The 112,426-nt window shown below is 67.2% G+C and carries 115 protein-coding genes and 2 pseudogenes (2 of these 117 cut by a window edge); 81 read left to right on the plus strand and 36 right to left on the minus strand.

Features of this window, described 5'->3' with window-relative positions; genetic code table 11:
* The 3 genes from AC5Y6Y_RS05985 to AC5Y6Y_RS05995 form a co-directional block, all read right to left on the minus strand.
* Positions 1–212: the start of an ABC1 kinase family protein gene (locus tag AC5Y6Y_RS05985; protein WP_463825767.1), read on the minus strand. The gene continues 1,135 nt to the left of window position 1, outside the view; only the first 212 of its 1,347 coding nucleotides appear in the window; its start codon is at positions 210–212; the stop codon falls past the left edge of the window.
* Between the two features lie 61 nt (positions 213–273).
* A complete protein-coding gene (locus tag AC5Y6Y_RS05990) occupies positions 274–879 on the minus strand; it encodes a DinB family protein (protein WP_473139350.1) in 606 nt (201 codons plus the stop codon).
* Between the two features lie 3 nt (positions 880–882).
* Positions 883–1,398 (minus strand): DinB family protein, encoded by a 516-nt coding sequence (locus AC5Y6Y_RS05995; protein ID WP_473139349.1) that lies wholly within the window; start codon positions 1,396–1,398, stop codon positions 883–885.
* Positions 1,399–1,450: 52 nt separating this feature from the next.
* On the opposite strand from AC5Y6Y_RS05995, the gene AC5Y6Y_RS06000 reads away from it, so the two are divergent.
* From AC5Y6Y_RS06000 to rplL, 5 genes are all read left to right on the plus strand, one after another.
* Positions 1,451–5,593: a glycoside hydrolase family 38 N-terminal domain-containing protein gene (locus AC5Y6Y_RS06000; RefSeq protein WP_473139348.1), complete on the plus strand. Its 4,143-nt coding sequence runs from the start codon at positions 1,451–1,453 to the stop codon at positions 5,591–5,593.
* Complete coding sequence (locus AC5Y6Y_RS06005; RefSeq protein WP_473139347.1) at positions 5,590–6,207, plus strand: DUF7158 domain-containing protein; 618 nt, start codon at positions 5,590–5,592, stop codon at positions 6,205–6,207. Before AC5Y6Y_RS06000 ends, AC5Y6Y_RS06005 begins: the two co-directional genes overlap by 4 nt.
* Positions 6,207–7,112 carry an ROK family protein gene (locus AC5Y6Y_RS06010; protein ID WP_473139346.1) on the plus strand — a complete coding sequence of 302 codons (906 nt, stop codon included), beginning with the start codon at positions 6,207–6,209 and terminating at the stop codon, positions 7,110–7,112. The genes AC5Y6Y_RS06005 and AC5Y6Y_RS06010 overlap by 1 nt, the downstream gene beginning before the upstream one ends.
* A gap of 280 nt (positions 7,113–7,392) precedes the next feature.
* Positions 7,393–7,980, plus strand: a complete 588-nt coding sequence (gene rplJ / locus AC5Y6Y_RS06015) for a 50S ribosomal protein L10 (RefSeq protein WP_463825773.1) — start codon at positions 7,393–7,395, stop codon at positions 7,978–7,980.
* A 39-nt stretch (positions 7,981–8,019) separates the two neighbouring features.
* Positions 8,020–8,412 carry a 50S ribosomal protein L7/L12 gene (rplL, locus tag AC5Y6Y_RS06020; protein ID WP_463825774.1) on the plus strand — a complete coding sequence of 131 codons (393 nt, stop codon included), beginning with the start codon at positions 8,020–8,022 and terminating at the stop codon, positions 8,410–8,412.
* A gap of 59 nt (positions 8,413–8,471) precedes the next feature.
* Here rplL and AC5Y6Y_RS06025 read toward each other — a convergent pair whose 3' ends face one another.
* Positions 8,472–9,140: a TetR/AcrR family transcriptional regulator gene (locus tag AC5Y6Y_RS06025; protein ID WP_463825775.1), complete on the minus strand. Its 669-nt coding sequence runs from the start codon at positions 9,138–9,140 to the stop codon at positions 8,472–8,474.
* Between the two features lie 83 nt (positions 9,141–9,223).
* Between AC5Y6Y_RS06025 and AC5Y6Y_RS06030 the strand changes: the two genes are divergently transcribed.
* From AC5Y6Y_RS06030 to AC5Y6Y_RS06050, 5 genes are all read left to right on the plus strand, one after another.
* Positions 9,224–10,738 carry a carotenoid oxygenase family protein gene (locus tag AC5Y6Y_RS06030; protein ID WP_499917893.1) on the plus strand — a complete coding sequence of 505 codons (1,515 nt, stop codon included), beginning with the start codon at positions 9,224–9,226 and terminating at the stop codon, positions 10,736–10,738.
* 117 nt (positions 10,739–10,855) lie between these two features.
* Positions 10,856–11,860, plus strand: a complete 1,005-nt coding sequence (locus AC5Y6Y_RS06035) for an ABC transporter ATP-binding protein (protein ID WP_463825777.1) — start codon at positions 10,856–10,858, stop codon at positions 11,858–11,860.
* 503 nt (positions 11,861–12,363) lie between these two features.
* Entirely contained in the window at positions 12,364–15,855 is a 3,492-nt protein-coding gene (rpoB, locus tag AC5Y6Y_RS06040; protein WP_463825778.1) for a DNA-directed RNA polymerase subunit beta, read from the plus strand.
* Between the two features lie 38 nt (positions 15,856–15,893).
* Entirely contained in the window at positions 15,894–19,844 is a 3,951-nt protein-coding gene (locus AC5Y6Y_RS06045) for a DNA-directed RNA polymerase subunit beta' (RefSeq protein WP_463825779.1), read from the plus strand.
* A 152-nt stretch (positions 19,845–19,996) separates the two neighbouring features.
* Positions 19,997–20,875, plus strand: a complete 879-nt coding sequence (locus AC5Y6Y_RS06050) for a type IV toxin-antitoxin system AbiEi family antitoxin (RefSeq protein ID WP_473139344.1) — start codon at positions 19,997–19,999, stop codon at positions 20,873–20,875.
* Positions 20,876–20,916: 41 nt separating this feature from the next.
* Here the strand turns inward: AC5Y6Y_RS06050 and AC5Y6Y_RS06055 are convergent, their stop codons facing one another.
* Positions 20,917–22,824 (minus strand): neutral ceramidase, encoded by a 1,908-nt coding sequence (locus AC5Y6Y_RS06055; protein ID WP_473139343.1) that lies wholly within the window; start codon positions 22,822–22,824, stop codon positions 20,917–20,919.
* A 50-nt stretch (positions 22,825–22,874) separates the two neighbouring features.
* Between AC5Y6Y_RS06055 and AC5Y6Y_RS06060 the strand changes: the two genes are divergently transcribed.
* The 5 genes from AC5Y6Y_RS06060 to AC5Y6Y_RS06080 are packed head-to-tail and all read left to right on the plus strand — an operon-like array spanning position 22,875 to position 27,761.
* The gene (locus AC5Y6Y_RS06060; RefSeq protein ID WP_463825782.1) at positions 22,875–23,630 is read left to right on the plus strand and encodes a deoxyribonuclease IV; all 756 of its coding nucleotides are present in this window, start codon (positions 22,875–22,877) and stop codon (positions 23,628–23,630) included.
* Between the two features lie 50 nt (positions 23,631–23,680).
* Positions 23,681–25,309 (plus strand): acyl-CoA dehydrogenase family protein, encoded by a 1,629-nt coding sequence (locus AC5Y6Y_RS06065; protein ID WP_473139342.1) that lies wholly within the window; start codon positions 23,681–23,683, stop codon positions 25,307–25,309.
* A 28-nt stretch (positions 25,310–25,337) separates the two neighbouring features.
* Positions 25,338–26,276, plus strand: a complete 939-nt coding sequence (locus AC5Y6Y_RS06070; RefSeq protein WP_473139341.1) for a crotonase/enoyl-CoA hydratase family protein — start codon at positions 25,338–25,340, stop codon at positions 26,274–26,276.
* A 4-nt stretch (positions 26,277–26,280) separates the two neighbouring features.
* On the plus strand, positions 26,281–27,003 hold the full coding sequence (locus AC5Y6Y_RS06075) for a PaaX family transcriptional regulator C-terminal domain-containing protein (RefSeq protein ID WP_463825785.1): 723 nt from the start codon (positions 26,281–26,283) through the stop codon (positions 27,001–27,003).
* Positions 27,000–27,761 (plus strand): crotonase/enoyl-CoA hydratase family protein, encoded by a 762-nt coding sequence (locus AC5Y6Y_RS06080; protein WP_473139340.1) that lies wholly within the window; start codon positions 27,000–27,002, stop codon positions 27,759–27,761. Before AC5Y6Y_RS06075 ends, AC5Y6Y_RS06080 begins: the two co-directional genes overlap by 4 nt.
* Before the next feature lie 120 nt (positions 27,762–27,881).
* Here AC5Y6Y_RS06080 and AC5Y6Y_RS06085 read toward each other — a convergent pair whose 3' ends face one another.
* The gene (locus AC5Y6Y_RS06085; RefSeq protein ID WP_473139339.1) at positions 27,882–28,388 is read right to left on the minus strand and encodes a DUF3060 domain-containing protein; all 507 of its coding nucleotides are present in this window, start codon (positions 28,386–28,388) and stop codon (positions 27,882–27,884) included.
* A 34-nt stretch (positions 28,389–28,422) separates the two neighbouring features.
* On the minus strand, positions 28,423–28,740 hold the full coding sequence (locus AC5Y6Y_RS06090; RefSeq protein WP_463825984.1) for a DUF3060 domain-containing protein: 318 nt from the start codon (positions 28,738–28,740) through the stop codon (positions 28,423–28,425).
* 210 nt (positions 28,741–28,950) lie between these two features.
* On the opposite strand from AC5Y6Y_RS06090, the gene AC5Y6Y_RS06095 reads away from it, so the two are divergent.
* From AC5Y6Y_RS06095 to AC5Y6Y_RS06135, 9 genes and pseudogenes are all read left to right on the plus strand, one after another.
* On the plus strand, positions 28,951–29,601 hold the full coding sequence (locus AC5Y6Y_RS06095; RefSeq protein ID WP_463825788.1) for a TetR/AcrR family transcriptional regulator: 651 nt from the start codon (positions 28,951–28,953) through the stop codon (positions 29,599–29,601).
* A gap of 246 nt (positions 29,602–29,847) precedes the next feature.
* The gene (gene rpsL, locus AC5Y6Y_RS06100; protein ID WP_055578870.1) at positions 29,848–30,222 is read left to right on the plus strand and encodes a 30S ribosomal protein S12; all 375 of its coding nucleotides are present in this window, start codon (positions 29,848–29,850) and stop codon (positions 30,220–30,222) included.
* Entirely contained in the window at positions 30,222–30,692 is a 471-nt protein-coding gene (gene rpsG / locus AC5Y6Y_RS06105; protein WP_065159461.1) for a 30S ribosomal protein S7, read from the plus strand. Before rpsL ends, rpsG begins: the two co-directional genes overlap by 1 nt.
* Positions 30,693–30,763: 71 nt before the next feature.
* Complete coding sequence (fusA, locus tag AC5Y6Y_RS06110; protein WP_463825789.1) at positions 30,764–32,869, plus strand: elongation factor G; 2,106 nt, start codon at positions 30,764–30,766, stop codon at positions 32,867–32,869.
* A gap of 109 nt (positions 32,870–32,978) precedes the next feature.
* A complete protein-coding gene (tuf, locus tag AC5Y6Y_RS06115; RefSeq protein WP_463825790.1) occupies positions 32,979–34,169 on the plus strand; it encodes an elongation factor Tu in 1,191 nt (396 codons plus the stop codon).
* A gap of 174 nt (positions 34,170–34,343) precedes the next feature.
* Positions 34,344–34,946 (plus strand): annotated as a pseudogene (locus AC5Y6Y_RS06120) (PE family protein); the annotation flags it as partial.
* Positions 34,947–35,315: 369 nt separating this feature from the next.
* Positions 35,316–36,119: an SHOCT domain-containing protein gene (locus AC5Y6Y_RS06125; RefSeq protein WP_473139338.1), complete on the plus strand. Its 804-nt coding sequence runs from the start codon at positions 35,316–35,318 to the stop codon at positions 36,117–36,119.
* 66 nt (positions 36,120–36,185) lie between these two features.
* Positions 36,186–37,004 carry a mycofactocin-coupled SDR family oxidoreductase gene (locus AC5Y6Y_RS06130; RefSeq protein WP_473139337.1) on the plus strand — a complete coding sequence of 273 codons (819 nt, stop codon included), beginning with the start codon at positions 36,186–36,188 and terminating at the stop codon, positions 37,002–37,004.
* 25 nt (positions 37,005–37,029) lie between these two features.
* Entirely contained in the window at positions 37,030–38,202 is a 1,173-nt protein-coding gene (locus tag AC5Y6Y_RS06135) for an NAD(P)/FAD-dependent oxidoreductase (protein WP_473139336.1), read from the plus strand.
* Here the strand turns inward: AC5Y6Y_RS06135 and AC5Y6Y_RS06140 are convergent.
* From AC5Y6Y_RS06140 to mftR, 4 genes are read right to left on the minus strand one after another with little or no spacing between them, the layout of a single operon-like run.
* Positions 38,199–39,440 carry a VOC family protein gene (locus AC5Y6Y_RS06140; RefSeq protein WP_473139335.1) on the minus strand — a complete coding sequence of 414 codons (1,242 nt, stop codon included), beginning with the start codon at positions 39,438–39,440 and terminating at the stop codon, positions 38,199–38,201. The two genes, AC5Y6Y_RS06135 and AC5Y6Y_RS06140, sit on opposite strands and share 4 nt — an antisense overlap.
* On the minus strand, positions 39,437–39,946 hold the full coding sequence (locus AC5Y6Y_RS06145; protein WP_473139334.1) for an RNA polymerase sigma factor: 510 nt from the start codon (positions 39,944–39,946) through the stop codon (positions 39,437–39,439). Before AC5Y6Y_RS06145 ends, AC5Y6Y_RS06140 begins: the two co-directional genes overlap by 4 nt.
* Before the next feature lie 54 nt (positions 39,947–40,000).
* On the minus strand, positions 40,001–41,050 hold the full coding sequence (locus AC5Y6Y_RS06150) for a DUF2332 domain-containing protein (RefSeq protein WP_473139333.1): 1,050 nt from the start codon (positions 41,048–41,050) through the stop codon (positions 40,001–40,003).
* The gene (gene mftR / locus AC5Y6Y_RS06155) at positions 41,047–41,640 is read right to left on the minus strand and encodes a mycofactocin system transcriptional regulator MftR (protein WP_473139332.1); all 594 of its coding nucleotides are present in this window, start codon (positions 41,638–41,640) and stop codon (positions 41,047–41,049) included. Before mftR ends, AC5Y6Y_RS06150 begins: the two co-directional genes overlap by 4 nt.
* Positions 41,641–41,727: 87 nt before the next feature.
* On the opposite strand from mftR, the gene mftA reads away from it, so the two are divergent.
* The 7 genes from mftA to mftG all read left to right on the plus strand — a co-directional run bounded on the left by mftA (position 41,728) and on the right by mftG (position 48,337).
* The gene (gene mftA / locus AC5Y6Y_RS06160) at positions 41,728–41,835 is read left to right on the plus strand and encodes a mycofactocin precursor MftA (RefSeq protein WP_463825799.1); all 108 of its coding nucleotides are present in this window, start codon (positions 41,728–41,730) and stop codon (positions 41,833–41,835) included.
* A 2-nt stretch (positions 41,836–41,837) separates the two neighbouring features.
* Complete coding sequence (mftB, locus tag AC5Y6Y_RS06165) at positions 41,838–42,149, plus strand: mycofactocin biosynthesis chaperone MftB (protein WP_473139331.1); 312 nt, start codon at positions 41,838–41,840, stop codon at positions 42,147–42,149.
* Entirely contained in the window at positions 42,146–43,327 is a 1,182-nt protein-coding gene (gene mftC, locus AC5Y6Y_RS06170; protein WP_473139330.1) for a mycofactocin radical SAM maturase, read from the plus strand. The genes mftB and mftC overlap by 4 nt, the downstream gene beginning before the upstream one ends.
* 2 nt (positions 43,328–43,329) lie before the next feature.
* A complete protein-coding gene (gene mftD / locus AC5Y6Y_RS06175; protein ID WP_473139329.1) occupies positions 43,330–44,505 on the plus strand; it encodes a pre-mycofactocin synthase MftD in 1,176 nt (391 codons plus the stop codon).
* Positions 44,506–44,728: 223 nt separating this feature from the next.
* Entirely contained in the window at positions 44,729–45,427 is a 699-nt protein-coding gene (gene mftE / locus AC5Y6Y_RS06180; RefSeq protein WP_473139499.1) for a mycofactocin biosynthesis peptidyl-dipeptidase MftE, read from the plus strand.
* A 49-nt stretch (positions 45,428–45,476) separates the two neighbouring features.
* On the plus strand, positions 45,477–46,889 hold the full coding sequence (gene mftF, locus AC5Y6Y_RS06185) for a mycofactocin biosynthesis glycosyltransferase MftF (protein WP_473139328.1): 1,413 nt from the start codon (positions 45,477–45,479) through the stop codon (positions 46,887–46,889).
* Between the two features lie 8 nt (positions 46,890–46,897).
* On the plus strand, positions 46,898–48,337 hold the full coding sequence (gene mftG, locus AC5Y6Y_RS06190; protein ID WP_473139327.1) for a mycofactocin dehydrogenase MftG: 1,440 nt from the start codon (positions 46,898–46,900) through the stop codon (positions 48,335–48,337).
* Between the two features lie 7 nt (positions 48,338–48,344).
* On the opposite strand, the gene AC5Y6Y_RS06195 is transcribed toward mftG, so the two are convergent.
* Positions 48,345–49,007, minus strand: coding sequence for a PE family protein (locus AC5Y6Y_RS06195; protein WP_473139326.1), 663 nt, complete (start codon positions 49,005–49,007; stop codon positions 48,345–48,347).
* A gap of 255 nt (positions 49,008–49,262) precedes the next feature.
* On the opposite strand from AC5Y6Y_RS06195, the gene AC5Y6Y_RS06200 reads away from it, so the two are divergent.
* The gene (locus AC5Y6Y_RS06200) at positions 49,263–49,913 is read left to right on the plus strand and encodes a TetR/AcrR family transcriptional regulator (RefSeq protein WP_473139325.1); all 651 of its coding nucleotides are present in this window, start codon (positions 49,263–49,265) and stop codon (positions 49,911–49,913) included.
* A gap of 70 nt (positions 49,914–49,983) precedes the next feature.
* On the opposite strand, the pseudogene AC5Y6Y_RS06205 reads toward AC5Y6Y_RS06200, so the two are convergent.
* Positions 49,984–50,172, minus strand: a pseudogene (locus AC5Y6Y_RS06205) (hypothetical protein); the annotation flags it as partial.
* Between the two features lie 107 nt (positions 50,173–50,279).
* On the opposite strand from AC5Y6Y_RS06205, the gene rpsJ reads away from it, so the two are divergent.
* The 11 genes from rpsJ to rpsQ are packed head-to-tail and all read left to right on the plus strand — an operon-like array spanning position 50,280 to position 55,771.
* Positions 50,280–50,585 (plus strand): 30S ribosomal protein S10, encoded by a 306-nt coding sequence (gene rpsJ / locus AC5Y6Y_RS06210; protein ID WP_003873519.1) that lies wholly within the window; start codon positions 50,280–50,282, stop codon positions 50,583–50,585.
* Between the two features lie 14 nt (positions 50,586–50,599).
* Positions 50,600–51,253 carry a 50S ribosomal protein L3 gene (rplC, locus tag AC5Y6Y_RS06215; RefSeq protein WP_473139324.1) on the plus strand — a complete coding sequence of 218 codons (654 nt, stop codon included), beginning with the start codon at positions 50,600–50,602 and terminating at the stop codon, positions 51,251–51,253.
* Positions 51,253–51,915, plus strand: a complete 663-nt coding sequence (gene rplD, locus AC5Y6Y_RS06220) for a 50S ribosomal protein L4 (RefSeq protein ID WP_463825808.1) — start codon at positions 51,253–51,255, stop codon at positions 51,913–51,915. Before rplC ends, rplD begins: the two co-directional genes overlap by 1 nt.
* Positions 51,916–52,218 (plus strand): 50S ribosomal protein L23, encoded by a 303-nt coding sequence (gene rplW, locus AC5Y6Y_RS06225; RefSeq protein ID WP_463825809.1) that lies wholly within the window; start codon positions 51,916–51,918, stop codon positions 52,216–52,218.
* Positions 52,219–52,247: 29 nt separating this feature from the next.
* Positions 52,248–53,090, plus strand: a complete 843-nt coding sequence (gene rplB, locus AC5Y6Y_RS06230) for a 50S ribosomal protein L2 (RefSeq protein ID WP_065159153.1) — start codon at positions 52,248–52,250, stop codon at positions 53,088–53,090.
* A 12-nt stretch (positions 53,091–53,102) separates the two neighbouring features.
* Positions 53,103–53,384, plus strand: coding sequence for a 30S ribosomal protein S19 (gene rpsS, locus AC5Y6Y_RS06235; RefSeq protein WP_085258074.1), 282 nt, complete (start codon positions 53,103–53,105; stop codon positions 53,382–53,384).
* On the plus strand, positions 53,381–53,914 hold the full coding sequence (gene rplV, locus AC5Y6Y_RS06240; protein WP_473139323.1) for a 50S ribosomal protein L22: 534 nt from the start codon (positions 53,381–53,383) through the stop codon (positions 53,912–53,914). The genes rpsS and rplV overlap by 4 nt, the downstream gene beginning before the upstream one ends.
* Positions 53,914–54,744, plus strand: coding sequence for a 30S ribosomal protein S3 (gene rpsC, locus AC5Y6Y_RS06245; protein WP_463825812.1), 831 nt, complete (start codon positions 53,914–53,916; stop codon positions 54,742–54,744). Before rplV ends, rpsC begins: the two co-directional genes overlap by 1 nt.
* A 3-nt stretch (positions 54,745–54,747) precedes the next feature.
* Positions 54,748–55,164: a 50S ribosomal protein L16 gene (gene rplP / locus AC5Y6Y_RS06250; protein ID WP_463825813.1), complete on the plus strand. Its 417-nt coding sequence runs from the start codon at positions 54,748–54,750 to the stop codon at positions 55,162–55,164.
* The gene (gene rpmC / locus AC5Y6Y_RS06255) at positions 55,164–55,400 is read left to right on the plus strand and encodes a 50S ribosomal protein L29 (RefSeq protein ID WP_463825814.1); all 237 of its coding nucleotides are present in this window, start codon (positions 55,164–55,166) and stop codon (positions 55,398–55,400) included. Before rplP ends, rpmC begins: the two co-directional genes overlap by 1 nt.
* Positions 55,397–55,771 carry a 30S ribosomal protein S17 gene (gene rpsQ, locus AC5Y6Y_RS06260; RefSeq protein WP_463825815.1) on the plus strand — a complete coding sequence of 125 codons (375 nt, stop codon included), beginning with the start codon at positions 55,397–55,399 and terminating at the stop codon, positions 55,769–55,771. Before rpmC ends, rpsQ begins: the two co-directional genes overlap by 4 nt.
* A gap of 7 nt (positions 55,772–55,778) precedes the next feature.
* Here the strand turns inward: rpsQ and AC5Y6Y_RS06265 are convergent, their stop codons facing one another.
* Positions 55,779–56,333, minus strand: a complete 555-nt coding sequence (locus tag AC5Y6Y_RS06265) for a TetR/AcrR family transcriptional regulator (protein WP_473139498.1) — start codon at positions 56,331–56,333, stop codon at positions 55,779–55,781.
* A gap of 101 nt (positions 56,334–56,434) precedes the next feature.
* Between AC5Y6Y_RS06265 and AC5Y6Y_RS06270 the strand changes: the two genes are divergently transcribed.
* Positions 56,435–57,787: an oxygenase MpaB family protein gene (locus tag AC5Y6Y_RS06270; protein ID WP_473139322.1), complete on the plus strand. Its 1,353-nt coding sequence runs from the start codon at positions 56,435–56,437 to the stop codon at positions 57,785–57,787.
* A 226-nt stretch (positions 57,788–58,013) separates the two neighbouring features.
* On the opposite strand, the gene AC5Y6Y_RS06275 is transcribed toward AC5Y6Y_RS06270, so the two are convergent.
* Entirely contained in the window at positions 58,014–58,700 is a 687-nt protein-coding gene (locus AC5Y6Y_RS06275) for a class I SAM-dependent methyltransferase (protein WP_473139321.1), read from the minus strand.
* A 31-nt stretch (positions 58,701–58,731) separates the two neighbouring features.
* Between AC5Y6Y_RS06275 and AC5Y6Y_RS06280 the strand changes: the two genes are divergently transcribed.
* The 5 genes from AC5Y6Y_RS06280 to AC5Y6Y_RS06300 all read left to right on the plus strand — a co-directional run bounded on the left by AC5Y6Y_RS06280 (position 58,732) and on the right by AC5Y6Y_RS06300 (position 65,000).
* Positions 58,732–59,979, plus strand: a complete 1,248-nt coding sequence (locus tag AC5Y6Y_RS06280) for a cytochrome P450 (protein ID WP_473139320.1) — start codon at positions 58,732–58,734, stop codon at positions 59,977–59,979.
* A 111-nt stretch (positions 59,980–60,090) separates the two neighbouring features.
* Positions 60,091–62,448 (plus strand): arylsulfatase, encoded by a 2,358-nt coding sequence (locus tag AC5Y6Y_RS06285; protein ID WP_463825822.1) that lies wholly within the window; start codon positions 60,091–60,093, stop codon positions 62,446–62,448.
* Between the two features lie 7 nt (positions 62,449–62,455).
* Positions 62,456–63,097, plus strand: a complete 642-nt coding sequence (locus tag AC5Y6Y_RS06290; RefSeq protein ID WP_463825824.1) for a hypothetical protein — start codon at positions 62,456–62,458, stop codon at positions 63,095–63,097.
* A gap of 4 nt (positions 63,098–63,101) precedes the next feature.
* Entirely contained in the window at positions 63,102–63,995 is an 894-nt protein-coding gene (locus AC5Y6Y_RS06295; protein WP_473139319.1) for a formylglycine-generating enzyme family protein, read from the plus strand.
* Positions 63,996–64,076: 81 nt separating this feature from the next.
* A complete protein-coding gene (locus AC5Y6Y_RS06300) occupies positions 64,077–65,000 on the plus strand; it encodes a DUF4436 domain-containing protein (RefSeq protein ID WP_473139318.1) in 924 nt (307 codons plus the stop codon).
* Positions 65,001–65,018: 18 nt separating this feature from the next.
* Here AC5Y6Y_RS06300 and pstS read toward each other — a convergent pair whose 3' ends face one another.
* Positions 65,019–66,152, minus strand: coding sequence for a phosphate ABC transporter substrate-binding protein PstS (gene pstS / locus AC5Y6Y_RS06305; RefSeq protein WP_473139317.1), 1,134 nt, complete (start codon positions 66,150–66,152; stop codon positions 65,019–65,021).
* 415 nt (positions 66,153–66,567) lie between these two features.
* Between pstS and AC5Y6Y_RS06310 the strand changes: the two genes are divergently transcribed.
* Positions 66,568–67,536, plus strand: a complete 969-nt coding sequence (locus AC5Y6Y_RS06310) for a DUF4436 domain-containing protein (protein ID WP_463825832.1) — start codon at positions 66,568–66,570, stop codon at positions 67,534–67,536.
* A complete protein-coding gene (locus tag AC5Y6Y_RS06315; RefSeq protein ID WP_463825834.1) occupies positions 67,515–68,699 on the plus strand; it encodes a flavin-containing monooxygenase in 1,185 nt (394 codons plus the stop codon). The genes AC5Y6Y_RS06310 and AC5Y6Y_RS06315 overlap by 22 nt, the downstream gene beginning before the upstream one ends.
* On the opposite strand, the gene AC5Y6Y_RS06320 is transcribed toward AC5Y6Y_RS06315, so the two are convergent.
* A complete protein-coding gene (locus AC5Y6Y_RS06320) occupies positions 68,662–69,738 on the minus strand; it encodes an NAD-dependent epimerase/dehydratase family protein (RefSeq protein ID WP_473139316.1) in 1,077 nt (358 codons plus the stop codon). The genes AC5Y6Y_RS06315 and AC5Y6Y_RS06320 overlap by 38 nt on opposite strands.
* A gap of 244 nt (positions 69,739–69,982) precedes the next feature.
* On the opposite strand from AC5Y6Y_RS06320, the gene rplN reads away from it, so the two are divergent.
* From rplN to rplO, 10 genes are all read left to right on the plus strand, one after another.
* Positions 69,983–70,351, plus strand: coding sequence for a 50S ribosomal protein L14 (gene rplN / locus AC5Y6Y_RS06325; protein ID WP_036352708.1), 369 nt, complete (start codon positions 69,983–69,985; stop codon positions 70,349–70,351).
* A complete protein-coding gene (gene rplX / locus AC5Y6Y_RS06330) occupies positions 70,352–70,669 on the plus strand; it encodes a 50S ribosomal protein L24 (RefSeq protein WP_473139315.1) in 318 nt (105 codons plus the stop codon).
* 1 nt (position 70,670) lies between these two features.
* Positions 70,671–71,234 carry a 50S ribosomal protein L5 gene (gene rplE / locus AC5Y6Y_RS06335; RefSeq protein WP_463825840.1) on the plus strand — a complete coding sequence of 188 codons (564 nt, stop codon included), beginning with the start codon at positions 70,671–70,673 and terminating at the stop codon, positions 71,232–71,234.
* Between the two features lie 3 nt (positions 71,235–71,237).
* The gene (locus AC5Y6Y_RS06340) at positions 71,238–71,423 is read left to right on the plus strand and encodes a type Z 30S ribosomal protein S14 (RefSeq protein WP_011739072.1); all 186 of its coding nucleotides are present in this window, start codon (positions 71,238–71,240) and stop codon (positions 71,421–71,423) included.
* Positions 71,424–71,496: 73 nt separating this feature from the next.
* Entirely contained in the window at positions 71,497–71,895 is a 399-nt protein-coding gene (gene rpsH, locus AC5Y6Y_RS06345) for a 30S ribosomal protein S8 (protein WP_463825843.1), read from the plus strand.
* Between the two features lie 14 nt (positions 71,896–71,909).
* A complete protein-coding gene (gene rplF, locus AC5Y6Y_RS06350; protein WP_463825845.1) occupies positions 71,910–72,449 on the plus strand; it encodes a 50S ribosomal protein L6 in 540 nt (179 codons plus the stop codon).
* 41 nt (positions 72,450–72,490) lie between these two features.
* Positions 72,491–72,859, plus strand: a complete 369-nt coding sequence (gene rplR, locus AC5Y6Y_RS06355; protein ID WP_463825988.1) for a 50S ribosomal protein L18 — start codon at positions 72,491–72,493, stop codon at positions 72,857–72,859.
* A 37-nt stretch (positions 72,860–72,896) separates the two neighbouring features.
* Entirely contained in the window at positions 72,897–73,580 is a 684-nt protein-coding gene (gene rpsE, locus AC5Y6Y_RS06360) for a 30S ribosomal protein S5 (protein WP_463825847.1), read from the plus strand.
* Complete coding sequence (rpmD, locus tag AC5Y6Y_RS06365; RefSeq protein WP_463825849.1) at positions 73,577–73,759, plus strand: 50S ribosomal protein L30; 183 nt, start codon at positions 73,577–73,579, stop codon at positions 73,757–73,759. The genes rpsE and rpmD overlap by 4 nt, the downstream gene beginning before the upstream one ends.
* Positions 73,756–74,196, plus strand: a complete 441-nt coding sequence (gene rplO / locus AC5Y6Y_RS06370) for a 50S ribosomal protein L15 (RefSeq protein ID WP_463825850.1) — start codon at positions 73,756–73,758, stop codon at positions 74,194–74,196. The genes rpmD and rplO overlap by 4 nt, the downstream gene beginning before the upstream one ends.
* Here rplO and AC5Y6Y_RS06375 read toward each other — a convergent pair.
* Positions 74,193–75,119, minus strand: a complete 927-nt coding sequence (locus AC5Y6Y_RS06375) for an LLM class flavin-dependent oxidoreductase (RefSeq protein ID WP_473139314.1) — start codon at positions 75,117–75,119, stop codon at positions 74,193–74,195. The genes rplO and AC5Y6Y_RS06375 overlap by 4 nt on opposite strands.
* A 59-nt stretch (positions 75,120–75,178) precedes the next feature.
* Here AC5Y6Y_RS06375 and sppA point away from each other — a divergent pair, with 59 nt between their 5' ends.
* Entirely contained in the window at positions 75,179–76,975 is a 1,797-nt protein-coding gene (gene sppA, locus AC5Y6Y_RS06380) for a signal peptide peptidase SppA (RefSeq protein WP_473139313.1), read from the plus strand.
* Here sppA and AC5Y6Y_RS06385 read toward each other — a convergent pair.
* The 3 genes from AC5Y6Y_RS06385 to AC5Y6Y_RS06395 form a co-directional block, all read right to left on the minus strand.
* Positions 76,972–77,886 (minus strand): class I SAM-dependent methyltransferase, encoded by a 915-nt coding sequence (locus AC5Y6Y_RS06385; RefSeq protein WP_473139312.1) that lies wholly within the window; start codon positions 77,884–77,886, stop codon positions 76,972–76,974. The genes sppA and AC5Y6Y_RS06385 overlap by 4 nt on opposite strands.
* 9 nt (positions 77,887–77,895) lie before the next feature.
* Positions 77,896–78,849 (minus strand): class I SAM-dependent methyltransferase, encoded by a 954-nt coding sequence (locus tag AC5Y6Y_RS06390; protein ID WP_473139311.1) that lies wholly within the window; start codon positions 78,847–78,849, stop codon positions 77,896–77,898.
* Positions 78,850–78,924: 75 nt separating this feature from the next.
* The gene (locus AC5Y6Y_RS06395) at positions 78,925–79,572 is read right to left on the minus strand and encodes a class I SAM-dependent methyltransferase (protein WP_473139310.1); all 648 of its coding nucleotides are present in this window, start codon (positions 79,570–79,572) and stop codon (positions 78,925–78,927) included.
* Positions 79,573–79,645: 73 nt separating this feature from the next.
* On the opposite strand from AC5Y6Y_RS06395, the gene AC5Y6Y_RS06400 reads away from it, so the two are divergent.
* Complete coding sequence (locus AC5Y6Y_RS06400) at positions 79,646–80,500, plus strand: helix-turn-helix transcriptional regulator (protein WP_473139309.1); 855 nt, start codon at positions 79,646–79,648, stop codon at positions 80,498–80,500.
* A gap of 175 nt (positions 80,501–80,675) precedes the next feature.
* Here the strand turns inward: AC5Y6Y_RS06400 and AC5Y6Y_RS06405 are convergent, their stop codons facing one another.
* Together AC5Y6Y_RS06405 and AC5Y6Y_RS06410 are read right to left on the minus strand one after the other, a co-directional pair.
* Entirely contained in the window at positions 80,676–81,329 is a 654-nt protein-coding gene (locus AC5Y6Y_RS06405) for an L-fuculose-phosphate aldolase (RefSeq protein WP_473139308.1), read from the minus strand.
* Complete coding sequence (locus tag AC5Y6Y_RS06410) at positions 81,326–82,306, minus strand: NAD(P)-dependent oxidoreductase (RefSeq protein WP_473139307.1); 981 nt, start codon at positions 82,304–82,306, stop codon at positions 81,326–81,328. The genes AC5Y6Y_RS06405 and AC5Y6Y_RS06410 overlap by 4 nt, the downstream gene beginning before the upstream one ends.
* 30 nt (positions 82,307–82,336) lie before the next feature.
* Here AC5Y6Y_RS06410 and AC5Y6Y_RS06415 point away from each other — a divergent pair, with 30 nt between their 5' ends.
* Together AC5Y6Y_RS06415 and AC5Y6Y_RS06420 are read left to right on the plus strand one after the other, a co-directional pair.
* Positions 82,337–83,692 carry a xylulokinase gene (locus tag AC5Y6Y_RS06415; RefSeq protein ID WP_473139306.1) on the plus strand — a complete coding sequence of 452 codons (1,356 nt, stop codon included), beginning with the start codon at positions 82,337–82,339 and terminating at the stop codon, positions 83,690–83,692.
* A gap of 49 nt (positions 83,693–83,741) precedes the next feature.
* Positions 83,742–84,407 carry a GNAT family N-acetyltransferase gene (locus tag AC5Y6Y_RS06420; protein WP_463825860.1) on the plus strand — a complete coding sequence of 222 codons (666 nt, stop codon included), beginning with the start codon at positions 83,742–83,744 and terminating at the stop codon, positions 84,405–84,407.
* An 8-nt stretch (positions 84,408–84,415) separates the two neighbouring features.
* On the opposite strand, the gene AC5Y6Y_RS06425 is transcribed toward AC5Y6Y_RS06420, so the two are convergent.
* Both AC5Y6Y_RS06425 and AC5Y6Y_RS06430 read right to left on the minus strand, forming a co-directional pair.
* On the minus strand, positions 84,416–85,342 hold the full coding sequence (locus AC5Y6Y_RS06425; protein WP_463825861.1) for a class I SAM-dependent methyltransferase: 927 nt from the start codon (positions 85,340–85,342) through the stop codon (positions 84,416–84,418).
* Positions 85,343–85,344: 2 nt separating this feature from the next.
* Entirely contained in the window at positions 85,345–86,289 is a 945-nt protein-coding gene (locus AC5Y6Y_RS06430) for an SAM-dependent methyltransferase (protein ID WP_473139305.1), read from the minus strand.
* A 296-nt stretch (positions 86,290–86,585) separates the two neighbouring features.
* Here AC5Y6Y_RS06430 and secY point away from each other — a divergent pair, with 296 nt between their 5' ends.
* The 4 genes from secY to AC5Y6Y_RS06450 all read left to right on the plus strand — a co-directional run bounded on the left by secY (position 86,586) and on the right by AC5Y6Y_RS06450 (position 89,819).
* Positions 86,586–87,911, plus strand: a complete 1,326-nt coding sequence (secY, locus tag AC5Y6Y_RS06435; RefSeq protein WP_463825863.1) for a preprotein translocase subunit SecY — start codon at positions 86,586–86,588, stop codon at positions 87,909–87,911.
* Complete coding sequence (locus AC5Y6Y_RS06440) at positions 87,908–88,453, plus strand: adenylate kinase (RefSeq protein WP_463825864.1); 546 nt, start codon at positions 87,908–87,910, stop codon at positions 88,451–88,453. Before secY ends, AC5Y6Y_RS06440 begins: the two co-directional genes overlap by 4 nt.
* 3 nt (positions 88,454–88,456) lie before the next feature.
* A complete protein-coding gene (gene map, locus AC5Y6Y_RS06445; RefSeq protein WP_473139304.1) occupies positions 88,457–89,254 on the plus strand; it encodes a type I methionyl aminopeptidase in 798 nt (265 codons plus the stop codon).
* A gap of 64 nt (positions 89,255–89,318) precedes the next feature.
* Positions 89,319–89,819 (plus strand): MarR family winged helix-turn-helix transcriptional regulator, encoded by a 501-nt coding sequence (locus AC5Y6Y_RS06450; protein ID WP_463825866.1) that lies wholly within the window; start codon positions 89,319–89,321, stop codon positions 89,817–89,819.
* Here the strand turns inward: AC5Y6Y_RS06450 and mmsB are convergent.
* From mmsB to AC5Y6Y_RS06465, 3 genes are read right to left on the minus strand one after another with little or no spacing between them, the layout of a single operon-like run.
* Positions 89,816–90,697: a 3-hydroxyisobutyrate dehydrogenase gene (gene mmsB, locus AC5Y6Y_RS06455; protein WP_473139303.1), complete on the minus strand. Its 882-nt coding sequence runs from the start codon at positions 90,695–90,697 to the stop codon at positions 89,816–89,818. The two genes, AC5Y6Y_RS06450 and mmsB, sit on opposite strands and share 4 nt — an antisense overlap.
* A 9-nt stretch (positions 90,698–90,706) precedes the next feature.
* The gene (locus AC5Y6Y_RS06460) at positions 90,707–91,867 is read right to left on the minus strand and encodes an acyl-CoA dehydrogenase family protein (protein WP_473139302.1); all 1,161 of its coding nucleotides are present in this window, start codon (positions 91,865–91,867) and stop codon (positions 90,707–90,709) included.
* Between the two features lie 9 nt (positions 91,868–91,876).
* Complete coding sequence (locus tag AC5Y6Y_RS06465) at positions 91,877–93,397, minus strand: CoA-acylating methylmalonate-semialdehyde dehydrogenase (RefSeq protein ID WP_473139301.1); 1,521 nt, start codon at positions 93,395–93,397, stop codon at positions 91,877–91,879.
* A gap of 123 nt (positions 93,398–93,520) precedes the next feature.
* Here AC5Y6Y_RS06465 and AC5Y6Y_RS06470 point away from each other — a divergent pair, with 123 nt between their 5' ends.
* Positions 93,521–94,780 carry an HNH endonuclease gene (locus AC5Y6Y_RS06470; RefSeq protein WP_473139300.1) on the plus strand — a complete coding sequence of 420 codons (1,260 nt, stop codon included), beginning with the start codon at positions 93,521–93,523 and terminating at the stop codon, positions 94,778–94,780.
* On the opposite strand, the gene AC5Y6Y_RS06475 is transcribed toward AC5Y6Y_RS06470, so the two are convergent.
* From AC5Y6Y_RS06475 to AC5Y6Y_RS06490, 4 genes are read right to left on the minus strand one after another with little or no spacing between them, the layout of a single operon-like run.
* A complete protein-coding gene (locus AC5Y6Y_RS06475; protein ID WP_473139299.1) occupies positions 94,777–95,379 on the minus strand; it encodes a dTDP-4-dehydrorhamnose 3,5-epimerase family protein in 603 nt (200 codons plus the stop codon). The genes AC5Y6Y_RS06470 and AC5Y6Y_RS06475 overlap by 4 nt on opposite strands.
* Before the next feature lies 1 nt (position 95,380).
* Positions 95,381–96,376: a dTDP-glucose 4,6-dehydratase gene (gene rfbB / locus AC5Y6Y_RS06480; RefSeq protein WP_473139298.1), complete on the minus strand. Its 996-nt coding sequence runs from the start codon at positions 96,374–96,376 to the stop codon at positions 95,381–95,383.
* A gap of 10 nt (positions 96,377–96,386) precedes the next feature.
* Complete coding sequence (locus tag AC5Y6Y_RS06485; protein WP_473139297.1) at positions 96,387–97,247, minus strand: LLM class F420-dependent oxidoreductase; 861 nt, start codon at positions 97,245–97,247, stop codon at positions 96,387–96,389.
* Between the two features lie 8 nt (positions 97,248–97,255).
* Positions 97,256–98,107 (minus strand): LLM class F420-dependent oxidoreductase, encoded by an 852-nt coding sequence (locus tag AC5Y6Y_RS06490; protein WP_473139296.1) that lies wholly within the window; start codon positions 98,105–98,107, stop codon positions 97,256–97,258.
* A 245-nt stretch (positions 98,108–98,352) separates the two neighbouring features.
* Between AC5Y6Y_RS06490 and infA the strand changes: the two genes are divergently transcribed.
* From infA to truA, 8 genes are all read left to right on the plus strand, one after another.
* Positions 98,353–98,574, plus strand: a complete 222-nt coding sequence (infA, locus tag AC5Y6Y_RS06495; RefSeq protein ID WP_003418601.1) for a translation initiation factor IF-1 — start codon at positions 98,353–98,355, stop codon at positions 98,572–98,574.
* 51 nt (positions 98,575–98,625) lie between these two features.
* Positions 98,626–98,739 (plus strand): 50S ribosomal protein L36, encoded by a 114-nt coding sequence (gene rpmJ, locus AC5Y6Y_RS06500; protein ID WP_003886927.1) that lies wholly within the window; start codon positions 98,626–98,628, stop codon positions 98,737–98,739.
* A 161-nt stretch (positions 98,740–98,900) separates the two neighbouring features.
* The gene (gene rpsM / locus AC5Y6Y_RS06505; RefSeq protein WP_463825874.1) at positions 98,901–99,275 is read left to right on the plus strand and encodes a 30S ribosomal protein S13; all 375 of its coding nucleotides are present in this window, start codon (positions 98,901–98,903) and stop codon (positions 99,273–99,275) included.
* Positions 99,276–99,281: 6 nt separating this feature from the next.
* Positions 99,282–99,698 (plus strand): 30S ribosomal protein S11, encoded by a 417-nt coding sequence (gene rpsK / locus AC5Y6Y_RS06510; protein WP_463825875.1) that lies wholly within the window; start codon positions 99,282–99,284, stop codon positions 99,696–99,698.
* A gap of 6 nt (positions 99,699–99,704) precedes the next feature.
* On the plus strand, positions 99,705–100,310 hold the full coding sequence (gene rpsD / locus AC5Y6Y_RS06515) for a 30S ribosomal protein S4 (protein WP_463825876.1): 606 nt from the start codon (positions 99,705–99,707) through the stop codon (positions 100,308–100,310).
* Between the two features lie 85 nt (positions 100,311–100,395).
* Positions 100,396–101,439: a DNA-directed RNA polymerase subunit alpha gene (locus AC5Y6Y_RS06520; RefSeq protein ID WP_055579866.1), complete on the plus strand. Its 1,044-nt coding sequence runs from the start codon at positions 100,396–100,398 to the stop codon at positions 101,437–101,439.
* 59 nt (positions 101,440–101,498) lie between these two features.
* The gene (gene rplQ, locus AC5Y6Y_RS06525) at positions 101,499–102,074 is read left to right on the plus strand and encodes a 50S ribosomal protein L17 (protein WP_473139295.1); all 576 of its coding nucleotides are present in this window, start codon (positions 101,499–101,501) and stop codon (positions 102,072–102,074) included.
* A complete protein-coding gene (truA, locus tag AC5Y6Y_RS06530) occupies positions 101,980–102,912 on the plus strand; it encodes a tRNA pseudouridine(38-40) synthase TruA (RefSeq protein ID WP_473139294.1) in 933 nt (310 codons plus the stop codon). Before rplQ ends, truA begins: the two co-directional genes overlap by 95 nt.
* Here the strand turns inward: truA and AC5Y6Y_RS06535 are convergent.
* Both AC5Y6Y_RS06535 and AC5Y6Y_RS06540 read right to left on the minus strand, forming a co-directional pair.
* Complete coding sequence (locus AC5Y6Y_RS06535) at positions 102,909–103,502, minus strand: cutinase family protein (RefSeq protein WP_463825879.1); 594 nt, start codon at positions 103,500–103,502, stop codon at positions 102,909–102,911. The two genes, truA and AC5Y6Y_RS06535, sit on opposite strands and share 4 nt — an antisense overlap.
* A 31-nt stretch (positions 103,503–103,533) precedes the next feature.
* Positions 103,534–104,376, minus strand: a complete 843-nt coding sequence (locus AC5Y6Y_RS06540) for a cutinase family protein (RefSeq protein ID WP_473139293.1) — start codon at positions 104,374–104,376, stop codon at positions 103,534–103,536.
* A gap of 119 nt (positions 104,377–104,495) precedes the next feature.
* Between AC5Y6Y_RS06540 and eccB the strand changes: the two genes are divergently transcribed.
* Positions 104,496–105,893: a type VII secretion protein EccB gene (gene eccB / locus AC5Y6Y_RS06545; protein ID WP_473139292.1), complete on the plus strand. Its 1,398-nt coding sequence runs from the start codon at positions 104,496–104,498 to the stop codon at positions 105,891–105,893.
* Here eccB and mycP read toward each other — a convergent pair.
* Together mycP and eccD are read right to left on the minus strand one after the other, a co-directional pair.
* Positions 105,855–107,150 (minus strand): type VII secretion-associated serine protease mycosin, encoded by a 1,296-nt coding sequence (gene mycP, locus AC5Y6Y_RS06550; protein WP_473139497.1) that lies wholly within the window; start codon positions 107,148–107,150, stop codon positions 105,855–105,857. The two genes, eccB and mycP, sit on opposite strands and share 39 nt — an antisense overlap.
* 14 nt (positions 107,151–107,164) lie before the next feature.
* On the minus strand, positions 107,165–108,466 hold the full coding sequence (gene eccD, locus AC5Y6Y_RS06555) for a type VII secretion integral membrane protein EccD (protein WP_473139291.1): 1,302 nt from the start codon (positions 108,464–108,466) through the stop codon (positions 107,165–107,167).
* A 93-nt stretch (positions 108,467–108,559) separates the two neighbouring features.
* Here eccD and eccCb point away from each other — a divergent pair, with 93 nt between their 5' ends.
* Together eccCb and AC5Y6Y_RS06565 are read left to right on the plus strand one after the other, a co-directional pair.
* On the plus strand, positions 108,560–112,060 hold the full coding sequence (eccCb, locus tag AC5Y6Y_RS06560) for a type VII secretion protein EccCb (RefSeq protein ID WP_499917862.1): 3,501 nt from the start codon (positions 108,560–108,562) through the stop codon (positions 112,058–112,060).
* Positions 112,057–112,426, plus strand: partial view of a type VII secretion-associated protein gene (locus tag AC5Y6Y_RS06565; protein WP_473139789.1) — the beginning only. 830 nt of this gene lie beyond the right edge of the window; 370 of the gene's 1,200 nt are visible here — the first part of the coding sequence; its start codon is at positions 112,057–112,059; the stop codon falls past the right edge of the window. Before eccCb ends, AC5Y6Y_RS06565 begins: the two co-directional genes overlap by 4 nt.

Genomic DNA, 112,426 nt, shown 5'->3' on the forward strand with positions numbered 1-112,426 from the left:
CCGAACTTCACGTACGTCGGACCCAGGTCGGCGAACGTCTGCGGAATCTGCTTGATGACCTTCTGTTGCCACGACCCTTTGCCGGGCAGGCTGGTGACCACGCGCGCAGCGGTGCGGGTGACCTGCCAACCGGTGACAGCTACCCGGGCCGCTTCGACCGGCAAGGGCACCCGGTCCAGCTTGGCCACATCGCGATGCTTGGTGGAACTCATTTGAGCAGTGTGCCAAACCTGGATGGTCAACTCTAAATTTGCGTGACCCCGCTCACGTGCTTTACGCCGGACTGGCCGGTCTGCGCCACGGCGTGATCCACGGCTTCGGTTCCCAATTCTCCAACCCGGCGATGAGTTCGTACATAGTGGCGCCGTCGATGGATTCCCGGATGATGTCGGCTTGCCCGGAGTGCCGGGCCAGCTCGTTGATCACGTGCAACAGGACCCAGCGCACCGACCAGGCGTCGATGTCTGTCGGGAACCACGGGGCGTCCCGCGGCACCGGTACCCGGGCATCGAGGTCGGCGGTCTCGGCCAGCCGCAGGGTCCGGGCATTCTGCTCGGTGAAGGCCCGCAGCAGCCCGGCCAGTGTCTCGTCCGGTCCCATCACGTACTCGGCGTGGAACTGCGCGGCTCGCACCTCGAACGGTCGGGTGTCCCGCTCCGGCTCGCCGGGTGCGGCGGCGACCCGCGCCATCCAGCTGCGCTGCATGCCGGTGGCGTGTTTGACCAGGCCGCCAATTGACAGCGCGCTGGCCGACGGCGTCGAGCGCGCCTGTTCGTCGGTGAGTCCGTAGCAGACGGCGAAGTACGCGCTCTGGTGGTAGGCGAGGTATTCACGCAGCGCGCTGCGTTCGTCGGCTACTGGTGCGGCAAGTGCAGGCATGTATCACTCCTTGTGTAGGTAGAGGTCGCGCAGGCAGGCGATTTCGGCGCCGTGATGGATCGCTTCCCGATTGATGTGCAGGACGAGTTCGATCAGCGCGTACTCGGCATAGGGACCTTCGGCGGGGCCGCAGGGGCGGTTCAGGTCGGTTGCGGACAGCGAACGCACGCCGGCGATCCAGCCCGCATAGGTCTCGTCGAGTTGGTGCAGCGCGGTGCCGGCGTCGGTGGCATAGGTCCAATGGTGATAGTCGGCCGGCGGCCCGCCGAAATGGTTGTGGTTGCGCATCGCGAAAACACCGACGATCACGTGGGCCAGCCGCCAGGCGATGGTGGTGAACGGAACCGGATCCGGTGTCGGGTAGGCGAAGTCGATCGAGCCGTCCGCGTGGACGGTCCAGCAGTCGGGTACCGGCTGCCAGAAGTACTCGTCGTCGGTCAGACCCGCCAGGCGGGGACGCAGTTGGGTGCGCCAGTGCACGTCCAGTTGATCGGCCAGCTGTGCGGTCAGGTCTGCCATGTCCACCGAGTTTTCCATCCACGACGGCTGCCGGTCGCCGTAAGGTGCGGGAATGCAGGTGATTTCGGTCGGTTCGACCGAACTGTTCGTCGGTCCGTCCCAGGCGCCGTTGCAGCTCGTGCAGGTCGGGGTTGCCGTCACCGGACCGACGACGGTCTACGTCGACGGCGACGGCCTGAGTGGGTCGATGGTGGCCGAACCCGGACAACTCTTGCTCGAGATCCCGGTCAAGGTGCGCCGCCCCGTCGTCGGACAGCGACGGGCGGCACGCGTGCGGGCGGGCGACGCCGACATGCCCTTCGAGTTCGTGGTGGCCGAGCCCGGTTGGACGATGTTCATGATCAGCCATTTCCACTACGACCCGGTGTGGTGGAACACCCAGGGTGCCTACACCAGCGAATGGACCGAAGACCCGCCCGGACGCGCCCGGCAGACCAATGGTTTCGAGTTGGTGCACGCGCATCTGGAGATGGCCCGTCGCGATCCTGACTACAAGTTCGTGCTGGCCGAGGTCGACTACCTCAAGCCGTACTGGGACACCCGGCCGCAGGATCGCGCCGACCTGCGCCGGTTCCTCGCCGACGGCCGGGTCGAGGTGATGGGCGGCACCTACAACGAGCCGAACACCAACCTCACCAGTCCGGAGACGACCATCCGAAACTTCGTGCACGGCATCGGGTTTCAGCGCGATGTGCTGGGCGCGGACCCGGCCACCGCCTGGCAACTCGATGTCTTCGGCCACGATCCGCAGTTCCCGGGAATGGCTGCCGACGCCGGGCTGACCTCGAGCTCGTGGGCGCGTGGACCGCACCATCAGTGGGGTCCGGGGCAGGACGGCATGCAGCGCATGCAGTTCTCCAGCGAATTCGAGTGGATCTCGCCGTCGGGCAACGGTCTGCTCACCCACTACATGCCGGCCCACTATTCGGCGGGCTGGTGGATGGACTCGTCGACCACGGTGCAGGAGGCCGAGGAAGCCACCTACGCGCTGTTCGACCGGCTCAAGAAGGTCGCGCTGACCCGCAACGTGTTATTGCCGGTAGGCACCGACTACACCCCGCCCAACAAGTGGGTCACCGAGATTCATCGCGACTGGGCTGCCCGCTACACCTGGCCGCGCTTCGTGTGCGGGCTGCCGCGCGAATTCTTCGCCGCGGTGCGCGCCGAACTCGGCGAGCGGGGCGCAGTGGCCTCGCCTCAGACCCGCGACATGAACCCCATCTACACCGGCAAGGACGTGTCCTACATCGACACCAAACAAGCCAACCGTGCGGCGGAGAACATCGTCCTGGACGCTGAGCGCTTCGCGGTGTTCGCCGGGCTGATGACCGGTGCCGAGTACCCGCAGGCAGCGTTGTCGAAGGCATGGGTGCAGCTGGCCTACGGCGCCCACCACGACGCGATCACCGGATCGGAATCCGACCAGGTCTACCTGGACCTGCTGACCGGCTGGCGCGACGCCTGGGAGCTGGGCGGCACCGCGCGGGACAACTCGCTGCAGCTGCTGTCCGGCGCGGTGGCCCGCGAGCGCGACTCGGTGGTGGTGTGGAACCCGTTGACGCAGCAGCGCAGCGACGTCGTGACCCTGCGGTTGGACGCGCCGGCTGCCGGGGTGCGGGTGCTGGACTCCGACGGGATCGAGGTGCCCGCGCAGGTTGACGACGACGCGTGCTCGGTCAGCTGGCTCGCCCGGGATCTGCCGTCGCTGGGCTGGCGCACGTACCGGCTGGTTCCCGGCGACGCCGCGGGCTGGGTCCCGAAGGCGGGCCGGGAGATCGCCAACGAGCATTACCGCCTGACCGTCGACCCGCAACGCGGCGGGGCGGTGACCTCGCTGGTACACCAGGGCCGCGAACTGATCGCCGTCGGCGAAGTCGGCAACGAGCTCGCCGTCTACGACGAATACCCCGCGCACCCGACCCAGGGCGAAGGTCCCTGGCACCTGCTGCCCATGGGCCCGGTGGTCGGGTCCGCGGGAGAACCCGCGACCGTGCAGGCCTATCGCGGGCCACTGGGCCAGCGGCTGGTCGTCCAGGGTGGCATCGGCACCCTGTTGCGGTACACCCAGACCCTGACGCTGTGGCACCAGGTCGACCGTCTGGACTGCCGCACCACCATCCACGACTTCATCGGCGAGGACAGGTTGTTGCGGCTGCGCTGGCCGTGTCCGGTGCCTGGCGCGACGCCGGTCAGTGAAGTCGGGGACGCCGTCGTCGGGCGCGGATTCGCGTTGTTACATGACGGGGACCGTTCGGTGGACACCGCGCAGCACCTGTGGACGCTGGACAATCCGGCCTACGGCTGGTTCGGGTTGTCGTCAGTGGTTCGCGTGCGGATCGGGAGCGCCACGCGGGCAATCTCGGTGGCCGAGGTGATCGCGCCGTCGGAAACCGTGTCGGGTCCGTTGGCTCGCGACCTGATGGTGGCGCTGGTGCGCGCCGGTGTGACGGCCACCTGCAGCGGCGCCGACCGACCCCGCTACGGCCACCTCGACGTCGACTCCAACCTGCCTGACGCCCGGATCGTGCTGGGTGGGCCGGCTGGCAACGTATTCACCGCGGCGCTGCTGGCCGAGGCCGATCCGGCCTATGCCGACGAACTCGAACGGCAACTCACCAAGACCGGCAAGGCGCGGATATGGGTGCCGGCGGCGACGGACCTGACCGCGGTCTGGGTGCCTGACGCCGACCTGCGGGCCCGCCGCGCGCTGCCGGTGCTGGTGATCGCCGGACGCGACGACAAGAGCTTGGCCGCCGCGATCGCCTCGGTGATTCGCGACCTGGCCGACGCCGAGATCGTCGTCCGCCAGCGCTGCCCGGTCGACGCCGCGACGTTCGAGGACTACACCGTCGCTGTACTGAACCGCGGGGTGCCCAGCTTCGCGGTGGACACCGAAGGCACCCTGCACACGGCGCTGATGCGGTCCTGCACGGGCTGGCCGTCGGGCATCTGGATCGACGAGCCACGCCGCACCGCGCCGGACGGTTCGAACTTCCAACTGCAGCACTGGACCCATGATTTCGACTACGCGCTGGTCTGCGGCCGCGGTGATTGGCGGCGCGCCGGGGTGCCGGTCCGCAGCGCCCAGTTCACCAACCCGCTGATTGCGGTGGCTCCCCGCGACCAGCACGGGGCGTTGCCGCCGGTTGGGTCGCTGCTGCGGGTCGAGCCCGAGTCGGTAACGCTGGGGGCGCTCAAGGCCGCCGGGAACCCGCTGACCTCCGGCCGCGCCGAACCCGTCACATCGAGTGACGTGGCCCTGCGGCTGGTCGAATCGACCGGTGCGGCGACTCGGGTCGAGGTCAGCTCGGAACTCGGTGAGCTGAGCGCGATCCGGCACGCGAATCTGCTGGAAGTGGCGCAGCGCCGCACCAGCGCCATCCGGCTGCACGGCTACCAGGTCGCAACTGTTCGAGGTCACCTCGACGTGCCTGCCCTACCTGTCGAACCTACTGAGCTGGCTCCGCCGGCCGAGGTGGCCCAGCCGCTCTACGCCCGCTACTGGTTGCACAATCGCGGCCCGGCACCGCTGGGCGGACTACCGGCCGTCGCCCACCTGCATCCGCAGCAGCTCAGCGCCGAGGCGGGCGACACGGTGACACTTCGTCTCACCGCTGCCAGCGACTGCACCGATGCCGAAGTGGGCGGCACCGTCGAGGTGCGGTGTCCCGACGGTTGGTCCGCCCAACCGGCCGAATTGCCCTTCACCCTGGGCGTCGGTGCGCACCTGGAAACCGACATCGTGCTCACCATCCCGGCGCACGCGCCGGCAGGGTTATATCCGGTCCGGGCGCAGTTGCGCCTGATCTCCGACGTGCCGTCGTGGCGGCAGGTGGTCGAGGACGTCACCGTCCTGGCCGTGGGAACCGACGACGACGAACTCCTCCATCTGCGGGACGGTCCGACCGACATCGTGCTTTCCGCGGGACAAGCGACGCGGCTGACCGTCACGATCGGCAGCCGGGCCCGGGCCGATCTGGCGCTCGAGGCACACCTGATCAGCCCGTGGGGGACGTGGGAGTGGATCGGGCCGGCCGCGGTCGGGGCCGTCCTACCGGCCGGCGGCGCCGTCGAGCTGACCTTCGATGTGGCACCGCCCCGCTGGCAGGATCCCGGGCAGTGGTGGGCGCTGGTCCGGGTCGGCTGTGCGGGCCGGTTGGTCTATTCGCCGGCGGTCAAGGTGACGGTGACATGACCCATCACGTGGTGGCGACGGTCGGCGGCGCCGAGGTCGAGGAAGCCGAAGTCGACGCGCGCGAGGCGCGGTTGCGCAACGGACCTCGTGCTGCCCCGTTGCCGGCTGTCGGCACCAGCGAGGGCCGCCAGTTGCGGCGCTGGCTCACGCAGCTGATCGTGACCGAGCGGGTGGTTGCCGCCGAAGCGACCGCCCGTGGCCTGTCCGCCCTCGATGCCCCACCCGAGGCTGACCTGCTGCCCGACGTCACCGCCCGGCTGGAGATCGGCAGCATCGCCGCCGCGGCGCTGGCCGACCCGCCGGCGCGCGCGTTGTTCGCCGATGTCACCGCGGGTGTCGACGTCAGCGACGACGATGTCGCCGACTATCACCGGCGCAACCCGATGCGGTTCGCGCCGGCCCGCCCCGCCGGACTCGGATGGCGGACGCCGACGCTGGTCGCCCCGCCGCTCGATCAGGTGCGGCAGGCGGTCGCCGGGCATCTGCTGGGGGCTGCTCGGCGGCGCGCGTTCCGGGTCTGGCTGGACGTGCGTCGCGCCGAACTGGTGCAGCTGGCCCCCGGTTACGAGCATCCTGGCGATCCCCGCCAGCCTGACAACACCCACCGACACTGATGCTGACCCTCTGCCTGGACATCGGCGGCACCAAGATCGCAGCCGGTCTCGTTGACGACGTCGGCGCGCTGGTGCACACCGCTACCTGCCCGACGCCGGCCGGTGTCGATGAAGAACAGATCTGGGCCGCGGTCGAGGCCCTGATACGCGACGGACTGCACGCGGCGGGCGGGGTGGTGGCCGGCGTCGGGATCGCGTCGGCCGGTCCGGTGGACCTGGCCGGCGGCACGGTCAGCCCGATCAATATCCCGGCCTGGCGCGGTTTCCCACTGCAGCAACGGGTTTCAGCCGTCGTGCCCGGGGTGCGGGTACGGCTGGGCGGTGACGGCGTGTGCATGGCACTCGGTGAGCACTGGCAGGGCGCGGGACGCGGTGCCGGCTTCCTGCTGGGCATGGTGGTGTCCACCGGGGTGGGCGGGGGCCTGGTGCTCGAAGGGTTGCCCTATGACGGCCGCACCGGTAATGCCGGTCACGTCGGTCATGTGGTGGTCGACCCGAACGGTCGGGGGTGTGCCTGCGGTGGGCGCGGCTGCGTCGAGACCGTCGCGTCCGGTCCGTCGATGGTGCGTTGGGCTCGGGAAAACGGCTGGTCAGCGCCGCCGGCGGCGAGCGCCAAGGAGTTGGCCGACGCGGCCGCCACCGGAGATCCGCTGGCGCTTGCGGCATTTCAGCGGGGAGCCGCCGCGCTGGCCGCGATGATCGCCTCCGTCGGCGCGGTATGCGACCTGGACCTGGTGGTTATCGGCGGGGGAGTGGCCCGCTCCGGGCCCCTGCTGTTCGACCCGCTGCGTGCGGCGCTGGCCGAATATGCCCGATTGGACTTCCTGACCGGTCTGCGGGTGCTGCCCGCCGAACTCGGCGGAAATGCCGGGCTGGTGGGCGCGGCGCGCCTGGCCGGGCTGTAGCGAGCGGCGCGCCGCGGCAGCGTCGTGGGTCGCGCGTGGGTGCGAATTGGCTGTTCGGACCAGGCCAGGCTATGGTGGGTGCCGATCCACCGAAGACCGTCGGTCACCGAGCAATCGGTTGAAGGTCCGGGAACATCCCGGCGGCCCACGCAGGAGGACGAGGCAAGACCGCCGGCCTACGCGCCGGTGAATCCCAACGCCCCGGCCGCAGCCTGCGCCGGGGCGTTAGTCGTCTGCGGTGGAACGAGACGCCGAGTCCACACACGTACAGGAGGCATGCATGGCCAGGGCTGACAAAGCCACCGCCGTCGCCGACATCGCCGAGCACTTCAAGAGTTCGAGCGCGACCGTCATCACCGAGTACCGCGGTCTGTCGGTGGCCAACCTCGCCGAGCTGCGCCGATCGCTGGGGGAGGGAACCACCTACGCGGTGGCCAAGAACACCCTCATCAAGCGCGCTGCCTCCGAGGCCGGCATCGAAGGGCTCGACGAGCTGTTCGCCGGTCCGACGGCGATCGCATTCGTCACCGGTGAGCCGGTGGATGCCGCCAAGGCACTGAAGACCTTCGCCAAGGAGCACAAGGCGCTGGTCATCAAGGGCGGCTACATGGACGGACACGCGCTGTCCGTCTCCGAGGTCGAGCGCATCGCCGACCTGGAATCCCGCGAGGTGCTGCTGGCCAAGCTGGCCGGTGCGATGAAGGGCAACCTCGCCAAGGCTGCCGGGCTGTTCAATGCGCCCGCGTCGCAGATGGCCCGCCTGCTGGCCGCTCTGCAAGAGAAGAAGGACTCCGAAGCCCCCGCAGCCGCAGCTGCGGAGACGCCCGCAGCTGCCGAGGCACCCGCCGAAGCGGCATCCGCCGAATAACTCCGACCAAACGCACAAAGTTCAGAAAGGACCCACACCATGGCAAAACTGTCCAGCGACGACCTGCTCGACGCCTTCAAGGAAATGACCCTGTTGGAGCTCTCCGACTTCGTCAAGAAGTTCGAGGAGACCTTCGAGGTCACCGCGGCCGCCCCGGTCGCCGTCGCCGCGGCCGGCCCGGCCGGTGGCGGCGCAGCCGCTGAGGCCGCCGAGGAGCAGACCGAGTTCGACGTGATCCTCGAGGCCGCCGGTGAGAAGAAGATCGGTGTCATCAAGGTGGTCCGCGAGATCGTCTCCGGCCTGGGCCTCAAGGAGGCCAAGGACCTGGTCGACGGCGCGCCCAAGCCGCTGCTGGAGAAGGTCGCCAAGGAGGCCGCCGACGAGGCCAAGGCCAAGCTCGAGGCCGCCGGCGCCAGCGTCACCGTCAAGTAGTTCCATCCGCGCAGCCCTCGGGCATCCCGGCAACGGGGTCCCGGGGGCTTCCGCGTTTATCAGCGCAGTGCAGCCAGCTGCGAGCGCTGTACCCGCTCAGCTGAATCGCCTAGGGCGACCAGCAGATTCGTGGTCATTGCGGCCAGCACGGGGACCAGTGCCGAGCCGTCGGCGCCGTAAAACCCGGCCAGCTCGAGCATCACGTAACCGTGGATGAGCGCCCAGAATTGGGCTGCCGTGGCCACCACGGACGCATCGTCGTCCGCCGGGCACGCCGTGATCCGGCCGGCGAGAATGCACCGGTGCACCGCGCGCACCACGTGGGCGAAGCTGGGTTCGTGCTGCTCGATCTCGTCGAGCGACAGCGTCAGGACGTCGCCGGTCGGCGCGTTGATGCCGTGCGCACTGGTGCTGCCGAACATCAGCCGGTACATGTGCGGGCGCTCGATCGCATACCGCCGGTAGGCGGCTCCGACGGACATCAGATCGGCCACCGGGTCGTCGGTCTCCGGCACCGCCAAGGCGGCGTCGAACTGGCGTAGACCCTCCTCGGCGACCGCGGCGATGAGTTCGCGCATCCCGCCGAAATGGGTGTACACGGCCATCGTCGAGGTGCCGGCGGCACCGGCCACCTTGCGGGTCTGCAGCGCATCGGGACCGTGCTCGTCGAGCAAGTCCACCGCGGCCTGCACCATCTGGTCGCGAACGCTGCGCTGGGTCGAAGTCATCTCGCCAAACAATATTGCCATCTCCTCGGCGGCGGCGTACCGTCCCAATAACAGCGTAATAACAACGTTATAGGAGTTCAGCGATGACGGCCACGCAGACCGCCCAAGCCGGCAACCCGTACCTGAGCGGTTTTCTGGCACCGGTGCGGGCCGAACTGACCGCAACCGACCTCGAGGTCACCGGCCACATTCCCGAGCACCTCAGCGGACGCTATCTGCGCAACGGTCCCAACCCGGTCGCCGAGGTCGACCCGACTACCTACCACTGGTTCAGCGGGGACGCGATGGTGCACGGGGTCGCGCTGCGCGACGGCAAGGCCACCTGGTACCGCAACCGCTGGGTGCGCACCCCTGCGGTGTGCGCCGCATTGGGCGAGCCGCAGCCCGCGGGGCTGGACCCGCGGGCCGGCATGCTGTCGGTGGGGCCCAACACCAACGCGTTGAGTCACGCCGGCCGGACGCTAGCCCTGGTCGAGGGTGGCGGCGCCAACTACGAGTTGACCGACGAGCTGGACACGGTCGCGCCCTGCGACTTCGACGGAACCCTCTTCGGCGGCTACACCGCCCACCCGCACCGCGATCCGGCGACCGGGGAATTGCATGCCCTGTCCTACTCCTTCACCCGCGGACGCACCGTGCAGTACTCGGTGATCGACACCAACGGACGTGCCCGTCGCACGGTGGACGTCCGAGTGGGCGGGTCGCCGATGATGCACGACTTCTCGCTGACCGAGAAGTACGTCGTGATCTACGACCTGCCCGTAACGTTCGACCCGATCCAGGTCCTGCCGGTGCGGGTGCCGCGCAGACTGACCAGGCCGGCTCGCCTGGTGGCGGAGTCGCTGCTGGGTCGCGTACGGGTACCCAACCCCGTCGCGGCGATGATCAACCGGAACCGGCAGCCCGTGCACAAGATGCCGTACCGCTGGAACGCCGACTATCCGGCGCGCATCGGCGTTCTGCCCCGCGAGGGCACCGGCCGAGACGTCCGGTGGTTCGACGTCGAGCCGTGCTACGTCTATCACCCGCTCAACGCCTACAGCGAAGACCGCGGCGGCAACGAGGTGCTGGTCCTGGACGTGGTGCGCTATGCGCGGATGTTCGATCACGACCTGCGCGGTCCCGGCGACAGCAAGCCCACCCTGGACCGCTGGACGATCAACCTGACCACCGGCGCAGTCAGCACCGAGCGCCGCGACGACCGCCCGCAGGAGTTTCCCCGGATCAACGAGACCTTGCTGGGCGCCAAGCACCGGTTCGGCTACACCCTCGGTGTCGACGGCGGCTATCTCTCCGGCGGCGCCCGCGACATGTCGACGGCGGTGTACAAGCACGACTACGCAACTGGCGCCCGCGAAGTCGCCGCCCTCGATCCGGACCTGTTGATGGGGGAGATGTCCTTCGTGCCCAACCCGGCCACGTCCCCGGCAAGCCGGGTCGAGGATGACGGCGTCCTGATGGGTCTGGGCAGCCGCCGCGACACCGACACCGGCGTGCTGTTGCTGCTGGATGCGCAGACCCTGGAAACGAGGGCCACCGTGGAACTTCCGCAGCGGGTCCCCATGGGCTTCCACGGCAATTGGGCACCTTTTGAATAGGGTGTGCTGGGCGGATTGTTATTGATCCAACCCTGATGCGTAGACCGGCCGTGCGCTACAGTGACTCAAGCCACACGGGGCTGGTGGCTGAACCGCGCGTCGACGGAAGGGTCTCCCATGGGTGTCGCGATCGAGGTAAACGGGCTTACCAAGTCGTTCGGATCCTCGAGGATTTGGGAAGACGTCACGCTCACCGTCCCCGCCGGAGAGGTCAGCGTGCTGCTGGGCCCGTCGGGTACCGGCAAGTCGGTGTTCCTGAAGTCATTGATCGGCCTGCTGAAGCCGGAGCGCGGCTCGATCCTCATCGACGGCACCGACATCATCGAGTGCTCGGCCAAAGAGCTCTACGAGATCCGCACCCTGTTCGGGGTGCTGTTCCAGGACGGCGCGCTGTTCGGCTCGATGAACCTGTTCGACAACACCGCTTTCCCGCTGCGGGAGCACACCAAGAAGAAGGAAAAAGAGATCCGCGACATCGTCATGGAGAAACTGACGATGGTGGGTCTCGGCGGTGACGAGAAGAAGTTCCCGGGTGAGATCTCCGGCGGTATGCGCAAGCGTGCCGGCCTGGCGCGGGCCCTGGTGCTCGACCCGCAGATCATTCTGTGCGACGAGCCGGACTCGGGTCTGGACCCGGTCCGTACCGCCTACCTGAGCCAGCTGATCATGGACATCAACGCCCAGATCGACGCCACCATCCTGATCGTGACCCACAACATCAACATCGCCCGCACTGTGCCGGACAACATGGGCATGTTGTTCCGGAAGCACCTGGTCATGTTCGGACCCCGCGAGGTGCTGCTGACCAGCGACGAGCCGGTGGTGCGGCAGTTCCTCAACGGTCGGCGTATCGGGCCGATCGGTATGTCGGAGGAAAAGGACGAGGCCACCATGGCCGAGGAGCAGGCCGCGCTCGACGCGGGCCAGCACGCCGGTGGTGTCGAGGACATCGAGGGAGTGCCGCCGCAGATCCAGGCGTCGCCCGGGATGCCGGAGCGCAAAGGCGTCGCCCGCCGGCAGGCCCGGGTGCGCGCCATGCTGCACACCCTGCCGAAGAACGCTCAGGAAGCGATCCTGGACGACCTCGAAGGCACCCACAAGTACACCTCGCACGAGTACTGATCCGACCGGTCGCTGCCGAGTTCTGCTGCGCAGGATTCCGGCGTGCCGCCGCGCGCCCGCCGGTCGTCGGCGATGCCCCCACCAGCGGGCATCGCGGAAAATTTCTCCACACCTCTGCACAACTTGCCGTGCCCACCTCTTGACGGAACAGCCCAAACGGGTCAATCTGTTGGGCAGCATGTGTACGCGGGATATCGCAGGTGCCAGCCAGCGCCGGTCTTCCACGGACCGCGTGCGACCGTGTGTAGTGGTGCGCATTTGAGGAATGTACTGTCCTGCGCTATTGTTGGACGTTGCGCTGGCTACTTCCTGCCCACCTCACACCCGCCACTTGACACCGTGGTCTTAGCCTGAGCCCTTTTCTGCGGCTCAGCTATTCAGTTGCGTGCGTGAGATCCGGACAGTTCGTCCGCCAGCCGAACCGATAAACATCTGCGGCGAACAGACCCGGTGGCGTCTCCTCAGGGCTCTCATAGTCGCACGAGGTGCTGGAAGGACGCATCTTGGCTGATTTCCGCCAGAGCAACACAGGTCGCCCACAGAGTTCTTCGAACAGCTCCGTACCCGGGGCTCCCAACCGGGTTTCTTTCGCCAAGCTGCGTGAACCGCTCGAGGTCCCGGGATTGCTCGACGTTCAGACCGATTCATTCGAGTGGCTGATCGGCTCGCAGCGCTGGCGTGAGACCGCCGCCAAGCGCGGCGACGTCAACCAGATGGGCGGTCTCGAAGAGGTTCTCTACGAGCTTTCGCCGATCGAGGACTTCTCCGGCTCGATGTCGCTGTCTTTCTCCGACCCGCGCTTTGACGACGTCAAGGCACCGGTCGACGAGTGCAAAGACAAGGACATGACGTACGCGGCGCCGCTGTTCGTCACCGCCGAGTTCATCAACAACAACACCGGCGAGATCAAGAGCCAGACGGTGTTCATGGGTGACTTCCCGATGATGACCGAGAAGGGCACCTTCATCATCAACGGCACCGAGCGTGTCGTGGTGAGCCAGCTGGTGCGCTCGCCGGGCGTGTACTTCGACGAGACCATCGACAAGTCCACCGAGAAGATGCTGCACAGCGTCAAGGTGATCCCGAGCCGCGGTGCGTGGCTGGAGTTCGATGTTGACAAGCGCGACACCGTCGGCGTGCGCATCGACCGCAAGCGGCGTCAGCCGGTCACCGTTCTGCTCAAGGCGCTCGGCTGGACCAACGAGCAGATCCACGAGCGGTTCGGCTTCTCCGAGATCATGATGGGGACGCTGGAGAAGGACAACACCGCGGGCACCGACGAGGCGCTGCTGGACATCTACCGCAAGTTGCGCCCGGGCGAACCGCCGACCAAGGAGTCCGCGCAGACGCTGTTGGAGAACCTGTTCTTCAAGGAGAAGCGTTACGACCTGGCCCGCGTCGGCCGCTACAAGGTCAACAAGAAGCTCGGGCTGAATGTCGGTGCGCCGATCACCAGTTCGACGCTGACCGAAGAGGACATCGTCGCCACCATCGAATATCTGGTCCGGCTGCACGAAGGCCAGCACGAGATGACGGTGCCCGGCGGCACCGAGGTGCCGGTGGAAACCGACGACATCGACCACTTCGGCAACCGCCGGTTGCGTACGGTCGGCGAGCTGATCCAGAACCAGATCCGGGTCGGCATGTCCCGCATGGAGCGCGTCGTGCGCGAGCGGATGACCACTCAGGACGTCGAGGCCATCACGCCGCAGACCCTGATCAACATCCGTCCGGTCGTCGCTGCGATCAAGGAGTTCTTCGGCACCAGCCAGCTCTCGCAGTTCATGGACCAGAACAACCCGTTGTCGGGTCTGACCCACAAGCGTCGTCTGTCGGCGCTGGGGCCGGGTGGTCTGTCGCGGGAACGGGCCGGTCTGGAAGTCCGGGACGTGCACCCGTCGCACTACGGCCGCATGTGCCCGATCGAGACCCCGGAAGGGCCCAACATCGGCCTGATCGGGTCGCTGTCGGTGTACGCGCGGGTCAACCCGTTCGGGTTCATCGAGACGCCTTATCGCAAGGTGGTCGACGGTGTGGTGTCCGACGAGATCCACTACCTGACCGCGGACGAGGAGGACCGCCACGTGGTGGCGCAGGCCAACTCGCCGATCGACGAGGGCGGCCGATTCATCGAGCCGCGCGTCCTGGTCCGTCGAAAGGCCGGCGAGGTCGAGTACGTGCCGTCCTCCGAGGTGGACTACATGGACGTCTCGCCGCGCCAGATGGTGTCGGTCGCGACCGCGATGATCCCGTTCCTCGAGCACGACGACGCCAACCGGGCCCTGATGGGCGCCAACATGCAGCGCCAGGCGGTCCCGCTGGTGCGCAGCGAGGCGCCCCTGGTGGGTACCGGAATGGAGTTGCGCGCGGCCATCGACGCCGGAGACGTCGTGGTGGCCGAGAAGGCGGGCGCCATCGAGGAGGTCTCGGCGGACTACATCACCGTCATGCACGACGACGGCACCCGGCGCACCTACCGGATGCGCAAGTTCGCCCGCTCCAACCACGGCACCTGTGCCAACCAGTCCCCGATCGTCGACGCCGGCGACCGGGTGGAGGCCGGCCAGGTGATCGCCGACGGGCCCTGCACCGAGAACGGTGAGATGGCTCTGGGCAAGAACCTGCTGGTGGCGGTCATGCCGTGGGAGGGTCACAACTACGAGGACGCCATCATCCTGTCTAACCGCCTCGTCGAAGAGGACGTGCTGACCTCGATCCACATCGAAGAGCACGAGATCGACGCCCGCGACACCAAGCTGGGCGCCGAGGAGATCACCCGGGACATCCCGAACGTCTCCGACGAGGTGCTGGCCGACCTGGACGAGCGCGGCATCGTGCGTATCGGTGCCGAGGTGCGCGACGGCGACATCCTGGTCGGCAAGGTCACGCCCAAGGGTGAGACCGAGCTGACCCCGGAAGAGCGGCTGCTGCGCGCGATCTTCGGCGAGAAGGCCCGCGAGGTTCGCGACACCTCCCTGAAGGTGCCGCACGGTGAGTCCGGCAAGGTCATCGGCATCCGGGTGTTCTCCCGCGAGGACGACGACGAACTGCCCGCCGGCGTCAACGAGCTGGTCCGGGTGTATGTGGCTCAGAAGCGCAAGATCTCCGACGGCGACAAGCTGGCCGGACGGCACGGCAACAAGGGCGTCATCGGCAAGATCCTGCCGGTGGAAGACATGCCGTTCCTGCCGGACGGCACTCCGGTCGACATCATCCTGAACACGCACGGTGTGCCGCGACGGATGAACATCGGCCAGATTCTGGAGACTCACCTGGGGTGGGTGGCCAAGGCCGGCTGGAACATCGAGGGTGCCCCGGACTGGGCGGCGAATCTGCCCGAGGAGCTGCGGCACGCCCAACCGAACCAGATCGTGTCCACCCCGGTGTTCGACGGCGCCAAGGAAGAGGAGCTGCAGGGCTTGCTCTCGGCGACGCTGCCCAACCGCGACGGCGAGGTGCTGGTCAACGAGGACGGCAAGGCGGTGCTCTTCGACGGGCGCAGCGGTGAGCCGTTCCCGTACCCGGTGACCGTCGGCTACATGTACATCATGAAGCTGCACCACCTGGTGGACGACAAGATCCACGCCCGCTCCACCGGTCCGTACTCGATGATCACCCAGCAGCCGCTGGGTGGTAAGGCGCAGTTCGGTGGTCAGCGGTTCGGTGAGATGGAGTGCTGGGCCATGCAGGCCTACGGCGCGGCGTACACGCTGCAGGAGCTGTTGACCATCAAGTCCGACGACACCGTCGGCCGGGTCAAGGTCTACGAGGCGATCGTCAAGGGCGAGAACATCCCCGAGCCGGGCATTCCCGAGTCGTTCAAGGTGCTGCTCAAGGAACTGCAGTCGCTGTGCCTCAATGTCGAGGTGCTGTCGTCGGACGGTGCGGCCATCGAGCTGCGCGAAGGCGAGGACGAAGATCTCGAGCGGGCTGCGGCCAACCTGGGAATCAACTTGTCGCGCAACGAATCTGCCTCCGTCGAGGACCTCGCCTAACTATCAGTTTCAACACCCGCAAGGGGAAAGGGAGTTACGTGTTAGACGTCAACTTCTTCGATGAACTCCGCATCGGCCTGGCCACCGCGGAAGACATCCGTCAGTGGTCCTACGGCGAGGTCAAGAAGCCGGAGACCATCAACTACCGCACGCTCAAGCCGGAGAAGGACGGCCTGTTCTGCGAGAAGATCTTCGGACCGACTCGCGACTGGGAGTGCTACTGCGGCAAGTACAAGCGGGTGCGCTTCAAGGGCATCATCTGTGAGCGCTGCGGCGTCGAGGTGACCCGTGCCAAGGTGCGCCGGGAGCGGATGGGCCACATCGAGCTGGCCGCGCCGGTCACCCACATCTGGTACTTCAAGGGCGTGCCCTCGCGCCTGGGGTACCTGCTGGACCTGGCGCCCAAGGATCTCGAGAAGATCATCTACTTCGCGGCCTACGTGATCACCGCGGTCGACGACGAGATGCGGCACAACGAGCTGTCCACGCTCGAAGCCGAGATGGTGGTGGAGCGCAAGGCCGTCGAGGACCAGCGCGACGCCGACCTCGAGGCCCGGGCGCAGAAGCTCGAGGCCGACCTGGCCGAACTGGAGGCCGAGGGCGCCAAAGCCGACGCCAAGCGCAAGGTCCGGGACGGCGGCGAGCGTGAGATGCGTCAGCTGCGCGACCGCGCCCAGCGTGAGCTGGACCGGCTCGAGGACATCTGGTCGACGTTCACCAAGCTGGCTCCCAAGCAGCTGATCGTCGACGAGAACCTCTACCGCGAGCTGCAGGACCGCTACGGCGAATACTTCACCGGCGCCATGGGCGCGGAGTCGATCCAGAAGCTGATCGAGAACTTCGACATCGACGCCGAGGCCGACATCCTGCGGGACGTGATCCGAAACGGCAAGGGGCAGAAGAAGCTTCGTGCCCTCAAGCGGCTGAAGGTGGTTGCCGCCTTCCAGCAGTCGGGCAACTCGCCGATGGGCATGGTGCTCGACGCCGTCCCGGTCATCCCGCCGGAACTTCGCCCGATGGTGCAGCTCGACGGTGGCCGGTTCGCCACGTCGGACCTCAACGACCTATACCGCCGCGTGATCAACCGCAACAACCGGTTGAAGCGACTGATCGACCTGGGTGCGCCAGAGATCATCGTCAACAACGAGAAGCGGATGCTGCAGGAGTCCGTCGACGCGTTGTTCGACAACGGCCGTCGTGGCCGTCCGGTCACCGGGCCGGGCAACCGCCCGCTGAAGTCGTTGAGCGATCTGCTCAAGGGCAAGCAGGGCCGGTTCCGGCAAAACCTGCTCGGCAAGCGCGTCGACTACTCGGGCCGTTCGGTCATCGTGGTCGGTCCGCAGCTCAAGCTGCACCAGTGCGGCCTGCCCAAGCTGATGGCGCTGGAGCTGTTCAAGCCGTTCGTGATGAAGCGACTGGTCGACCTCAACCACGCGCAGAACATCAAGAGCGCCAAGCGGATGGTGGAGCGGCAGCGTCCGCAGGTGTGGGATGTCCTGGAAGAGGTCATCGCCGAGCACCCGGTGCTGCTGAACCGCGCACCCACCCTGCACCGGTTGGGCATCCAGGCCTTCGAGCCGATGTTGGTGGAAGGCAAGGCAATTCAGCTGCACCCGTTGGTGTGTGAGGCGTTCAACGCCGACTTCGACGGTGACCAGATGGCCGTGCACCTGCCGCTCTCGGCGGAGGCACAGGCCGAGGCCCGCATCCTGATGCTGTCGTCGAACAACATCCTGTCCCCGGCGTCCGGCCGCCCGCTGGCGATGCCGCGACTGGACATGGTGACCGGGTTGTACTACCTGACCACCGAGGTCGAGGGCGGCAAGGGCGAGTACCGGCCGGCCAACGGCGACAGCCCCGAGTCGGGCGTCTACTCCTCGCCCGCCGAGGCGATCATGGCCGCCGACCGCGGCGTGCTCTCGGTGCGGGCCAAGATCAAGGTGCGGCTGACCCAGCTGCGGCCGCCGGCCGACATCGAGGCGGAGCGGTTCGGGGCCAACGGATGGCGCCCCGGCGACGCCTGGGTGGCCGAGACCACGCTGGGTCGGGTGCTGTTCAACGAGTTGCTGCCGTTGGGCTATTCGTTCGTGAACAAGCAGATGCACAAGAAGGTGCAGGCGGCGATCATCAACGATCTGGCCGAGCGTTACCCGATGATCGTGGTCGCGCAGACCGTCGACAAGCTCAAGGACGCCGGTTTCTACTGGGCGACCCGCAGCGGTGTGACGGTCTCGATGGCCGACGTGCTGGTGCCGCCGCGGAAGAAGGAGATCCTCGACAACTACGAGGAACGTGCGGAGAAGGTCGAAAAGCAGTTCCAGCGTGGCGCTCTGAACCACGACGAGCGCAACGAGGCACTGGTGGAGATCTGGAAGGAGGCCACCGACGAGGTCGGTCAGGCGCTCCGCGAGCACTATCCGCCGGACAACCCGATCATCACCATCGTCGAGTCCGGCGCCACCGGTAACTTCACCCAGACCCGGACGCTGGCCGGCATGAAGGGGCTGGTGACCAACCCGAAGGGTGAGTTCATCCCGCGTCCGATCAAGTCCTCGTTCCGCGAGGGCCTGACCGTGCTGGAGTACTTCATCAACACCCACGGTGCTCGAAAGGGCTTGGCGGACACCGCGTTGCGTACCGCCGACTCCGGTTACCTGACCCGTCGTCTGGTGGACGTGAGCCAGGACGTCATCGTCCGCGAACACGACTGCCAGACCGAGCGTGGCATCCTCGTCGAGCTGGCCGAGCGTCAGCCGGACGGCACCCTGATCCGCGACCCGTACATCGAGACCTCGGCGTACGCACGGACGCTGGGCGCCGACGCGGTGGACGAGGCCGGCAACGTCGTGGTCGCGCGCGGTGAGGACCTGGGCGACCCGTCGATCGACGCGCTGCTGGCCGCGGGGATCACGCAGATCAAGGTGCGTTCGGTGCTGACCTGCACCACCGGCACCGGCGTCTGCGCGACCTGCTACGGACGGTCCATGGCGACCGGCAAGCTGGTCGACATCGGTGAAGCCGTCGGTATCGTGGCTGCGCAGTCCATCGGTGAGCCGGGCACGCAGCTGACCATGCGTACCTTCCACCAAGGTGGTGTGGGTGAGGACATCACCGGCGGTCTGCCGCGGGTCCAGGAGCTGTTCGAGGCCCGCATCCCGCGCGGTAAGGCGCCCATCGCCGACGTCACCGGCCGGGTGCGCCTCGAGGAGGGTGAGCGCTTCTACAAGATCACCATCGTGCCCGACGACGGCGGCGAGGAAGTGGTCTACGACAAGCTCTCCAAGCGGCAACGTCTGCGGGTGTTCAAGCACGAGGACGGTTCCGAGCGCGTGTTGTCCGACGGCGACCACGTCGAGGTCGGCCAGCAGCTGATGGAAGGCTCGGCCGACCCGCACGAGGTACTGCGCGTGCAGGGCCCGCGTGAGGTGCAGATCCACCTCGTCCGGGAGACCCAGGAGGTCTACCGGGCGCAGGGTGTGTCGATCCACGACAAGCACATCGAGGTGATCGTGCGGCAGATGCTGCGCCGCGTCACCATCATCGACTCGGGCTCGACGGAGTTCCTGCCGGGTTCGCTGATCGATCGTGCCGAGTTCGAGGCGTCCAACCGCCGGGTGGTGGCCGAGGGCGGCGAGCCCGCCGCCGGGCGTCCGGTGCTGATGGGTATCACGAAGGCGTCGCTGGCCACCGACTCGTGGCTGTCGGCGGCGTCGTTCCAGGAGACCACCCGCGTGCTGACCGATGCGGCGATCAACTGCCGCAGCGACAAGCTGCAGGGTCTGAAGGAGAACGTGATCATCGGAAAGCTGATCCCGGCCGGTACCGGCATCAACCGGTACCGCAACATCCAGGTGCAGCCCACCGAGGAGGCCCGGGCTGCGGCGTACACGATCCCGTCCTACGAGGATCAGTACTACAGCCCGGACTTCGGCCAGGCCACCGGCGCCGCGGTGCCGCTGGACGACTACGGATACTCCGATTACCGGTAGCGTTTCGTAGCGCGAGCAGACGCAAAAGCCCCCAAATCTCAAGGGATTTGGGGGCTTTTGCGTCTGCTCGCACATCCTCACCCGCGCGCCTATCCACATATGGCGCATCGCTGCCTAGCTATATGGACCGGTTTGGCTTCATCGTCTGGTTCATGGACATCGAGACCACGCTGCCGCGTGGCGAATTTGCGACCACCGCCCAACTCCTCACCGTCATGACCCGCAAGCGGTTGGCAGGACTTGTTCAGGCAGGCAAGCTCATTCGGGTCTGCCATGGCGTCTACGGGCACGCCGAACCAGACGTGCTGGGAAAGCTCGCAGCACTCGACGTGCTGGCTCGTGAGCAAATTGTCGCTTGCATGGGTACCGCCGCTGCCCTCTACGGATTCGACACGGAGAACACCTCGCGGCTACACATCCTTGATCCTGGTGTGCGCATGCGACCGACGAAGGGTCTGATGGTGCACCAGCGCATCGGTGCGCCGCTACGACGGGTTCAGGGCCGACTGGCGACCGCCCCAGCGTGGACGGCGATTGAGGTCGCACGGAGTTTGAGGCGGCCGCGCAGCCTGGCCACGCTGGACGCGGCGTTGCACATTCAGGCGTGCACCAAAGGGGAACTCGACGCAGTCATCCGGGAGCACAAGGGCCGGCGCGGCATCGTCAAGGTGCGGGAGCTGATCGGCTGCGCCGACCGACGGCCCGAGTCGCCGATGGAGAGCGAGGCGCGACTCGTGTTCATCGATAACAAACTGCCGATGCCGCAGCTCCAGTACAGCATCGTGGACCGGTACGGGAAGGTCTGGCGCGTCGATTTTGCCTGGCCGGATGTCATGCTGGCTGCGGAGTACGACAGCGTGCAGTGGCATCTGGGGCGTGACGCGTTACTGCATGATCGGTTGAAGACCGCGCGGCTGCAGGAATGCGGCTGGTTGTCGGTTCCGTTCACGGTGAACGACGTCCGCGGTGACCCAGTTGGGCTCGCCGAGCGCCTCGAGTACCACCTGGCGAGCAGACGCAAAAGCCCCTAATCAGCAAGGGATTTGGGGACTTTTACGTCTGCTCGCCAACCTCAGGCGACGGTGAACTCCTGCGTCGAGGTGACGAATGGTTCGAGCCGGCCGCGGGTGTCCCGGGTGGTGTAGTGGTGCACGATGCGGTACTGCCCGGGTACCGCATCGCCGGGGATGTCCCAGCGGATGTGCACCCGCGACCCGGCCCGACCCTCGCGCTGCCACCGAAAGGTGGTCGACCAGTCGCCGTCGTCGGCGACCCGCACCCAACGATCTCCTTCGACGCGCACCACTTCGAGGAAAGTCCGGGTGCGGTGCAGATCGTTGTTCGGGTACGCGCTGACGAACGTCGCTTCCACCGCCTCGCCACGGCGGTGCGGGCCGCCCGGCCCGGCCAGGACCGCTCCGAACGAGCCGCGGTCGGCGGGCGGGCTGCGCAGCCAACTGCGCGGCCGGTGGGCCGGCGGCCCGGGTGCGGGTGGCACCGGCCGGCCGTCCCGCATCGCCTCGGCGAGTCCGGCGGCGGTCTGCATCAATGCCGGCAGCTCCCACCGCCCGAACAGGGTGCTGCCGCCCTCGTATCGCTGTTCGAGATACTCCTCCGGGGTGGTCACGTAGTGGATGTACGCATTCGAATAACCCACGCACAGCACGTCATTGAGCTCGGCGCCGACGATCGCGGCCACGGTACGGCGCAACCGCAGTCCCGCGACGATGGTCGGTTCACCCGGAATGCAGAGCAGATACAGCCGGCCGATCCGTACCAGGTGGACGGGCACCACTTCCTGGATGAACGGTTGCAACCGGTTCAGCAACCGCACCGGCACCACCAGGCCCTTGGGTTTCTGCACCGAACGGGCCGGCCCGACAACCCGGTAGAAGATTCGGGAAATGCTGTCCCAGAACGGGTTTTGCCCCTGACGGAAGCCGCGGAAGCCTTCGCCCTCGTCCGTGCCGGCGAACATCGAGGCGGCGATCATCGGCCGCCCGGTACGGTGTTCGCGACCGTCCGGCGTGTATTCCCCGCGCACCCGCACGGCACTGAGGTCGAGGTAGGTGAACCGCGATTCGACCCCGGTGCCGATCGGCGTCCCGGTGTCCAATTGCGCTACGGCATCGGCGAATTGGGCCAGCCCGATCTGTCGGGTCTGGTCCCGCTCCGCGTCGGCGGTGCCCGGCCCGTAGCCGATGGGTCCCGCCACGTGGGGGCTCATGTCACCGGGGTTGGTCTGGGCGAATGCGGAGATGAAGCCGGGCTGTCCGGCCAGGTAGTCCGCACCGCACCGGACGCGCTCCCAGTGGTAGGCGGCGAAACCCTTGTTGTCCCCGGAGATCAGCAGGTTGCGGTTGGTCATGCTGGTGCCATGGGTGGCGAAGAAGTGGATGGCGCCCACCGGGCCGGTGCCGCGGTCGATACGCACCAGGGTGGTCAGAGGGTCGATTCGGTCGGGGTAAAACGCTCTGTCCGCCAACGGGTTACGGTCGAAGGCCGACGGCGAACGATTCCGGCTGGCGTCGTGCAACTCGCCGTGGGACAGCATGACCTCGGCAGGTGCCAGGTCGTCGTGGGCGTACCGGACCGATTCGACGATGCCGTCGACGATCGCGCCGAACGTCGCGGGCCGAAACCCACTGGTGGACAGGTTGTACAGCAGGTGCCCGCAGTATCCGCCGGGGCCGGCGTGGGTGTGGGTGGCGGTGATGACGGTGTTCTGGGCGCAGTAGGTGTCGCCGTAGGACTTGGCTAGGCGGCGCAGCACCTCGTCGGTCACGTTCTGCATCGGCAACGGCAGTTCGGCCACGACGAGCAAGACGCGGGCGCCGCCGTCGTCGAAGACGAATGCGCGCGATCGCAGTCGCAGGTGGATGCCTGCGGTGCGCTGTTCGACTTTGCCGTAGCCGAGCATGCCGCAGTCGGCCGCCTCGCCGGTGATGTCGGCGATGCCCCGTCCGACTGAAAGGCCCACGGATTCACACCTTAAGCGCCGGGCCTGCCGCAACTCACTAAACTGGCCAAGTGCTTATCGGTTCACATGTCCACCAGGACGATCCCCTGGCTGCGGCCGCTGCAGACGGCGCCGACGTGGTCCAGTTCTTCCTCGGGAACCCGCAGAGTTGGAAGAAGCCCAGGCCCCGTGCGGACGCCGACACGTTGAAAGCGGCCGGCATTCCGCTCTATGTGCACGCGCCGTATCTGATCAACGTGGCATCTGCCAACAACCGCATCCGGATCCCGTCGCGCAAGATCCTGCAGGACACCTGCGACGCCGCGGCGGCGATCAACGCGACGGCGGTGATCGTGCACGGCGGGCACGCGGACGACGACGACATGGCGGCCGGCTTCGAACGTTGGGCCAAGGCGCTCGACTACTTGGAAACCGACGTTCAGGTGCTGTTGGAGAACACCGCGGGCGGTGACCACGCGATGGCCCGTCACTTCGACACCATCGGCCGGTTGTGGGACCGCATCGGCGACAGCGGGATCGGCTTCTGCCTGGACACCTGCCATGCGTGGGCCGCAGGCGAGGCGCTGGTCGACTCGGTCCAGCGGATCAAGGCACTGACCGGTCGCATCGACCTGGTGCACTGCAACGACTCCCGGGACGCGGCCGGTTCCGGAGCCGACCGGCATGCCAACTTCGGCATGGGCCAGATCGACCCGGAGTTGCTCGTCGCCGTCGTCCGGGCCGCGGATGCGCCGGTGATCTGCGAGACGGCCGAGGAGGGCCGCAAGGACGACATCGCCTTTCTGCGGGACCGGATCGGTGACTGACCCGCATTACAAGTCTTGTGCGGTTGTCGGGAAACTGTAATATTGCGGTCATGCCCGATACGCACGTCGTGACCAATCAGGTCCCGCCCCTGGAGAACTACAACCCCGCATCCTCGCCGGTCCTGACCGAAGCCCTGATCCGCGAAGGGGGGCAGTGGGGCCTGGACGAGGTGAACGAACTGGGGGCGATTGCAGGCAGCCCGGAGGCGCAGCGCTGGGGTGAGCTGGCCGACCGCAACCGGCCCATCCTGCGTACCCATGACCGGGTGGGACACCGCGTCGACGAGGTGGAGTACGACCCCGCCTACCACGAGCTGATGCGCACCGCGATCGCGCACGGTCTGCACGGCGCCCCCTGGGCCGACGGCCGGCCCGGCGCCCACGTGGTGCGCGCGGCCAAGATGGCGGTGTGGAACGTCGAACCCGGCCACGTCTGCCCGATCTCGATGACCTACGCGGTGGTGCCGGCGCTGCGCTTCAATCCGGACCTGGCCGCCGTCTACGAACCGTTGCTGACCAGCCGCGTCTATGACCCGGAACTGAAACCGGTGACGACGAAAGCCGGTGTCACCGCGGGGATGTCGATGACCGAGAAGCAGGGTGGTTCCGACGTGCGGGCCGGTACCACCGAAGCCGTTCCTACCGGCTCCGGCACCTACCGCCTGCGCGGTCACAAGTGGTTCACCTCGGCGCCGATGTGCGACATCTTCCTGGTGCTCGCCCAGGCGCCGGGCGGGTTGTCGTGTTTCCTGCTGCCGCGCATCCTGCCCGACGGCACCCGCAACCGAATGTTGTTGCAACGGCTCAAGGACAAGCTCGGCAACCACGCGAACGCCTCCAGTGAGGTCGAATATGACGGCGCCACCGCCTGGCTGGTGGGCGAGGAGGGCCGCGGCGTGCCGACCATCATCGAGATGGTCAACCTCACCCGGTTGGACTGCACGCTGGGCAGCGCCACCAGCATGCGCACCGGGTTGACCCGTGCCATCTATCATGCACAACACCGAAAAGCGTTCGGCGCCTACCTGATTGACCAGCCGTTGATGCGCAACGTGCTGGCCGATCTCGCGGTGGAAGCCGAAGCCGCCACCATGGTGGCGATGCGGATGGCCGGTGCCACCGACAAGGCGGTCCGCGGCGATCAGCGTGAGGCGCTGCTGCGCCGCATCGGGCTGGCGGCCAGCAAGTACTGGGTGTGCAAACGGTCCACGCCGCACGCTGCCGAGGCGCTGGAATGCCTGGGCGGCAACGGTTATGTCGAGGACTCCGGCATGCCCCGGTTGTACCGGGAAGCCCCGCTGATGGGCATCTGGGAGGGCTCGGGCAACGTCAGTGCGCTGGATACGTTGCGCGCCATGGCAACTCGGCCCGAATCCGTCGAGGTGCTGTTCGACGAACTGGCCGGTACGGCCGGCCAGGACCCGCGGCAGGACGCGCACGTCGAGCGGTTACGCCCGCAACTGGGCGACCTGGACACGATCCAGTACCGGGCCCGCAAGGTCGCCGAGGACATCTGCCTGGCGCTGCAGGGTTCGCTGCTGGTGCGCCACGGACACCCCGCCGTCGCCGAGGCCTTTCTGGCCACCCGGCTCGGCGGTCAATGGGGTGGCGCTTTCGGCACCATGCCAACCGGGCTGGACCTGGCGCCCATCATCGAGCGTGCGCTGGTGAAGGGGTGACGCGCCTCGACGCCGGGGAGCGACGCACATGACCCACGCGATCAGGCCGGTCGACTTCGACCACCTCAAGACGATGACCTACGAGGTCACCGGCCGTATCGCCCGCATCACCTTCAACCGCCCGGAAAAGGGCAACGCGATCATCGCCGACACTCCGCTGGAACTCTCCGCGTGCGTGGAACGTGCCGACCTGGACCCGGACGTGCACGTGATCCTGGTGTCCGGGCGCGGTGAGGGATTCTGCGCCGGCTTCGACCTGTCCGCCTACGCGGACCGGACCGGCTCGGCGGGCGGCACCGGCGCGTATGACGGCACCGTGCTGGACGGTAAGACCCAGGGCATCAATCACCTGCCCAATCAGCCCTGGGACCCGATGATCGACTACCAGATGATGAGCCGCTTCGTGCGCGGCTTCGCCAGCCTGATGCACGCCGACAAGCCCACGGTGGTCAAGATCCACGGTTACTGCGTGGCCGGTGGCACCGACATCGCGCTGCACGCCGACCAGGTGATCGCAGCCGCCGACGCCAAGATCGGCTACCCGCCGACCCGGGTCTGGGGAGTGCCGGCCGCGGGACTGTGGGCGCACCGACTGGGGGACCAGCGCGCCAAACGCCTACTGTTCACCGGCGACTGCATCACCGGCACGCAGGCCGCCGAGTGGGGTCTGGCGGTCGAGGCGCCCGCACCCGAGGATCTCGACGAGCGCACCGAGCGCCTGCTGGCCCGCATCGCCGCATTGCCCGTCAATCAGTTGATCATGATCAAGCTCGCGTTGAATGCGCCGCTGCTGCAGCAGGGTGTGGCCACCAGCAGGATGGTAAGTACCGTCTTCGACGGCGTCGCCCGGCACACACCCGAGGGGCATGCCTTCGTGGCAGACGCGGTCGAGCACGGTTTCCGCGAGGCGGTCAAACATCGCGACGAGCCATTCGGCGACTACGGCCGGCGCGCCTCCCAGGTTTGACGACATGCGCAGGATGACCGCCCGGTCGGTAGTGCTCAGCGTGCTGCTGGGTGCCCACCCGGCTTGGGCGAATGCCGGCGAATTGATCCGGCTGACAGCAGATTTCGGTATCAAGGAATCCACACTGCGGGTGGCCCTGACCCGCATGGTCAGCGCCGGCGACCTGATCCGGTCCGCCGACGGCTACCGGCTCTCGGATCGGCTGCTCGCCCGCCAGCGCCGCCAGGACGATGCCATCAATCCGCGCCGGCGGGACTGGGACGGCAGCTGGGCCATGCTGGTGGTCACCAGCGTCGGAACCGACGCGCCCACCCGTGCCTCGCTGCGGAACACTCTGCAGGACAAGCGTTTCGGCGAGTTGCGGGAGGGGGTCTGGATGCGTCCGGACAACGTCGTGGTCGACCTGGGCCCGGAGGTGGTCGAGCGGGTGCGGATGCTGACGGCCCGCGACGCCGACCCGCCCGGGTTGGCCGCAAAGCTGTGGGACCTGTCAGGGTGGGCGGTGCGGGGCCGCGAGCTGCTGGACGGCATGGCAGCCGCTGACATCCCGACCCGGTTCACCGTGGCCGCCGCGGTGGTGCGCCACCTGCTGACCGACCCGGTGCTGCCCGACGCGCTGCTGCCCGCCGACTGGCCGGGCGCCGCGCTGCGCCACTCCTACCAGGACTTCGCCGCCGAACTGGTCGCGCGGCGCGACGGTGTCGAATTGACGGAGGCCCGACGATGAGCGGTGTGCGAGTGGAGAAGGGCGGGCCGGTGACGACGGTGATCATGAACCGGCCGCACGCCCGCAATGCCGTCGACGGCCCGACGGCGCTGGAGCTGCACGCCGCGTTCGACGACTTCGACAAAGATGAGACGGCGTCGGTCGCGGTGCTCTGGGGCGACAACGGAACCTTCTGTGCCGGTGCCGATCTCAAGGCGATCGGCACACCCGAGTCGAACCCGGTGCATCGCACCGGACCCGGCCCGATGGGTCCGAGCCGGATGGTGCTGTCCAAGCCGGTGATCGCCGCGGTCAGCGGGTTCGCGGTGGCGGGCGGCCTGGAGTTGGCGCTGTGGTGCGACCTGCGGGTGGTCGAAGAGGACGCGGTGTTCGGGGTGTTCTGCCGGCGGTGGGGTGTCCCGCTGATCGACGGCGGGACGGTGCGGTTGCCCAGGCTGATCGGCCACAGCCGCGCGATGGATCTGATCCTGACCGGCCGCGCCGTCGACGCCGAGGAGGCTCACGCGATCGGGCTGGCCAACCGCGTCGTCCCCACCGGCCAAGCGCGGCAACGCGCCGAGGAACTCGCTGCCGAGCTGGCGGCGCTGCCGCAGCAGTGCCTGCGGGCGGACCGGATGTCGGCGCTGGGTCAGTGGGGCATGACAGAGGCCGCGGCGATGGATGTCGAGTTCGGCAGCATGTCGCGGGTGGCGGCTGAAACATTGGACGGCGCAGCACGTTTCGCTGCCGGTGCGGGCCGGCACGGAGCCCGCGCCTAGCGTTGGAGGAGGGGGGACCGGTCGCCGGCGCTCTCGCAGCCGGGGTCGACGCCCGACGTACCGGTTCCAGTTCCGCGCGCGCCGCGACGACCTGCAGCAGCCCGCGGTGTTCGGCGTAGGTCAGCCGCCCTTGGTCACTGTGTTGTTGGGGCCGATCTTGTTCACCTTCGGCTCACCGTTCTTGTAGGTGACGGTGTTGTCCATCCCCAGCACCGTGATGCGGGTGTTGACCGTGTCGATGGTGATCTTGTTCTTGGTGCCACCGACGCTCACGGTCTCGCAGCTGCCGTTGACGGTCAGAGTGTTGTCCGAACCCGTCACGTTCAACGACTTGCCCTGCTCGCACGAGATGGTGGCGGTCTGCCCCATGTAGGCGTAGACGACCGTGTCACCCACCTCGACCGTCGTGCTCAGGGTGGGGTTCTCGTCGCTGGTGCTCTCCGCGGTACCGCTGCCCGACGAGCTCGACGAGGACTTGCTCGAGGACGACGACGCCGTACTGCCCCCCGGTGGGCTGGCGGTCGAACTGCACGCGACCAGCCCGCCGGCGGCCACGATGGCCAGCGCGCCTACCGCAGCGGCCGCCCGTGAAGCTCGAGAGGAGTTACCAAATGTATTGGCGCGCATAGTTACTCGATACCCTCCATGTTGAGGTCCCCGGTCAGGGACCGACCCGCTGAATTCGGTTGACCATGCCCAGCTCGCGGCCGCGGTCCCAGATGACCGGATCTCCGTTGTGATACAGCACCGTCCCGTCGTAGCCGTACACGGTGATGTCATTGATGACGGTGTCGGCGATGACCGTGTTGGACGTCCCCATCATCGTCACCGCCCAGCAGGTGCCCTTGGCGGTGACGATGTTCGACGTCCCGTTGACGATGAGCGTGGAATCGTTGCAGTCAATCGTGGTCTCCACGCCCTGCCCGGTGATGTGGGTGTCGCCGTTCTTGGCCTGCGCCGCCGGGGCGGTCACGGCCATGGTGGTGACGCAACATGCCAGCGCTGCGCCGGCGGCTGTCCATTTCACTGCGGCCCCCCTTCGTCGGGTGGGAGATGTGGGTCTGAGCCTACGGGCAACGGCCGCTCGGACGACAGACCCAACTGCTGTGCAGCGGGGGTTGGGCGGCCCGGTCAACTAGAGTCATTAGTTGACCCACACCGGTAGCTCCGATCGAAGGGCGAATTCGCCATGGCAGCTCAGCCCGATCCGCCGTCCGGTGGGCGCGCTCGCGGCGGGAGAACCGGGGCCCGCCAAGCAAAGCTCAGCCGCGACGGCATCGTCGAAGGCGCCCTGACGTTCCTGGACCGGGAGGGCTGGGATTCCCTGACCATCAACGCGCTGGCGACCCAGCTCGGGACCAAGGGTCCATCGTTGTACAACCACGTGGACAGCCTCGAGGATCTGCGCCGCGCGGTGCGCATCCGGGTCGTCGACGACATCATCACCATGCTGAATCGGGTCGGCGAGGGGCGCGCCCGCGATGATGCCGTTCTGGTCATGGCGGGCGCCTATCGCAGCTACGCCCACCACCACCCGGGGCGGTACTCGGCGTTCACCCGGATGCCCTTCGGCGGGGACGACCCCGAATATTCCGCCGCGACCAAGAATGCGGCCGGGCCGGTGATCGCGGTGTTGGCTTCCTACGGTTTGGAGGGCGACGAGGCGTTCTACGCGGCGCTGGAATTCTGGTCGGCGATGCACGGCTTCGTGCTGTTGGAGATGACCGGGGTGATGGACGACATCGACACCGACGCCGTGTTCACTGACATGGTGCTGCGGTTGGCGGCCGGCATGGACTCGCGCACCCCCCATTCCGGGGATCGCCGCCTGACCCGTTAGCCGTCGCCGTCGCTTTGACCTGCCAGACCGCTGGCGGGTAATGTGGTGGCTCGTGCCTGGCGGCTTACGGCGCCTGACGTAAGGGAACGAATGCCGGGCTAATTCGCATGTCCGCGCAGCATCGGAGTGCTTCCGGTGCTCGGCCGTATGCGACACGCCCGCACGCGGGGGGAGCGCGAGGTCCCCTTCGAGGGCATAACTGCAGTACAGAGACTTGACGTGAACGAGAACAGAGAAAGCCGGTAGATGCCAACCATTAATCAGCTGGTCCGCAAGGGTCGCCGTGACAAGGTCGCCAAGGTCAAGACCGCGGCCCTGAAGGGCAGCCCGCAGCGCCGCGGCGTGTGCACGCGTGTCTACACCACCACCCCGAAGAAGCCGAACTCGGCGCTTCGCAAGGTGGCGCGTGTGAAGCTGACGAGTCAGGTCGAGGTCACTGCCTACATCCCCGGCGAAGGCCACAACCTGCAGGAGCACTCGATGGTGCTGGTGCGTGGTGGACGTGTGAAGGACCTGCCTGGTGTTCGCTACAAGATCATCCGGGGGTCGCTGGACACTCAGGGCGTGAAGAACCGTAAGCAGGCGCGCAGCCGCTACGGCGCCAAGAAGGAGAAGAGCTGATGCCGCGCAAGGGCCCCGCACCCAAGCGCCCGCTGGTCAACGACCCGGTATACGGGTCGCAGCTGGTCACCCAGTTGGTGAACAAGGTGCTGATGCAGGGAAAGAAGTCGCTGGCCGAGCGCATCGTGTATGCGGCGCTCGAGCAGGCGCGCGACAAGACCGGCACCGATCCGGTCATCACCCTCAAGCGGGCACTCGACAACGTCAAGCCGGCCCTGGAGGTTCGTAGCCGCCGCGTCGGTGGTGCCACCTACCAGGTGCCGGTCGAGGTGCGTCCGGACCGGTCCACCACGCTGGCGCTGCGCTGGCTGGTGAGCTTCTCGCGGCAGCGCCGGGAGAAGACCATGATCGAGCGGCTGGCCAACGAGATCCTGGACGCCTCCAACGGCCTCGGGGCCGCCGTCAAGCGGCGTGAGGACACCCACAAGATGGCCGAGGCGAACCGCGCCTTCGCGCACTATCGCTGGTGACAGCCACCAGCGGACACGCTGGGTGCAACCGATAGCGATTTACTGAGCAACGAAAGAGTGGGAAGACTTCTGTGGCACAGAAGGACGTGCTGACCGACCTGACGAAGGTCCGCAATATCGGCATCATGGCGCACATCGACGCCGGCAAGACAACGACGACCGAGCGCATCCTCTACTACACCGGTATCAGCTACAAGATCGGTGAGGTGCACGACGGCGCCGCAACCATGGACTGGATGGAGCAGGAACAGGAGCGCGGCATCACCATCACGTCCGCAGCGACCACCTGCTTCTGGAATGACAACCAGATCAACATCATCGACACCCCGGGCCACGTCGACTTCACCGTCGAGGTGGAGCGTTCCCTCCGTGTTCTCGACGGTGCCGTGGCCGTTTTCGACGGCAAAGAGGGTGTCGAGCCGCAATCCGAGCAGGTGTGGCGGCAGGCCGACAAATACGACGTGCCGCGGATCTGCTTCGTCAACAAGATGGACAAGATCGGCGCCGACTTCTACTTCTCGGTCCGGACGATGGAAGAGCGCCTGGGCGCCAACGTCATCCCGATCCAGTTGCCCGTCGGGTCCGAAGGCGACTTCGAGGGCGTCGTCGACCTGGTCGAGATGAAGGCCAAGGTGTGGCGCGGCGAGACCAAGCTCGGTGAGACCTACGAGACTGTCGACATCCCCGGCGACCTTCAGGAGAGGGCCGACGAATACCGCACCAAGCTGATCGAGGCGGTCGCCGAGACCGACGAGACGCTGCTGGAGAAGTACCTCGGCGGCGAGGAGCTGTCGACCGCGGAGATCAAGGGTGCGCTGCGCAAGCTCACCATCAACTCCGAGGCCTACCTGGTGCTGTGCGGTAGCGCGTTCAAGAACAAGGGCGTGCAGCCCATGCTGGATGCCGTCATCGATTACCTGCCCTCCCCGCTCGACGTGCCGCCGGCGATCGGCCACCCGCCGGGCAAAGAGGACGAGGAGATCGTGCGCAAGCCGTCGACGGACGAGCCGTTCTCGGCGCTGGCGTTCAAGGTCGCCTCGCACCCGTTCTTCGGCAAGCTCACCTACGTCCGGGTGTACTCGGGCAAGGTCGACTCCGGCAGCCAGGTCATCAACGCCACCAAGGGCAAGAAGGAGCGGCTGGGCAAGCTGTTCCAGATGCACTCCAATAAGGAGAACCCGGTGGAGACCGCGTCGGCGGGTCACATCTACGCGGTGATCGGCCTGAAGGACACCACCACCGGTGACACCCTGAGCGACCCGAACAACCAGATCGTGCTGGAGTCGATGACCTTCCCCGATCCGGTGATCGAGGTGGCTATCGAGCCCAAGACCAAGAGCGACCAGGAGAAGTTGAGCCTGTCGATCCAGAAGCTCGCCGAAGAGGACCCCACCTTCAAGGTGCACCAGGACGCCGAGACGGGCCAGACCGTGATCGGCGGCATGGGCGAGCTGCACCTGGACATCCTGGTGGACCGGATGCGCCGCGAGTTCAAGGTCGAGGCGAACGTCGGCAAGCCGCAGGTGGCCTACAAGGAGACCATCAAGCGGACCGTGGAGAAGGTCGAGTTCACCCACAAGAAGCAGACCGGCGGCTCGGGCCAGTTCGCCAAGGTGCTCATTTCCCTCGAGCCCTTCACCAGCGAGGACGGCGCGACCTACGAGTTCGAGAGCAAGGTCACCGGTGGGCGCATCCCACGGGAATACATCCCGTCGGTGGACGCCGGCGCCCAGGACGCGATGCAGTACGGCGTGCTGGCCGGCTACCCGCTGGTGAACTTGAAGGTCACCCTGCTCGACGGCGCCTTCCACGAGGTCGACTCGTCGGAGATGGCGTTCAAGATCGCCGGTTCGCAGGTGCTGAAAAAGGCTGCGGCGCAAGCCCAGCCGGTGATCCTGGAACCGATCATGGCCGTCGAGGTCACCACCCCCGAGGACTACATGGGTGATGTGATCGGCGACCTGAACTCCCGCCGTGGTCAGATTCAGGCCATGGAGGAGCGGGCCGGTGCGCGCGTCGTGAGGGCGCACGTGCCGCTGTCGGAGATGTTCGGCTACGTCGGCGACCTGCGGTCCAAGACGCAAGGCCGGGCGAACTACTCCATGGTGTTCGACTCGTACGCCGAAGTGCCGGCGAACGTGTCGAAGGAAATAATCGCGAAGGCGACGGGGGAGTAGGCCCGGAGAAGCCTGCGAGTAGGCTGACGCGGTTAGCACCGCGGCAAGAACAAAACCAGAAAAATCAACACTGCTTTTTTAAGCACCAACAGTCCAGGAGGACACAGAAGTGGCGAAGGCGAAGTTCCAGCGGACCAAGCCGCACGTCAACATCGGGACCATCGGTCACGTTGACCACGGCAAGACCACCCTGACCGCGGCTATCACCAAGGTCCTGCACGACAAGTACCCCGACCTGAACGAGTCGAAGGCGTTCGACCAGATCGACAACGCCCCCGAGGAGCGTCAGCGCGGTATCACGATCAACATCGCGCACGTCGAGTACCAGACCGAGAAGCGTCACTACGCGCACGTCGACGCCCCCGGCCACGCCGACTACATCAAGAACATGATCACCGGTGCCGCCCAGATGGACGGCGCAATCCTGGTGGTCGCGGCGACCGACGGCCCGATGCCGCAGACCCGTGAGCACGTGCTGCTCGCCCGCCAGGTGGGTGTGCCCTACATCCTGGTCGCCCTGAACAAGTCCGACGCGGTGGACGACGAGGAGCTGCTCGAGCTCGTCGAGCTGGAGGTCCGCGAGTTGCTGGCCGCCCAGGAGTTCGACGAGGAGGCTCCGGTCGTGCGGGTTTCGGCGCTCAAGGCGCTCGAGGGCGACGCGAAGTGGGTCGAGTCCGTCGAGCAGCTGATGGACGCGGTCGACGAGTCCATCCCGGACCCGGTTCGCGACACCGACAAGCCGTTCCTGATGCCCGTCGAGGACGTCTTCACCATCACCGGCCGCGGCACCGTGGTCACCGGTCGTGTGGAGCGCGGCGTGGTCAACGTGAACGAGGAAGTCGAGATCGTCGGCATCAAGCCGACCAGCACCAAGACCACGGTCACCGGTGTGGAGATGTTCCGCAAGCTGCTCGACCAGGGCCAGGCCGGTGACAACGTCGGTCTGCTGCTGCGTGGTGTCAAGCGTGAAGACGTCGAGCGCGGCCAGGTCGTCATCAAGCCCGGCACCACCACGCCGCACACCGAGTTCGAGGGCCAGGTCTACATCCTGTCCAAGGACGAGGGCGGCCGGCACACGCCGTTCTTCAACAACTACCGTCCGCAGTTCTACTTCCGCACCACCGACGTGACCGGTGTGGTGACGCTGCCGGAGGGCACCGAAATGGTGATGCCCGGTGACAACACCAACATCTCGGTGAAGCTGATCCAGCCCGTCGCCATGGACGAGGGCCTGCGGTTCGCGATCCGGGAAGGTGGCCGCACCGTCGGCGCCGGCCGGGTCACCAACATCATCAAGTAATTTCTGACAGCGTTGCCCGGGCCACGCCCGGCCGCCAGACGCAAATGCCCCCGAAAGCGAAGGTTTTCGGGGGCGTTTGCGTCTGCTGCCTTTTTGGGGTAGTCGACTACGCAAGCGCATGGCAGCGCCCGTCCGTAGGCTCAGCTCACACCGGGTCCGAGTCAGGAGGGTCGAATGTCGTTCGTTACTGCCACAACCGATTGTGTATCCGCCGCCGCGGCGGATCTGGCCAGGATCGGCGTTACCCTCGGTGCTGCGAACGCCGCCACCGCACTGCCGACCCAGGCGGTGCTGTCCGCTGGAGCCGACGAGGTGTCGGCCGCGGTCGCGTCGTTGTTCAATGCGCATGCGCAGGCCTATCAGGTGGTGAGCGAACAAGCGGCGCTCTTTCATGACCAGTTCGTCGAACTGCTCAACGGTGGCGCTGCGCAGTACGCCGCGGCCGAAGCTGCCAACGTGCAACAGCAACTGCTCGACGCGATCAACACCCCCACCCGACTGCTGCTGGGCCGCCCGCTGATCGGTGACGGGCGAGCAGGGGCACCCGGACTGGCCGGCGAGGACGGCGGGATCCTGTGGGGCAACGGCGGCGCCGGCGGCGCAAGCAATGCCATCGGAATGGCCGGCGGACGAGGCGGCTCGGCGGGCCTGCTCGGTAATGGTGGTGCCGGCGGTGCCGGATACAACGGCGCCTTCCGGCCGGACGGCACCGGGTATAGCGCCGGTACGAACGGAGGAGCGGGTGGGCGTGGTGGTCTGTTGTACGGCGACGGCGGTGCCGGCGGACGGGGTGGCACCGGGGCCAGTGCGCAGTACCAATTCGGTGCCTTCACAGGCATATATGCCTCCGCTGGTGGCGCCGGCGGCGCGGGTGGGTCGGCGTGGATATTCGGCGACGGCGGAACAGGTGGCCCCGGTGGATCAGGCGGATCGAGCTTGGGGTATTTGGAATTCGGTGCCCTGGGTGGCGTCGGCGGAGCGGGCGGTCACCGCGGGTTCCTGCTTGGCGTCGACGGCGGCAACGGTGGGCCAGGGATCACCACCGGTGTCAATTCGCCGGGCGGTAACAGATTCTTCTTGTGATCGGTAGCCGGACCGCGGGCGTTACTGTGGCAGCAACTTTCCGGCGTCTCAAAGGGCGGTCACATGCTGGCGCGGTATATCAAGATGCAACTGCTGGTGCTGTTGTGCGGTGGTCTGGTGGGGCCGATCTTCCTGGTCGTCTACTTTGCCGCCGGGCTGGGCCAGTGGATGTCCTGGATGTTCTACGTCGGCCTGCTCATCACGATCGCCGATGTGCTGATCGCGATAGCGCTGACCTACTACGGGGCAAACGCGCAGGCCAGGTCGGAGTTCCTGGAGCAGCACGGGGTGCTGGCGCTGGCACAGATCATCGGCCTCACCGAAACCGGGACCTCGATCAACGACCAACCGGTGGTCAAGGTGCGCCTGCACATCTCGGGGCCCGGCATCGCGCCGTTCGAGAGCGAGGACCGGGTGCGAGCCAGCGTCGGCCGGCTGGGCATACTGACTTCCCGTAACTGCGTGGTGTTGGTCGATCCCGGCTCGAACGAATACCAAATCGATTGGGAGCGAAGCGCATTGGTCACCGGCCAGCTGCCCGCCCAGTTCACCGTCGAGGAAGACAACCGGACCTACGACCTCAGCGGACAGGCCGGCCCGCTGCTGGAGATCCTGCAGATCCTCAAGGCCAACAACCTCCCGTTCAACCGCATGGTGGATATCCGGTCCCATCCGGCGCTGCGCCAGCAGGTCCTGGCCGTGGTGCGTCGGGCAGCCGGTCAGCAGGCGGCGCCGGCCGCGGAGTTCGTGGTTCCGCAGGCCTCGATCGCCGACCGGCTGCAGGAGCTGGAGTCGCTGCGGGCCGACGGTGTGCTGAACGACCACGAATACGCCACTCGCCGGGCTCAGATCATCGCCGAAATCTGATCTGCGGGACGCACTAGAACACGTTTCAGTTTCGCTGCTAGCCTGACAGCGGCGAAAGGACGACACGTGGCTGGATCACTGCAAGGACAGGTCGCTTTCATTACCGGCGCCGCGCGCGCCCAGGGTCGGTCGCACGCGGTGCGGCTGGCCCGGGAGGGCGCCGACATCATCGCCTCCGACATCTGCGCCCCGGTCTCGGACCATCTGACCTACCCCCCGTCCACGCCGGAGGACCTGGCCGAGACCGTCCGTGCCGTCGAGGCCGAGGGTCGCAAGGTGCTGGCGCGGGAGGTCGACGTCCGCGACGACGCAGCGCTGCGAAAGTTGGTGTCCGACGGCGTGGAACAGTTCGGCCGGCTCGACGTCGTGGTCGCCAACGCCGGCGTGCTGGGCTGGGGCCGGGTGTGGGAGCTCACCGACGAGCAGTGGGACACCGTGATCGGGGTCAATCTGACCGGCACCTGGCGCACCCTGCGGGCCACCATCCCCGCGATGATCGAAGCCGGCAACGGTGGTGCCATCGTGGTGGTCAGCTCCGCAGCAGGTATCAAGGCCACGCCAGGCAACGGGCATTACGCGGCCAGTAAATACGGGCTCACCGCGCTCACCAATACGCTGGCGATCGAACTCGGCGAGTTCGGAATCCGCGTCAACTCCATCCACCCGTATTCGGTCGACACCCCGATGATCGAGCCGGAGGCCATGATGGAGGTGTTTGCCAGGCATCCCCGGTTCGTACACGCCTTCCCGCCAATGCCGATGCAGTACAAGGGGTTTATGAGCCCCGACGAAGTATCCGATGTGGTGGTGTGGTTGGCGGGCGCCGGCTCGGGCACGTTGTCGGGCACGCAGATACCTGTGGATAAGGGTGCCCTAAAGTACTGACCGGCCATCGTGCTATGAACTCCACGTGACCAACAACGGAATCGTGATCGTCGGGGGTGGGCTTGCCGCCGCCCGGACCGCCGAGCAATTGCGCCGGGCAGCGTACGACGGCCCTGTCACCATCGTCAGTGACGAAGTGCACCTGCCCTACGACCGGCCGCCGCTGTCCAAGGAAGTGCTGCGCAGCGAGGTCGACGACGTCGCCCTCAAGCCGCGCGAGTGGTACGACGACAAGAACATCACGCTGCGACTTGGTGCGGCGGCCACCGGTCTGGACACCACCGCTCAGACGGTGAGCCTGGCCGACGGCAGCGAGCTGGGTTACGACGAGTTGGTCATCGCAACCGGCTTGGTGCCGCGCCGCATCCCGAGCTTTCCTGATCTCGAGGGCGTCCGGGTGCTGCGGTCCTTCGACGAGAGCATGGCGCTGCGCACCCATGCGGCAGCATCGAGAAAAGCGGTGGTCATCGGTGCCGGGTTCATCGGCTGCGAAGTGGCGGCCAGCCTCCGCGGCCTCGGCGTGGACGTGGTCCTGGTCGAACCGCAGCCGACACCGCTGGCATCGGTGCTCGGCGAGCAGATCGGTGCGTTGGTCACCCGGTTGCACCGCGCCGAGGGCGTCGACGTGCGCACCGGACTCGGAGTGGCCGAGGTCCGCGGCGCGGGTCACGTCGACACGGTGGTGCTCACCGACGGCGCCGAGATCAGTGCCGACCTGGTGGTCGTCGGCATCGGATCACTGCCGGCCACCGACTGGCTGGCCGACAGCGGCATCGACGTCGCCAACGGCGTCGTCTGCGACGAGGCCGGACGCACCAGCGCGCCGCACGTCTGGGCACTCGGCGACGTTGCTTCCTGGAAGGATGCGACGGGACACCAAGCGCGCGTGGAACATTGGAGCAACGTTGCCGACCAGGCCCGGGTGGTGGTGCCCGCCATGCTGGGGGCCGAGGTGCCGTCCAACGTCGTCGTCCCGTATTTCTGGAGCGACCAGTACGACGTCAAGATCCAGTGCCTGGGGGAACCCGAGGCCACCGACATCGTGCACCTCATCGAGGACGACGGGCGCAAGTTCCTGGCGTACTACGAGCGCGACGGGGTGTTCGTCGGGGTGGTCGGAGGCGGCCTGCCCGGCAAGGTGATGAAGGTCCGCGCCAAGATCGCCAACGCCACGCCCATCGCCGAGATGCTCGGCTAGAACTGCCCCAGGTAAAACCGCGCGCCCTGGTCGTCGGCGCATTCGGCAGACAGCCCGTAGGGCTGTTGCGACGGTTCGGCCAGCACGGTGCCGCCGGCCGCGCGGACCCGCGCCACCGCAGCCTCGATGTCGGCGACGGTCCACATCGGTACGACACCCGGCTGCGTGCTGCCGCCCGCAGCACCCGACATCGGGTGGGCGTCCAGCACCTGCCACCCGTCGGCAATCCGGCCCGGTGCGAAAGTCCACCCCAGCACCTGACCGTAGAAGTCGCGGAACGCAGCGGAATCGGCCGTCTCGTAGGTGACATACGACAGCTCCCCGGGCCCGGACCCGTTGAGCTCCGGGCGTTTCCGTCCCGGTGTCGCTGCCAGGACGGCAAAGGCCGCGCCCTGCGAATCCGTCGCATCGAGGAGTGTGCCGCGCTCGGTCTGACGTAGTTCGCCGGGTGTGCCACCGGCTGCGGTGATCGCTGCGCGGGCGGTCGTCAGGTCGGCAACCGCGTAGCAGCAGATCAGGGTCGGCCGCCCCGCGGCGGCGTGGATGCCGGTCGGCAGGTCGGTGTTGGTCACCCGATGCGTCCCGGGGTCGTAACTCCAGCCCAGGACGTGACCGTAGAACGCGGCTGCGCGATCTGCGTCGGGCACCCGCATCGAGATGGATCCGAGGTCGCCCGGCTGAATCACAGCGCCGACAGGTCCGGTCAGCATCCAGCGGTGGCCGAACGGGTCGACGATGGTCGCGTTGCGCGACCCATGACTTTCACCGATCTCGCGTACCACTTCGGCGCCGTGTTGACGCGCCCGCCGAAGCGCCGCATCGGTGTCGGCCACCTGGAGCATCAGGCTCACTGAAACCGCTTCTGGCTCAGGAGCTCTCAAGCCCAGCTCGGGATATTCGTCGGCCAGGTAGAGCACGCCACCGGCCAATGCGATCTCCGCGTGCCCAATTCGGCCGTCCGGCATGACAATCGGCTCACCGGCGAGCACAGCACCGAAGGCGTCGGTGTACCAGGACAGCGCACTGCGGGCGTTGGCCACGCACAGGTAGGGCAGCGCCGCGGGCCGCGGAACTACCTCGGTCCCCTGCGGATTGGTGGTACTGGTCATGTCGATCCTTTCTGCGGGTAGTGCCAAGGTGGCCGCCAGCCGCCGGCGCAACTGCGCGGCGAAGGCCGGATCGGGTTGCACCGGAAGGTCAACGGTGTGCAGCACGCGCAACGGGTCGGGCCGACTCATGACGTGCCTCCTTCCGGATACTCTTTTCTGAACGCTCTTTTCGCGCGGACCAGCAGTGCCTCGGTCGCATGCACGGTGCGCCCGATAAGTGCGGCACATTCGCCCACGCTGCAGTCGTCCATGTAGCGCAGCACCAGCACGGTGCGGTGCGAATCGCTCAACCGGGTCAACACACTCTCGGCGACCAGCCGATCGAGTTCGGCGTCCCACTCGTCGACGGCATCCACCGGTGGTTCGGCCACCGGCTCGGGATCGGCTCGGCGCCGGTAGTGGTCGGCCAGCTTGTGTCGCGCGACTCCGAGCAACCACGGCACCGCGATCGGGGGCGGGTCCGGCTTGCGGGCCGCGTCCATCGCGGCCAGAAAGGTCTCCGAGGTGAGGTCCTCGGCGGTGCCCTGATCGCGGCAGCGGCGCACGAGGTAGCCGTACACCACCGGCAGTGCCGTGTCGTAGAGCGCCAACAGCGCACGGGCCGCGTCGCCGTGGCGGTCTGGTTGGGCGCTCACACCACTATCGTCGCGTTGACGGCCCGAAATCCGACGCCCGGTCCGAAGAAATTTCTACTGCCAGCGCACCGGCGGGCCGTGCGCATGGCACTCGGCCAGCACCGGCTTATCCGCGCCCGGCCACCGGGCCGCGCGCACCAGGAACTTCAGCGGCGCACCGGGTCCGTCGCGGGCCGGCTCCATGGTCAGATGCGCGAACGGGGATCGGGCGGTGGCGCGGCCACTGACCTCGTCGATGCCGGCGCGCACCGCAGCCCGCTGCTCGGCGGACAGGTACTGCCAGGTAATCGAATGCCACAGCACGGTCAGCGTCCCGTCGGCCAGGGTGAGCCCTTGCACCGCATCTGCTGCCGTCCGGCGCTGCACCTGCACCGGCACCTCGCGGGCGACCGCGATGGCCCCCCGCAGGCGTTGCATCCGGGCGTCCTGATCGGGCCACACGTAGCTCAGCAGGGTCAGTTCCCCATCGGTGCCGGTGACGTCCAGGGGGGCGATGTCGTATCCACACCGCTCGACGATGCGCACCTCGCCCCCGGGCGGCAACTGGCCCTGCCACGCCCCGTCGATGAGCACCGGGGAGTCGTTCGGGCCCCACCGCCCGCCGGGGTACCGGTAGTGATACCGGTCCGCCCGCAGATTGAGTCCGGCACTCGCGCCGATCTCGAAAAGCCTTATCGGGTAACCGAAATCGTGGTTGATGCAGAGCAGACCCCCGATCAGGGCGGCTGCCCGGCCCACTTCGTTCGTCTGCGGCGGCTGCTGTAGCGATGCGCGCAACGCCTCGACGCTCGAGGCGGCCACCCGGCGGATCTCCGGCCACGCGGCTTCGGCATCCCAGGTGCCGCCGATGCTGGGATACCAGCGCCGCAGTTGCGGTGCCCGTCCGTCGAGCACCAGCCGGTGCAGGCCACCGAGCAGCCGTAGCGGCACCGCGTGCCCGGCGGGCGCGTCGTGGTAGCCGGCGAGGACGGTCGCGAATACGCCGCCGGACTCCACGTCGGCGGCCACCCGCTCGGACAGCTCGCCGTACATGGTCGACCCGGCGGCTGCGCAGAAACGGCCCTGGGAGCGCAGCGTGTGTAGCAGGTGTGCGTTGCGGCTCACCCGAGCCCGTCCAGCCCGGTGCCGACGACGTCGAAGGCGTTGCCCAACGCGGCCGGCAACGCCAATGACTCGTCGCTGAGCCAGTACTGGTATGCGCTCAGTGCGACGCCGAGCATCGTCCAGGCGACGGTCTGGGGCAGCAGATCGGTGGTCTTGGTCCCCGTCCTGGCCGCGACGAACCCGGCGATCACCTCGCGCCAGCCGGCATACATCGTCATCGAATATGCCTGTAGCTCAGCGGTTTCCAGGATCACCCGCATCCGTTGGCGGTGTCGCGCCGTTTCGCATTCGTCGAAGGTGTTGAAGGCCAGCAGCGCGGTGCGCAGTGCTTCGCGCAGCGGCACCGCAGGGTCTGCGTCGTCCAGCAGCTCCTGCAGTTGGCTCAGGTAGCTGTCGAATTCTCCCCAGGGGATCGCGTTCTTGGAGGCGTAGTAGCGGAACAGGGTGCGCCGGGAGATTCCGGCCGCCTGCGCGACGTCGTCGACGCTGACGTCGGCGAAACCGCGGGCGGCGAACAGGTCGATGGCGATGTCGGCGATGTGCAGCGGAGTCGTCGAGCGGCGCCGGCCGACCCGTGACCCGTGCAGCATCGCCCCCGCCCTTCCTTTTCGGCACTCGATGCCATATTGTGACCAGAACCACTCAGGATTGTCGAGACCCGCGCGAAAGGGAACGCTGTGAACAACGACGACACGATGGACAACGAGAACCAGAACGAGACCGAGCTGGTCTCCGAGACGCTGGTCGAAGAGGTGTCCATCGACGGTATGTGCGGGGTCTACTGACCGTGGCGGTGCCCGCGCACGCCGGGCAGCTCGACGCAGCCGCGTTCGACCCCGGCCGCGGCTGGCGTCTGCACCCGCAGGTGGCCGTTCGGCCGGAACCCTTTGGCGCGCTGCTGTATCACTTCGGCACCCGCAAGCTCTCGTTCCTGAAAAACCGCACCATTCTGACGGTGGTGCGGTCACTGGCCGAGCATCCCGACGTGCGCTCGGCATTACAGGCCGCGGGCGTCGACGACGCCGACCAGGGCCCGTATCTACACGCGCTGCGCGTGTTGGCCGATTCCACGATGTTGCTGCCGCAGGAGGACGAATGACCGCACCGGCCAAGGTGCCCCGGCTCATCGAGCAGTTCGAGCACGGACTGGATGCGCCGATCTGTCTGACCTGGGAGCTGACCTACGCCTGCAACCTGGCGTGCGTGCACTGCCTGTCATCGTCGGGCAAACGCGACCCCCGGGAGTTGTCCACCCGCCAGTGCCAGGACATCATCGACGAGCTGGAACGCATGCAGGTGTTCTACGTGAACATCGGTGGCGGCGAACCCACTGTGCGCCCGGACTTTTGGGAACTGGTGGATTATGCGACCGCACACCACGTCGGGGTCAAGTTCTCCACCAACGGTGTGCGCATCAGTCCCGAGGTGGCTGCGCGGCTGGCCGCCAGCGATTACGTCGATGTGCAGATCTCGCTGGACGGCGCGACCGCCGAGGTCAATGACGCCGTGCGCGGCGCCGGCTCGTTCGACATGGCGGTGCGTGCCTTGCAGAACCTGGCCGACGCCGGCTTCCGGGATGCGAAGATCTCGGTGGTGGTCACCCGCCACAACGTCGGTCAGCTCGACGAATTCGCCGCGCTGGCAAGCCGTTACGGCGCCACGCTGCGGATCACCCGGTTGCGCCCCTCAGGTCGCGGCGCCGATGTCTGGGAGGAGCTGCACCCCACCGCCGAGCAGCAGGTCCAGCTGTACGACTGGTTGGTCGCCAAGGGTGAGCGGGTGCTCACCGGTGACTCGTTCTTCCACCTGGCCCCGCTGGGCTCCGCCGGTGCGCTGGCCGGGCTCAACATGTGTGGCGCCGGACGGGTGGTGTGCCTGATCGACCCGGTCGGGGACGTCTACGCCTGCCCGTTCGCCATCCACGACCGCTTCCTGGCCGGCAACGTGCTGTCCGACGGCGGCTTTGACAATGTCTGGAAGAACGCGCCGCTGTTCCGCGAATTGCGCGAGCCGCAGTCCGCGGGAGCCTGCGGCAGCTGCGGACACTACGACAGCTGCCGGGGCGGCTGTATGGCCGCCAAATTCTTCACCGGCCTACCGCTGGACGGGCCCGACCCCGAATGCGTCCAGGGTTACGGCGCACCGGCGCTGGCGACCGAACGCGAGACGCCCCGGCCGCGCGTCGATCACTCCCGCGGTCGCCGCATCAGCACCCCGGTGCCGCTCACGCTCTCGATGCGGCCACCGAGCCGGATCTGCAACGAAAGTCCCGTATAGCCATGGCAGACCAATGGTTTGAAACTGTTGCCATTGCCCAACAGCGTGCCAAGCGGCGGCTACCGAAATCGGTCTATTCGTCTTTGATTTCGGCCAGCGAAAAAGGCGTCACTGTCGCCGACAATGTCGCGGCGTTCAGCGAACTCGGTTTTGCCCCGCACGTCGTCGGGGCCAGCGAGAAACGCGACCTCGCGACCACTGTTATGGGCCAGGACATTTCCCTGCCGGTCCTCATTTCCCCCACCGGCGTGCAGGCGGTCGACCCCGAGGGGGAGGTGGCCGTGGCCCGGGCGGCGGCCGCTCGCGGCACGGCAATGGGTTTGTCGTCGTTCGCCAGCAAGCCGATCGAGGAGGTCGTGGCGGCGAACCCGAAGATCTTCTTCCAGATCTACTGGCTCGGCGACCGGGACGCGATCGCCGCGCGCGTCGAGCGGGCCCGACAGGCCGGTGCCGTCGGCCTGATCGTCACCACCGACTGGACGTTCTCCCACGGCCGGGATTGGGGCAGCCCCAAGATCCCCGAGGCGATGAACCTCAAGACCATGCTGCGGATGTCGCCGGAGGCGATCACCAAGCCGCGGTGGTTGTGGAAGTTCGGCAAGACGCTGCGGCCGCCGGACCTGCGGGTGCCCAACCAGGGCCGCCGCGGCGAGCCCGGCCCGCCGTTCTTCAACGCCTACGGCGAGTGGATGGGGACGCCGCCGCCGACCTGGGAAGACATCGCCTGGCTGCGCGATCTGTGGGGCGGACCGTTCATGCTCAAAGGCGTGATGCGCGTCGACGACGCCAAAAGGGCTGTCGACGCCGGTGTTTCGGCGATCTCGGTGTCCAACCACGGGGGCAACAACCTGGATGGCACGCCCGCGTCGATCCGTGCCCTGCCCGCTGTCGCGGCCGCCGTCGGCGACCAGGTCGAAGTGCTGTTCGACGGGGGAATCCGCCGCGGCAGCGATGTCGTGAAAGCGGTGGCGATGGGCGCCCGCGCGGTGATGATCGGGCGGGCTTACCTGTGGGGGCTGGCCGCAGCAGGCCAACCCGGCGTGGAGAACGTCCTCGACATCCTGCGCGGCGGCATCGACTCGGCGTTGATGGGCCTCGGGCACTCGTCCGTGCACGAGCTCAGTGCCGACGACATCCTGGTTCCGGACGGCTTCACCCGGACGTTGGGCGTGGGCTGAGCGGTGCCCCCCCGATTCGGGTGGCGCTCTGCGGTTACCACAAATGTGGTTGCGCCGAAAGGGCTTTAAATGACGAATCCGGCAAACATGGTACGGGCGGGGCAGTCGTGGCGAACGAGCATCGAATTCGCGTACTGGATCAATGTGGACAGAAAAAATTTGAATAGGTAGTGCAACAATTGGTGCACGACAGGTTAATTCGGCCTACCATCGGCGAGTGCCAATGCTCGGCGAGGTGGGGAGTGCAACGTCGAAGCAACTCTCGATATCCGCCCCGCCGTCAATAATGGTCCCGCTCGGATCCACCGAGCAGCACGGGCCGCACCTGCCATTGGATACCGACACCCGGATCGCGACGGCCGTCGCCCGTGCGATCGCCGAGCGGGTGGACTGGCTGGTGGCGCCCGCGATCGCCTACGGCGCCAGCGGCGAGCACCAGGACTTCGCCGGCACGATCTCGATCGGCACCGAGGCCTTGACCACCCTGCTGGTGGAGTTCGGCCGCTCGGCAACCTGCTGGGCCGGGCGCGTGGTCTTCGTCAACGGGCACGGCGGCAATGTGCCGGCGCTGGGCCGGGCGACCAGCGTGCTGCGATCCGAAGGTCGCGACGTCGGTTGGTGCCCGTGCGTGACAGCCGGTGGTGACGCGCATGCCGGGCATACCGAAACGTCGGTGTTACTGCTCATTTCGCCGGACGAGGTGCGTACCGACGCGATGCTCGCCGGCAACGAGGCGCCGTTGCGTGAGTTGCTGCCCGCGATGCGCCGCGGCGGGGTCGCGGCGGTGAGCCAGATCGGCGTGCTGGGTGATCCGACAACTGCCACGGCGGTCGAGGGGAAAAGGATCTTTGCTGAAATGGTCGACGATGGGGTGCGTCGAATTGCCCGGTGGCTGCCTGCGGGCGACGGGATGCTGACATGACGGCGCCGGCGACGGTGCAGAGGTGCGGCGATGCCGAGGAGCGGCGCACATGACGCAGACCCGCCTGCCGGACGGGTTTGCGGTACAGGTCGATCGTCGTGTGCGGGTGCTCGGCGACGGCAAGGCGCTGCTGGGCGGGTCGCCGACCCGGTTGCTGCGGCTGGCGCCGGCCGCCCAGAGCATGCTCTCCGACGGTCGCCTGAAGGTCAGCGACGAGCTCAGCGCCCAGCTGGCCCGCACCCTGCTCGACGCCACGGTGGCCCACCCGCGCCCGGCCACGGGACCGTCGCACCGCGATGTCACGGTCGTTATCCCGGTGCGCGACAACGTATCCGGTCTCCGCCGACTGGTGGCGTCGTTGCGCGGGCTGCGGGTGATCGTGGTGGACGACGGTTCCTCCCGCCCGGTCGAACTGGAAGATTTCACCGGTGCCCACTGTGACGTCGAAGTGCTGCATCACGTCCGCAGCAGAGGCCCGGCGGCCGCCCGCAACACCGGGCTGGCCGCGTGTTCTACCGATTTCGTCGCGTTCCTGGATTCCGACGTGGCACCGCGCCGCGGCTGGCTGGAAGCTCTGCTCGGTCACTTCTGTGACCCGACTGTCGCACTGGTCGCGCCCCGCATCGTCGGCCTGACGCCGACCGAGAATGTGATAAGCCGCTACGAAGCGGTGCATTCGTCGCTGGACCTGGGTTTGCGTGAGGCGCCGGTACTGCCGCACAGCACGGTGTCCTACGTGCCCAGCGCCGCGATCGTCTGCCGGACCTCGGCGATCCGGGAAGTGGGCGGCTTCGACGAGACCATGCACTCCGGTGAGGACGTCGACTTGTGCTGGCGCCTGGTGGAAGCCGGTGCCCGGCTGCGCTACGAGCCGATCGCGCGGGTTGCGCACGACCATCGGACCGAGCTCCGGGTCTGGATAGCGCGCAAGGCTTTCTACGGCGGGTCGGCGGCTCCGCTGTCGGTGCGCCACCCCGACAAGACCGCGCCGGTGGTCATCTCGGGGTGGGCATTGATCGCCTGGATCCTGATGTCGCTCGGCAGCGGCCTGGCCCAGCTGGCGTCCGTGGCCATCGCCGTATTGACGGGCCGGCGCATCGCGCGGGTCATGCGCAGCGCCGAGACCACGATGTGGGACGTGGTCGTGGTCGCCACCCGGGGCCTGTGGTCGGCGGCGCTGCAACTGGCGTCGGCGCTCTGTCGGCACTACTGGCCGCTGGCGCTGTTCGCGGCGATCCTGTCCCGGCACTTCCGGCGGGTCGTGCTGGTGGCGGCGGTCGTCGACGGTGTGACGGACTGGCTTCGCCGCCGCGACGCCGTCGACGACGACGCCGAGCCGATCGGGCTGCTGACCTACCTGCTGCTCAAGCGGGTCGACGATCTGGCCTACGGCATCGGGCTGTGGTACGGCGTGCTGCGCGAACGCAACATCGGCGCACTCAAGCCGCAGATTCGGACGTAACGCCCGCCTTGTCCGCAGCCGCCCGGCACAGCGACATCTTGGTCGTGGGCGCCGGAAGCGCCGGTTCGGTTGTCGCCGAACGCCTTTCCGCGGATTCCCGCTGCACGGTGCGGGTATTGGAGGCCGGCCCCGGACTGGTCGACCCGGATCTGCTGGCCCGCACCCGCAACGGGCTGCAGTTGCCCATCGGCACGGGCAGTCCGTTGGCCGAGCGCTACCTGGCCAACCTCACCGACCACCCGGTCCGGCAGCTGCCGATCGTGCGGGGGACGACCGTCGGCGGCTCCGGTGCGGTCAACGGCGGCTACTTCTGCCGCGGGCTCCCCGACGACTTCGACAGCCTCGGCCTACCCGGCTGGGGGTGGCCCGACGTACTCGAACACTTCCGGGCCATCGAGACCGACCTGGATTACCAAACTCCCGGGCACGGCGACAATGGGCCCATCCCGGTCCGGCGCACCGCGGAGTTCACCGGGGCCTCCGAAACCTTTGTCGCCGCCACCCGGCGCGCCGGGTTTCCCTGGTTGACCGACCTCAACGACGTCGGACCGCTCCCGGTGGCGGGGGTGGGGGCGGTGCCGCTCAATATCGTCGACGGGGTGCGAACCGGGTCGGGCGCCGCCTTCCTGATACCCGCACTGCATCGCCCGAACCTCACCCTGCTGGCACAGACGCGGGCGCTGCGGTTGCGGTTTGCCGGCGGGTCGGCGACCGGGGTGGACACGATCGGTCCCGACGGCCCTGTCACCTTCAGCGCAGAACGAATCGTGTTGTGCGCCGGGGCAATACGATCGGCACAGCTGCTGATGCTGTCTGGCATCGGTGCCGAGTCGGTGCTGCGGGCGGCCGGTATAGCGGTGCGGGAGGCGCTGCCGGTCGGACAGCGATGCAGCGACCACCCGGAACAGGTGATGCCGACGAGTTGGGATGTGGCGGTGGACCGTCCGGTGCTGGAGGTGGTGCTGAGCACCGCCGACGGTATCGAGATACGGCCTTACACAGGTGGTTTCGTGGCCATGACCGGTGACGGCAGCGCCGGTCACCGCGACTGGCCGCACGTCGGGGTGGCGCTCATGCGGCCACGGGCGCGCGGCCGCGTGACGGTGGTGTCGGCCGATCCCTCGGTCCCGCCCCGGATCGAGCATCGTTACGACAGCGAGCCGGCCGACCTGGCGCAACTGCGGGACGGCACGACGCTGGCACGCGAATTGCTCTGCACATCAACGCATCTCGGCCAAGCCGTGTGGTCAACGTCGCAGCATCTGTGCGGCAGCATCCCGATGGGTATCGATGATGATCCGCACGCTGTCGTCGACAACCGTTGTCGGGTAAAGGGTTTGGACAACCTCTGGGTGATCGATGGTTCGGTGCTGCCGGTGGTGCCCAGTCGCGGACCGCACGCCACCATCGTGATGTTGGCTCACCGCGCGGCCGAATTCGTGGCCTGACAAGCGGTCAGCCGTGGCTCGCCGCCGGCTCCTCGGACATCACCACACGTGCCACCGGTGCAGGTTGCGCGGCCGCCGCCGCCCGGGCCGCCAGCGGTGCGGGCAACGCCGATGCTGCGGGCGCGTCCACTTCCACCACTTCGTCCGGGACGGTCCGTAGCGGCGAGATCGGCTGACGTGTCACCGACCCCACCGATCTCGCCGCTACTGCCGACCCCGACGAACCCACCGGCACAGCCGATGTTGTCGCAGGGCCCCCCGGCCCCAACGGTCCACTGATGGCCACCGCTTGTGCGGCAGCGGGCGCCACCGCAGCGCTGTGGCTCAGCGCTGCACGCCCGAGCGTCTGCTGGGGCACTGCCGCCTCGGCCTCGAAGCTGGAGTTGTTCGCGGCCTCGCTGATTCCGTACTGCTGCGCGCCCATACTCATGAGTTGCACGAATTGGTTGTGAAATTGGTTCGCCTGGGCGCTGATCGCCTGGAATGCCTCGGCATGCGCGCCGAACAATGCCGCGATCTGCGCCGACACGGCGTCGGCGCCCGCGGGCGCCAGTACCCCTGTCGTGGGACCCACGGCTGCCGAGCCGGCATCACTGATCGCCGATCCGATGTTCGCCAAATCCGTTGCCGCCGCGGCAACGTACTGCGGCGCTGCGATCACATACGACATTCCGGTTCCCTCAGTTGGCCTAGATAGAGTCCGCTGCCCGCCGACGAACCTTGCCCCCGAACAGATGGTAACCAGCAGCGCCGGTCGCGCGTGCCGTTTTGGCGGAATGCGTTCCGGACCCACCGCAGCCCGGGAGCCCGGGGACCGGCCAGGACCGCCGACTCGCGACGATGACAGCCGAGGGCAGGTTTCAGGGTCTCGGCCATAGCCGGCGAATGTTGTACTCGAACCCGGAGGTGCATCACAATCGAGCAGGTGAGTGACACAGATCCTCGCCCGGCGCGGTCCAGGGCCCGTTTGCTGGAAGCCGCCGCCGCGCTGCTGCGCTCCGGAGGTCCCAGTGCGGTGACCATCGACGCGGTCACCCGAGCCGCCAACGTGGCCCGAGCCACGTTGTACCGCCACTTCCCGAGCGGAAACGATTTACTGGCAGCAACTTTCAGCAGCCTCATCCCCGCCGCGCCGACACCGCCCGAAGACGGCCCGCTGCGGGACCGGCTGGTGGCGCTCTTGCTGGCGCAGGCCGAGTTGATCGCCGAAGCCCCCGCGGTACTGACCGCGACAGCGTGGCTGGCGCTGGGATCGGATCTGCAGGAGTTGCCCGGGCCCGGCGACGGCAGCGGCACGCCGAACGCGATGGCCACCTTGCGCGAGCGCATCGCCCAGCAATACGCGGCACCGTTCGACGTCATCTTCGGCAGCCCCGAGGCGGTGGCCGAACTGGGCGAGGTCGACCGGTCCCGCGCGATTGCCCTGCTGATCGGACCGGTGGCCATAGGGCGGTTATCCACCCTGCCGGATTTCGACTACCGCGAAACCGTGCAGGCGGCCGTCGACGGCTTCCTGTACGTGCAGCGCGCCCAGGCACGCGCCGACGCGGCGGACACCCGATCGGCAGGTGCCTGACCCGCCCTATAAGCCCAGCTAGGGCCGTTGCCGGCGAGGAATCTGCGGCCGCAGTCGGCACGACGTCGCAAGATTTGGCCGAGCGCTGATCTTCAGGCATACTGTTCAGGTTGCCCAGCGCCAGGTTTGCGCCTGGCCGGGCATACGACCAGCGCCCACCAGGGCGCGTCCGGTCCCAACCTTGGAGCGCGACAATTTCGGTCGCCTACAAGGCTGCGTGCGGGTGACACATCCGGGCGCGGGGGAGCGGCTGGACCACGACAGGTAAACAGCGGCGCAGTATCCGGCGCAACGCTAGAGCGGCCCCCGAGGGGCGTCGTTCTCGCGCGTCGGGTGGCACTGGGTGGAAGAAGAGGTAGGAGAAGCGTGGCGGGACAGAAGATCCGCATCAGGCTCAAGGCCTACGACCATGAGGCTATCGACGCGTCGGCGCGCAAGATCGTCGAAACCGTCGTACGTACCGGAGCCAGCGTCGTCGGACCGGTGCCGCTGCCGACCGAGAAGAATGTGTACTGCGTCATCCGCTCACCGCACAAGTACAAGGACTCGCGGGAGCACTTCGAGATGCGCACACACAAACGGTTGATCGACATCCTCGACCCGACGCCGAAGACCGTTGACGCACTCATGCGCATCGATCTGCCGGCCAGTGTCGACGTCAACATCCAGTAGGAGATCGGCGACCAATGGCGAGAAAAGGCATTCTGGGTACCAAGCTGGGCATGACGCAGGTATTCGATGAGAACAACAGAGTCGTGCCCGTGACGGTCGTCAAGGCCGGTCCGAACGTGGTGACCCGCATCCGTACCCCCGAGCAGGACGGGTACAGCGCCGTGCAGTTGGCCTACGGGGAGATCAGTCCGCGCAAGGTCAACAAGCCGGTCACCGGCCAGTACGCCGCGGCGGGTGTCAACCCGCGCCGGCACCTGGCCGAGTTGCGGCTCGACGATCCGGAGGCGGCGGCCGAGTATCAGGTCGGTCAGGAGCTGACGGCGGAGATCTTCGCTGACGGCGCCTATGTCGACGTGACCGGCACCTCCAAGGGCAAGGGCTTCGCCGGCACCATGAAGCGGCACGGTTTCCGTGGTCAGGGCGCCAGCCACGGCGCCCAGGCGGTGCACCGGCGCCCGGGATCGATCGGCGGATGTGCCACTCCGGCAAGGGTGTTCAAAGGCACCCGGATGGCCGGGCGGATGGGTAGCGACCGCGTCACCGTGCAGAACCTGGTGGTGCACAAGGTCGATGCCGCGAACGGTGTGCTGTTGATCAAGGGCGCGGTTCCCGGCCGCACCGGTGGACTCGTCGTGGTCCGCACTGCGATCAAACGAGGTGAGAAGTAATGGCGCTCAAACTCGACGTGAAGACGCCGGCGGGTGACACCGACGGCACCATCGAGCTGCCGGCCGAGCTGTTCGACGCACCGGCCAACATCGCGTTGATGCACCAGGTGGTGACCGCCCAACGGGCGGCGGCACGGCAGGGTACGCACGCGACGAAGACCCGGGGCGACGTCAGCGGTGGTGGCCGCAAGCCCTACCGGCAAAAGGGCACCGGTCGCGCGCGGCAGGGTTCGACCCGTGCCCCGCAGTTCACCGGCGGTGGCGTGGTGCACGGTCCCCAGCCGCGCGACTACAGCCAGCGCACGCCCAAGAAGATGATCGCCGCCGCTTTGCGCGGGGCGCTGTCGGACCGGGCGCGCAACGGGCGCATCCACGCGGTGACCGAGTTGGTGTCGGGGCAGACCCCATCCACCAAGAGCGCCAAGGCTTTTCTGGGCACGCTGACCGACCGCAAGCAGGTGCTGGTGGTCATCGGCCGCAGCGACGAGGCCGGCGCGAAGAGCGTGCGCAACCTGCCCGGCGTGCACATCTTGCCGTCGGACCAACTCAATACCTACGACGTGCTGCGAGCCGACGACGTGGTGTTCAGCGTCGAGGCGTTGAACGCCTACATCGCGGCCAACACCGGTCATAAGGCAACTTCCGAGGAGGTAACGGCGTAGATGGCGACCATCGCTGACCCCCGCGACATCATTTTGGCGCCGGTCATCTCGGAGAAGTCCTACGGACTGCTCGACGACAATGTGTACACCTTCGTGGTGCACCCCGACTCGAACAAGACGCAGATCAAGATCGCTGTCGAGAAGATCTTTGCCGTCAAGGTCGTATCGGTGAACACCGCGAATCGGCAGGGCAAGCGCAAGCGCACCCGGACCGGTTACGGCAAGCGCAAGAGCACCAAGCGCGCCATCGTGACCCTGGCACCGGGCAGCAAGCCGATCGACCTGTTCGGAGCACCGGCCTAGCGCCGCGCGCGAGAGAGAGCTGATCAGACATGGCAATTCGCAAGTACAAGCCGACGACACCGGGTCGCCGCGGTGCCAGCGTGTCCGACTTCGCCGAGATCACTCGGACGACGCCGGAGAAGTCGCTGGTTCGCCCGTTGCACGGTCGCGGTGGTCGTAACGCGCACGGCCGGATCACCACCCGCCACAAGGGCGGTGGCCACAAGCGTGCCTACCGGGTGATCGACTTCCGCCGCAACGACAAGGACGGGGTGAACGCCAAGGTCGCGCATATCGAGTACGACCCGAACCGCACCGCCCGCATCGCCCTGCTCCATTTCCTGGACGGCGAAAAGCGTTACATCATTGCGCCGAACGGTCTTTCGCAGGGTGACATCGTCGAGTCGGGGGCCAACGCCGACATCAAGCCCGGCAACAACCTGCCGCTGCGCAACATACCCGCCGGCACCCTGGTGCACGCGGTGGAGCTGCGCCCCGGCGGTGGCGCCAAGCTCGCGCGCTCGGCCGGGTCGAGCATCCAGCTGCTCGGTAAGGAAGCCACCTACGCCTCGCTGCGGATGCCCAGTGGTGAGATCCGCCGCGTCGACGTGCGCTGCCGCGCAACCGTTGGTGAGGTCGGCAACGCCGAACAGGCAAACATCAACTGGGGCAAGGCCGGTCGGATGCGGTGGAAGGGCAAGCGCCCGTCCGTCCGTGGTGTGGTGATGAACCCGGTCGACCACCCGCACGGCGGTGGTGAGGGTAAGACCTCGGGTGGTCGGCACCCGGTGAGCCCGTGGGGCAAGCCCGAGGGCCGTACCCGCAACCCGAACAAAGCAAGCAACAAGCTCATTGTCCGACGCCGGCGCACCGGCAAGAAGCACGGCCGGTAGGAGTAACCAACCATGCCACGCAGCCTCAAGAAGGGCCCGTTCGTCGACGACCATCTGCTCAAGAAGGTCGACGTGCAGAACGAGAAGAACAGCAAGCAGGTCATCAAGACCTGGTCGCGCCGCTCGACCATCATTCCCGACTTCATCGGGCACACCTTCGCGGTGCACGACGGCCGCAAGCACGTCCCGGTGTTCGTCACCGAATCGATGGTGGGCCACAAGCTCGGTGAATTCGCTCCCACCCGCACCTTCAAGGGGCACATCAAGGACGACCGGAAGAGCAAGAGGCGATGAGTACCACCACTACCGAATATCCGTCGGCGACCGCCAAGGCGCGGTTCGTGCGGGTGTCGCCGCGAAAGGCGCGCCGGGTCATCGACCTGGTGCGCGGGCGGTCGGTGACCGACGCGCTCGACATCCTGCGCTGGGCGCCGCAGGCCGCCAGCGAGCCGGTGGCCAAGGTGATCGCCAGTGCCGCGGCCAACGCGCAGAACAACAACGGACTGGACCCGGCCACCCTGGTGGTGGCCACGGTGTATGCCGACGAGGGCCCGACCGCCAAGCGCATCCGCCCCCGGGCGCAGGGACGCGCGTTCCGGATCCGCCGGCGTACCAGCCACATCACGGTGATCGTGGAAAGCCGGCCCAGCCGCGACGAGCGGTCGTCGAAGTCGTCGCGGACCCGTCGCGCCGAAGGCAGCAAGGCCGCCGCGAAGGCCGGGCCCGCCTCGGCCGCGAAGAAGGCGCCCGCCAAGAAGGCACCTGCCAAGAAGGCACCCGCGAAAACCGCTGAGGCTGCTGACGCGAAGGGAGGCTCAGACTAGTGGGCCAGAAGATCAATCCGCACGGCTTCCGCCTGGGCATCACCACCGACTGGAAGTCGCGCTGGTACGCCGACAAGCAGTACGCCGAGTACGTCAAGGAGGACGTCGCGATCCGGCGCCTGCTGTCGACCGGCCTGGAGCGCGCCGGCATCGCCGACGTGGAGATCGAGCGCACCCGCGACCGGGTACGGGTGGACATCCACACCGCCCGGCCGGGCATCGTGATCGGCCGGCGGGGTACTGAGGCCGACCGGATCCGCGCCGACCTGGAAAAGCTGACCAAAAAGCAGGTGCAGCTCAACATCCTCGAGGTGAAAAACCCTGAGTCGCAGGCACAATTGGTGGCCCAGGGCGTCGCCGAGCAGTTGAGCAACCGGGTGGCGTTCCGTCGCGCGATGCGTAAGGCCATCCAGTCGGCGATGCGGCAGCCCAATGTGAAGGGCATCCGGGTGCAGTGCTCGGGCCGCCTTGGCGGTGCGGAGATGAGCCGCTCGGAGTTCTACCGCGAAGGCCGGGTGCCGCTGCACACGTTGCGGGCCGACATCGACTACGGCCTCTACGAGGCCAAGACCACGTTCGGCCGGATCGGCGTGAAGGTGTGGATCTATAAGGGCGACATCGTCGGCGGCAAAAGGGAATTGGCCGCCGCCGCCCCCGCGGGCGGGGAGCGTCCGCGCCGGGAGCGGCCGTCGGGCACCCGTCCGCGCCGCAGCGGTGCCTCGGGTACGACGGCGACCGGCACCGACGCCGGCCGTGCGGCCGGTGGCGAAGAGACTGCTGTTGCCCCCGAAGCGGCGGCCCCAGCAGAAGCGCAGAGCACGGAGAGCTGAATCATGTTGATTCCCCGCAAGGTCAAGCACCGCAAGCAGCATCACCCCCGCCAGCGCGGTATCGCCAGTGGCGGCACCGCGGTGAATTTCGGTGACTACGGCATCCAGGCCCTCGAGCACGCCTACGTCACCAACCGGCAGATCGAGTCCGCGCGTATCGCCATCAACCGGCACATCAAGCGTGGCGGCAAGGTGTGGATCAACATCTTCCCCGACCGCCCGCTGACCAAGAAGCCGGCCGAGACCCGGATGGGTTCGGGTAAGGGTTCGCCCGAGTGGTGGGTGGTCAACGTCAAGCCGGGCCGGGTGTTGTTCGAGCTCAGCTACCCGAACGAGCAGATCGCGCGTGCGGCGCTCACCCGGGCGATTCACAAGCTGCCGATCAAGGCACGCATTGTTACCCGAGAGGATCAGTTCTGATGGCAGTGGGAATTTCGCCGGGTGAACTGCGTGAGCTCACCGACGAAGAGCTACAAGAGCGCATCCGGGAATCCAAGGAAGAGCTGTTCAACCTGCGCTTCCAGTTGGCGACCGGGCAGCTGAGCAACAACCGCCGGCTCCGCGTGGTGCGCCACGAAATCGCGCGCGTCTACACGGTGCTGCGCGAACGAGAACTGGGTCTGGCTTCCGGGCCCGACGGCGATAAGGAATCGTGATGGCAGACGCTAACACTCCCGCGAAAGCGGCACCCAAGAAGGCTGCTTCCAGTTCGAAAGCAGCTACGGACGCGGCGCCAAAGGAGAAGGGCCCCAAGCACACTCCGGCTACGCCGAAGCCGCGCGGACGTCGCAAGACGCGCATCGGCTACGTGGTGAGCGACAAGATGCAGAAGACCATCGTCGTCGAACTCGAAGACCGGGTGAAGCACCCGTTGTACGGCAAGATCATTCGGACCACCAAGAAGGTCAAGGCGCACGACGAGAACAGCATTGCCGGCATCGGCGACCGCGTCTCGTTGATGGAGACGCGTCCGCTCTCGGCGACCAAGCGCTGGCGACTGGTGGAGATTCTCGAGAAGGCCAAGTAGCCGGCCACTAACGCAGGTTCCGCAGCAACGCGCGCAGCCGTTCGCGGGTGGCGTTCTCGGGATCGCTGAGGCGCAGTTGCAGCAGTTCCCGGCCGGCGGCGTAGAGGATCCGGGCGGTGTATTCGGGATCGTGCACGTCCGGATTGATGCGCAACAACTCCGCCGTCAGGAATCCCCGGACCAACTCCTGAGATTGGGCCAGCCGGGTGTGTAACTGCGGCGGAGCGCCCTGCGGGGGAAACAGGAATAACCGCCACGTCGCCGGGTTCGCGTCCACCGCGGCCAGCACCCCGTCGAGCGCGCGCACCAGCGTCTGATTCCGTTCGCTGGGCTCGCCCAACTCGCTGATCGCGCCGAAGAACTGCTGGCCGGCCCGGGCCGCTTCCCGGTCGATCAACGCGACAAAGAGGCCCGCCGGGTCACCGAACTGCTGATAGATCAGCGATCGATTGATGCCGGCCGCCTGCGCGATCCGGTTCGGCGTCGCCGCGTGAAATCCCTCGGCGTCGGCGATCGCGTGGGTGATGTCGAGGATCTGCTCGCGCCGACCTTCGGCTGTCATCCGCCGCTTGGGCGCGTCCCTGGTCGCGTGGGTCACACTTGACAGCATAACTAACACTTTGTGACTATTGCTCACAAAGTGTTAGTTATTGAGAGGTCTTGATGGTCACCTATTTTCCGGAGCTCGCCCGACGGGTCGCAAGCCAGCGCGAGTTACAGCCAGACCTCTACGGCGACATCGACTTTGACGCACACCCCTACCGCTTGACCGGGCAGCCCGGTGACAAGTCGTCGCTGCCGGACTGGGTCGGCGACCGCGAGTCGATCCTGCACGACGACCGGGTGCGGGAACTGATGGAAACGGCCACCATGCTCGGGGACGTGGTGGCCGACCCGTATGCGGCGCTGATGAGTCGCTACAGCGTGGCCGCGCTGATCGACATGCTCAAGACGGCGTGCCGCCACGGCATCGAGGCGGTACCCGATGCGCCGGAAGAACTCGCGGCGTTCATCGCCGCCATGGAAGCCACCCCGGACTGGATCAACCTCGACCTGGTGGAAGAAGGTGCTCAGACCGCACGCATCTCGGCGGCGCTGATCGCCCACTTCATCACCCGGGGCGCCTTCATCGCGACGTTCACCAACACCTACGCCGCGCTGCCGATGGGTCTGACCGGTGCGCTCTCCGGCCGCCGTGCTGCGCGTCGGGTCAACGAGACGGCCAGCTTCTTCGCCGTCACCACGCTGCCCGGTGCGTTGAAGCGTTACGGGCCAGGGTTTGAGGCGGCCGCCATGGTGCGGCTGATGCACTCGATGGTCCGCTACAACGCACTGAAGAAGTCCGGCAAATGGGACGTCGACATCTACGGCATACCGGTGCCGCAGGTCGATCAGATGCCGGCCGGAATGATCGGCCAGTACCTGACCTCCCAGCAGGTGCTGCGACAGGGCCGCACGGAGTTCAACGACGAGGAACGCGCCCTCGTCGAATTCGGCCGGTACCGCTGCTTCCTGCTCGGGCTGCCGGAGGAGTTGCTGCCCACCACGCCCGGTGACACCGTGCACGTCATGCACGCCCGCGCGGCGCTGCTGCGCGACGGGTTCGACGCGGTCTGCCGCGAACTCGTCGACTCCACGATGGATGCCTATCTGCGGCCGGGCACCACGCTGTTCGACCGCGCCGCTGAGGCGGTGGAAAAGAGTTACAGCAAGGAGTCCTTCGTGCGGGCGTTCTGCAACGGCAACCGCGCCGCCGCTGCCGCCATGGGCGTCTCGATCGGACTGGCGGACCGCGCACGCATCGCGCTCACCGGTCCGTTCATTGCCGGACGGTATCTCGTCGTGAGTCGCCTCGCCCGCGTCCCGGCGTTGCGTGAGCTCGTCGACCAGTACATCATCGGGTTGCTCAAACTGCGGCTGGCTACCTACGGCAAACCCGAATTCACCAGTGACGCAGCGCATTACACACCGATCTCAGCCGCACCACGTGGTGGGACCACAACGCTTGTCCACTGATTGGGGGACGCCGGAAACCCCCCGAAGGTAGCGACGATCGGTGGAATCCCTGCACCGGGGCACGGCGCTAATTTATGAAGCAACGAAGCGCACTGCACCCAAAGGAGATTCCCATGGCCCACGACGTTCTGTTCTGCGAGACCGAGGTCGTCTACTCGATGCCGATCTACAAGGCTGACGACGCCTGCGAATGATCTTCCCCAGCAAACGGCGCCGCGGACATGAGTCACCGGCGCCGTTTTGCATGCAGCCAGCGCGTGTCGTCGGGATCGGCCGTCGTCAACTCCAGGCCGGCGCGATCCAGCTCGGTCCGGATCGCGGCGGCAGAGATCTCCTCGGCCGTCAGCGATTGGCGCCAAACCCGGCCGTCGGCGGCCAGCGTGAACTCGCCCGCACTGATCCCGCCGCTGTTGGAGTGGATCGTCAGGGTGGTCGTCACCCCGTCCAGGGTCAGCGACTTCGACCAGCCAGCCGGCCGGGCGCCAAGCAGTGACGCCGGCGCCCACTGAATGATGGCCTGCCCGTCGGCTTTCAGATGGCGGGCCACGGTGGCCAACACAGACCTGCGCTGCTGCGTACCCGGGTAGTTGACCATGTTGCCGATCACCAGGACGACGTCGAATTGCTCATCGAGCCGCAGGTCCTCGATGCGGGCTTGTTTTGTGCGCGCATGCCGGATGTGGGCCAACATGTCCGGTGAGTCGTCGACGGCGGTGACCCGGTGACCGAGCTCGGCCAGCGGATCGGCAATGCGTCCGGTACCCGCACCCAGGTCGAGCACCGAACTGTGCGGCGCCAGTTGCGATTGGATGTACTCGATCTCGCCCAGCGACGGCAGGCGGCGGTAGATTTCCACTGCAGTGCCGTCGGCCGCCACCGCACCGGACTGCTGCACGCCCGGATCTTGCGCCACTTGTATCGTCCTCCCGCCTGAAACGGAACACATGCGAACCTACTCTGCGGGTGCAGCTGGCAATCCGCTCGGCGTCGATCTGACGGATCCGACGACCTTCGCCGACGGGTTCCCGCACCAGGTGTTCGGACGCCACCGCCAGCAGGCGCCGGTGTTCTGGCACGAACCCACCGAACACACCCCCGACGGCGAAGGCTTCTGGTCGGTCGCCAGATACACCGACACCATTGCGGTGCTTCGTGATTCGACCACCTTCTCGTCGGTCACCGGTGGGAAGCGGCCGTTCGGGGGCACGCTGCTGCAGGACATGCCGGTCGCCGGCCAGGTGATCAACATGATGGACGATCCACGGCACGCGGACATCCGGCGATTGGTCAGCTCCGGCCTGGGGCCGCGCATGATCGGCCGGGTGGAGGACGACCTGCGCGGGCGGGCGCGCCGGTTGCTCGACCGGATCGAACCGGGCGCGCCGTTCGACTTCGCGGTCGACATCGCCCCGGAACTGCCCCTGCAGGCGATCTGCATCCTGCTCGGCGTGCCCGAGGTGGACCGGCACTGGCTGCTGGCCGAGCTGGAAACGGTGCTGGAATTTCGCGGTTCCCGAAAAGACTACGTATCAACGGTTTTCGGGAAGAACCCGGAATCCCGCCGGGATGACTACGGCCGCGAACTGATCGCCCGCAAACGCACGCAGCCCACCGACGACATGCTGTCCATCGTCGCCAATGCCACCGTGGACGGCGCCCCGTTCCTGTCCGACGATGAGGTGTACCTGTTCTTCCACCAACTGTTCAGCGCGGGCGCCGACACCACCCGCAACGTCACCAGTGTCGGCCTGCTCGCCCTGGCCGACCGACCCGACCAGTGGCGCCGGTTGCGTGCCGACCCGGGCCTGCTGCCGACGGCCATCGAGGAAATGGTGCGGTGGACCACGCCGTCGCCGTCGAAGCGGCGGACCGCCACCTGCGACGTCACGGTGGGGGGCCAGCCGGTCCAGGCGGGGGACAAAGTGTTGGTGTGGGAAGGCTCGGCCAACCGTGACCCCGCCGTGTTCGACCGTCCGGACGAGTTCGACATCACCCGAAAACCCAACCCGCACTTGGGTTTCGGTCAAGGTGTGCACTACTGTTTGGGCGCCAACCTGGCCCGGCTGGAGCTGCGGGTGTTTTTCGGGGAACTGTTGCCGCGCTTCGAACGGCTGGACATCGTGGCCCCGGTCGAGTGGGCGCGCAGCAACCGCCGCAACGGTCTGCAGAGCCTGGTCGTGGAATTCCGCTGAAAAGTACTTTCTCTCAGGCTTTTCTTCGGTCCACTGGTTACTGTCACCGCGGTGTAATCTCGCACGCGATGTCCGGCGAATGAGTTCACTACGGGAGTGAGGCCGACGGTTATGACTGGGTCGACAGAGTTTCGGGGCAAGATCGAGCTGGACATCCGCGATTCGGAGCCGGACTGGGGCCCGTACGCTGCGCCGACCGCCCCGGAGAACTCGCCGAACATCCTGTACATGGTGTGGGATGACATCGGCATCGCCACCTGGGATTGCTTCGGTGGGCTGGTCGAGATGCCGGCGATGACGCGCATCGCCGAGCGCGGTGTGCGCCTCTCGAATTTCCACACCACCGCGCTGTGCTCACCGACCCGGGCGTCCCTACTGACCGGACGCAACGCCACCACCGTCGGCATGGCCACCATCGAAGAATTCACCGACGGCTTCCCGAACTGCAACGGCCGCATCCCGGCTGACACCGCCCTGCTCTCCGAGGTTCTCAACGAGCGCGGCTACAACACCTACTGCGTGGGCAAATGGCACCTGACCCCGCTCGAGGAGTCCAGCATGGCCGCGACCAAGCGGCACTGGCCGACTTCGCGCGGCTTCGAACGCTTCTATGGCTTCATGGGTGGCGAAACGGACCAGTGGTACCCCGACCTGATGTACGACAACCACCCGGTTGATCCGCCCGGTACCCCCGAGGAGGGCTATCACCTGTCCAAGGACATCGCCGACAGGACAATCCAATTCATCCGCGACGCCAAGGTGATCGCACCCGACAAGCCGTGGTTCAGCTACGTCTGCCCCGGCGCCGGCCATGCGCCGCACCACGTGTTCACCGAGTGGGCCGACAAGTACACAGGCGTGTTCGATATGGGCTACGAGGCCTACCGGGACATCACGCTGGAGAAAATGAAGGCGATGGGCATCGTGCCCCCGGACACCGAACTGTCGCCGATGAACCCCTACATCGACGTCAAAGGACCCAACGGCGAGCCGTGGCCGTTGCAGGACACCGTACGGGCCTGGGACTCGCTCAGCGACGACGAGAAGAAGCTGTTCGCCCGGATGGCCGAGGTGTTCGCCGGCTTCCTGAGCTACACCGACGCCCAGATCGGCCGGATCCTCGACTATCTCGACGAGTCCGGCCAGTTGGACAACACCATCATCGTGGTGATCTCGGACAACGGCGCCAGCGGTGAGGGCGGTCCCAACGGATCGGTCAACGAAGGCAAATTCTTCAACGGCTACATCGACACCGTCGAAGAAAGCATGAAGCAGTTCGACCACCTCGGCGGGCCGGAGACCTACAACCACTATCCGATCGGCTGGGCGATGGGTTTCAACACGCCGTACAAGCTGTTCAAGCGCTACTCGTCGCACGAGGGCGGTATCGCCGACACCGCGATCATCTCCTGGCCCAACGGCATTGCCGCGCACGGTGCGGTCCGCGACAACTACATCAACGTCTGCGACATCACCCCGACCGTGTACGAACTTTTGGGAATGACGCCCCCGGACACCGTCAAGGGCATTCCGCAGAAACCCCTCGACGGGGTGAGTTTCAAAGCCGCCCTTGATGATCCAGCGGCAGACACCGGCAAGAAGACGCAGTTCTACACCATGCTCGGCACCCGGGGGATCTGGCACGAAGGGTGGTTCGCCAACACCATCCACGCCGCCTCGCCCGCGGGTTGGTCGCACTTCGACAGAGACCAGTGGGAGCTGTTCCACCTCGACGCCGATCGCAGCCAGTGCCACGATCTGGCCGCCGAGCACCCGGAGAAGCTCGAAGAACTCAAGGCGTTGTGGTTCGCCGAGGCGGAGAAGTACAACGGGCTGCCGCTGGCCGACCTGAACATGCTCGAGACGCTGACCAGGTTCCGGCCCTATCTGAGCGGCGACCGCAACAGTTACGTCTACTACCCCAACTGCGCCGACGTGGGCATCGGCTCGGTCGCCGAGATTCGCGGCCGTTCGTTCGCGGTGCTGGCCGACGTCACCGTGGACACCACCGGAGCCGAAGGCGTGCTGTTCAAACAGGGCAGCGCGCACGGCGGGCACGTGCTGTTCCTGCAGGACGGGCGCCTGCATTACGTCTACAACTTTCTCGGTGAGCGCCAGCAGGAGGTCTCGTCCAATGGCCCTATCCCGCTGGGTCGGCACCTGTTCGGTGTTCGTTACGAACGCAGCGGCACCGTCCCGAACAGTCACACTCCGATCGGCGACGTGACGCTCTATTTCGATGAGCACGTGGTCGGGACGTTGCCGGAAGTGGTGTCCCATCCGGGCACATTCGGGTTGGCCGGCGCCGGCCTCACGGTGGGCCGCAATGGTGGCTCGAGCGTGTCCAGTCGCTACAAGGCGCCGTTCATCCTGACCGGTGCCACCGTCGCCCAGGTCACCGTCGACCTGTCGGGCCGGCCTTACGAAGACGTGGAAAAAGATATCGCCCTTGCCTTTTCGCGGGATTGAGTCCGCGGTGCGTCGGCTGGTCGGGTTGGGTTTTCTGCTGGGCATCTCGATGGTGGTCGTCAGTTGCCAGAACACCGGGGGGACTGCCGCACCGCCTCAGCATTCGGACCCTGCGATGCCGGTGCCGGGCATCGCGGCCACCCAGTCCGAGAACCTGGCACCCGAGACGCTGGTCTGCCCTGCGGCCCCGGACGGGGACGGCCCCGCCGCGGTCGCCGCGGTCGCCGACCCGGCCGCGCCGCGCATCACGATCAGCGTCCCCGACGGGTGGAGCACGGCACCCGGCGACGGGGATACGGCGCTGACGTTGACCGGTCCGCACGCCATGTCCGCCACGGTGACCATCACCGCGACGGAACTGGAACCGGAGAGCGCTTTCCTGCGCCATACCGCCGGCGTCGGCGGCACGGCGCCGCGTCTGAAATTATCGGTGACGGGCGCGCCGTTCTGTGGTTTCAGCAGCGAACAGCTCACCGGCACCCTGCAGGGGCCCTCCGGCGGGATCGACTTCGCCGACCGCGTCACCCACATCTGGACGAACACCAAGCAATACCTGGTGACCATTCATCTCGAGGGCAGATCCGGTTCCCCCGGATTCAGCGCAGCCAAATCCACGTTGACGCAGGATTTCGCCGTCGTCATACCCTGAAGACGTGCTGACCGAGCTTGTCGCAGTGACCGGTGGACCTTTCCGCATGGGGTCAACGAGTTTCTATCCCGAGGAAGCGCCGATCCACACCGTGTCGGTGGCTGATTTCGCGCTGGAGAAACACCCGGTCACCAATGCCCAGTTCGCCGAATTCGTCGCTGCCACAGGCTATGTGACGGTAGCCGAGCAACCCCTGGACCCCGCACTGTATCCCGGTGTGGCTCCGGACGAGTTGCGTCCGGGCGCGATGGTGTTCCGGACGACACCGGGCCCGGTCGACTTGCGCGACTGGCGGCAGTGGTGGGACTGGGCGCCGGGCGCGTGCTGGCGGCACCCGCTCGGCCCGGACAGCGAGGTGGCCGCCAAAGCCGACCACCCTGTCGTTCAGGTGGCCTATCCCGATGCTGCGGCCTATGCGCGGTGGGCCGGGCGGCGTTTGCCGACCGAGGCCGAATGGGAGTACGCCGCACGAGCCGGGACGGTGAGCGCCTACCCGTGGGGCGCGGACGAGCGGCCCGGCGGCCGGTTGATGGCCAACACCTGGCAGGGCAGATTTCCGTACCGCAACGACGGCGCGCTGGGTTGGGTCGGGTCCTCACCGGTGGGTACCTTCCCGCCGAACGGCTTCGGGTTGCTCGACATGATCGGGAACGTGTGGGAGTGGACCACAACAGAATTCAGCGCCCACCACCGACCCGACCAGCCCCCGAAAGCCTGCTGCGCCCCCGCCGGGCCGGCCGATCCCGCGGTGAGCCAGACGCTCAAAGGCGGTTCGCATCTGTGCGCACCGGAATACTGTCACCGGTACCGTCCCGCGGCCCGCTCGCCGCAGTCGCAGGACACCGCGACAACCCACATCGGATTTCGCTGTGCGGCGGATTCGACCCGCGTCGAATAATTTCGCGTGGCGCATTGCGGCGGGAAAATCTATGAGTTTCAATAGCCTTTCTTCGCCCTTGCTAATGAAAGGCTGCGTCCGATGAGCCATCAGGCCCCGCCGACCGCACCGCCGCCGACGATGCCGGCCGATCAGACGGGATCCGAGGCGAGGGCCCGAGGAAAGCGCGTCCTCGTGGATATCGGTGTGGTCCTCACTGTGATCCTGATCTATGTGCTGTCGCTGGTGGGGGTACACCTGCTGACCACGTCCACTGGCGCACCAGACGTGGACTTGGAAGCCAACAATGACACCGTGGTGAAGGTGCGACTGGAGAAGCTGGACACGGTCGCCAATCGTCTGACGGTGAATGTCCTTGTCATTCCTGAAAAGGAGAAATTGAAAGACAAGGCGCTCGCGCAGCCCATCACGGTGCAGCTGTACCCCGAGAACGATTTAGGCGACCTGCAGTACCCGGTGGGTAAGACGCCGGCTCAAGCGAGCACGGTCATAGAGGCCGAAGGTGATCCCGCGATCTGGCCCTTCGACTCGTACACCACCGGCCTGGTCCAAGCCGATGTCATACTTGGGACCGGCGACAACCGCACTGTCGAAGACGGCCGTATCGAGGTCGTAGGAGCACCCGACGGTTGGGATGTCACTGTCAAGCGTGTTCCCGGCGAATACAGTGGAACAGCAGAGCGACCAACCGATGTCGTCATTACGCTGCACCGATCCAAAGGCACGCTCATATTTGACTTGGGCATTCTCGTGGTGCTGATCGCGTTACCCGCCTTGGCGTTGTGGGTATCGATTCCCATGGCCCTGGGTAAGAAGAAATTCTTGCCTCCGTTCGTTTCCTGGTTTGCGGCAATGCTGTTCGCCGTGGTGCCGTTGCGCAACATCCTGCCCGGCTCGCCGCCGCCCGGCTCCTGGGTTGACCAGGCCATCACGATGTGGGTGGTGCTCGCACTCATCGTCGCGATGACCCTGTTCATCTTCGCGTATCGAAGACAATCGGACTGACCCGCCCGGGTCGGCAGATCATTCTTCGGCCTGGGCGGCGCCGGGGGCGCTGATCGCGTCCACGGCCTCGGAGACCCTCGCCTGGAACTGCGGGGACAACGGGATGTAACCGACCCGGTTCAGGTCGACCTGGCCGGGGCCGATCGCCGCCTGCAGGAACGCCTTGACTGCCATCGCGACATCGGGCGAGGGGTACCGGGAGCAGACGATCTCGTAGGTGGCCATGACGATCGGGTAGACGTCGGGTTGGGCGGGGTTGTAGAACGACGAGATATCCAGCACGATGTCGTTTCCCCGGCCGACGATCTTGGCGCCCCGAATGGTCTTGCCGAGCGCGTCGGTGCCGATCCGGACCGGCCGCAGCGACCGGCGACTCGCCGGGGTCTTGATCTCCGCGGCGTAGAGCCCCTGCTTGAGGGCGAAGGACAGTTCGTTGTAACTGATCGCGCCCTCGGTGGACTTCACCAGCGCCGCCGTGCCGTCGTTGCCGACCGCCCCGGTGCCGACGCCCCCGCTGAACGTTTTGCTGGCGCCTTGACTCCACGCGCCGCCGGATGCGGCCTGCAGATAGGACTGGAAGTTGTGGGTGGTGCCGGAGGCGTCGCTGCGGTAGATGACCCGGATCTCCGCTGCCGGCATGGATGCGTTGAGCGCGGTGAGGGCCGGGTCGTCCCAGCGGGTGATGGTGCCGTTGAAGATCTTGGCCAGCGTGGGACCGTCGAGCACCAGCGAGTCCACGTTCGGGAGGTTGTAGGTGATGGCCATCGGGCCGAACACCACGGGCAGGTTCCACGCGTCGGCACCGCCGCAGCGTTGCTTGGCGGCGGCGTACTGATCACCGGACAACGGCGTGTCCGAACCAGCGAAATCGGTTTTGCCGGAGAGGAATTCACTGATACCCGCGCCCGACCCGATCGCTTCGTATCTGAGTGTCTGTTGCTGGCAGGCGGTCTGGTAGGCGTCGACGAAGCGCTGCATCGCGAACGTTTGCGCTGTCGACCCGCTGGCCGTCAACGTCTGCTTGCCGCCACAGTCCACTTTGGCTCCGTTGGTGTACGGCAGGGTCGCATGGGCCGCGCTGCTGCACCCCGCGAGGGCCAGCACCCCCGTGGCCAGCACGGCCATCGTCCCACTACGTCGGTGGCGCTTCATGCTATGGCTCCCTTGAGAACAACAGAGGTTTCAGCCGCGCGCAGCGATGCGCAGCGGCGCAATCGATCCCGTCGTCCTGGTTGCGACGCACCTTGACATTTACAACCGCCGAAATCGGTGCGCAAGCGAACAGTGCATGAACCGTCCGTCGGCACCGGATGAATCCCTGGTGTCCGGCGGCTGTTCGACCAGTCCTGGGCGTCGCCAAACCGTCTGTAGCCCAATGATTCCCACACCGATCTCACAGGGAGTGTGCCCCCTCGGCCGCAGGCAAAGCGACCTGCGCATTACCGCGAGATGGACTGCGGGTGAAGCTACTTCACCCGGGACGCGCAGGCGGCACGAGTTCGCTAGCATCGGACCCCGTGTCCCGACGAGTTGGCTCGGATACGCAGGTCTGGGTTGGTAGCGGTCGATGACCACCGCAGCGCCGCCGGGTCCGGCGGCGGAGAGCTCCCCAGACGCGGCCGGCGAACCGCCCGCAAAGACGAAACCGGTCCGCAAGAAGCCGGACAAACCCCGCATCCTGATCGGCGTCGGGGTGGTCACGCTCGTCGTGATCACCTACGCCCTGTCCCTGATCGGCGTTCACTTCCTGCAGAAGTCAGCGGGGCCGCTACCGCCGCTGGACCTGAGCCAGGGCGGGGGCGATGCCACGATCGTGCAGCTGCGGTTAGAGGAGCTGAAGCCTGTCACCAACCGGCTTACCGTGAATGTTCTTGTTTATCCGGCAATTTCGGCGTACGACAACCGCTTCGACGTATTGGGCACCGATGTCGCCGTGCGCCTGTATCCGCCGAGCGACCTGGGCGACCTGCATTATCCGAAAGGGCAGGCTCCAGCCCAACTCACCAGCACGGTCGAGGCGCACGGCGATCCCGGAAACTGGCCCTTCGACACGTATCGCACTGAACCGATCTCAGCAGATGCGTTCGTCAGCCTTGCCGAAGGCCTGCGGAAGGTGCCGGCCCGCGTCGAGGTGACCGGATCGTTGGACGGGTGGGACATCAGCGTCAGCCGGGTCCACGACCCCGCCGCGTTGCCGACGTCACGCACTATGGAGAACGGAAATGTCGTCATCACCTTCAAGCGGGCAAAGGGTCCGCTGATCTTCGACCTGGGCATCTGCCTGGTGCTGATCGCGCTGCCCACCCTGGCGCTGCTGGTGGCGATTCCGATGCTGCTCAACAAACGGAAGTTCCTGCCGCCCATCGCCAGTTGGTATGCCGCGATGCTGTTCGCCGTGGTGCCGTTGCGCAATTTCCTGCCCGGCTCGCCACCACCCGGTTCCTGGATCGACCAGGCTATCGTGCAGTGGGTGCTGATCGGACTGGTGGTGGCGATGACGTTGTATATCTGCGCGTGGATACGGCAGGGAGACTGAGCTCCGAGCAGGTCGTCGTCATCGGCGCCGGCCCGTGCGGCATGGCCGTGGCTCGCCAGCTGGGCCACGACCGGGGAATCGACGCACTCGTGCTCGACCGCGCCGACACCCCGGCATCGTCGTGGCGGCAGCTCTACGACGGGTTCAGGTTGAACACGTGCGGCTTCTGGTCCCATCTGCCGGGTCAGCGCATTCCCCGCCGGTACGGGCGTTGGCCGGGCCGCGAGGACATGGTCAGCTATTTCGACGAGTACGCACGGCGTCAGGGCCTGCGACTGCGCCTGGGTGTGACGGTGCACCAGCTGGACCGCGACGCGGGTAGGTGGCGGCTGGTGACCGATCACGAAACCTTCACTGCCACAGCGGTGATCGTGGCTGCGGGCAACTATCACACGCCGATGCTGCCGCCCTGGCCCGGTCTCGAACAGTTCACCGGTGCCGTCCTGCACGCCGCCGACTACCAGAACGCGCTGCCCTATGCCGGGCGTGACGTCCTGGTGGTCGGCTCGGGAAATTCCGGCACCGACATTGCCCTGCAACTGTGTGACGGCGCCGCCGGTCGGGTCCGGATGGCTATCAGAACACCACCGCATCTGGTGCCGCGCGCAGTCGCCGGACTGCCTGTCGATGCGTTCACCGGTGCTTTCAGTCATCTGCCGGTGCCGGTCCTGGACCGCGCCGCCGCGGTAGCGCAACGCCTGTGGTTCGGCGACTTGAGCGGTCGCGGGCTGCCGGCCCCGGCGCAGGGGATCTACAGTGCGCTACTCCAGGACGGTCGCATCCCCACCGTGGCGGACGAACTGGTAACCAAGGTCAGAGGCGGCAGGATCGAGATCGTGACAGCCGTCGAACGATTCGACGGCGACAGCGTGTTGCTGACGGACGGCACCACGGTGCGACCCGACGTCGTCATCGCCGCCACCGGATACCGGCGCGGACTCGAGTCGATGGTCGGTCACCTCGGCGTGCTCGACGCAGACGGTGCGCCGCTGGTGAATGGAACACCAAGCGCCGCAGCGGGATTGTGGTTCGCCGGCTACGAGGAGCCGCTGATCGGCCCGTTGCGGTCGTTCCGCAGACGAGCCCCTGGCCTCGCCGCCGACGTCGCCGCCCACCTCAGCTCGGTCAGGGCAGCTGACGGGTGCTCAACGGACCCTTGGTGAGGTCGCGGTACAGCTGCTCGAACATCGACCGGCGGCGGAGCGGCGCGCTGTCGGTGTGCGCCGCGCCGGCCACCCCGTCGATCACCTCGGCAAGCGCCTGCACCGATGAGAATCGCGGATTCCAGTCCAGCTCGGCGCGGGCGCGCGAGCAGTCCAGCAGCGGGACGCCGAACGCCATATCCAACCAGCCCCGGTCGATGGGCTGCAATCGGGCGCGCCAGCTGAGGTCCACCAGGGTGCCCAGCAGGCCGGCGGGCACATGCACGGACCGCGCGCCGAGCACCTGCGCGACGTCCTGCCGCGTGATCGGGGGTTCGGCCGCCAGGTTGAAGGCTCCGGTGGCACGTCGCTCCAGCGCCGCGATGAAAGCGTCGGCGACATCGTCGGCGTGGACCAACGGGATGGTCAACCCGCGATCCAGGGGCAACAGCGGCAGCAGGGGTACAACGCGCATGGGCACGTACCCGGGCAGCGCGTAGCGCATCAACCCGCTGGCGGCGGCACGCTGCACGATGAAGCCCGGCCGCATCCGGGTGATCGGCACAGCATCTTTGCCGTGCGTGCTCTGGTATTCGTCGAGTCGGGCCTCGGCGGCGGACTTGTCGCGGCTGTAGGGCGATGACGGAATGCCCCTGGTCGACCACGATTCGTCCACCCGCTCGCCGTAGCGTCCGGCCGCGTAGGTTCCGACCGACGACATGTGCAGCAACTGGCCCACCCCGGCCGAGTGCGCCGCCTGGAGCACCCTGGTGGTTCCACCGACGCCGAGGCGCGTCAGATACTCGGTGTTGCGCGTGGGCTGGAACCCCCAGGCGAGGTGGACGACGGCGTCGGCGCTCGCGACGATGGCGGGCAACTCGGCGGCCGAGTCTGCCTCGGCGAGGTCGATCGCGTGCCACTGGACCCGCTGATAGACCCCAGTGGGCGGTGGTGGGCGTCGCACGACGCCGATCAGTTCGTGGTCTGCTCCACCGGCTGTCAGCCTGCGCAGCAACGCGGTCCCGACGTTGCCGGATGCTCCGGTGATGACTATTCGCACGCGGGGCGTATTGCCTGATCCGGGCGGCTCAAACGCCGGCGTCACTGATCCGCCGGGTGGCGTTCACTTCGCAATTTGGCGCTGAGCTGGCCTTCCCCTAGACTCAGGGGGTTGCCTTGGGCAGACCTCGGCCGGCATGCGAGAGCACCTGCTGGCCCTGCGTGCTCTTCGGTGACGAACAGACCGCGCACGTTGGGTGAGTTTCTCCTGCCGTGCACACGTCAAAACCAGGTCAGGAGATCGAGTGATTCAGCAGGAATCGCGGCTGAAGGTCGCCGATAACACCGGCGCCAAGGAGATCTTGTGCATCCGGGTGCTCGGTGGATCGTCGCGACGCTACGCCGGCATCGGGGACGTCATCGTCGCCACGGTCAAGGACGCCATCCCCGGCGGCAACGTCAAGCGGGGTGACGTGGTGAAGGCCGTTGTGGTGCGCACCGTCAAGGAACGCCGTCGTCCCGACGGCAGCTACATCAAGTTCGACGAGAACGCCGCGGTGATCATCAAGCCCGACAACGACCCGCGCGGCACCCGCATCTTCGGCCCGGTCGGCCGAGAACTGCGCGAGAAGAAGTTCATGAAGATCATCTCGCTCGCACCGGAGGTGTTGTAGATGAAGGTCCACAAGGGCGACACCGTGCTGGTCATCGCCGGCAAGGACAAGGGCGCCAAAGGCAAGGTCATCCAGGCCTACCCGGAGCGCAACCGGGTACTGGTCGAAGGCGTCAACCGGATCAAGAAGCACACCGCTGTCTCGACCAACCAGCGCGGCGCCCGCTCCGGTGGCATCGTCACCCAGGAGGCTCCGATCCACGTCTCCAACGTGATGGTGGTGGACTCCGACGGCAAGCCGACCCGGATCACCTACCGGGTCGACGAGGAAACCGGCAAGCGGGTCCGCATCTCCAAGCGCAATGGCAAGGACATCTAGCATGACCACTGCAGAGAAAACTCAGCCGCGCCTGAAAGAGCGCTACCGCAACGAGATTCGCGATGCGCTGCACAAGCAGTTCGGCTACGCCAACGTGATGCAGATCCCGACGGTGACCAAGGTCGTGGTCAACATGGGAGTGGGCGAGGCCGCCCGCGACGCAAAGCTGATCAACGGCGCGGTCAACGACCTGGGCCTGATCACCGGGCAGCGTCCGGAAATTCGCAAAGCGCGTAAATCCATCGCGCAGTTCAAATTACGTGAGGGCATGCCCATCGGCGCCCGGGTCACGCTGCGCGGCGACCGGATGTGGGAGTTCCTGGACCGGCTCACCTCGATCGCGCTGCCGCGTATCCGTGACTTCCGCGGCTTGTCGCCCAAGCAGTTCGACGGTGTCGGCAACTACACCTTCGGCCTCGCCGAGCAGTCGGTGTTCCACGAGATCGACGTGGACAAGATCGACCGGGTGCGGGGCATGGACATCAGCGTCGTCACTTCGGCGACGAACGACGACGAAGGACGAGCGCTGTTGCGGGCCCTCGGCTTTCCGTTCAAGGAGAACTGAGTAATGGCGAAGAAGGCATTGGTCAACAAGGCCGCACGCAAGCCGAAGTTCGCGGTACGCGGCTACACGCGCTGCAGCAAGTGCGGCCGTCCGCGCGCGGTGTTCCGCAAGTTCGGGCTGTGCCGGATCTGCCTGCGCGAAATGGCGCATGCGGGTGAGCTGCCCGGCGTGCAGAAGAGCAGTTGGTGACGGGACGTAGGGACTTGATCATGACCGCGATGACGACGATGCGGAGCGCAGCGACGAAGAGGAGTAGCGCCCGATGACTATGACGGATCCGATCGCAGACTTCTTGACGCGGCTGCGCAACGCCAACTCGGCGTACCACGACGAAGTGAGCCTGCCGCACTCGAAGATCAAGGCGAACATCGCCCAGATCCTCAAGAGCGAGGGCTACATCACCGACTTCCACACCGAGGATGCTCGGGTCGGCAAGTCGCTGGTGGTGCAGCTCAAGTACGGACCCAGCCGCGAGCGCAGCATCGCGGGCTTGAAGCGCGTCTCCAAGCCCGGTCTGCGGGTGTACGCCAAGTCCACCAATCTGCCGCGGGTGCTCGGTGGCCTCGGTGTGGCGATCATCTCGACGTCCTCGGGTCTGCTCACCGATCGCCAGGCAGCCAGGCAGGGCGTGGGCGGCGAAGTCCTCGCGTACGTCTGGTAAGGGGGTAAGCAGACATGTCACGTATCGGTAAGCAACCGGTTCCGGTCCCGTCCGGAGTCGACGTCACCATCGACGGCCAGAACGTCTCGGTCAAGGGCCCCAAGGGCGCCCTGGAGTTGACCGTCGCCGACCCGATCACGGTGTCGCGCAACGACGATGGCGCCATCGTGGTGGCCCGGCCGAACGACGAGCGGCAGAACCGCTCGCTGCACGGGCTGTCCCGCACCCTGGTGGCCAACCTGGTCACGGGTGTGACGGAGGGCTACACCACCAAGATGGAGATCCACGGCGTCGGTTACCGCGTGCAGCTCAAGGGAACCAACCTGGAGTTCGCGCTCGGCTACAGCCATCCCGTGGTGATCGAGGCGCCCGAGGGCATCACGTTCGCGGTGCAGGCGCCCACCAAGTTCACGATCTCTGGGATCGACAAGCAGAAGGTCGGCCAAATCTCGGCGAACATCCGCCGCCTGCGCCGCCCCGACCCCTACAAGGGCAAGGGCGTGCGCTACGAGGGTGAGCAGATCCGCCGCAAGGTCGGAAAGACAGGTAAGTAGTCATGGCGCAATCACAGACTGCATCCGACGCGCGAAAGACAGTGGGGCAGAACGTATCCGCTACCAGGCGGGTGTCCCGGCTGCGCCGGCACGCACGGCTGCGCAAGAAGGTTTCCGGCACCGCGGAGCGTCCCCGCCTCGTGGTGAACCGGTCGTCGCGGCACATTCACGTGCAACTGGTGAACGACCTCAACGGCACCACCGTGGCCGCGGCTTCGTCCATCGAAGCCGACGTTCGCGGACTGGACGGGGACAAGAAGGCCCGCAGCGTGCGGGTCGGCCAGTTGATCGCCGAGCGGGCCAAGGCTGCCGGCGTCGACTCCGTGGTATTCGACCGCGGCGGCTACACCTACGGCGGACGAATCGCGGCTCTGGCCGATGCCGCCCGCGAGAACGGATTGCGATTCTGATGAACAACGCAAGCCTGATAAACGGAAGGACCGCATAATGGCGGAGCAGTCCGCTGGAGGCTCGGCAGACAACCGGGGCCCGGACAACCGTGACAGCCGCGATGGGCGAGGCCGGCGCGACGGTGGTGGCCGGGGTGGCCGCGACCGCGACCGTGACGGCGACAAGAGCAACTACCTGGAGCGGGTCGTCGCGATCAACCGCGTCTCCAAGGTGGTCAAGGGTGGTCGGCGGTTCAGCTTCACCGCCCTGGTCATCGTCGGTGACGGCAACGGCATGGTCGGCGTCGGCTACGGCAAGGCCAAGGAAGTCCCGGCGGCCATCGCCAAGGGTGTCGAGGAGGCCCGCAAGGGCTTCTTCCGGGTCCCGCTGATCCGCGGAACCATCACGCATCCGGTGCAGGGGGAGGCCGCGGCCGGCGTCGTGCTGCTGCGTCCGGCCAGCCCGGGTACCGGTGTGATCGCCGGTGGCGCCGCCCGCGCGGTGCTGGAATGCGCTGGCGTGCACGACATTCTGGCGAAGTCGCTGGGCAGTGACAACGCGATCAACGTGGTGCACGCCACCGTCACCGCGCTCAAGATGCTGCAGCGCCCCGAGGAGGTGGCCGCCCGGCGCGGTCTGCCGATCGAGGATGTCGCCCCGGCCGGGATGCTCAAGGCGCGCCGCGAAAGCGATGCGCTGGCCAGTGCCTCCCAGAACCGAGAAGCGGGAGCACAACCATGAGTCAACTGAAGATCACTCAGGTGCGCAGCACCATCGGGGCGCGCTGGAAGCAGCGCGAGAGCCTGCGCACCCTGGGCCTGCGCAAGATCAGCCACTCGGTGATCCGTGAGGACAACGCACAGACGCGCGGTCTGATCGCCGTGGTGAGTCACCTCGTTGAGGTGGAGGAGGCCAAGTGACCATCAAACTGCACGACCTCAAGCCTGCGCGCGGGTCGAAGACGGCGCGCACGCGTGTCGGTCGCGGTGAGGGTTCCAAGGGCAAGACCGCGGGCCGCGGCACCAAGGGCACCAAAGCCCGCAAGAACGTGCCGGCCACCTTCGAAGGTGGGCAGATGCCCATCCACATGCGACTGCCCAAGCTGAAGGGCTTCCGCAACCGGTTCCGCACCGAGTACCAGGTGGTCAACGTCGGTGACATCAACCGGCTCTTCCCGCAGGGCGGCACGGTCGGCGTCGACGAGCTGGTGGCCAAGGGTGCCGTTCGCAAGAACAGCTTGGTCAAGGTGCTGGGCGACGGCAAGCTGACCGTCGGCGTCGAGGTGACCGCGCACAAGTTCAGCGGCAGCGCCCGCGAGAAGATCACCGCTGCGGGCGGTTCGGCCACCGAGCTCTAACCCAGCCGCGAAATCACTTCCAGGGCAAGCCGTTCCATCTGCTCGCGGTCCTGCGCAACGTCAGCGCCGACGGGATTGAGCAGCAACATCTGCGCGCCCGCATACATGACCTCGGACAGCCCGTGGGCCACCTGCGCCGGGGTGCCGGTCACCGCGACCGCCTCCAGGCCGGACCTCTCGCCGTAGATGCGGTACAGCCCGGCCAGCGCTGTGTCGCGGGCACGCTCGGCGTCGTCGTCGACCATCACGTAGACGCGTTTGGCGATGGTGAACCGCCGGGGATCTCTGCCTTGGCCGGCCAGTTCAGAGCGCACGATGCGCACCGCTTCGGCGAACGCGGCGGTGGTCGACGACCCCGCGCCGATGAACGCATCGCCTAGGCGGGCCGCGCGGGCCAGGGCGGCGGGGGCGCGTCCGCCGAACCAGATCGGTGGATGCGGCCGTTGCACGGGTTTGGGTTGGATCGGCAGATTGTCGACGTCGCGAAACCGGCCGTGGAAGTTCACCGTCGGCTCGTCGGACCAGGCGGCGCGCATCAATTCCAGCCCCTCGGTGAAATACCGGACATGCGTGGACTTCTCGATGCCGAAAGCGCCGAACCGGCGCGAACCTCCGCCGGCGACCACGCCGAGGTCGAGCCTGCCGCCGCTGAGCCGGTCGACGGCGGTCACGGCTGAGGCCAGCTGCAGCGGATCGTGCAGCGACGTCACCAGCACGGCCACCCCCAGGCGCAGCCGCCGGGTGCACGCCGCGGCATAGGCCAGCACCTCGAGGGGCGCCAGCAGGGCTGACCCGCCGATGGCCTGTTCCAGGGTCCACCCGCCCTCGAAACCCAGTTCTTCGGCGCGGGCGAGGTAGTCCTGCAACTGCGCGGTGTCGAAGTCCGGCGAGCCGAGTTGGGGGATCGAGATGGCGAACCTCACCGCTAGCACGCTACCGGTGCCGGCCAGGCGGGTCGGTACCGATCGGTACGCTGCAGAACATGTTCGCCTTTCTGCCTAACCTGCCCGGAGTCGACGACGTGCGGGCGCTGGTCGACCGGGTCGACACCGCCCGTCACCACGGCATACCCAACGGGTGCGTCCTCGAGTTCGACCTGCGCAGCATGCCGCCGGAGACCACCGGGTTCGACCCGCTCACGATCATCAGCGGCGGCGGCCGGCAGCTGCCGCTGCGCGAGGCGGTCGCCGCGATTCACCGTGCCGCCGAAGACCCGCGCGTCGCCGGGCTGATCGCCCGCGTGCAGCTGTCCCCGTCACCGATCGGCGCGGTCCAGGAATTGCGGGACGCCATCGCTGCGTTCAGTGCCGTCAAGCCGTCGCTGGCCTGGGCGGAGACTTTCCCGGGCACGCTGTCCTATTACCTGGCGTCGGCATTCCGTGAGGTCTGGATGCAGCCTTCGGGTGAGGTCGGGCTGATCGGCTTCGCGAGCAACGCGATGTTCCTGCGCGATGCCCTGGCCAAAGCGGGCATCGAGGCCCAGTTCATCGCGCGCGGCGAATACAAGTCGGCGGCAAACCTTTTCACCGAGGACGGCTTCACCGACGCCCATCGCGAAGCGGTGACCCGCATGCTGGAGAGTCTGCAGGATCAGGTGTGGCAGGCCGTCGCCGAGTCGCGCCGGATCGATGCCGGCGCCCTGGACGAGCTGGCCGATCGCGCTCCGCTGCTGCGTGACGACGCGCTGGCCTCCGGGCTGGTGGACCGGATCGGATTCCGCGACGAGGCATATGCGCGCATCGCGGAACTGACTGATGCGCACCATGATTCGTCTGATCGCGCGGATGCCGACCCGGATGAGACGCCGCCGCGGATGTATCTGGCCCGCTATGCCGGCTCGGCGCGGTCGCGGCTGTCGCCGCCGGTGCCGTCGATCCCGGGACGCCGGCCCAAGCCGACGGTTGCCGTGGTCACCGTCGAGGGTGCCATCGTCAACGGCCGGGGCGGGCCGCAGGGCCTGCCGTTGGGGCCGTCGAATGCCGGCGGCGACACGATCGCTGCGGCGCTGCGGGAGGCGGCGGCCGATGACGCCATCTCGGCGATCGTGCTGCGGGTGGACAGCCCCGGCGGGTCCGTGACGGCGTCGGAGAGCATCTGGCGCGAGGTCAAACGCGCACGCGAGCGCGGCAAGCCGGTAGTGGCCTCGATGGGATCGGTCGCCGCGTCCGGCGGGTACTACGTGTCGATGGGCGCCGATGCCATCGTGGCGAATCCCGGCACCATCACCGGATCCATCGGCGTCATCACCGGCAAGTTGGTGGTGCGGGACCTCAAGGACCGACTCGGGGTCGCGTCGGAAACCGTGCGCACCAATGCCAATGCCGACGCCTGGTCGATCGACGCGCCGTTCACCCCCGAGCAGCAGGCGCATCGGGAGGCCGAGGCCGACCTGTTCTACACCGACTTCGTCGAACGCGCCGCGCAGGGCCGCAATCTGACCACTCAGGACGTGGATGTCGTTGCCCGCGGCCGGGTTTGGACCGGCGCCGATGCCTTCGAGCGGGGTCTGGTCGACGAGTTGGGCGGCTTTCGGACCGCGGTGCGCCGGGCCAAGGTGCTCGCCGGCCTCGACCCGGACGTGCCGGCGCGGATCGTGAGCTATCCGGGCTCGTCGTTGCTGGACCTGCTGCGGCCACGGGCGTCCTCGCAGCCGGGCGCGGCGTCGTTGCCCGACGCTGTCGGGGCGTTGCTCACGCGTTCGGTCCTCGGCATGGTCGATCAACTGGAGCAGAAGGTCAGCGGTGCCAGCGTGCTGTGGCTGGGGCAGGCGCGGTTCTAGGCCGTCAGTCGCGCGCTGATGAAGATGATCTCGCCGAGCGGGTCGTTGTTCTCGGGCGCGGGGACCGTCAGATTGTGTCGTTCGAATAGTTCGGTGCGGGTCACCGCATCGGTGTCCCAGCCCCTGGCGCGCAGGTAGTCGACGACATGATTGCGCTCGCCGGAGTAGACCAGCGAGGCCATGTCGATGTCCACGCCGTGATCGCGGAAGCTTCCCGACATCTCACGAACCTTATCGGTATCGAAATCCACTATGCCAGGGACGAATTCGGTTGCGATGGTGCTTCCGGGGACGCTCAGCGCGATGATGTTGTCGAACAACCGGTCTTGGGCGTCCGGCGGCAGGTAGATCAGTAGGCCTTCGGCAAGCCATGCCGTCGGTTGGGTCGGATCAAGCCCCGCCGCCCGCAGCGCCGTCGGCCAGTCGCCGCGCAGGTCGATCGCGACCGTCCGCCGATCTGCGGTGGGCGTAGCACCGAGGTCGTCCAGGGTGGTGGTCTTGAACTCGATCACCTGTGGCTGGTCGATCTCGTAGACCACTGTCCCGGCGGGCCACGGCAGCCGGTAGGCGCGTGCGTCCAGTCCGGACGCCAGGATCACGACCTGTCGCACCCCCGCGTCGGTGGCTTGCGCGAAGTACTCGTCAAAGTACTTGGTGCGCACGCCCATTCCGTCGATCATCGCCTGCACCCGTGCCGGGTTGATGTTCTCGAACGTCTCGGGGTCGAGTTTGCCGTCCATCATCTTGGTGAAGAAATCCACCCCGACGGCACGCACCAGCGGTTCGGCGAACGGGTCGTCGATCAACCCGCCGGGCGTGTTCGTGACCATCGCGCGCCCGGCCGCGACCATGGTCGCGGTGGCGCCGACGCTGGACGCCAGATCCCAGTTGTCGTCGTGAGCGCGTGGCATCAATGTCTCCTAGTGGTCCTCGGGCAGGGTACCGCTGACGTAGAGCATCTCGACGGCGGGCGCATCCTCCTCCACCACGGCAGGCGGGAGACCGTTGGCCGCACGCAGCTCCGGCAGGGCGATGGTGGTGATCTGCCAGCCATGAGCTGTGAGGTACGCCGCGACTTCGTTGCGCTCACCGAGGTAGATCAGATTACCCATGTCGATGTCGAATCCGTGCGCGCGCCAGCGTTCGGAGACCTTTTCCATGTGCTGCCGTAGGTCATTCTCGTCGACGGGCTCGGTTCGGTTCATGCCCTCGGTGGCCAGCCGGCTGCCCGGCGCGCTGAGCTCGGTGATGGTGTCCAGCAGGCGGTCCTGGGCTTCCGGCGGCAGGTACCCCAGCAGTCCCTCCGCGCTCCACGCGGTGGGCAGGGCGGGGTTGAATCCCGCCTGACGCAACGCGGTCGGCCAGTCGTCGCGCAGGTCGACGGACACGGCGCGCCGGTCGGCACTGGGGGTCGCGCCCAACTCGGCCAGGGTGCGCGACTTGAACTCGATGACCTGCGGCTGGTCGATCTCGTAGACCACGGTCTGGTCCGGCCAGGTCAACCGGTAAGCCCGGGCGTCTAGGCCGGAGGCGAGGATCACAGCCTGCTTGATGCCCGCCCGCGTCGCCTCCAGAAAGAACTCGTCGAAGAATTTGGTGCGCACGGCCATGTTCTCCGCGACGTTGGCGACCCCGCTGAACGGGCGCTGCGGATCGCTGTCGAGTTCGGCGACGGTGGTCGCACCGGTCGCCAGGCGGCTGAGCAGATCCACGCCGACCGCCCGTACCAGCGGTTCGGCGAACGGGTCGTTGATCAGCGGATTCTCGGCACGCGTGGCCATCGCGCGGCCGGCGGCGACCATGGTCGCGGTCACCCCGACGCTGGTCGCCAAATCCCAGGTGTCTCCGTCGTACCGTGCGGTGCTGGCAGTCATGCGGGTTCCTCGATCCGGGGGACTCACTGATACTTAGCCAATATAACAAAAGCTCGAACGGGGCGTCGCCGGCGGTCAGACCGGGCGGCTGGCCCGGTAATACACCAGCTGCCCGAGCAGGCGGTGCGACTGGGTGGCGACCTGCGCGCAGTCAAACCCGGCCGTATCCAGCAGGCGTGGAATCGCGTCGCCGAGATTGCCGGCGGCGTGGTGGTTGCTCCTCATCCGGCTGGCTATCGGGCCTGGCGGGGCGGTCATCTCACCGCCGATATCGACCAGGTGCAGGCTGCCGCCAGGCCGCAACACACGGAAGATCTCGGCAGCGGCAGCAGGTTTCGCGTCGTCGGGGAGGTGGTGCAGCATCATCGAGGACAGTACCCGGTCGAATTCGCCGTCGGCGCAGGGTAGCTGCTGGGCATAACCTTCTTCGAACCGAATGCCGCTCAGCCCGTGTGCCTTTCGTCGCGCGCGGTCCAGTATCTGCGGGTCGGGGTCGGTCCCCACCGCGTCGATCCCGGGGTGCGAGCGTTTGGCCGCGATGAGGACATTGCCGGTGCCGCAACCGATTTCCAATACCCGCTGGCCGTCGCGGAGTTCGGCGTGCGTGATCAGCCTGGCATAGACGCGGCGAAATCCCAGTACCCGTGCGATCAGGTCGTACGCGGGCAGCAGGCCGGGTAGGCCAGTGGCAGGCAAGTAGTCAGGTGGATGATGTTTGGTCATGTCACTATTGTTCCGTATTGAGCGCAAGCATCATTGGTCGATTCTCGTCGAAATTAGGACTATCTTCGGTTAGATGACCGCCCCAACTCGACTCAGTCAGCATCGTGGAGGCGTTCCGGTCTACCGGTATCGCAGTGATCCGGACACGCCCCCGGTCTCAATAGCCCGGCGCGATCAGCTCGTCGAGCCGCACCCGCACATCCACGACTTTCCGGCGCTCTGGTACGCGCCGGCGGCCGGATTGGTGCGCGTCGTCGCTCCCGGCAAGGTGCTCGACCCCGCGCAGGTAGCGCCGGCTGAGGAGGGATTCGCGGTGTTCTTCGATCCGTCCGCCCTCGGAGAGGACGCGCGGTCCCCGTGGCCGGCGTGGCAGGCCCATCCGCTGCTGTTCCCGTTCCTGCACGGCCGGACGGGTGGGGTGCTGTGTCTGAAGGTGCCCCCGGACCGGCGACCGGCGTGGGATGAGGCGATCCAGTCGATGCAGACCGAGCTGACCCTGCGCCAGGACGGCTATCGGCAAGCGGTCCTGGCGCACCTGACCCTGCTGCTGATCGAACTGGCGCGCCTGGCCAAAGACGTGGTGGCCGATCTGCGGCGTAGCGGCGAACCGCTGCTGGCAGAGGTGTTCGCGGTGATCGACCGTCGACACGGTGAACCATTGTCACTGCGGGACGTGGCGGGCGAGGTCGGGATGACGCCCGGGCACCTGACCACGATCGTGCGCCGGCGCACCGGACGCACCGTGCAGGAATGGATCATCGAGCGCCGCATGGCCGAGGCTCGCGAGTTGCTGGCCGATACGGATCTCCCGGTGGGCGAGGTCGCCAGACGGGTCGGCATACCCGATCCCGGATATTTCAGCAGGCTGTTCGGCCGCACCCACGGCGGTCCGCCTCGGCAGTTCCGGGCGTCAGCGCACCGCCGGTGACCGGCGGATCGGTTCATTGACCCGCGGACTCGAACACTGTTCGACATGGGGGCCGCGGTGTCATACCAACGATATCGAGATAGGCGAACCCCGGATGCAGCTGCCCAACCTGGCCAACATCATGACGGTGTACGGGTCGCTGCCGGTGCGTCTCGGTTAAGCCGCGTACGGCGATTCAGGAGTTCGCGCGCAGGTAGGTGTACACGCCGGCGAAGTTGCGGTTGACCTCTTCGGGCACCGGCACCGGACCCCCCAGAGCTCGCGCACCCCAGGCGATTTGCGCGGTCCGCTCGACGAGTGCGGTGATGTGCAACGCCGTGGCCGGCCGGGGGCCGACGGCCACCAGGCCGTGATTGGCGATCAGGGCCGCGCCGCGTCCCGCCAGGGCTTTGACCGCGTTGGTGCCGACATCGGGGGTACCCGACGCGGCGTACTCGGCGCAGCGCACGTCCCCGCCGCAGTAGACCGCGAACTCGTCGATGCAGGCCGGAATCGGTTGGTGTGCCACGGCGAACATGGTGGCCCAGACGGGATGGCTGTGGATGACGCTGCCGATGTCGTCGAATGCCGCAAAGCACGCCAGATGCAGTTGCAGCTCGGTGGACGGCATCCGGCCGTCCTTGGCGTGCAGTACGGCGCCGTCCGGGTCGACCAGCACCAGGTCGTCGAGTGCCATGTCGGCATAGTCCACCGACGACGGTGTGATCACCAGGTTTCCGTCGGAGCGGCGGGCCGAGATGTTGCCGGCGGTGCCTTCGACCAGTCCGCGGCGCAGCATGTCCTTGGCCGCCGCGAGCACCGCCACTTCGGCGTCCTCGACGAACTTCATGAGCCCAGCACCTCCGGGTTGACGATATGGGCGGGCGTGGCGCCGGACAGCAGTGCCTCCAGGTCGTCGGCAACCATCTGCGCCTGCCGGGCCTCAGTGTTCCAGGTGGCCCCGCCGATGTGCGGGGTGAGTACGACGTTGGGCATGCCGGTCAGGGGGTGATCGGCCGGCAGCCACTCGCCCGCGAAATGATCCAGCCCGGCGGCGGCGACCTTGCCGCTGCGCAGCGCATCGACCAGTGCATCGGTGTCGTGCAGTTGGGCGCGTGCGGTGTTGAGGAACACCACGCCGTCCCGCATGGCACCGAACTGCTCGGCGCCGATCATCCCGGTGGTGTCCTCGGTGACCGGTGCGTGCAGCGAGACGATGTCGGACTCGGCCAGCAACTCGCCCAAAGAGTGCCCGGCCTCGTCGCTGTACGGATCGCACGCGATGACCCGCAGACCCAGGCCGGCCAGCCGCCACCGGGTGGCCCGGCCGACGGCGCCCAGGCCCACCAACCCGGCGGTGAGCCCCGCGATCTCAGCCCCGCGGAAGCGCTGATAGGGGATGGTGCCATCGCGAAACATGTTGCCGCTGCGCACATCCGCATCCGCGGTCAACAATGCGCGGGTGACGGCCAGCAGCAGGGCCACCGTCAGCTCGGCGACCGCATCGGCGTTGCGGCCCGGGGCGTACAACACCGGGACGCCGGCCGCCGTCGCACCGGCGACATCCACATTGTTCGGGTCGCCACGGGTGGACGCGACCGCGCGCAGGCCCAATTCCAGCACCGGACCCTGTACCGAATCGCTTTCCACCACAAGGACTTCGGCGGCTTCGGCGGTGATCCGCTCAGCCAGCTGCTCGGCGCTGTAGATGCGCAGCGGCACCTGCTCGATCCAGGGGTCGTACACCACGTCGAGCAGCTCCCGCAGTTTGGCGAAACCCGGTCCGCGCAGCGGAGCGGTCACCAGGGCACGCGGTCGAGGGGTCACGTCTGCCAATGCTGGCGTACCGTGGCGCCCGTGTCACGCGAAGACGTCACAATCGGCATCGACGTCGGCACCACGGCGGTCAAGGCGGTTGCGGCCGACGAGAACGGCCGCGTAGTGGCGCGGGCCCGCATTCCGCACCAGCTCCGCGTGCCCGAACCGGACCAACTGGAACACGACGCGGACGAGGCGTGGCGACAGGGTCCGGTGGTCGCCCTGCACCGGGTGACCGAAGCTGGGGCCGGGCGAGTCCGGGCGGTGGCCGTCGCGTCGATGGTGCCGTCGATGACCGCTGTCGACGCGGCCGGCCGGCCACTCACCCCGGGCCTGTTGTACGGCGACAGCCGCGGCCGGGTGGTCGACGCTCCCGAACAACCCGTTCCCGCGGTGGGGGAGGCCGCCGAATTCCTGCGCTGGACGGCCGCGCAGGCGCCGGACGCCGCCGGCTACTGGCCGGCGCCCGCAGTTGCCAATCATGCGCTGGCGGGACAGCCGGTGATCGACTTCGCAACGGCCATCACCTCATTGCCGTTGTTCGACGGGGCGGGGTGGAATGCGGCGGAGTGCGCCCAGCGCGGCGCCGGCACCGAGCAGATGCCCCGGGTGGAGACCTTCGGTGCACCGATCAGTCACCTGCACGGCGACGCGCAGAACACCGCTGTACTGGCGACCGGTGCCATCGACGCGCTGTGTGAACAGATCGTCGCCGGCGCCGATCAGGACGGCGACGTGCTGGTGCTCTGTGGCACGACATTGATCGTATGGACGACGATTTCAGCCGCCCGGCAGGTGCCGGGCTTGTGGACCATCCCGCACACCGCGCCCGGCAAGAGCATGATCGGCGGTGCCAGCAACGCCGGTGGCATGTTCCTGGGATGGGTGGATCGTGTTGTTGCACAAGCTGATCCGATGTCGTGTGACCCGCGTCGGGTTCCAGTGTGGTTGCCTTACATCCGTGGCGAGCGCACCCCGTTCCACGATCCGGACCGGCGTGCCCTGCTCGACGGCGTGGACCTGACGCACGACGCCGCGGCCCTTCGGCGCGCCGCCTACGAGGCGTCCGGCTTCGTCGTCCGGCAGATGCTGGAACTGAGCGGCGCGCCGGTGCGGCGGATCATCGCCTCCGGCGGCGGCACTCGGCTGCAGCCCTGGATGCAGGCCATTGCCGACGTCACGGGTCGGCCCGTCCAGCTGTCCGCGGTCGCTGAGGGGGCGGCCCTGGGGGCGGCTTTCCTGGCCCGGATGGCTGTCGGACTGGAGTCGGTGATCACCGACGCAGGCCGCTGGGCGCGGGTCGAGCACGTCGTCGAGCCGCGGCCGGACTGGGTGGGGCCGACCAAGGACCGGTATCGCCGGTTCCTGGAGCTCAGTCGATCGCGATTGGTATGACGGGCGGATTGGTGGCGCGCATCGGTGGGCGGCGTTCTACGCTTATGCGATGACTGACCACGACCAGACCGCCATCCGTCGAGAGATCGCCGATACCCTACTGGCCGCGTTGGAACGCCGGCACGAGGTTGCTGATGCGATAGTGGCGGCGAAGAACAAACCGGCCGCGGTCGAGGCCATCGTCGAGCTGCTGGGTACCTCGCATCTGGCGGCCGAGGCCGTGATGAGCATGTCGTTCGAGCAGCTCACCCAGGATGCGCGCGCAAAGACCCTGGCCGAGCTCGACGACCTGAACAAACAGCTCAGCTTTGCTGCCAAGGAGCGGCCGGCGAGTTCGGGGGAGACCCTGGAGCTGCGGGCATTCTCCGCAGTGGAGGACCGCGACATCTTCACCGCGCGAACGGAGGAGATCAAGTTCGCCGGGGACGGCTCGGGCGCCCCGGCCGGCGCCATCGACGACGAGATCCGGGCGGCTCTGGGCCGGCTGCGCGACGAGGAGGCGGCCTGGTTCGTCGCCGTGGACTCCGGCGAGAAGGTGGGCATGGTCTTCGGGGAGCTGCTGCACGGTGAGGTGAATGTGCGGATCTGGATCCACCCCGAGCACCGCAAGAAGGGTTACGGCACCGCGGCGCTGCGCAAATCACGCTCGGAGATGGCGTGGGCCTTCCCGGCAGTACCGATGGTGGTCCGGGCGCCGGCGGCCAATCCCGAATAGCCGCAACGCTATTCGCGCGTCGCAGTCACCGTGACGATGTCGCGCAACTGGCCCACCTCGGGTTCGTCCGGGAAGACCAGCCCGTAGTCGGCGTACAGATCCCGGCGGGGCCGGGTGCGCACCTGCCAGCCGTGCCCGGTGAGGTAGTCGACGACGTTGTTGCGCTCGCCGACGTAGAACAGCCCGGACAGGTCGATGTCGCAGCCCAGATTGGCCCAGCGCCGGTTGAACTCCTGGGCGCGGTCAGCCATCGGCACCGTGGACTCGGGATGGTATTCGGTAGCCACCCGGCTGCCCGGCCCGCTGAGCTCGGTGATGTTGTCGAAGAGCCGGTCCTGGGCGTCGGGTGGCAGATACATCAACAAGCCCTCGGCGCTCCAGGCGGTGGCCCGCGACGGTTCGAACCCGCTGCGTCGCAGCGCTGCCGGCCAGTCGTCGCGCAGATCGACGCTCACCGCCTTGCGATGCGCCGACGGGGTGGCGCGCAGCTCCGACATGGTGGCGTTCTTGAACTCGATCACCTTGGGCTGGTCGATCTCATAGACCACGGTGCCCCGCGGCCAGTGCAGCCGGTAGCCACGCGCGTCCAGGCCGGCCGCCAGGATCACCGCCTGGTGGACGCCGGAGCGGGCGGCGTCGAGGAAGAACTCGTCGAAGAAGCGGGTGCGGACGGCCATCGACTCGGCCATCAACGTCAGCTCGCGTCGGCGGGAGTCGTCGGCGGCGATTTCGGCGACCTCACCGTCGATCAGGCGGGTGAAGAAATCCAGCCCGACGGCTCGCACCAGCGGTGCGGCGAACGGGTCGGTGATGACGGGGTTGTCCTGCTCGCTGGCCACCGCCCGGGCGGCGGCAACCATCGTCGCGGTTGCGCCCACACTGGACGCCAGATCCCAGCTGTCGCCGGTGGATCGCTGTGACTCCGGTTGGGACATCGTTACCGCAGCTCCGCGCTGAGGAAGACCACCTCGCCGAACGGGGCGTCGTCACCCTGCGCCTGCGGCAGCCCGTGCGTGGTGAACAGCTCGGCGTTGCTCGCGGTGGTCGTCTGCCACCCGCGTTCGGACAGGTAGGTCCCCGCATCGGTGCGGTCGTCGAAGTAGACCAGCGCGGCCATGTCGAAGTCGAGGCCGTGCCGGCTCCAGCGCTCATTGTGGCGACGCATCCGGCGCCGGAGTTCGTCTTCGTTGAGTTCGTTGATGTCCAGCAGACCCTCGGTGGCGAACCGGCTGCCCGGCGCGCTCTGCGCGGTGATCTGGTCAAGCAGGCGGTCCTGCGCCTCAGCCGGCAGATACCCCAGCAACCCCTCGGCGATCCAGGCGGTGCGCTGGGTGGGATCGAAGCCCGCCGCGCGGAGCGCGGCCGGCCAATCTTCGCGCAGATCGACCGCCACCGTCCGTCGGTCCGCAGTCGGTTCGGCGCCCAAGCCGGACAGCGTGGCGGTCTTGAACTCGATCACCGCGGGCTGGTCGACCTCGAACCCCGTGGTGCCCGCCGGCCAGGGCAACCGGTAGGCGCGGGAGTCCAGACCGGCGGCCAAGATGACGGCCTGCCGGATGCCGGTCGCCGTCGCTGCGGCGAAGAAGTCGTCGAAGAACCTGGTGCGAACAGCCATGGCGTTGGCGAAATGCGCTGTTGCGGTGGCGGTTTCCTCGTCGAGATCGGACAGGTCCAGCTCGCCCCCGGCCAACCGGGAGAAGAAGTCGACACCTACGGCCCGGACCAGCGGCTCGGCGAAGTGGTCGGCGGCTACTGCGCCGGCACCGTCGGCGTCCCGCGCGGCGACGGCGCGCGCCGCCGCGACCATGGTGGCCGTCAACCCGACACTGGACGCCAGATCCCACGTGTCGCCCTCGAATCGGGCACTACCCAGCTGGGTCATCGACATCTCCCCGCAAACAGGTTTCTATTACTTAGCCAATGTAACGAGCTCCCCAGACTCTACGCCGCACAGGTGGCACCGGGCGACGACGTGTGGTGCCGTGGACGGAGCTGCGCCGGTTAGCTGTTAGTCTCGTACACGGTTTGACGCGCTTGCATCGTGGCCGGTCCTACGTCCTGGCCTGCTGGTATTAGGCACGTGCATGCGGAATAACCCAGGAATGATTAGGAAAAGGACCCAGCCGGCCAATCCCGGTTGGCATGCCGCGACCAGAGTTCGGCTGCGCAGGAGGAAGAGTGCTTTCGGCTTTCATCTCATCGCTGCGGACAGCCGACCTGAGACGAAAGATCCTGTTCACGCTGAGCATCGTGGTGCTGTACCGGCTGGGCGCCGCGCTACCGTCTCCGGGTGTCAACTTCCCCAATGTCCAGCAGTGCATCAAGGAAGCCAGCGGCGGCCAGGCCGGACAGATCTATTCGCTGATCAACCTGTTCTCCGGCGGTGCGCTGCTCAAGCTGACAGTCTTCGCGGTGGGCGTAATGCCGTACATCACCGCGAGCATCATCGTCCAGCTGCTCACCGTGGTCATTCCCCGCTTCGAGGAACTCCGCAAAGAAGGTCAGTCCGGGCAGGCGAAGATGACGCAGTACACGCGTTATCTGGCGATCGCGCTGGCCATCCTGCAGGCCACCAGCATCGTGGCGCTGGCGGCGAACGGTGGCCTGCTCCAGGGCTGCTCGCTGGACATCCTTGCCGACCAGAGCATCTTCGCCGAGATCGTGATCGTGCTGGTGATGACCGCCGGCGCCGCGCTGGTCATGTGGATGGGCGAGCTGATCACCGAACGCGGGATCGGCAACGGCATGTCGTTGCTGATTTTCGTCGGCATCGCCGCCCGCATTCCCGCTGAGGGCAACCAGATCCTGCAGAGTCGCGGCGGCATGATTTTCGCCGCCGTGCTGGGAGCCGCGCTGCTCATCATCGTCGGCGTGGTGTTCGTGGAACAGGGCCAACGACGCATCCCGGTGCAGTACGCCAAGCGCATGGTGGGCCGGCGAATGTACGGCGGAACGTCGACGTACCTGCCGCTGAAGGTCAACCAGGCCGGCGTCATCCCGGTCATCTTCGCGTCCTCGCTGATCTACATCCCGAACCTGATCACCCAGCTGGTGCGCAGCGGCGGCGCCGGGAGCGGGCACAGCTGGTGGGACAAGTTCGTCGGCAGCTATCTGTCAGACCCGAGCAACCCCGTCTACGTCGGCATCTATTTCAGTTTGATCATCTTCTTCACGTACTTCTATGTGTCGATCACCTTCAACCCGGACGAACGTGCCGACGAAATGAAGAAGTTCGGCGGCTTCATTCCCGGTATCCGTCCCGGCCGACCGACCGCCGACTATTTGCGTTATGTGCTGAGCCGCATCACCCTGCCGGGCTCGATCTACCTCGGCGTGATCTCCGTGCTGCCCAACGTGTTCCTACAGATGGGCAACAGCGGGGGGATCCAGAATCTACCCTTCGGGGGTACCGCGGTGCTGATCATGATCGGCGTCGGGTTGGATACGGTCAAACAAATCGAGAGTCAGCTCATGCAGCGCAATTACGAAGGATTCCTCAAGTGAGAGTTGTTTTGCTCGGGCCGCCGGGGGCGGGCAAGGGGACGCAGGCCGAGAAGCTGGCGCAAAAACTGGGCGTTCCACATATCTCCACCGGGGACCTGTTTCGCAGCAACATCAAAGATGGCACCAAGCTGGGCCTGGAGGCCAAACGGTATCTGGACGCGGGCGACCTGGTGCCCTCCGAGCTGACCAACCAGCTCGTCGATGACCGGCTGGACGACTCGGACGCGGCCGACGGCTTCATCCTGGACGGATACCCGCGCTCGGTGGCGCAGGCCGAGGCGCTGCACGACATGCTGCAGCGGCGCAACACCGACGTCGATGCGGTGATCGAGTTCCGGGTGTCCGAGGAGGAGCTGCTGAAGCGGCTCACCGACCGGGGCCGCGACGACGACACCGAAGAAGTCATCCGCAACCGGTTCAAGGTCTACCGCGAGGAGACCGCGCCGCTGCTGGATTACTACAGCGACGAGCTCAAGACCGTCGACGCCGTGGGCTCCCTGGACGAGGTGTTCGCGCGCGCACTGCAAGCCCTGGGCAAATAGCCCATGGGTGCCCTGGCACGGCTGCGGGGCCGCCGAGTGGTGCCGCAGCGCACCGCCGATGAACTCGACGCGATGGCCGCGGCCGGAGCCGTCGTCGCAGCCGCGTTGCGCGCCGTGCAATCCGCCGCTGTGGCCGGCGTCTCCACCCTGGCACTGGACGAGATCGCCGAATCGGTGATCCGCGATGCCGGGGCGGTCCCGTCCTTCCTGGGCTACCACGGCTATCCCGCCTCGATCTGCGCATCGGTCAACGACCGTGTCGTGCACGGGATCCCGTCGGCCGCCGAAATACTCGTGCCGGGCGACCTGGTGTCCATCGACTGCGGTGCGATCCTGGACGGCTGGCACGGCGACGCGGCCGTCAGCTTCGGAGTGGGCGCCCTGATCCCCGCCGACGAAGCACTGTCGGAGGCGACCCGGGAGTCACTGGAGGCCGGCATCGCGGCGATGGTCATCGGGAATCGGTTGACCGACGTCTCACACGCCATCGAAACGGGCACGCGCGCCGCCGAGGTCCGCTACGACCGCGCGTTCGGAATCGTCGAGGGATACGGCGGGCACGGCATCGGCCGGCAGATGCACCTGGACCCGTTCCTGCCCAACGAAGGCGCGCCGGGCCGGGGCCCGTTACTCGCCGACGGTTCGGTGCTGGCGATCGAACCGATGCTGACGCTGGGAACCGGTAAGACATCCGTTCTCGACGACAAATGGACGGTCATCACCGTCGACGGCTCCCGTGCGGCGCACTGGGAACACACGGTCGCGGTCACCGAGGCCGGGCCGCGGATCCTGACCTTGTGAAGCCGTCCGCCCCCGCTGGTGGGGCTGGCTAGGCCGGTTGTTGCCCTTGGGGTAAGAAAGGGGCGTGGCCGACTCCCAGAAGCGCGATCCGATCGCTGCGGCACGGACCAATTGGGAACGGGCCGGCTGGGGTGAAGTCTCGGGGGGCATGGTCGCAGTGACGTCGGTGATGCGGGCCCACCAGATCCTGCTGGCGCGCGTCGAAGCGGCGCTGCGTCCCTACGACCTGAGCTTCTCCCGCTACGAACTGCTGCGCCTACTGGCGTTCAGCCGCACCGGGGCACTGCCGATCACCAAAGCTTCCGACCGGTTGCAGGTGCACGTCACCAGCGTCACCCATGCGATCCGGCGCCTGGAGGCCGACGGTCTGGTGCGACGGGTGCCACATCCCACCGATGGACGCACCACGCTGGTGGAAATCACCGACCTCGGCCGATCCACCGTGGAGGACGCCACGGTCACGCTCAACGAGCAGGTGTTCGCCGACATCGGGATGGCCGCCGACGAATCGCAGGCGCTGGTGTCGTCGATCGAGACGTTGCGGCGCAACGCCGGTGACTTCTAGGTCCGCAGTTGTTCGATGATCGCGCTGAAGTCCTTGCCGGGGTGTGTGGCGGCGAATTCGGCGTAGATCTGTGCCGCGTGCGTGCCCAACGGCGCCGCCGCACCGGTCGAAGCGACCGCGTCCATCGCCAGTCCCAGGTCTTTGTTCATCAGCGCGGCAGCGAAGCCGGGCTTGAAGTCGTTGTTGGCGGGTGACGTTGGAACCGGCCCTGGCACCGGGCAATTGGTGTGCACCGCCCAGCAGTTGCCGGTCGCGCCGGTGATCACGTCGAACAGTGATTGCGCTTCCAGCCCGAGTTTCTCGGCGAGCACGAACGCCTCGCCGATGGCGATCTGCTGCACGGCCAGCACCATGTTGTTGCACAACTTCGCGGCCTGCCCTGCTCCGGCCGCGCCACAGTGGATGATCTTGCCCGCCATCGGTTCCAGCACCGGACGAGCCCGATCCAGGGCGTCAGCTTCGCCGCCGACCATGAAAGCCAGCGTCCCGGCCGCGGCGCCCTTGACGCCGCCGGACACGGGTGCGTCGAGTTGCTGCATACCGTGTGACCCGGCCAGCCCGTGGGCCTCGCGGGCGTCGTTCACCGAGATCGTGGAGCTGTCGATGAACAACGCCCCGGCTCGCGCGGCCGGCAGCACTTCGCTGTAGCAGCGCTTCACCACGTCACCGTTGGGCAGCATGGTGATCACGACATCGGCGTCGGCTACCGCTTCGGCCGCGGTGCCGAACAGGGTCACGCCCTTGTCGGCGGCGGCGCCGGCAACTGCGGACACCGGGTCGAAGCCGCGCACAAGGTGGCCTGCGTCAAGCAGATTGGCCGCCATGGGGCCGCCCATGTTGCCGAGCCCCAGGAACGCGATCGCGAGACGTGTTGTCATAGTGCCCTTCTAGGCGCTGGCCCGGAAACGTGCGGCTTCGGCCCGGCCGACGACCACACGCATGATCTCGTTGGTGCCCTCCAGGATTCGATGCACCCGCAGATCGCGCACGATCTTCTCCAGACCATACTCGCGCAGATAACCGTAGCCACCGTGCAGCTGCAATGCCTTATCGGCGACCGTGAAGCAGGTGTCGGTGACGTACAGCTTCGCCATCGCGCACAGCTCCACCTTGTCCTCGGCGTCGGCGTCCAGCGCACTTGCGGCCCGCCACAACATCATTCGTGATGTCTCGAGCCCGGTCGCCATGTCCGCGAGGGTGAACCGGATGGTGGGTTCGTCGAGCAGTGCCGAGCCGAACGCCTGCCGGTCGCGCACATAGGCGCCCGCTTTGTCGAATGCGGACTGCGCGCCGCCCAGCGAGCACGCCGCGATGTTCAACCGGCCGCCGTTGAGGCCGTTCATCGCGATGCCGAAGCCGGCGCCTTCGCCGTCGGCGCCGCCCAGCATGGCATCGGCCGGCACCCGCACTCCGTCGAGCACCACTTGGGCGGTGGGTTGAGAATTCCAGCCCATCTTCTGTTCCATCGCACCGAAACTGAGCCCCGCAGCGTCCTTTTCGACGATGAACGCCGAAATGCCGCGGGGGCCTTCGCTCCCGGTGCGCGCCATGACGACGTACACGTCGGAGGTGCCGGCGCCGGAGATGAATTGCTTGACGCCGTCGAGCACGTGGTCCGAGCCTTGTTTCACTGCGCGGGTGCTCAGTGCGCTGGCATCGGAACCGGCGCCGGGCTCGGTCAGGCAGTAGCTGGCGATGGCGTCCATCGACGCCAGGCGCGGCACCCATGCCTTGCGTTGTTCCGCGGTGCCGTAACGGTCGATCATCCACGCGCACATGTTGTGGATCGACAAGAACGCAGCGGTCACCGGGTCGGCGATCGCCAATTGTTCGAAGATGCGCACTCCGTCGAGGCGCCGCAACCCGCTGCCGCCGACGTCGTCGCGACAGTAGATCGCCGCCATGCCGAGTTGGGCTGCATCGCGCAGTACGTCAGTCGGGAAATGCTTGGTGGCATCCCATTCCAGGGCGAAGGGGGCCAGCCGTTTGTCGGCGAACGCGGCTGCCGTCTCGGTGATAACCCGCTCTTCGTCATCAAGGGTAAACATGAGCTACCGCTAATCCATTGTGGGAATTGAGAATTCGGCACCGTCCTTAATGCCCGACGGCCAGCGCGACGTCACGGTCTTCACCTTGGTGTAGAACTGGATCGACGCGGTCCCGTGCTGGTTGAGGTCACCAAAACCGGACCGCTTCCAGCCGCCGAAGGTGTGGTAGGCCACCGGAACCGGGATCGGCACATTGACCCCGACCATGCCCACCTCCACCCGCGACGTGAAGTCGCGCGCGGAATCGCCGTCACGGGTGAAGATGGCCACCCCGTTGCCGTACTCGTGCTCGGTGGGCAACCGCAGGGCCTCTTCGTAGTCGTGGGCGCGCACGATGCACAGCACCGGGCCGAAGATCTCGTCGGTGTAGATCGACATGTCGGTGGTGACGTGGTCGAACAGGGTGGGGCCGATGAAAAAACCGCCCTCGAGGTTCGCGTCGCCGAAAGTCAGGTCGTCACTGGCCCGCTCGCGGCCGTCGATGACAAGCTCGGCGCCGGCCTCCACGCCCTGGTTGATGTAGTCGCGCACCCGGTGCAGCGCGGCTTCGGTGACCAACGGGCCGTAGTCGGCCTTGGGGTCCAGACTGTGTCCGACGCGCAGGTTGTTGATCCGCTCAATCAGCCTGGCGCGCAGGCGGTCTGCGGTCTGCTCGCCGACCGGGACCGCTACGCTGATCGCCATGCACCGCTCGCCGGCGCTGCCGTAACCGGCGCCGATCAGTGCATCGACGACCTGGTCGAGGTCGGCGTCCGGCATGACGATCATGTGGTTCTTCGCGCCACCGAAGCATTGTGAACGCTTGCCGTTGGCTGCGGCCGTCGAATAGATGTAGTGCGCGATGTCGGAACTGCCGACGAAACCCACCGCCTTGATGTCCGGGTGATGCAAGATGGCGTCGACAGCTTCTTTGTCGCCGTGCACCACCTGGAAGACCCCAGGCGGCAGACCGGCCTGGGTGAACAGCTCGGCCAGTCGCAACGGAACCGACGGGTCGCGCTCACTCGGCTTGAGCACGAACGCATTTCCGCATGCGAGTGCCGGGCCGGCCTTCCACAGCGGGATCATCGCCGGGAAGTTGAACGGGGTGATGCCCGCGACGACACCCAGCGGCTGGCGTAGCGAGTACACGTCGATGCCGGGGCCGGCGCCTTCGGTGTAGTCGCCCTTGAGCAGATGCGGGATGCCGATGCAGAACTCGATCACCTCGATACCGCGCTGGACGTCACCCTTGGCGTCGGCGACCGTCTTGCCGTGCTCGAGCGACAGCAATTCGGCGAGCTCGTCGATGTTCTGATTCACCAGGTCGATGAACCGCATCAGCACGCGGGCACGCCGCTGGGGATTCCAGGCGGCCCAACCCTTTTGGGCCTCCTTGGCCGATGCGACGGCGGCATCGACATCGGCCTGGGAGGCCAGCGGCAGTGTCGCCTGGACCTCGCCGGTGCTCGGGTTGAGCACGTCGGCGGTGCGGGTGGACTGCCCGGCGGTGCGCCGGCCGTCGATGAAGTGCGGAATCTGTGTGGTCATGTGGTCCCTGTCAGGAGAGGGATGGTGGATACTTGCATATCCTAGTAAATCGGATTCAGCGTTGGCAAATCCCGGGAGATGGGCGGCTGGCGGGGAGTCCGTAGCGGGCGTATGCTCGAACATATGTTCGATTCAATGTCTGCGTCCGCGCTGGGCGGCGGTGCCGGCGAGGCCGATCTGATCGCGCGCATCACCGCCCTGGAACAGCTCAAAAGCCGGGCCGCCGCCGAACAGGCACGCCTAACAGCTGAATTGATAACTGCCCGGCGCGCGGCTGAAGCTGCGGCCGGGGTGCCCACCCGCAAGCAGTGCCGCGGGCTGGCCGGTGAGGTCGCGTTGGCCCGGCACGACTCGCCGGCCCGTGGGGGCCAGCACCTCGGTTTCGCCAACGCACTGGTCCACGAGATGCCGCACACTCTGGCCGCGCTATACGCCGGGGTGTTGTCGGAATGGCGCGCCACCTTGATTGTGCGCGAATCGGCGTGCCTGGATGTCGAGGATCGCCGCACGCTCGACCGCGAATTGTGCGCCGACGCCACGGAATTGCAGGGAATGGGCGACAGGCGGGTGAGTGCGGCGGCCCGGGCCATCGCCTACCGCCTCGATCCGCATGCGGTCGTCGATCGCGCCGCCAAGGCCGAGAAAGAGCGCACTGTGACCATCCGGCCCGCGCCGGACACCATGACGTGGGTCAGCGCCCTGCTGCCCGTTGCGAAGGGGGTCGGGGTCTACGCCGCACTGCGCCGCGCCGCCGACACCACGTTCGACGGGCGCTCCCGCGGCCAAGTCATGGCCGACACCTTGTTCGAGCGGGTCACCGGGACGCCCGCCGACGTGCCGGCGCCGGTCGCGGTCAACATGACGATCTCCGATGAGGCGTTGCTCGGGGACGAACGCAGCGCCGCCGTGATCGACGGCTATGGGCCGATCCCGGCCGCGGTGGCGCGCAACCTCATCAACAGCGCGCTGGCCGACACCAGGTCCCGGGCCACCCTGCGCCGCCTCTACGTCCGACCTCAGACCGGCGCCCTGGTCGCGATGGAGGCGCGCTCGCGCGCCTTCCCTCGCGGGCTGGCCCACTTCATCGGGCTACGCGACCAAACCTGCCGCACCCCCTACTGCGACGCCCCCATCCGCCACCGTGACCATGTCCGGCCGTGGCAGCGGGGTGGCCCCACCTCCGCCGACAACGGCCAGGGCCTGTGCGAATACTGTAACTACGTCAAAGAGTCGGCCGGTTGGACCGTGGCCACGGCGACCGGCGAAAACCAGAGGCACACAGCCGAATACACCACACCCACCGGAGCCCACTACCACTCCACGGCGCCGCGGCCACCTGGTTATCCCCGACTCGACTCGTTGCTGGATCTGCACGCCGCCTAGGCAAGAGCCCGGATGAATTGCTGCGTCTCATCCCAGGTGGGCAACAAGCCGGACTCGCGCACCTCGTCGAAGCTGGGGGCTACCGCGTCGCGGTCGGACAAGCTGGGAGCGGCGCCGTCCACCAGCGGCCAGTCGATGGCCAGCACGGGGTCGGTGGCGCGGATGGTGTGCTCTCGCTGCGGGTTGTACTCCGCCGAACACAGATACATCACCGTCGAATTGTCTTCCAGGGCAAGGAAACCGTGGCCGAGACCCTCGGAGATGTAGACCGTGTTGTGCACACGGGAGTCCAGGCGGACGGCGTCCCACTGCCCGAAGGTCGGTGAACCGATCCGGATATCGACCACCACGTCGAAGATGGCACCGGTCAAGCAGGTCACATACTTGGCCTGGCTGGGTGGCAGCTGGGCGAAGTGCAGACCCCGCAAAGCTCCCGCCGACGACACCGAGCAGTTGGCCTGCTTGATGTCCAGACTGTGGCCGGTGAATTCCCGGAAGCCGCGGTCGGTCAGCCATTCGAAGAACAGCCCGCGGGAATCAGGATGGATTTTCGGGGTGATCTCCCAGGCGCCAGGGATCTTCAGTTCGCGCGCTTCCATGTCACTGACCACGCTCTGCGTATCGGGCCTCGGCGGCATCTTTGACCGGGCGCCACCACGATTCGTTGGCCCGATACCAGTCGATGGTGGCTTGCAGTCCTTCTTCGAAATCGGTGTGCTTTGGCGCCCAACACAATTCGGTGTTGAGCAGCGTCGGATCGATGGCGTACCGAAGATCGTGGCCAACGCGGTCGGTCACGTGGTCGAAGTCGTCGGGGTCGCGACCCATCATGCGCAACACCGTGCGCAGGACCGTCAGGTTGTCGCGTTCACCCTCTGAGCTGATCAGGTAGGTGCGGCCGATCTGACCTTTCTCCAGGATGCTGCGCACCGCGCTGTTGTGGTCCTCGACGTGTATCCAGTCCCGTACGTTGGCCCCCGCGCCGTAGAGCTTGCACCGACGGCCGGTAAGCACGTTGGTGATCTGGCGGGGGATGAACTTCTCGATGTGCTGATACGGACCGTAATTGTTCGAGCAGTTGGACAGGGTTGCGCGCACGCCGTAGGACCGCACCCAGGCCCGGACCAGCATGTCGCTGCCGGCCTTGGTCGCCGAGTACGGGCTCGACGGGTTGTACGGCGTGGATTCGGTGAACCGCTGGGGATCGCCCAGTTCCAGGTCGCCGTACACCTCGTCGGTGGAGATGTGGTGCAACCGGACTCCGTGGCGCCGCACCGCCTCCAGGATGGTGAACGTGCCGATCACGTTCGTGTGCAGGAACGGCTCCGGATCATCGAGTGCGTTGTCCACATGGGATTCGGCGGCGAAGTGGACGACGGCGTCGGATTCGGCCACCAGCGACGAGACCAGCTCAGCATCGCAGATATCGCCTTCGACGAATCTGATGGCGTCGGCCACGTTGGCCAGCGACTCCCGCCGGCCGGCGTAGGTCAGCGAGTCGATGACGGTCACCGAATCCTCGGGGTGTTCGCGCACGGTGCTGTGCACGAAGTTCGCGCCGATGAAGCCCGCCCCTCCGGTGACCAGCAGTCGCATGGGGCCAACCCTAATGGGTGAGGCTCAGCGCTCCAGCCAGTTCGTCGAGGACCGGTATCAGCTGCTCGGGACGCGAGGCACCCAGGACCTGGACCGCGACGTGGTCGGCACCGGCGTCGATGTGCTCGTTGAGGCGCCGCGCGATCGCGTCGGGGGTGCCGTAGGCGACCAGCGCGTCGATCAGCCGGTCGCTACCAGGCTTGCGCACGTCGTCCTCGGTGAAGCCCAGCCGCAACCAGTTGTTCACGTAGTTGCTCAGGCCGAGGTAGAAGTCGACGAACTTGCGGCCCACCGCGCGGGCCTCGGCCGCGTCGGTGGTGAGGACGACCTTGTGCTCCGGCGCCAGAAATACGGTGTTGCCCACCAGATGCCGTGCCTTGCCGGTGTGTTCAGGCGTTGTCAGGTACGGATGCGCACCCGCGCTGCGTGCGGCGGCCAGTTCCAGCACCCGCGGGCCGAGCGCCGCAAGCACCCTGCGACTCGTCGGCACCAGCGCATTGTCCAGCGCGTCGAGGTAGGACACCAGCGCGTCATACGGCTTCTGGTACTGCTCGGTGTGTTCGGGATGACCCACTCCGACCCCGAGCAGGAACCGACCTGGATAGGCGGATTCGATGCGCTGATAGGACGCCGCGACCTCGGCGGCCGGCGCCGTCCACACATTCACGATCCCGGTGGCCAGCTGCAGCGAACTGGTCTCGGCCAGCGCGGGTTCGACCCAGGCCAGGTCGGCGTCCGGGGAAGCGCCGATCCACGCCCCGCCGTAGCCGAGGGATTCGATCTGGGCCGCCAACTCCGGTTCCAGGGACCGGGAGCCCAGCCATACGCCGAACCGCCCCAAATCAGGTTTGAGTGAAACTGAGCCAGTCATCTAGCCCCCTATACCCGTTCGAGCCCGAGCGCCCCGGCCAATTCGGCCAGGGCCGGGACAAGGTTCTCATTCCGGGTCAGAACCTGGACGGGGACGTGGTCGGCACCGGCGTCGAGGTGCTCGCGCAGCCGGCCAGCGATCGCATCGGTGGTCCCGTACGCGACCACCGCGTCCACCAGCCGGTCGCTGCCCGGCTTGGCGACATCGTCGTCGGTGAAACCGAGTCGCTTCCAGCTGTTCAGGTAGTTGGCGAGATTGAGATAGATCTCGAGGGCCTTGCGTCCCACCGCTCGCGCTTTCTCGGCGTCGGTGGTGAGGATGACTTTGTGTTCGGGCGCCAAGAACGCCGACGGCCCGATCAGCTCGCGCGCCCGCGCGGTGTGTTCGGGCGTGGTCAGGTACGGGTGTGCCCCGGCGCTGCGCTGCGCGGAAAGCTTGAGCACCCGCGGACCCAGTGCGGCCACCACGCGGCGGTGCGCAGGCACGCCGTGCTCGTCGAGCTGATCCAGATACTCGGTCAGCGCGTCGTACGGCTTGCGGTATTGCGCGTGTGCCTCGGGATGGCCGACACCGATGCCCAGCAGGAACCGGCCCGGGTAGGCCTTGTCGATCCGGTGAAACGATTTGGCAACCGGTCCGGCCGGCGCAGTCCAGATGTTGACGATGCCGGTGGCCACCTGCAGGGTGCTGGTCGCCGCCAGGATCGGTTCCACCCAGTCCAGTTCGGCGGGCGGAGAGCCGCCCACCCAGACCGCGCCGTAGCCCAACGCTTCGATCTCCCTGGCTTGCTGCGGCGTGACGCCGCGTCCGAACGATCCGAATCGGGACAGGTCGGGTTTGCTCTGAGCTGAATCCGTCATGACGGGTCCAACCTGTGCGCTGACCGGCCCTATTCCGGGTTCGGGCGCTGATCTGCAGCGTTTTGCGTCGGGGGCGGCGAAGCGGGTATCGTGGACCAACGGTGCGGCGTCCGTGCCGACTCTTGGCGTGCCCTATCTGAAATTTCTTCCAGGAATTTCCATCATCGGTTCACGTTTTGCAGTTCGGACGAATGCTGCGCCCAACCAGGTGCACGGAACCAAAAGTAGAGGATCGTCAAAGCGTAATGGCCAAGAAGGACGGTGCCATAGAGGTCGAGGGTCGCGTGGTCGAACCCCTGCCGAATGCGATGTTTCGCATCGAGCTGGAGAACGGCCACAAGGTGCTCGCCCACATCAGCGGCAAGATGCGGCAGCACTACATTCGTATCCTGCCCGAGGACCGGGTGGTGGTGGAGTTGTCTCCCTACGACCTGTCCCGTGGCCGCATTGTGTACCGGTACAAGTAGCGCACTGACATTGAATAGCAAGCCCAGAGGAAGAACAGGACCGAGACTGCCGTGAAGGTGAACCCGAGCGTCAAGCCGATCTGTGACAAGTGCAGGGTGATCCGTCGGCACGGACGGGTCATGGTGATCTGCCAGGACCCGCGCCACAAGCAGAGACAAGGTTAGTCAGGGCTTCGGCCCAACAACTGAATGCAGACCTCCCAGTTCCACTGAGCGGATAGGCCGTTCAACACGTCCGGACGGAGGCCGGACCCCGTCGCCCAGAACCTTCTGGGCAGGGAACGGACTGGGAAAAGACCTCCGCTGAGAAAGAGGAAACGCCACCTATGGCTCGACTAGTAGGCGTCGATCTGCCGCGCGACAAGCGCATGGAGATCGCGCTGACCTACATCTTCGGTGTGGGTCGCACCCGCTCGAACGAGATCCTTGCTGCCACCGGCATTGACAAGGACCTGCGCACCCGAGACCTCACCGACGACCAGCTGACCCAGTTGCGCGACTACATCGAAGCCAACCTGAAGGTGGAGGGTGACCTGCGCCGCGAGGTGCAGGCCGACATTCGCCGCAAGATCGAGATCGGTTGCTACCAGGGCCTGCGGCACCGTCGCGGCCTACCGGTGCGCGGCCAGCGGACCAAGACCAACGCGCGGACCCGCAAAGGCCCCAAGCGCACCATCGCCGGCAAGAAGAAGGCCAGGTAACCCCGAATGCCACCAGCAAAGAAGGCAGCCGCAGGCCCGAAGAAGGGGCAGAAGACCCGTCGTCGGGAAAAGAAGAACATCCCGCACGGTGCCGCCCACATCAAGAGCACGTTCAACAACACGATCGTGACCATCACCGACCCGCAGGGCAATGTGATCGCGTGGGCCTCGTCGGGTCACGTCGGTTTCAAGGGCTCGCGTAAGTCGACTCCGTTCGCCGCTCAGCTGGCCGCGGAGAACGCCGCGCGCAAGGCCCAGGAGCACGGCGTCAAGAAGGTCGACGTCTTCGTGAAGGGCCCGGGATCGGGCCGCGAGACCGCCATCCGGTCGTTGCAGGCCGCCGGCCTCGAGGTAGGCGCGATCTCCGACGTCACCCCCCAGCCGCACAACGGCTGCCGCCCGCCCAAGCGCAGAAGGGTCTAGAAAACCATGGCACGTTACACCGGACCCATCACGCGCAAGTCGCGCCGGTTGGGCACCGACCTCGTCGGCGGCGACCAGTCCTACGAGAAGCGTCCCTACCCGCCCGGCCAGCACGGCCGCGCGCGGGTCAAGGAAAGCGAATACCGTCAGCAGCTGCAGGAGAAGCAGAAGGCCCGCTTCACCTACGGCGTGATGGAGAAGCAGTTCCGCCGCTACTACGAAGAGGCGACCCGGCATTCCGGCAAGACCGGTGAGGAACTGCTGAAGATCCTGGAGAGTCGGCTCGACAACGTCGTGTACCGCGCCGGGCTGGCCCGGACCCGGCGGATGGCCCGTCAGCTGGTCACCCATGGCCACTTCACGGTCAACGGTGTACGCGTCGACGTGCCCAGCTATCGGGTGTCGCAGTACGACATCATCGATGTGCGGGACCAGTCGGTGAACACGGTGCCGTTCCAGATCGCGCGGGAGACCGCGGGCGACCGGCCCATCCCGAGCTGGCTGCAGGTGGTGGGGGAGCGGCAGCGCATCCTGATCCACCAGCTGCCCGACCGTGCGCAGATCGACGTCCCGCTCGCCGAGCAGCTGATCGTCGAGTACTACTCGAAGTAGCGAGAGACTTCTGGTTCGGCAGCCGCCGGAACGGAACCCAAACGGCATCAAATAGCGGGTGCCGAGAAGGAGATAGAGAAACACCATGCTGATTTCTCAGCGCCCCACCCTGTCCGAGGACATCCTCACCGACAGCCGGTCCCAGTTCGTCATCGAACCGCTGGAGCCGGGTTTCGGTTACACCCTTGGCAATTCGCTGCGTCGTACGCTGCTGTCGTCGATTCCCGGCGCGGCCGTCACCAGCATTCGCATCGACGGTGTGCTGCACGAGTTCACCACCGTGCCCGGAGTCAAGGAAGACGTCACCGACATCATCCTGAACCTCAAGAGCCTGGTCGTCTCGTCCGAAGAGGACGAGCCGGTCACCATGTACCTGCGCAAGCAGGGCCCGGGTGAGGTCACTGCCGGCGACATCGTGCCGCCGGCCGGCGTCACCGTGCACAACCCGTCGATGCACATCGCCACCCTGAACGACAAGGGCAAGCTGGAGGTCGAGCTCGTCGTCGAGCGCGGCCGCGGCTACGTGCCGGCCGTGCAGAACCGCGCCTCGGGTGCCGAAATCGGCCGTATCCCCGTCGATTCCATCTACTCACCGGTGCTCAAGGTGACCTACAAGGTGGACGCCACCCGTGTCGAGCAGCGCACCGACTTCGACAAGCTGATCCTCGACGTGGAGACCAAGAGCTCGATCACCCCGCGTGACGCGCTGGCCTCGGCCGGTAAGACGCTGGTCGAACTGTTCGGTCTGGCACGCGAACTCAACGTCGAGGCCGAGGGCATCGAGATCGGGCCGTCGCCGGCCGAGGCCGACCACATCGCGTCGTTCGCGCTGCCCATCGACGATCTGGATCTGACCGTGCGGTCCTACAACTGCCTCAAGCGCGAAGGCGTGCACACCGTCGGCGAATTGGTCTCGCGCACCGAGTCCGACCTGCTCGACATCCGCAACTTCGGTCAGAAGTCCATCGACGAGGTGAAGGTCAAGCTCCACCAGCTGGGCCTCTCACTCAAGGACAGCCCGCCGAGCTTCGATCCGTCCGAGGTCGCCGGGTACGACGTCGCCACCGGCACCTGGTCCACCGAGGGTGCCTACGACGACCAGGACTACGCGGAAACCGAACAGCTCTAACTCAATCTCGTCCCGGTCCTACCTGATACGGGGGCCGGCCCCACCTAGGAGAAGTCGCAATGCCCAAGCCCACCAAGGGTCCTCGTCTCGGCGGGTCGTCCTCGCACCAGAAGGCGATTCTGGCCAACCTGGCCACGTCGTTGTTCGAGCACGGCCGGATCAAGACCACCGAGGCCAAGGCGCGGGCGCTGCGACCCTACGCGGAGAAGCTGGTCACCCACGCCAAGAAAGGCACGCTGCACAATCGGCGTGAGGTGATGAAGAAGATCCGCGATAAGGATGTGGTGCACACGCTGTTCGCCGAGATCGGCCCGTTCTTCTCCGACCGCGACGGCGGTTACACCCGCATCATCAAGGTCGAGCCGCGCAAGGGCGACAACGCACCGATGGCTGTGATCGAGCTGGTGCGGGAGAAGACGGTGACCTCGGAGGCCGACCGGGCGCGCCGGGTCAAGGCGTCCAAGAAATCCGAGGCACCCGAGGCGGCGGCCGCGGCACCGCAGGCTGCGGTGGAGCCGGAGGCAGTGGACTCCTCGGCCGATGAGGCTGCCGCGGAGACCGAGGACGCACCCGAAACCGCGGCCGTGGCGCCGCAGGGCGGGCTCGAGGAATCCGAAGAGGCTCCCGAGAATTAGTGGGCTCGTCCGTCTGAGGCTCGATATCGCCTATGACGGAACCGATTTCGCGGGCTGGGCGGCACAGGCGGGTCAGCGCACGGTCGCCGGCGTCCTTGACGACGCGCTGACGACCGTGTTCCGCACGCCGGTGCGGTTGCGTGCTGCCGGGCGCACCGACGCCGGGGTGCACGCGGCCGGACAGGTCGCCCATGTGGACGTGCCTGCGGACGCGGTGCCCAACGCCTACTCGCGAACCGCTCCGTCCGGGGACCCGGAGTTCCGGGCATTGGTGCGGCGGCTGGGCCGGTTCCTGCCCGCCGACGTACGCGTGCTCGAAATAGCCCGTGCGCCGGCAGGTTTCGATGCCCGGTTCTCGGCGCTGCGGCGCCACTACGTCTACCGGTTGTCGACGGCGGTCTACGGTGTGGTGCCACAGCAGGCGCGTTTCATCACCGCCTGGCCACGCGATCTGGACATCGACGCGATGGCCGTCGCCTCGCGAGGCCTGTTGGGGTTGCACGACTTTGCCGCATTCTGCCGGCGCCGCGAAGGCGCGACGACGATCCGGGAACTGCAGCGGCTGGACTGGACGCGGGCTGGGGATCTGGTCACCGCGCGGGTCAGCGCGGACGCCTTCTGCTGGTCGATGGTGCGCTCATTGGTGGGGGCGCTACTGGCGGTGGGCGAGCACCGACGAAATCCCGACTGGTGCGTCGAAATGCTCACTGCGACAAGTAGATCCAGCGATTTCGCGGCGGCACCGCCACAGGGCCTGACCCTGGTGCAGGTGGACTATCCACCCGCCGACCAACTCGCGGCGCGGACGCTGATCACCCGCGATCTGCGGTCCAGCTAGAGTTTCCCGGCCACAAACGCGGCAGCCTGATCGATGAGTCCGGAGCTGAGGTAGGAGGGCTGCAGGTGCGCCGGCCAGCTGGTGCCTCTGCCGCAGATGGGGTCGCCCGGCGCGCACTGGTCGATCGTCTTGGCGGCGTAGGCGGGGGCGATTCCCCGGGTGCCGTTGCCGAACAACGCGACCGCCGCCACGTGCTGGTCCATGCCCGGCGCCATCCGGCAGCACGTCGCGACATCGGCCACCTCCGCGCCCAGCGAATAACCGCCAAGCACCTCACGGGTGTTGGGGCAACTCTTGGCCATCGACTGCACGTGACCGCTCATGTCGTTGGCGCCGCTGTCGACGCTGATGTTGGCGGGATAGTTCACCCCGTAGACACCGATCGACTTACTCGTCTTGGAACGTAGCGAACTGACGAGAGCATCGCCGATCTGACCGACCCCCGGCGGCTCTTCGCGTCCCCGGGCGAAGACGACCTCGGCGTCCGGACAACCTGCCGCCACGGCAGGAGTCGCGGCGAGCACGGACGCGAACGGGAGCAGTGCAACAGCTACAAAGACGGCCAACCGGCCGATCGACACACGCCTCATGATCCGATGCTACGGATACTTCGGCAGTGGGTCAGTGGACCTGTATGCCGGTCCCGGGCGAACTCACGATAGAACCGGGCGCAGGTGCTACCGGGACGGGCGACGGGACTGTGCTCGGTGATCCTGGCACCAGCGGTGCGGGGGAGGCGGGAAACAACGGGCTGTTGCCCGGGAGCTGGCTGGGCAGGTGCGGCGTGGTCCCCGCCATCAGCTTGTTCGCCACGAAGGAGGCAGCCAGGGTCGTGTAGGTCGGGACATAGCCCTCGGTGTGCCCGGTCCACTCGTTTCCGGCCCCGGCGTGGCAGATCGGGTCGATCGGGTTGCAGTAGTCGACGGCCTTGGCGCCCAGCAGCGGGCTCAGCGTCGGCAACGATCCACCGGACCGGTCGGCGACGTCGCCGAAGGTGACCACGGCCGCGACGTTGGCGGCGTACTCAGGCGGCAGCGCACTGCCCCAACTGATGCCACCGATCGGCACGCCGGCGACGATGTCCATCACCGATGCGCCCTGCGAATAGCCACCCAGCACGATCTTGGTGCTCGGGCAGGACGACGCCGTCGACTTGACGTGCGAAATCACGTCGTTAGCGCCGTCGCCACCGTGTAGCTGCAACTTGCTGGCGGCGTAGTTGACGCCGTAGGTGCGGATGTTCAGGCCGCTGGTCTGCTGACGCAACGATTGCACGAATGCATCACCCACCCGGCCCATGCCGACCGGCTCGTTGGTTCCCCTGGCGAAAACCACCTCGGCGTCCGGGCAGTCGGCCGCCGCGGCCACCGGAACCGTCGCAGCAGGAGAGACGAGTGTCGCGGCGATCAATGCGCCGACGCCCACTCCGGCCTGACCGGCTGAGCGGAGGAATTCCTGAAGCACGCCGAAATTTTACCCGCAGCCGGGTCGGGCAAAACCCTCGTGGGTGTGGATGAACGGCGTCGGCCTACCGGTCCGCGACCTAACGTAGACGGCGATTCGGCAACATTCCGGGAGATCAAGTGCCGCCCCAAGCGTCGACCTGGCTGCACGCCAGCGGCCACCGATTCCTGCTGCGTCGCATCGAATGCGCGTTGCTGGGCAGGGATCCGCGGTTGGTCGGCGGGCCGCCGCGCGCCCAGGCCGCTGCGTTGGCGGGTGGCTGCGCGCTGGCCGTTGTCGCGGTTGTGGTTTGCGCAAGTCTGGCTTTGCTACGGCCGCAGGTCGACCTCGGGGACGCTCGAATCGCGATGGGCAGGACGTCCGGTGCGTTGTATGTGCGGGTCGGCGACACCTGGCATCCGGTGCTGAACCTGGCCTCGGCGCGGTTGATCGCGGCAGTGGACGCCAATCCGACGCCGGTGCCGGAGTCTGCCCTGATCGCTGTCAAACATGGTGCGCTGCTGGGCATTCCAGGTGCGCCGCAGATGTTGACGCCGCCGCTGTCGCCGGACGAGTCGGTCTGGACCGTCTGTGACAGTGACGATGCTGCGACTACGACGGTGTTGGTCGGCCCGGTACCGGCATCGGCACCGCGCCGCCTGGAACCTGACCGGGCCGTGCTGGCGACGGCTGGGTCGGATTCGCCGGTATATCTGCTCTACCGTGGACGTCGCGCGGTGGTGGACCTGGCTGACCCCGCGGTGCTGCGTGCTGCGGGACTGTCCGGCCAAGCTCCGCGCCGGGTTTCACCGCTTTTGCTCAATGCCATCCTGGAGGTGCCGCCCATCGCCGTCCCGCGGATCCGCCGTGCGGGCGGGCCCGCCGGGTCCTGGCTGCCGGGATTCGCGGTGGGAAGTGTGTTGCGGATCACGCGCGCCTCGGGTGACGAGCATTACGTCGTGCTCGACGCGGGAGTCCAGCGAATCGGTCGTTTCACCGCGGACCTGCTGCGGTTCAGCGATTCGCAGGGCACCGCGGGGGTGATCGCGGTGGCCCCCGATGTGATCCGGGCGGCTCCGCTGGTGCACACGCTGCCCGTGGCCGGCTTTCCTGACGAGACACCGCACCTCTCCGGCGACACCACGGTGTGCGCAACATGGCAGCCTGCGCGTTCGGGTTCAGCCGACAGCACCGTGCTGACCGGCAGCGGTCTGCCGCCGGGTCGTGCGGTCAGCCTGGCGCAGGCCGACGGCCGCGGGCCCGCAGTCGACGCCGTCCGGATTCCGCCCGGCCGCACCGCGTACGCAGTCGGGCAGGTCCTCGGCGGGAGCGGGCCGGCCTACGGCACCCGCTACCTGGTGACCGATACCGGAGTGCGGTTTGCGATCCACGACGACGATGCCGCTCGTGCCCTCGGGCTGCCGGCGACCGCTGCACCCGCGCCGTGGCCGGTGCTGGCGGCCCTGCCGGGCGGACCGGAACTGAGCAGAGAGCAGGCGTCAGTGGCGCGTGACACCATCGGCACGGGCGCGCCGTAGCCGGCCGGTCACCACCGTCACCAACACCGCTAGGAGACAGGCCGCCGCGCCGCCGAACGCGGTGGTGCGGGGACGGCTGTCCGACGGTTGCCGGGTTTGGATAGCTGGTAGGTCGATGTGTGTCGGTGCCGTGCCGGCGGTCGGTGGGGTGGCGGCGGTGCTGATCGCGGCCAGGGCGTCGACAGTGCCGTGACCGACCAGCGGATCCCAGCCGGCGGGTGGATGATGTGCCGTCGACTCGATGCGTTGCATGACCTGGCGTGCGGTCATCGTCGGGAACCGGGCCCGGATCAGCGCGGCCACCCCGCTGACCACTGGCGCGGCATAGCTGGTACCCGACAGCGGCGCGGCGTTGGTGCTGTTCACCAGCCCGTCGGTGACCGGACTCAACGAGGTGACGCCCTCGCCCGTCGCCGCGACATCGACCCAGGGCCCGGCCAGGGTGAACGACGACGGCGCGCCCTGGGAGTTCACCGAGCCGACCGTCAGTACGTATTCGTCGTACCAGGCCGGACTGACCACCACCGCCACGGTGTCCCGGGTGGCACCGGGGGGTTGCGGTGGGCACTGGGCCGGTCCGCCGCTGTTACCTGCCGCCGCGACAACGACCGCGTTCTTGACGTCCACCGCATAGGCCAGGGCCGCCCCCAGTGCGCGGTCGTCGATCTTGTCCGCGGCGGCCACGCATGCGACCGACGAGATGTTGATGACCGAGGCGCCCAGGTCGGCGGCCGTCCGCACGGCCTTCGCCAGGGTCTGGACGTCGCCGACGCCCTGCCGCGACCGGTCGCCGACCGCAGCGAACTTGGAACTGGACTGTCGGATGCTGATCAGCGTGACATCGGGCGCGATGCCGCTGAACGTATCTGCCTTATCTGTTGTGGCAGCGATGATTCCGGCCACCAGCGTGCCGTGTGCGTCACAATCCTGGGTGCCGTCACCGAGGGACACGTAGTCACCGCCGGCCGCCAGATCCTTCAGGCGCGGGTGCCGCCGGACGCCGGTATCGATGACCGCGACGCGCTGCCCAGCGCCGCGGGTCAGTTGCCAGAGCTGGGGCAGGTCGAATCCGGTGAACTGGGTTGGCTGCTCAACCTCGCCCAGCGCGGCTACTTCGCACACCTCCCGCTGCACCGTACGCTGTGACGGCGCCGGCAATGCCGCAGTGGGCAGCCATTTTTCGTCGATCGGTGGCGGCGAGACCGCATATGCCGGAGCTATCTGATACGGCAGCGTCACTGCTGCCGCCAGCAGCAGACCCGGTAGGCGTTTCACGGGTGCAAGTTCAGGCCGCGCACAGTGCTGAACGCACCGCACGTCCAGCAGACCACCGGCACCACAGTGATCAACGCCAAGCAGCCCAGCGAGTCGACGATCCGCTGCGTCGCCGGAGACAGGCGGGTCCTGGGCGCGACGAGATCGAGGTAAATCGCCCCGGCGGTGAGGGTTGCGGTCAGCGCGGCGATCCACGGGCCGTGTGCCGGGGCGGCGATGGCCCAGATCGCGAAGGTGATTGTGAGAGTGGCGATTCCGGTGGCGGCGAACATCATCGCTCTGCTCCGGTCGGTCCGGGAGTGCCACAGCAGTACCGCACCGGTGACGACGGCCAGCATGACGGCGCGGTGGTCGGACAATGCTGCAAGCACGGCCGCGACGGCTGAGGCCGTCGCACACGCGCCGCGAATGCTGGTCAACCACTTGTCGGCGCGCAGCCCTTTATGGGCCAGCTCGGTCTCGCTGCACATTGGTGACAGACCCGTCAGCGCCATCGAGATCCGCGGTGCCATCTCGATCAGTCCCAGGCAGACCGGCACCATAATCGATCCGACAATGTGCGGTGGTGCGCCGCTGATCACCTCCGCCAGTGCGGCGACCGCGCCGACGACGGCACAGCACGCCAGGGCGGCCAATGTTACTGTCCCGCAGTGTGTTATCCGCATAGCCAGCACGGTGGCGGCAGCCGTCGTCATCGCGGCCAGCAACACGTTGGGGGCACCGGGTGGGCCCGGCACCGCAAGCAGACCGGCAACACCGGCGAAGATGGCGGCTACGAGCGAAAGCGCGAGTCCCGCGACCGGGTCGCCGAGACCCCGGTGCCCGACGCCGGCCGCCGCGAGGGCGCCGACTGCGGCGCCCCCGGCGACCACCGCGGCCGTACCCGCACCGGCCGGCGCCACGAATGCGTTTCGGACCAGCACCGCTGCGCCGACCGCGGTGAGACCGCCCGCCGCGACCGCGCCGGTGAGCCGGCCGGGTTCGCGGGACTGGGTCGCGGTGCCCAGCGCGGCTGCCACCGCAGCGGCGTCGTCGTCGCAACGACGCACGGGTGGCAGCGGGTCCACACGGCTCAGGATGAGCACGGCGCCATCTCGGATGCCGTTCTGCGCCAACGTAGTCGAGTTCGGCATCGACGCCCCGCCGATACAGGACAGGCGATGGCGGCCGCGCGGTGCGCCACCCAGGAGGTCGACGATCGGCGGTACGAGTTCGGCGACGGGCAGGGCGGTGGGCAGGGTCAGGTCGGTGCTGACACCTGCGCAATGAACGGTGACGCGACACAACGATTCCGGCATCTGTGCGACGTTAACCGGCTGCTGGGGCGGTGATCTCCGGTTGTCCACAGCCGACTTGTCGCACATTGCACCGGCCCCTAGCGTTGCCCGACTGTGACCGCGGTAATCGAAGTCACGGCACCGCCGGAGGTGCCGCGCTCGGGGTCGTCGAGCCCGCTCGCCCTGGTGGTGCCGATTGTCATGGCGATAGCGATGCTGGGTGTCACCGGCGCGGGATTCCTCACCGGGACGCCGACGGTACGCAATCCCACCTTCATCGCGTTCCCGGCGATGATGTCGGTCTCGCTTCTGGCGACCGCACTCACCGGCCGCAGCCGCCGGCGCGGCGCTGCGCTCAATGCCGAGCGCGATTGGTACTTCAGCTATCTGGGCGAACTACGTGACACGGTCACCCACACCGCTGCAGCACAACACCGCGCACTGATTTCCGCGCACCCCGACCCGGACACACTGTGGACACTGGTCGGCGGCCCGCGCATGTGGGTACCAGTGCAGCCGGAACTCTGCCACGTGCGAATTGGCATCGGTCAGGTGCCGCTGGCGACCCGGCTGGTGGCCGTGCCCGCCCCCGCCGCCTGCGATCCGGTCAGCGACGCTGCGCGACAACGGTTTCTGGGTGCTCACTCAACACTGGAAGCGCCCGTCGTGATAGCGCTGAACGGGAAAGTGACGATCGACGGTGACCCCGGCGAGGTGCGGGACCTGATCCGGGCAATCGTCTGCCGGCTGGCGGTGGCGCAGCCGCCCGGCCAGTTGCTGATCGCAGTGGCTTGTGACCGGAATCCGATCAACTGGGACTGGTTGAAATGGTTGCCGCACAATCGACGTCCAGCCGGTGCTGAGCAGTTGACGTTTGCGACAGTGGGTGAGGCCGGAACTGTCCTGGCTGCGGTCGGCATCCGGGCCGTTCTGGTTGTCGATAGCGCCGAGCCCGCCTCTTCGATCCCCGGGGTCATCCTTCTCGTGGTGGGGGCTGAGGCGACATCGCTGACGGTGCGGCATGGCGATCAGGCCGAGGCGCCACCTGCGCCGGACCGACTCGACGCCGGCGATGCCCTGGCGTGTGCTCGCCGGCTGGCCGCCTACGGGAACTCGGTACCGCGCGGTGACGATGACTGGGCGAGCCTGCTCGGCATCGACAACCTACGTTGTGCCGAACCGAAACTGAGGTGGCGCAATGGCGTTCAGCGTCGGCACCTGCGCGTCCCGATCGGCACCACGGCTGGCGGACAGCCCGTGCAGCTGGACATCAACGAGGCCGCCGAAGGCGGAATCGGCCCACACGGTCTCTGTGTCGGGGCCACCGGATCGGGCAAGTCCGAACTGTTGCGCACTGTCGCGTTGGGCATGATGGCCTGCAACCCACCTGACGTGCTCAACCTTCTCCTCATCGACTTCAAAGGTGGGGCAGCATTTCTCGACTTCGCCGGCTCGCCCCAGGTGGCTGCGGTGGTCACCAATCTGGCCGACGAAGCGCCGCTGGTGGCCCGGATGCGTGATGCGCTGGCGGGGGAGATGAACCGCCGCCAACAGCTGTTGCGCATGGCGGGAGCCGCGAGCATCACGGCCTACAACCAGGCGCCCAGCTCGGTGCCGTTGCCTGCCCTGTTCATCATCGTCGACGAGTTCTCCGAACTGCTCAGCCAACACCCGGATTTCGCCGACACCTTCGTCGCGATCGGCCGACTCGGCCGCTCCCTGGGAATGCACCTGCTGCTGGCCAGTCAGCGGCTCGACGAGGGTCGGCTGCGCGGCCTCGACGCACATCTCTCCTACCGGATCTGCCTCAAGACGCTGTCGGCCAGTGAATCACGGGCCGTGCTGGGGACCCTCGACGCCTACGAGCTGCCCGCCACCCCCGGCGTGGGGTTCCTGCGGGCGGGCAGTGCGGAGCCGGTCCGCTTCCGGGCGGCATATGTGTCCGGGCTGCTGAGGGCCGAACCGGTTGAGGCGCAGGCTGAAGTGCGCCGGTTCACTGCCGAACCGGTCGGCGCCGGGGCACCGTCCGTCGCGGCGCCGCAGCCCTCGGTGCTGCACTCCGTCTTGGACCGGTTGGCCGGGCACGGCCCGCCCGCGCATCAGGTGTGGTTGCCGCCGCTGAGCGTGGCGCCACCCCTGAGCGCGTTACTCGACGCGCACGCCGGTACGCGGCTCACCGTGCCCCTCGGTGTCGTCGACCGCCCGTACCAGCAGTGCCGCACCCCGCTCTTGGTCGATCTGTCCGGCGCCGCGGGCAACGTCGCTGTTGTCGGTGCGCCTCGCGCGGGCAAGTCCACGGCGCTGCGCACTTTGATCACCGCGCTGGCCGCCACCCACGAACCTGAGCAGGTGCAGTTCTACTGCATGGACTTTGGCGGCGGCACGCTGTCCGCGGTGGGCGACCTGCCACATGTGGGCGATCTGGCCGATCGCGCCGCGCCGCAGCTGGTTTGGCGCATGGTTGCTGAAATGGAGTCGGCGGTGCGGGCCCGGGAGGCACCCTGCGGTGCGCGCGGCAATGTGCGGCCGACCGACGCGGAGATCTTTCTGGTCATCGACGGCTGGGCCACGCTGTGCAGGCAGTTCGAGGGGATCGACGAGAAGGTCACCGCCATTGCAGGCCAAGGGCTCTCGTTCGGTGTGCACGTGGTGTTGTCGACGTCGCGGTGGGCGGACCTACGGCCGGCGTTGAAGGATCAGATCGGCACCCGCATCGAACTTCGGCTCGGCGATCCCGCAGACTCCGAAATCGACCGCGGACAGGCACGCCACGTGCCGCCCGACCGCCCCGGCCGCGGGCTGTCCCGGGACGGCAAGCACATGCTGATCGCGCTGCCGGACGGCGTCGGGTTGCGCCGCGGCGCCGGGGTTGCACCCCCGATACCGTTGCTGCCCGACCTGGTGGACTATCCCACCGTCATCGCCGCCTCGGACGAGAATGCGGTGCTGGGGATCGAAGAGCACCGATTACAGCCGCTGACAATCGATTTCGACACCAATCGGCACCTGCTGATACTGGGGGACAACGGCTGCGGCAAGACCGCGGCACTACGGGTGCTGTGCCGCGAAATCGTCCGAACCAACACCGCCGCCCAGGCGCGACTGTTCATCGTCGACTTCCGGCGAACCCTGCTCGGCCTGATCGATTCCGAACACCGTGGCGGGTACGCCATGTCACCGGCTGCACTGGGTTCGATGTTGCCGGAACTGGTCGCCACCCTGCGCGACCGGCGTCCCGGCGCCGATGTCACCGAGGCGCAACTGCGGGCCAGGGCGTGGTGGACGGGGTCCGACATCTATCTCGTCGTCGACGACTACGACCTGGCCGCGGGTTCGTTGTCGGCGCTGCTCGAATATCTGCCCTATGCAACGGATCTCGGATTGCATGTCATCGTGGCCAGACGCAGCGGGGGCGCGGCGCGCGCCCTGTTCGATCCGCTGCTCGCCGGCCTGCGCGACCTCGGGTGCCTCGGGATGCTGATGAGCGGCCAACCGGAGGAGGGACCACTACTCGGGTCGGGCCCGCCGGTGCCGCTGCCCCCGGGACGTGGCAGGCTGATCACCCGTCCCGGTGTCGAGCAGATGGTGCAGGTTGCCTGGAGTCCGCCCCCGTGACCGCACATCGCGCCGTCATCGAAGCCGGACCGACCGTCATCCGCCGATTATGCTGTGGCGCAGTCCAAGCCAGCGAGTCGTGGGTGGCCGCGGTCGAGGCGGTAGACGACGCGGTGACGCTGGTAGACGAGCAGCCGGTGGCCGTCGAGGTGCTGTGGAGCGAGGCGCTGCGCACGTTGGCCGCAGGGCATGACGACGGTGTGATCGTGGTGCATCCGTCGTGGTGGTCGGCGGCGCGCATCGGTGTGATCACCAGTGCCACAAAGGAGTTGAGCGGTGCGGTCACGCTGCGGCCGCGGTCGTGGTTGCTCGCGACGGCAACCGGTGACCAGCTGACTCATCCGGTATCGGTGGAGATCACCGGCC

Source organism: Mycobacterium sp. NGS24 (assembly GCF_059813065.1).

Coding starts and splice junctions, on each gene's coding strand:
- rplX (WP_473139315.1), top strand. CDS start 70,352: ATGAAGGTCCACAAGGGCGACACCGTGCTGGTCATCGCCGGCAAGGAC.
- AC5Y6Y_RS06025 (WP_463825775.1), bottom strand. CDS start 9,140: ATGACTTCGACCCAGCGCAGCGTTCGCGACCAGATGGTGCAGGCCGCG.
- AC5Y6Y_RS06475 (WP_473139299.1), bottom strand. CDS start 95,379: ATGGAAGCGCGCGAACTGAAGATCCCTGGCGCCTGGGAGATCACCCCG.
- AC5Y6Y_RS06030 (WP_499917893.1), top strand. CDS start 9,224: ATGACGGCCACGCAGACCGCCCAAGCCGGCAACCCGTACCTGAGCGGT.
- rpsS (WP_085258074.1), top strand. CDS start 53,103: ATGCCACGCAGCCTCAAGAAGGGCCCGTTCGTCGACGACCATCTGCTC.
- rpmD (WP_463825849.1), top strand. CDS start 73,577: ATGAGTCAACTGAAGATCACTCAGGTGCGCAGCACCATCGGGGCGCGC.
- AC5Y6Y_RS06090 (WP_463825984.1), bottom strand. CDS start 28,740: ATGGCCGTGACCGCCCCGGCGGCGCAGGCCAAGAACGGCGACACCCAC.
- AC5Y6Y_RS06310 (WP_463825832.1), top strand. CDS start 66,568: ATGACCACCGCAGCGCCGCCGGGTCCGGCGGCGGAGAGCTCCCCAGAC.
- AC5Y6Y_RS06460 (WP_473139302.1), bottom strand. CDS start 91,867: ATGTTTACCCTTGATGACGAAGAGCGGGTTATCACCGAGACGGCAGCC.
- AC5Y6Y_RS06490 (WP_473139296.1), bottom strand. CDS start 98,107: ATGACGGATTCAGCTCAGAGCAAACCCGACCTGTCCCGATTCGGATCG.
- infA (WP_003418601.1), top strand. CDS start 98,353: ATGGCCAAGAAGGACGGTGCCATAGAGGTCGAGGGTCGCGTGGTCGAA.
- sppA (WP_473139313.1), top strand. CDS start 75,179: ATGTTCGCCTTTCTGCCTAACCTGCCCGGAGTCGACGACGTGCGGGCG.
- rplE (WP_463825840.1), top strand. CDS start 70,671: ATGACCACTGCAGAGAAAACTCAGCCGCGCCTGAAAGAGCGCTACCGC.
- AC5Y6Y_RS06125 (WP_473139338.1), top strand. CDS start 35,316: ATGCTGGCGCGGTATATCAAGATGCAACTGCTGGTGCTGTTGTGCGGT.
- mftC (WP_473139330.1), top strand. CDS start 42,146: ATGACCGCACCGGCCAAGGTGCCCCGGCTCATCGAGCAGTTCGAGCAC.
- AC5Y6Y_RS06280 (WP_473139320.1), top strand. CDS start 58,732: ATGCGAACCTACTCTGCGGGTGCAGCTGGCAATCCGCTCGGCGTCGAT.
- AC5Y6Y_RS06470 (WP_473139300.1), top strand. CDS start 93,521: ATGTTCGATTCAATGTCTGCGTCCGCGCTGGGCGGCGGTGCCGGCGAG.
- rplL (WP_463825774.1), top strand. CDS start 8,020: ATGGCAAAACTGTCCAGCGACGACCTGCTCGACGCCTTCAAGGAAATG.
- AC5Y6Y_RS06035 (WP_463825777.1), top strand. CDS start 10,856: ATGGGTGTCGCGATCGAGGTAAACGGGCTTACCAAGTCGTTCGGATCC.
- rpsE (WP_463825847.1), top strand. CDS start 72,897: ATGGCGGAGCAGTCCGCTGGAGGCTCGGCAGACAACCGGGGCCCGGAC.
- mftD (WP_473139329.1), top strand. CDS start 43,330: ATGGCAGACCAATGGTTTGAAACTGTTGCCATTGCCCAACAGCGTGCC.
- rplW (WP_463825809.1), top strand. CDS start 51,916: ATGGCGACCATCGCTGACCCCCGCGACATCATTTTGGCGCCGGTCATC.
- rplV (WP_473139323.1), top strand. CDS start 53,381: ATGAGTACCACCACTACCGAATATCCGTCGGCGACCGCCAAGGCGCGG.
- eccD (WP_473139291.1), bottom strand. CDS start 108,466: ATGCCGGAATCGTTGTGTCGCGTCACCGTTCATTGCGCAGGTGTCAGC.
- AC5Y6Y_RS06075 (WP_463825785.1), top strand. CDS start 26,281: ATGCGCAGGATGACCGCCCGGTCGGTAGTGCTCAGCGTGCTGCTGGGT.
- AC5Y6Y_RS06420 (WP_463825860.1), top strand. CDS start 83,742: ATGACTGACCACGACCAGACCGCCATCCGTCGAGAGATCGCCGATACC.
- AC5Y6Y_RS06285 (WP_463825822.1), top strand. CDS start 60,091: ATGACTGGGTCGACAGAGTTTCGGGGCAAGATCGAGCTGGACATCCGC.
- AC5Y6Y_RS06095 (WP_463825788.1), top strand. CDS start 28,951: ATGGCAGCTCAGCCCGATCCGCCGTCCGGTGGGCGCGCTCGCGGCGGG.
- rplP (WP_463825813.1), top strand. CDS start 54,748: ATGTTGATTCCCCGCAAGGTCAAGCACCGCAAGCAGCATCACCCCCGC.
- AC5Y6Y_RS06195 (WP_473139326.1), bottom strand. CDS start 49,007: ATGTCGTATGTGATCGCAGCGCCGCAGTACGTTGCCGCGGCGGCAACG.
- rpsG (WP_065159461.1), top strand. CDS start 30,222: ATGCCGCGCAAGGGCCCCGCACCCAAGCGCCCGCTGGTCAACGACCCG.
- rpsK (WP_463825875.1), top strand. CDS start 99,282: ATGCCACCAGCAAAGAAGGCAGCCGCAGGCCCGAAGAAGGGGCAGAAG.
- mftR (WP_473139332.1), bottom strand. CDS start 41,640: ATGCTGCACGGGTCACGGGTCGGCCGGCGCCGCTCGACGACTCCGCTG.
- rpsM (WP_463825874.1), top strand. CDS start 98,901: ATGGCTCGACTAGTAGGCGTCGATCTGCCGCGCGACAAGCGCATGGAG.
- AC5Y6Y_RS06005 (WP_473139347.1), top strand. CDS start 5,590: ATGACCCATCACGTGGTGGCGACGGTCGGCGGCGCCGAGGTCGAGGAA.
- AC5Y6Y_RS06265 (WP_473139498.1), bottom strand. CDS start 56,333: ATGACAGCCGAAGGTCGGCGCGAGCAGATCCTCGACATCACCCACGCG.
- rplF (WP_463825845.1), top strand. CDS start 71,910: ATGTCACGTATCGGTAAGCAACCGGTTCCGGTCCCGTCCGGAGTCGAC.
- rpsD (WP_463825876.1), top strand. CDS start 99,705: ATGGCACGTTACACCGGACCCATCACGCGCAAGTCGCGCCGGTTGGGC.
- pstS (WP_473139317.1), bottom strand. CDS start 66,152: ATGAAGCGCCACCGACGTAGTGGGACGATGGCCGTGCTGGCCACGGGG.
- AC5Y6Y_RS06395 (WP_473139310.1), bottom strand. CDS start 79,572: ATGACCAAACATCATCCACCTGACTACTTGCCTGCCACTGGCCTACCC.
- AC5Y6Y_RS06400 (WP_473139309.1), top strand. CDS start 79,646: ATGACCGCCCCAACTCGACTCAGTCAGCATCGTGGAGGCGTTCCGGTC.
- rplB (WP_065159153.1), top strand. CDS start 52,248: ATGGCAATTCGCAAGTACAAGCCGACGACACCGGGTCGCCGCGGTGCC.
- AC5Y6Y_RS05995 (WP_473139349.1), bottom strand. CDS start 1,398: ATGGCAGACCTGACCGCACAGCTGGCCGATCAACTGGACGTGCACTGG.
- AC5Y6Y_RS06535 (WP_463825879.1), bottom strand. CDS start 103,502: ATGAGGCGTGTGTCGATCGGCCGGTTGGCCGTCTTTGTAGCTGTTGCA.
- map (WP_473139304.1), top strand. CDS start 88,457: ATGGGTGCCCTGGCACGGCTGCGGGGCCGCCGAGTGGTGCCGCAGCGC.
- rplJ (WP_463825773.1), top strand. CDS start 7,393: ATGGCCAGGGCTGACAAAGCCACCGCCGTCGCCGACATCGCCGAGCAC.
- truA (WP_473139294.1), top strand. CDS start 101,980: ATGAGGCTGCCGCGGAGACCGAGGACGCACCCGAAACCGCGGCCGTGG.
- rplQ (WP_473139295.1), top strand. CDS start 101,499: ATGCCCAAGCCCACCAAGGGTCCTCGTCTCGGCGGGTCGTCCTCGCAC.
- AC5Y6Y_RS06085 (WP_473139339.1), bottom strand. CDS start 28,388: ATGCGCGCCAATACATTTGGTAACTCCTCTCGAGCTTCACGGGCGGCC.
- rplC (WP_473139324.1), top strand. CDS start 50,600: ATGGCGAGAAAAGGCATTCTGGGTACCAAGCTGGGCATGACGCAGGTA.
- AC5Y6Y_RS06300 (WP_473139318.1), top strand. CDS start 64,077: ATGAGCCATCAGGCCCCGCCGACCGCACCGCCGCCGACGATGCCGGCC.
- mftF (WP_473139328.1), top strand. CDS start 45,477: ATGACGCAGACCCGCCTGCCGGACGGGTTTGCGGTACAGGTCGATCGT.
- AC5Y6Y_RS06430 (WP_473139305.1), bottom strand. CDS start 86,289: ATGACCCAGCTGGGTAGTGCCCGATTCGAGGGCGACACGTGGGATCTG.
- AC5Y6Y_RS06465 (WP_473139301.1), bottom strand. CDS start 93,397: ATGACCACACAGATTCCGCACTTCATCGACGGCCGGCGCACCGCCGGG.
- AC5Y6Y_RS06000 (WP_473139348.1), top strand. CDS start 1,451: ATGCAGGTGATTTCGGTCGGTTCGACCGAACTGTTCGTCGGTCCGTCC.
- mmsB (WP_473139303.1), bottom strand. CDS start 90,697: ATGACAACACGTCTCGCGATCGCGTTCCTGGGGCTCGGCAACATGGGC.
- AC5Y6Y_RS06385 (WP_473139312.1), bottom strand. CDS start 77,886: ATGCCACGCGCTCACGACGACAACTGGGATCTGGCGTCCAGCGTCGGC.
- AC5Y6Y_RS06520 (WP_055579866.1), top strand. CDS start 100,396: ATGCTGATTTCTCAGCGCCCCACCCTGTCCGAGGACATCCTCACCGAC.
- AC5Y6Y_RS06270 (WP_473139322.1), top strand. CDS start 56,435: ATGGTCACCTATTTTCCGGAGCTCGCCCGACGGGTCGCAAGCCAGCGC.
- AC5Y6Y_RS06010 (WP_473139346.1), top strand. CDS start 6,207: ATGCTGACCCTCTGCCTGGACATCGGCGGCACCAAGATCGCAGCCGGT.
- rpsL (WP_055578870.1), top strand. CDS start 29,848: ATGCCAACCATTAATCAGCTGGTCCGCAAGGGTCGCCGTGACAAGGTC.
- AC5Y6Y_RS06425 (WP_463825861.1), bottom strand. CDS start 85,342: ATGTCCCAACCGGAGTCACAGCGATCCACCGGCGACAGCTGGGATCTG.
- AC5Y6Y_RS06065 (WP_473139342.1), top strand. CDS start 23,681: ATGCCCGATACGCACGTCGTGACCAATCAGGTCCCGCCCCTGGAGAAC.
- rplD (WP_463825808.1), top strand. CDS start 51,253: ATGGCGCTCAAACTCGACGTGAAGACGCCGGCGGGTGACACCGACGGC.
- AC5Y6Y_RS06070 (WP_473139341.1), top strand. CDS start 25,338: ATGACCCACGCGATCAGGCCGGTCGACTTCGACCACCTCAAGACGATG.
- AC5Y6Y_RS05990 (WP_473139350.1), bottom strand. CDS start 879: ATGCCTGCACTTGCCGCACCAGTAGCCGACGAACGCAGCGCGCTGCGT.
- rpmC (WP_463825814.1), top strand. CDS start 55,164: ATGGCAGTGGGAATTTCGCCGGGTGAACTGCGTGAGCTCACCGACGAA.
- rpsH (WP_463825843.1), top strand. CDS start 71,497: ATGACTATGACGGATCCGATCGCAGACTTCTTGACGCGGCTGCGCAAC.
- AC5Y6Y_RS06485 (WP_473139297.1), bottom strand. CDS start 97,247: ATGACTGGCTCAGTTTCACTCAAACCTGATTTGGGGCGGTTCGGCGTA.
- rfbB (WP_473139298.1), bottom strand. CDS start 96,376: ATGCGACTGCTGGTCACCGGAGGGGCGGGCTTCATCGGCGCGAACTTC.
- mftE (WP_473139499.1), top strand. CDS start 44,729: ATGCTCGGCGAGGTGGGGAGTGCAACGTCGAAGCAACTCTCGATATCC.
- AC5Y6Y_RS06140 (WP_473139335.1), bottom strand. CDS start 39,440: ATGAGTCGGCCCGACCCGTTGCGCGTGCTGCACACCGTTGACCTTCCG.
- AC5Y6Y_RS06390 (WP_473139311.1), bottom strand. CDS start 78,849: ATGACTGCCAGCACCGCACGGTACGACGGAGACACCTGGGATTTGGCG.
- AC5Y6Y_RS06080 (WP_473139340.1), top strand. CDS start 27,000: ATGAGCGGTGTGCGAGTGGAGAAGGGCGGGCCGGTGACGACGGTGATC.
- AC5Y6Y_RS06340 (WP_011739072.1), top strand. CDS start 71,238: ATGGCGAAGAAGGCATTGGTCAACAAGGCCGCACGCAAGCCGAAGTTC.
- AC5Y6Y_RS06050 (WP_473139344.1), top strand. CDS start 19,997: ATGGACATCGAGACCACGCTGCCGCGTGGCGAATTTGCGACCACCGCC.
- AC5Y6Y_RS06405 (WP_473139308.1), bottom strand. CDS start 81,329: ATGAAGTTCGTCGAGGACGCCGAAGTGGCGGTGCTCGCGGCGGCCAAG.